We start from the raw sequence: 115,343 nt of genomic DNA on the forward strand, positions 1-115,343 counted from the left end.
TCTCCAGCGCCAATGTATTAGTGGTTGGCTTTTTGCGCTCTTGGGACACGTCCAAAGTCCCGCCTCCGAGAGCCTTCCAAATAGTGAGCTGGCAAGGGACTTCTTTACCGTTCCGATCATCGATTAAGGAAAAGCGGTGTACCAGTTTAAATGGTTTCGGACGGCGTTTACCGCTCAAGCTACTTCTTGTAGCATTCTCCTTTGACCATTTGAACGTAACAGTGATTAACTTCCCTTCGTTTGCAACATCAGATGTAATTTTCCCATCAGCTGTAATTACGTACTGTTCTGCTGTTGGAGTAGACGCAACACGAGTCAGTTCAGTAAGCTCTCCTGTGTCAGTGTCTTTTAAGTAAACACGATCACTCTTAGCAACAAAAGTTCCGTTATACTTCGTGGGTGCTTTTAATTTATAGCCATCAGTAGCATTCAAAAATCCTTGCTCTACTTCATCGAATTGCACCGTGCCTTTTTCTGATTCAGCCCCTTGAGACAATTCAGCCAAAATATCAGAGTAACGAGGAACCTCCATAGAGGCCTTATCCCCTAAATCCTTAGCAGTATAGTGGAATGCATATCCACTATCGCCGCCCATTACTTTGTCCCAATCAAACTGCAATTGCAAAGTTACTTTAGTGATTTTATCATCAAGAAACTTGAGCCTTCCGCCTTCTTCATAAACCTGCGCTGACCCCACGCCATCAAATACTAAAGGTTGCATATAGTTTCATCCTCCTTATGTGTGAACACAAAAAGAACCGATCAGGTTATTTGACCAGTTCCCATAAACGCTTATCAATTTCTGAAATTCGACTGTACTCTTTGGTTAGCTTGTAGCCCTCTTTCGGATTCCAGACACCCATAATACCCAATCCTTTAGCAAGCGTTATTTTTTCAGCAATCAGCGTATCCCACTCGGTAGGTTCTGGTTTAGGAGGATTAGGTTGAGTCCAATTCAATTCGGCTTCATAAGTTGTACCAGCAAGCGTAAGCACATTAAATTTGTACTTCTTGGTTGTGTTTGCTTCGCTAAACCATAGAGTCTCTTGATCATCGGGTTCAATTTTAACTCCATCTTTTTCGATACTGGATATATTGGTTTTAGCCAAAGAGATTCGCTTTTGCGCTGAATCAAGCAACTCATATTCAACGTGGTTAACACCATTGTGATCACCGGATCTCCCCGTTGCTTTCCAAACAGCTGCTTCTGCCATTCTCCTCACCTCAATTCACTCTCAAGTAATCAACATCGAAAATTGCTTTGTACCCCTTAGCCCCTTGGATGCCAGTAGCAAAATCTGAGTCATAGGACAGCACACAAAGATAGGACATAAACCCCTGTGCAAACAACCTTTTTTCGTGCAAGGTTTTGAATGCTCTTTCAAATAGAAGCTTTGCTTCATATGCTGTCTTACCGTAAAAGTCGATACAGAACTTGCCTTCGAACACCAGTGGATTAGTGGCATACCGTCCCGGCATGACATATTGGCAGATATGTGGAACTGTATCCTTAGAAACCGTTATCTCAGGCTCCATGCCTTTCGTAAATCGTTTCACGACCTCAGCAGATGGTGATGAAGGAGTAAGCTTCATCATGTTCATAAGCTCTGTATCTGCCTTCAAAGCACCCTGAACAGCGTCAATTAACTGTAAGCTCACTCCTTTACCTCCTTGAAGTATCTGTGATACGGAAACTCAGTTATTACACGGCTAATGCCATCCAAAATACGTTTCCGGTTAGACTGGATTGCAATACGCAAAAAGTAGGTTGGTGGTGTGGCCCTGAATGAAGGATCGATGTCACCGCGCTCCGCAAGCTCCTCCAAGTCCACCCCAGCATAGCCCCCACCTGATTCCTTCATGGTCCCGTCAATCGCCCGGTACTTTCCACGGGAACGACCTACAATAATACGATCACCTTTGGACCTCAGTCGGTTCCACGCTTCACTGTTCATGTAGGTTATTAAACCGGGATTTTGACTGCTGTCTGCCATCTTGGAGCCTTTACCGAATTGTTCAAGCCACGCCTGCCAGTAATCAGTGGTGATGTCGCCTGAAATCATTTGATTAGCCAAAACAAACATATGCATCTCCAAATGATCCCGTACTGCTGGATAATACCGAATACCGCTTTTAGCTGTCAGCATGACCAGTTTCGTTAGCCCAGTAATTTCAACAGCGAGCTTATTCTCCAGATCCTTCGCCGCTTTTACTGAATCATACCCTGTAATCATCGGCGGTCCTCTGAAAGCTGGACGTGCAGCAGATTAGGATACTTCATCCTATCAACTGCATCTACCTGGTATGTCTTCCCGCCCATAACGATTCGGTCAGGAATAGCAGTAGTTGCCTCCTCTGGCCTCTTTACATCAACAGTCGTTTGCATCTGCAAAACAAATACGGTACTCGATAGTAATCCCGGTTCCTGCTGCCGAAGTTGCGCTGTAACATACTGTGCAAAGCAAACAACATCAGCAGCGACCGATGTAAATTCAGCATCGCCCACCGGATTATCGTTTGCATCATAAGCTTGCTGGTATCTTTGCACCTCTACCACGGCGTTCGTTTTGACCAAAGAGCAGTATTTGTCCTGATCTACCGTTTTCCTTAAGGTTAGAACGAGAAACGTGTCCTCTGCCTGTACCAAGGAACCACGATTAATGAGTGATTCAGGCGAGAATACACCGTTATAGACGTATTCTTTGCCCATTACAGTCGTCGCTTTGGTTTCCCTCGATAGAATCACTACATCTTCGTTTCCGTCCACCACACACGGCGTATGGCGGTGTGAGAACTCATAGAACAACTTTCATCACCTACCTAAATGACCTATGTTCAAACTCAGACAGAAGATCGGCTATTTCAGGCGTAATCATGCTGTTGCCAAAGTATTCAATGCTATAGTCGAAGTCCTTCTTCGATTTGACATTTGTGTTCGGATTCCCAGCCAACTGTCCTATTATCAGGCCACATGCCACCTTGACCTTATCAGGTATCGTCTCCCAACCGCTGGTATACGTCACTTCTAGCTCTGCATACGCTGAACCGAAAGAAGAATAATCACACCAGACGGTACCAATGTCCTTGTCGATATCAATGGTGCTGGTATCAGTAATTGTTTCGAATCCTGGTGGGCCAAAGAAATTGCCCATCAATCCCTGCTTAGGCCTGCCTTTTACCTCTTTCACCTCTATAACTGGATAATAGGACAAATGCCCTCGCTGCTGATCGGTTAGCGGTATGCGTTCCGTGTAGGTTGTAATTCCAATCTCACGCCTGCACCTTCCGTCAATTACAGCCGATGCCCTCAGAATAAGCGGAACAGTTAATTTGATACCAGCCGGAACGAAATCAGAATCCGTTAACTCAAGGTACTGACTCATTCTACATAGCCAGCATCAGAAAGCTCGTCTGCCAGTTCATCCGGTAACTGTGCTTCGCCATCTACGAAGTTAACGACCTCATTTTTAAAATGAATCGTGTGAGGACCCTTGCGCTGGCTTGGTGTACCGCGAAGCGTAACTTTTCGAATTGCCGGAATCCTAGCAGCCAGAAAAGAACTGCGCGCATCATTCAGCACCGTTGTTTGAGCATCGAACTGGCTCGGTTCTGTTCCTTCAGTGCCAACCAATATCTCTGCCGCTGTAACGGCCTCCTTGAATGCATCTGCCGATTGTTGAGGATATTGTCCTCCAATTTCACCAATCTCAGCCTGCGCTAACAATGCTGCGCTTTCAGCAATCGCATCTTTCAACTTGTCCAGATTCGATTTCGCCAACTGAACCATCTCCTCTCAAAATGAAATAGAGACGGTCATGCCAACCGCCTCTTCGACTTTAAAACCTATTATGATACCGCCGTAATAGTTGGGCGTTCAATCGTGCCGTATGCATGTGCGTAACCTGGACCTTTGGCTACTGGAGCGCCATACTTGATGCCAACGTACTGTTCTTGCAGACTTGACGTTGTACCCAACTGGAAGAGGTAGATGCCCTTTTCTCCAACGTAGTGATACTCAATCATCGGCTCTGTCACAATGGCAATTCCGTAGTCAGTGTTTGTTGCCGTTTTTGCATTAACTGCTGAAGGGATAAACGGCTCGGGAATGATCGGCAGCAGACCTGCGGCTGTCATAATAGCTAACACTTCTAAGCCGGCAACCGTTGTTTTCTTGAGGTTGCTGATTTGTGTTTCATTGTTGGCAGCATTGCGTTCTTCTTCTTCGAGGTAATGATGAGCAATTGGATGAATGTAAATAGCTGTTGGCATAAGCTCGTACAATTCACTCGCTACCATAGCAGCTACCTTCGCCCGAATAGCAGACACGATTGATGCAGTTGCCCCAACTGTGAAAGTGTTCGTAATCTGACTTGCAAGTCCTACATATTGTAAAGTTGTCGGTACAGCCAAGCCAGTGTCATTACCTCTCCAAAGTGCTTTTCCATGCGTAAGTCCAATGGCATTCAGCATGTCGTTTAGATCCTTGGCTTTCAATTCAGGAAAGTTGTTTTGTTGCTGGCCCAGCGTTACATCATAATGTCCAAAGTTAACTTGGTTCGTTAGAGCTTTGATCTTCACACCATGTGGCGTACGTTGATTTCCGGTTGCTGTCGCTGAAGGGTTACGAGGGTCAACGAACGTGCCGCCATTCACAGTGTTTTGTTCGTAGTAAGTAGAAATATCGCCTGTAGCTGGTACATAATTCAACCGTCCGTCTAAGATAGATGTACGACGCAATACGTCCGTAATCTCTTTTTGAAAATCGTCAGTAATAATCGCGCCCGGCCCCTGAAATTGAGCCGCCGCTGCAACTGAAACAAATTGTGCTATTCCAACACGGTTATTCATGTATTACACACTCTCCTTTTCGGCAAATTGTGCTTTTGCCTGCATTTTAAGTTTGAAAGACTCGGAAGACGGAAGATCCAAAGCATCGACAGAAGCACAGAAGGTTTTGTAATCATTAACTTCCTCACCTGCTGCAAGATTGGTATTACTGCCATACTTGGACAATAATGCAGACGCGCTGAATGTTTTGCGTTCCGGCTCTGCTGGAGGCGCACCCGCTGCTTTCAACTCTTTCAATTCTTTTTCTAAAGCATCTGCTTTATCCTGAGCAGCCTTCAGATCAGCAGCGGCTTGTTCTTCAGCAGTCTTTTGTTCGGCTTCTTCGCTTGCAGCCTTAATAGTGGTGATATCTGTTTTAATTGCTCCCACCTCTGTGACCACGCTTTGCACACTCGCAGTGATAGCGGTCATACCGTCTTGCAATGCCTTCATGGAGTCTTCCATCGCTTTAATTTGTTCTGGTGTCATATCGACATCCTCCTTGTCCTTTTTCATGTTACGAGCAGCAAAGCTCGTTGTTTTATAGGCAGCGGCATCAGCGAACAGGATGGCTGCGCCCGTACCGCAAAATTCAATTACATCCAATACATTTTCTATATCCGTTGCATCCTGCACAGCAGCTTCCATTTCGAGTGATGCGCCAAATTGATATTCGCTCCAGTTATACTCAGCCGCCAGACCGTTGTAGTAACGAATAGTCGCAACCACATCAGGAAAATCCTTTGCGTAAATGTATCCATCAATCCATGCATAACCATCAAGCGAACGGTAAGCTTTATCAATCACAGCGACTTTAAAGCGCGGATCATGGTCCGCCATACCGTTGGCGTAGTCAATATTCAAGGCCATACCTACGAAAGTTTGAAGATATTGGTCGCAAACAGTCGATGAAATACGAATACGTTTCCCGCCAGCACCATGAGGTGAGCCATCACTTGGTTGGTCAACTGCGAAAAGAGCACATTTGAAAGGAACTTTGTTCGGATGTCCTCCTTCCTCGGATAACTTGAAGTCCTGAACGCGCATCCGCTGGTTGCTCATTTTCAACGTTCTAAGCATTTAGATTCTCACCTCCCTCCGTGATATTTCTGTTGTCTGCGCTCTGCTCGGTTTCTCGGTGTTGGCATTGACCTTGGATATGTCAGTCTGACAACCCTGCAAACAAACCTTGTAAACACGTCCTCACCGCCTCTCAGGGCAAAATAAAAACACCTACTCTTCAGCGGTGTCAGATTCATCCTTTTCTGTTTTGTCTTTATTCTTTGGCGGATCATCTTCAGGAAGATTGCTCAACAGTTTGTCTTTCTCCCCTTGTATTTCTTCCTGAGTTTTATTCAAATCAATAGCTGTGGTATTACCTGGTTGTAATAATAATTCGCCATGTTTATTAGGCAATGCTTTACGCGCCAGACCATCACGTACTTCATCTGGTGTCACAGTTCTTCGGTCAAGGTAAATCGCGTCAATATCAGCCCTAAGTTTTTGATCTTTTAACGAAGTGGCATAATGGAATTTAAACTCAATCATTCCGCCTAGTTTGAAAATACCGTCAATAATGTGATTGTTGATATGCTCCACAATGTTTTCAGCAATAGACTGGATAGATTCATTCGTGTCATCGTCTTCACTGTCAGCGGTGCTTCGGTTCACATCTTTTGTCTGCCCCAGTTTCTTAGGGGATATGTCAAAAGCAATAGCAACAATCTCAATTAAGAACCGTTGCCACTCAAGAAATAACGCCTTATCATCCGTAGCCCCCAAATCCAGTACACTTGGATTCTCTCCTCCTATGATAGGGTTAAGACCACGGCCCAGCACTTCATTTTCCCAATACGCACGGAAAGCAGCTACAGCCTTACTATCAGCATTTCTACCAAGGTTAATCAGCTTCCTAATCACAGTATTCGAAGCTTGCTTCCCAGCTGATCGGTGCGCTGATATAAAGCTTTCAACTGATTCCCAAACCGTTTCTAATGGCGAAAGTCCGAATGGTGTGTTAGTTCTCGGATTCATCCGTATATACATCAGGTCAGAAGACTTTAAATGGACATATTGCCCGTGAACTCGCTGTGCATAGCGATATGAATTCTCTTTCCCATCCCAATCAGGATACAAATCAACAGAGAAAGAATCTACAGGGTACATCCTAAACGGCCTGAGAGGGTCACCAGCTTTCAATACTTCCGATGAACCCGCACTACATACAAGCATATCCTCGACTATTTGCTCAATCCATGAACGGAATGAGTCGCCGGGGTTTGGCTTTAGTAATGATCGTTCAATAACTTTGCATATCTCTCTATATTTTTCTGTATCGTTCTCGTCGATAGCAGCTACGGACCAGTTCAGCTTTGTGATTCCGTTCTTGATAACGTTAATTGCTCTGCGTGGAATCGGGGATTCCGATAACGTTCGTAAGTTGGTCGGCGTTCTCTTCGGCGCTGGCTGGTTACTTCCCTTACTCATCATGATACCAAACGGGAATGGGTAGCTTTCCGTCTGTCGTTCAGGTTCGTTCTTCGGCCTCCCCGCCGCTAGCCAGTTAATTAGCCACTGTCGTACACCCAAGTTCGTACCTCCCTTCTGACGCAACAAAAAAGGAGGTCAGGAAATTTTTCCTGCCTCCAGTATTCGTTCATATTTCTATGTCTAAATAATATCATTGAGTTATTACGGTGTTACTACGGATTTTACTTATTTTTATCAAGATAACATTTCGCCAAAAATAAAATATTACTAGCAGACAAGTGAAGAGCATAAGAAGCATAATGTTCAGGAATTTCCACTGTCTCTTCACCCTGCCCATGCCCACTTGTTTTATTGCGTAACACAGGTACGCCCGACTCCAAAGTAGATCTTAAAGAGTTGAAATGCTGTTGCATATAAAGAGGAATTAATTCTTTTTTCACCAACAAATCAATTAATTTATTAGAAGTATCACTTGGTTTAAACTCCCAATTCATACGTACGCAAATAGTTTTCATCGTACTCTCAAAAGATTTCAGAGCTTCTGCAATAGCTTCTTTATATCTTCCTTCCCTATAATGTTTATGTGCTTTTAGATATTCTTCTTCAGCCCCCTGGAATTTCAGATCATACAGTAAAGATAGAGTTGGTTTTACAACTTCTTCGTGAGTTAACTGCGAATCTATACGAATAAGTTGACTGCCCTCAAATTGATACCCTACTCTATGTTCCCGAAATCTATAATTCAATTCATGAATTGCAGCATCTGGAGGCATTGTCATATTGTTAGCATCTCGAACATAGTACTCAGCTTTTCTTACTACCTTATCAATTAGAAAAAAAGCGTACTCTATTATATCCAAGGCATTTTCTGTATTTGCAGATAATAAGAAATTTGTACATTTTCTGTAGTTATTCTCGAAATTATCAGTTAAGTTAAAAATACCTAATTCCCTAGTCATAGTAGAATGAACATTGTCCCAGAAAGAGATAGAGTACTTTTGAAGGTAGTCTCCCTCTCCTGCCGCATCCCTTAATATATGTACAATTTGTACCCTTAACGGCATTGGGAGTTCATCGTATTGATAAGGGTCAGCAGTTTTTTGCAGCTTATTTTTTTCTCGTTTTGAAAACAATTCGAAAATAGCCATATAGATTACCACCAATCAAGTTTGATAAAACTACCATATAACACGGATTTTATATTTACAATAATAAATAATTTATCCAAAAGAAAAACCGCGTTTTTCCTCTATATTTGCAAATGCAAGAATAAAACCATCTGCCCTATCTGGTGACTGTAGGCCTCGTTTCTTCATATCCTCTTTACGTTCCAAGAATATCTTTCCATTACTACCCATCCGCCATTTTCGGGAAGTGAGCTGCGTTATAAGTTTCTCATCATCTGGCAATTGTAGTTCACCCGGCTTGCCAAGCACATAGTTACTCATATTGGCCTCAAGCATTTCTTTGACATGTCCCCACTGTTCAGCCCCTAGATTCCCATAATGACCGTCTTCCGCTGCTGATCCATTGTTAACTGGAATGATGGTGTAGCCTAGACTTTTCTCCTCATTAATCTCATTCAATCTATCTGTTACAGCTCCACCTATTCCGCTATCATCAATTCTTATTTCTACTTCATCCACTTCTGAATGTTCTGCCTTCACATCATCAACCAGGCGCAATACCCAGCCTGTAGTTGTCATAGTGTCCTGCTTGTGGTGGAAATGAGTCTTGACCACCTTACCGCCAATACGTGCGTACATAGTTGTCTCATCGTCGCCAAAACGTGCAACGTCAACGCCGACAAATAGCTTTGTTCCAGAAGGTTCAATTTTAACTTCATCTTTGGCAAATTCAGCAGCTTCAAGTGCGATAAATGTATCTGATTCTCCCCGCGGAAATTCACCCAACACCCGAACGCGCCAAACATCACTACCCTCACCGTATTTCGCCTTGAGCATTTCGATGTTTTCTTTACTGGTTCTAGGGCTGTCTAAGCATGAAACACGGTGTGTTCTGTATATTTCTCTGTCCCTATTATGAGAATCAAAAAAGAACCCGCTCGTTTTGGTCGGGTTCCCACACATAAAAAGCTTATTGTAATCTCCTGATAGCGTACCAAATATCGCCGCCATGATTCTGTCGTCTACACCGGATGCCTCATCCACAATGAATAACATATAGTCTTCATGAAACCCTTGCATATTCTCGGGTTTGGTGGCTGTACGTGCTGTTGCAAACCAGCGTTCCTCATAATTTTTCATATATATCTTAGTTTTAGTCCACTTGAGGATTCGTTTTAGAATTGGGCTTTGGGACTGCCATTTACTGATTTCCGCCCAAAGTACATCATTGAGCTGTTGTCTCGTTGGAGCTGTACAAACAACACGCGGAAACGGGAAACAGCATAAAAACCATAGTGAGATTGCCGCTTCAAGCGCCGTCTTGCCCACACCCTGACCGGATCTCACGGAAACAAAACGATGCTTTGCAATATCAGCCGATACGCTCTCTTGCCACTTATCAGGGCTGAAGTTCAGAATCTCTTTAAAAAATGTTTTAGGACTCTTTCGATACACCGGCATCCTCTTCTTGAATGCCGCCATCCGTTTCGTCAAGCTCTCCGCTTTCTTCGCCATCATTCATTACCGCCTCTACCCAATTATCTATAAGGTCTTCTTCTGAATCGCCTTTCCCGTTTTTCATTTCCTCAATCTGGAGCTGCGTCTTTTCAACTTGTGCTTGCATTTGGTCAAGTTTCAGACGGCGTTCATCTTCCTCATCCGCAATCGCCAGAAATTGCTTGATAGCACCACGCAATTCAGACATGGCTGTGGATTGAGCTTTCAAGTAGGTAGCGTAACGATCCCAAGAAAATTGAAATTCATATTCTTCCTTGATCGGTACTTGCTCAAGCTTTTTCTTCTTGGCAGTACCTGAATTGTGTACTTCATACTCGACTTTTTTAAGTTCTTTAATCATTTCCTGTTTATTTTCAACAAACATGATCCGCTGCGCCCAAATTATCGCTTGAAATTGAGTGGTAATATTGTACCAGATCATGTCTACTGGGTTCATTTCTTGGACAGCATCCATTATTTCAACGAATTCTGGGTTCTGTGGCATGAACTTACGAAAAAATCCGTGTGTAACAGCTTTGTCGTTTCCGTATGGGCCTCCAGTTCCTCCTTTATTTCCTTTTGCATTCTTATTGCCAGTTTGTCCGCCGCGCTTTCTTTTCTCCGGTATCTCATCCCATTTGTCCAATGCCTTCCATTTGCGAATACTGGAATCGCTGACACCAAGTTTCATCGCAATATCCTTTAATTTCATTTCGCGTCCACTGTCAATCCACATTTTCAGTGCCTTTTCCCTATTCGGGCTTCGTTCTCTACTCACTTCATTTTTCACCACCACCAAAGTATTCGAGTTGGTTTTAACGCGGATGCCTAAAATAAATTTAGCGCTCCACTTGCATTTATTTCTCATGTTGTTCTAACAGTTAGGAATGTAGCACTTATTCAACCAGATACTGTAAAACTAATTCACTATAATATATATTCTCGGTAACTCGTAAAACACTGAGATTGCTTGATGCTATTTGTTTTGTTGTCCTTTCCCCGTTTTGAATTCACGGTTACCCGATTGTAGAGAATTGCTACAACTCAAAATCCTTCAAAACATCGTCTAAAGTGTCCTGAAGGATGCCGACATAGCGTAAAGTCACCTTCTGCTCGGTGTGATTGAATAGATCCATTAGTAACGCTATATCCTTCGTTTCATTGTAAAAATAGTAACCAAAGGTCTTTTTCATGGAGTGGGTTCCAATTTCCTTTAAACCGAATTTTCGGGCAACACCATTTAACATCTTGTAAGCCATGCTGCTACTGATCGGCACGACCTCCGATCTCCTCTTTTTGTTCCTGCTCGGAAATAAATAATCGCTATCCAATTTACCGGATATATATGCATCAAGCTCTTTGCGAAGGTTTTTGCGAATAGGGATGTTCTTTCTTTTCTTCGTTTTCTTTTCTGTAATTACAATATGGCTTCCTTTGACTGAGCTGACTTTCAAGGGCAAAATATCCGATATCCGCAATCCTGTGTTGATTCCAACCAAAAACAAAATGTAGTCCCGTTCATTTTTTTCTTTCAAATATTGCTTAATGGCCTCCAGCTTTTTAGAATCGCGGATCGGCTGAACGTAGTTCACTGCATTTCGCTCCTTTCATGTTTGTTTGAACAGAGGATGGAAACATACATAATTGTTTAGTACCAGTCCAATCGCCCCAAACACATCCATTACATAAAGTGGGTTGACGTGGTGACCTAGCCAGAACAGGCGGGGGTCTCCGTGAAGACTTAATTGGCATATTACTTTCCTCCAATGCAAAAAGGCCGCTTTTCAGCGACCTGTTAATTTACGTTATTTTATGGATACAATATATCATTCTTTTGATCCGTTATTACTGCGGTTTTATCTTTGCTATTGTATGTAAGTTAAGCTAAGGAAAGGTTTCCTGAACAAATAAAAAAGCCACTATTCAGCAGCTTTCTCTTGTTTTTCTTTGTATTCTCTTCGATAGTCCACTCTAATGTTAAAAGATTTTTTATACCAATTTCGTCCAAAGAATTCCCAGTAGCCTTCTTGAATGTGATATTCACTTTTCATTTCTGTCCAATACAAATAATTCATACCAAGGGGGAACCATATAAACCATGTTAAAAATAACGGCACTACTAAATACAACATAAGTCCATACTTTATCTTCTGCTTCACTCAAATTCATCTCCTATATTGTTCCATACGATTGTATCGACATTAAGGATGCAGAATTTTATATAACAATACAGCCTTTCATCCAAAATTAAAAAGAGCAGCGATTTTACGCTGCTCCTATTGTAGTGATCGGTAATTTATAACATGCGGTTACCGCTAATCCGCCATGCCTGGAATAGGCTTTCAATGGACATCCTTCTTGCTCCGGGTTTATATTACACTCTGAGTCCTGTCTCCGATTTAGTTTTGAGTGCGCCCTAACCCTCCGTCATGCGCTTGCCGCTGCCGCTCCCTTATAAATGCGGTATGGTTCCCAACGGGAATTATTTCACAGCGATTACCGTCAATCGCTATAGTCCGTATTACGTGCGGAACAATCTGCCGCCCTTATTGATGGGGTATTATGACCCTCTTTACGGCTGTTCGAATTAGTTGTAGTTAGTTTCGATGTGGGCGAGGCATGTATCACGGCCTTGCGTCTATTCCGCCACCACATTTAAATCTTAACGATTACAGAAGTTGACCAGCTAGTACTTTAAGACCACTTGGTACAGCAATTTGTTTGCCATCATGTTCATTTCCGTTTACATAAGCTGTGTCTTTGTCCACATAGTAAACTACACCTTCACCGCCGATAATCGGGAAGCCGCTTTCGTCGTAATCCAGATTTGTACCCACATACTTGCCATGCTTAGCTGCTTCACCTTCCAATGGATGGAGATGGAGAATTTTTTCCTTGTCCAAGTAAGCGTAACTATGTGCCATGTTTATTGCCTCCTAGAATGATTTAATTTGTTCCTGAATAAAGTGTAAATCCTTTCTACTCCGCACCTACTACGGATTTGTCTTACCCTACATAACAAATAAAGACCGCAAAGGCTTAAGCCCTTACGGTCTAATTTACTTCTGGCATCCTCAGCCCCATTTCACCTTCTTTGTTTCGCCCCCGCCCATAGTCAATAACCACAAAATCCAAAGTCCGATTAATTTTAAGACTGTTTGCTATATTTACAATCGCTCGTCGTCGTTTATCTGCAAATGTCGTAGCTGAGATACCAGGCACATCTTTTCTGTATCCCTTCTCCATATACTGCTGGGCCTTGAGATATTTTTTTCCATCTATGAACAGCAGCTTGGCAGCAAGTCCCTCATGCGGATCTCTCATATTATTTATGGCGAAACGGATATTATTAGTGATGAATTGATAGAATTTATAATTTGTATGCCGTTTGTCCTTTAGTATTACAGCATTGGCTGTTACATCTGCCGTTAACTCCCGCCCTGACTCTCGTTTTGCAATTGCTCCCTCGGCGGAAAGTAACTCATACGCAGACATTCCGTTTTCAATCTGCTGGAGAGCAAACTCATAGTTTTTGATCACGTCGATCATATCAACATACTTACTAAGAAGCCACTTTGTTTTTCGAATATCTTCCTGCTCAATGTCCGAAAAAAAGTTTACTTGGATTATCTTTTGCGTATCAGTAGACTCATCTTCAAGACTATTTACTATACACATTTGATTGTCATTCATCGTTTATCATTCCTTTATATAATGTGATAATTTGGTGAAATCGTTATTTTTGGTAGTTAAATGTAAATAGAAACACTATAATAACCTTACACCATAGTTTGCACACGAAGATAAACAAACTAAGGAGGCTTTACTTTTGAAAAAATCTATTATTGCTTTTGCTGCTGGCGCAGTTCTTCTTGGGGCATTGTCTGTACCGTCTTTAGGTTTTGCAGAGCAAACCAAAACTTCAGCAAACATCTCTTCTCAAACATCAAATGCTCACCTAGAGAACTCAAAACGGGTCACTGGTATCAGAGGTGCGGCGGTCCCAGAGTTATTGAAAGTGTTGGCTCCACTTTCAATATGGTACAGACAAGGAGACTATGAAGGAGAAATTACTAGATATAGTTGGCGCCAAAAAAACAAAAATGAAGTATACCCATTATATCAAGGCTTTATTTATCACAGATAATAAAGTCAACCTTAAAGTAAGCACTTTTCTCATAAGTGCTTACTTTTTTTCATCGTTATTATCTGACTTATTTTATGCTCGCCTCGCTTGGATCTACTCTTTCTATCAACATATACCTATCTACTTGCACTACACCTATAAACAACAGTACAGCAGCTAATATAGTGGTATAAGCGTAAGTCATGGAGTCTCTCCTCCATCTTGTAGGAGAGACTCTTGTCCAGGTTGCACATGCGTTAATTTTCTGAGGTCACGAGCAATTCTCCGTGCCTGTTCTTCACATTCTTCATTCCCGAACATGGTCAAACATCCAATAGCATCAAGCAGCATGCTTTTTAGTTGGGATGTAACTGCATCCTTTTGTTGTATAAGGGATTCAGATTCCTTTTGAGTATCGACGAGTACCTTTATGTTTCTTTTCAATATTTCATTTTCGGTGTTCGAAAAATACAACCGTTTTTCTATATCATCTGCCCGCCTTTTTTCTTTTTCGGCTTCCAGTAACCAGTAATCCATTCGCTTTTCCCAGTCTGGTTTATCTGTCATTGTTGTTCCTCCCCATCCTCATCACCTTCATATTCATCATCCAAAGACTCTACATACTGTGTATGATCATCTTCCGAACCGCCTACATACTCGTCATTAATGTAATAGCTGTACGATGTGTATGGATGGGCTTTGACGCATTCCGTGCAGTATACTTCATCATTAATTTCATAATGTGCCGTTTCTGGCGGCAGGTCTGTTTTGCAGTTGTAGCAAACTCTTGCCTTAACGTTGCTATCGACAATATGGTGGGCCACTATCTGCCCCTGAATTGGTTTAATCATCACAAGTGTCGATTTAAAACTTCGTCTCTCATATTGTCTACAACTTCATTTAACATATTGTTAACCTCTATTAAATCTGATAGAATTAAATTCAAAAAATTAGGAGATAAAAAAATGGATTTGGTATTCGGATTTATTTTTATGGCTCTCGGACTTTATGGTGGATTCAGAGCTTTTGTAATTACTCGTAATCCAGAGGCAAAAAAGAGATATCCAAAAACAACATTAAGGGCTATAACTTTTTTTGCTTACTTTATATTTATCTCTTACGCATTAATTATTATTGTAGAAGGTATACAGTATCTCTCTCAGTTATGATTCATTTGGTAGTTGCAGGTATTCCCCATTTGGGGGTATGGGGGTAAAGAGGCTGCTATGCCTCAACCCTCTTCAAATACTCCGTAGCAAATCCGCCGCTGTGCCCTTCAAGCCGCACAACCTCCGAACCACACAAGTCCCAAGGCTCTGATTCTACTGTCCATACCTTATCCTTGTACTTCTCCTTACGGGCCTCATAGCAACCGTGCATTACAACCTGATCGCTTTTTTGTAGCTTATATGTCCGTTCATTCACCTTTACCGCCTCCTTGGGAAGCAGAACTACTTTGATAGGAATCAGGGATTTCAACCTTTACAGGCGGTCGATCATACACAGCCAGGATTAATCCTTTGCGGAAATATTCCAGATAAAAATGAGTTCGTATTATTTGACCTTCGCGTATAAACTCGAACTCTAAATAATCTCCTTTAATGTCAGTTATTGTCCCGGTTACATCTATTTCATCGCCGCCCTCGTCGTTCCCGGAAATACGTGCCAGCTTCCAACGCAAATTGGGGTTAAACGCCCACGACTGTACTGCTAATTCCATTATCATCGTCTCCTTTAAGGTATATAGGGGTATAGGGTAAGAGGCCAGAAGGCCCCTGTTTATGCGCTCGGTTGATCCAGTGTGTCAATAATTACTTTTGGTCCGTCTAACATCCAGTATTTTGTTGCATGGTCGCTTTTGAATGCTTCGTTAAGCACAGTCTGAATCCGGTCATAATGTTCTTTCTTCAAGCAATCAAACGCCCTGTCATCCCAATCTTCGTACATTTCGTCATACTGTGTTTCGATGTACTGACGGAGCATAGCCTTTGCGTCCGGATGCCAGCGATGTTCCTTAGCGACATACCATGTGTGCAGCAGCAGGTCTCCGTCCTCTTTTGCTTGTTCACGTAGTTGATCGGGCGTAAGTGTGTAGTATGCATCCTCATAGCCCAACATTGTTTCACTTGGCAACTCAGACAATTTCACGTTTTCCATTTCTAAATCGCTCCTTTGATATTTGTATTGGGTAGGGTAAGAGGCTGTTATGCCTCAGCCCTGACTTAGTGGAAATCTACGGCACCTCCATCCGCCGCCAGTTGGAAAGCTTCTTTCCACTCTTGATACTTCTCAATCCACCATTCTCCACGTTCAAAGGTGTCGGCATATTTCCTTGCTCGTTCTTCGTAGTCGGTAAAATCCTTTGCGAGTTTCGCAGAAACAACAGGACCAATAACGCCTTCGCAATCCGAAAATTCAATAAGTTCTTGAAAAGCATTTGCCTCAGCAAAATCAGATAGCATCTTTCTCCACAAGTTATATCCGCTGTAGCTACCAGCGCGGAAACCAAGACTTTCACCGTAGATATAGACGGTACCAAACTCTAATCCTTCCGCGCGACCAGGCCAGTGTCTTTCTGACCATTTCATACTCCCGTCTGTTTGCCATTGATTTTCGTAATCCTCAAGTTCGCCATCCTCATCTAATTTTGGATTTTCTACTTTGACCAATTTTTTGTACGCAGTAATATCCAATCCCATTGTTATCTCTCTCCCTTGATATATAGGTAGTAGGGGGTGTATCCCCCTGGAGGGCTGTTCCCTCCTTCTTATCCCCTGGGCCTGTCCTCTCTGCCCTTGGGGGCGGTTTATTTAATCTTCAAATCGCTCTCCGTAACCATAAGATGGAGCTGGTCTACTGTAGTTGTTCAAGGCATCGGATATCATATTTGTAAAAACAAGCATTTCTTTATCATCCATAGACTCTAGCAAACGCACTTCTTTAGCTTTCAAAGTTCTCCCTGTCGCTGAAGTAATCAGTTCAACGACTGGCTTTATGCTCTCCAAGCGTTCTTTTTTCTCGAATTCCACACGTTGCTGCACCGCCAGTTTACGGTTGTGCTCTTCCCAATCCTGTTCATCGAACCAAAAGTAATCGCCATATTTATCACGGAATGCCGATATCCAAAATTGAAGGAGTTCTTCATTTGTTTGTATCCGATCATGGCAAGGCCAGCAGAGCCGCAGTCCGTTTGTCTTGACTCCTCGCCCTTTTCTCCCACGCGGATAAACGTGATGAGTAGTCGTAGCTTCGGCGGCTTTGCAACATTCACAGATTCCGTTTGAATCAGCAATCAGTTCCGCAATTACATCCTTCGGGAATTCTCCACGCTCCTTGGTATTAGGCCGTGACTGGTGGTGAGAGAGAATATCTTTCTTCCATTCAGGAACAGGTTTTTTATCCTTTTTCCGTTGTCCAAGACTGCTGTAAGCCTTCTTTTGCTTTGGCTTTTTCTCCGGCTTCCAAAATGTTTGATGGGACATTCCCCTCGCCACCTTTCCGACAATTTAAATTCGTTTTTCCTTTGCTTATGCTTATATTTTGAGCCTAAACCACTACAGCTCCACTACGGATTTTAGAGGTTTGAGCAACCCCACTTCCTCTAAAACGGAATAATGTTTATATCTTTCTTACGTTGTTACACGCACTTTATTTATCGTATGTGCTGCGTAGAAGGCTACAGCCCGCTGTACCTCAATAGGCTCATCTTCGAGCTTGTTTAAGTCGAGCTTTTTCACAAGCCCCCCTCCCTTATGCGACGATTATATTTCTCTTGAAAATTATCCTTTATTTTAAGTGGTAAGGTATCAATAGCCTCATTCCATATGTTTAATAACTCACTGTTAAGTGAAGAGAACTTTTGTATATCCACGTAACGTTCCACCAATGCTGTAGTGAACTCATCCATTTCTTGTTCTGTCATACATCATGCCTCCATTACGTTTTTTGGTCCCATACAATGTTGCTCGTTCGGATACAGTGTAGAGCGTAGGAAAAGTTTCCTGAGTTGATCATTCGGCTAGTCTCAACCTCACCTGGAAATTTCCGCCATGCTGTAGATTGAATGTTATATTCCATATCGTATATCGAATTATGTTTCTTGACCTAATAATATACGATATCGAATATAGAGTCAATGCATGTTGCCAATAAATATTCGGTATCGTATAATTCGACTGAGAGGTGAAGCACATTGCTTAAAGTGAAACCCAATTTGACGTCTTTGTTAAAAAAGAAAGGTATCGTTCAAATGGAATTGTCTGAAATGACTGGAATTCCACAAGGTTCAATTAGTAGATTTGATAAAAATAGTCGCCATGAAGCCTGGCATTTATTTGCTATCGCTAAAGCGCTAGATGTTACGATTGAAGATTTGTTTATTGCTGAGGAGCAAGAGGATTAATTAAGAACCCTCTATGCTCCTTGTTTTTCCTAAATCGGATTAAGAAGTATTTCGAGCCGTATAACCTCTTTCTGAAGGTACTGAATTAAATCAGCTGCCTCCTCCAGCGCCATGAGCTTCCAATCATAGGCCATATCTGGTACCTGGTCTATTGTGGTTCCATACTTCTTGAGGCCTTTCTCATTTTGTTTGTCCAGCAATTCTATGATCCGTCGTGTTACTTCTGGACGTTCAATTTCATTTTGGGAGTGTTTCATTTTATCTCCTCCTCCGCTTCCGAAAGAATAAGCGCATTACCCTCAAACTTCATCTCCGCTTGATTTGAGTCACTTATTGGCCCCGAATGGTTATTAGCTTCCATGATGCGCACAATATCAGTGGCATATGGTTCGTCTGTGTTAACTACCAGATAAGTATTAAGTGGAGGCTTTCTGTCAAGAAGCCGCAGTTCCTGAATCTTCCATAGAATACGAGATAGATCACTTTTTTCACGTTCATCAAGGTATTTATTGATATCCTCATTTTTTAACACGGTGAATTTGACTTGCATTCCGGTCAGTTCTGGCATGTTTCATCTTCCCTTCTGCTTGTTTTAAAAGTTTATTGATAGCTCGTTTCCGATCCGCTTTTTCTTTCTTGAACTGCTTGATAGGAATGAATTCTCCTCGTTTTTTAGTGAGTACATCTATGCGTAAAGTCGGATATTTTATTTGGAATAATTTCAGTTTGACACGGAATGTTGATGTCTCTACACCTTTGATATCTATCACTTTCTGAGTATCGTCCAGTTCAGTCACCAGAAAATCAGCAATGTAAGTCACCTTTGGGCTTTCTTGCAAGACGTATTTGGGATGACAAACAAAATCCTTTATTTCCCCCTGCTGCTTCAGCAATAGCAATTCCTGATAGTACTCTCCTTCCATTTTGCTATCGAAGCGAATACCAGTTACATCAAGGTTATATTTCTTTACCAACCATTCTTCGAATAATGTTCCATCGGCTGTAACAATCACTTTTTTGGCATTGTATTTACTCATCTATCCAGCCACCCTATAAGGAAGAACAATGTAGAAACTAGACTCGTCACTCCGAAGAGTGAGAGGCTTAAAGAACCAGTGTACCCGAGTGTAATTACATCGTTTTCTAAGACCTTCAATGCATCCAACACATATTTTGCATTCAACGTCAGGTTGAAATTTTCTCCGTTGAAACTGATTGGTGTTATGCTTTCTGTTGCTTTGCCCGTTTCCTTCCCCTTACCTCGAATGTTAATTTCTCTTTCTGAAACAGAGAATGTGACAGCGTTATTTTTTTCTTCTTTCGCCAAGGTGAAAATAAGCTCCAATGATTCGATCAGTTCTTTCCGGTTCACCGTTATTTCGGTAACTGCTTTAATAGCCATTGCATGAGTTGTATCAGGATAAATCCCTTCCAGAACACGAGAATAAAATATAAACCTTTCTGTTCGTGCGAACGCATATATTACATCTCCGCCAAAAGACTTGGAAAAACCGAATTCTACTTCATCGTTGTCATTAACGATCTTTTGTAATTCAAGTATTCCTCTGGCTTCAATAACGGCCGTGCCGATATTTCCAATATCAAATTCTCTCTCAGCATGGGCCAATCTGTGTCGGTTCGTTGCCACCATTTGAATTTTCCCGGTCTGAAGGATAACATTTACCCCTGTAATGATAGGCAGTGATTTTCCGTCTATATCAGCCGCGAAAACTGTCTTTTTGATCAAATTTTTTAAGTCTTTTCCCTTAATCACAACAAACTCATTTTCATTTATCTCTGGAGGAGCAGGATATTCTTCTGGAGGCATTCCAGTAATCTCAATCTCCTTATTTCGTGACTTTATGGTGACTTGATTCCCATTTTTGACTTGCAGTTCTATTTTCCCATTGATCTTCTGGAGAATATCCAATAGAACTTTGGGCAGCGCCGCGGAACCAGTCTCTTTGATGTCTATGTTTTCTTCGACAAAAGATTGAATTGTTGCTCGGTCATCGGTACCAGTAACCGTAAGCCTGTCCTCCGTTGCTTCGATTAAAAAGCAGCTCAGTATAGGGATTATAACTTTTGTTGAAATTGCCTTGCTGGCATCTTCTAAAGCCTCAGCTAATAGAGAACTGTCCACTACTATATTCATAAGGTTTGATCTCCTTTTTCGCATTAGGATTGCACTCCGGGCAAGGTCCCAGCATTACAATTGAGCCTTTGAACTGATATGCTACCTTACTGCCGCTGCAAGTTCTACACATACCCTTAATCCCTCCGTCTATTTCTACCACCCACCGGCAGTATCTTTACAAATGGTTCTATTCGCTCAAAGATCCGGGCCGCTTTTTTGTCATTCTGTTTCTTTTCGCTCGGCTTGCTGTCTTTCACATTCACCAAATGCTGTTTCAGCTCACTCATGGTTAAATTCGATGTGTAGATCGTCGTTAGGCGTTCCATACGTCGCTGAAGTATCGGTCCCAGGACTTCATCCCTTGTCCAAGTCGTTAATGACTCGGCCCCAATATCATCCAATATTAAGACAGGAACTGTCCTCAAAGCATCAAGCTTACTTTCAACAGTTTCTGTCTTTGAACCAATCGCATCCTTGACCTCCAGTAGGAAATCAGGAACATAGACCATCAGTACGCTTACGTCACGCTTAGCCAACTCTTGGGCAATGGCTCCAACAATCCGACTTTTGCCTACACCCATTTGACCGTAAAAGTACAAACCTTTTGTTGTTTCACCTGGTACAAACTCATCACAGAAGCTTATTGCCGCCGCAATTGCAGATATCCGCTGTTGGTCGGGTTCAATGTCTTCGAAGGTTGCATTCAGGATGTGATCCGGGATGTAATGACTCTTGATCCTTTGACCTATTCCTTGTTCCCTTTCGTGAGCAAGCAGCAATGGACATTTTCGAAGTCGGAATACCAGTTCGTCAGCTTTAGTCGGGTTAGATTCAGCAACGCTCGTATGCCCCTTCTGCTCATTCTGACAAGCTTGTAACCCAGGGCATACGCTGCATTTGTCGCAATATGACAGATGCTGTGACAGGTCTCTATACCGTTTTGGTTCGGTTAGATCCTCGGTTCGATCAGGAAATTCGCTTTTTAATCGCTGAACCTCAGGATGGTTTGCTAGACGTCCCAGCACCGCAGCCTGTCTCTTGGCAAAACCTGCGGGTATTAATGCCTTTAGCTCTTTGCCGAAACTCTCCATACGGCATCAACCTCCCTGTTTAGCCCTTAGTTTTGCAAGCATGCTTTGAATGTCCGACTCGGTGTATTCGCTTGGCGGCACATCTATTTGTGACTCAGGTTTATAAGGCAAAGGACTTTCGGCCCTCTCCCCCTTACCAACATCTTCACGTAAGGCGTGTAAGGAGAAAATAATAGTCGCACAATAACTCAGACTCCGTATCCCATCGCGCTTATGCTTAGGTTTAAATTTGTCAAAGGATTGATCAATTCCGTCCAAAGCGGTTTGAAGCGGTACACCAGCAGTCAGCAATTCATCAATGCTCGTTTCGTCGGCTGCTGTAATGTCTAATCCTTTCCCCCTGCGCTGTAGGTACTTGTTGGCAAGGGTGTTGCGATAATCAATATCCGAAGATGATACTTCATTCTGTCCAGAGTCGGCATCTGTTTCAGGATTGACAGGAACGGCATCCTGTCGGGTGAACGGTATCCCCTCATCTTCGGATTTGATTTCAGTCTCGGGCGTTAAACAACAACTTTCTTTTTCTAGTTCTAAATCTAATTCTTTATCTGTTTCGTTACCGACCGTTACTGTAACGTTACCAGTAACGTTTCCTGTAACATGAGGATCATTTCCACCTGAATCAAGCTGCTTTTGCTTGTTCCGGTAATTTCGAACCCTCTTTTTAGTTTGTTCCCTGACCTTATCCATTCCATCTACATTCTGATGTTTCTCCCAGTTAGGCAGAAAGAAAGCTCCTTGCTCAGAAACTTCCAGCATCCCGAATCTTTCGAAGATGGATAGAGCCATTTTTATAACCGGCAGCGGCCTTTTGATCACTGAAATCAACATGTCCTCTGTATATGGAATAGTTTCGGTCAGCATGATGTAACCGCCCATATTTGATCTTCCTGTCATAGTCATTAGCTTGAGCCATATAACAATGATCGTGTCAGCTTCCGGCATATCTTCGATGATTTTAATTTTTTCGTCGTCAAACATGCCAGTACTGAGCTTGATCCATTTTATTTCTGCCATGTTTCAACCTCTTCTCAGCTTTTGAATCATAAACCTACCTGTTTGCGCTGGAGTTGTTTCCAAACTCCGCCAGTAACACCTTTAGGCTGTATTTTAAAGAGTTTATTACCTGGTCATTACTTTCTACAGCGTTACTCCTGCGAACCTTATCAGCTTCTGCATCCGCTTCTTGGTTGCGAAGTTTGATTACCGCCAACTCCGCTCGCTGCTCCCTAAGATTCTCTGCTGCAATATACGCTTCAGCATAAACACGTTTCCTCTCAGCATATTTCTTCTTATAATCCCTTACGGCCTCAGCTGCCTTGCGCCCCAGGAGAATCTGGACTTCGGTCAGCAATTCAATCTTACGTGCCAGTGTAGCAGGGTAATCATGGCTGCATTGATCCGCAAGACTATAAAGCTCTCCGAGCGTATATTGTTTTTGTAGAGACAATGCAGCCACTCCTTTTTTATACATGCGCTCCTATATGGAGTAATCGTTCTCTAACCTCAGGCCAAAGATATGCTTGTCCACCTTCGCCGTTTCGATCTTTGCAAAACCACCGGGAGACTGTTGGCTTACCATACGTGACATAATCTCGCAAGTTTTCTACCCAACCAGACTCTGTACCAGACATCTGTTGAGGCATAGGATACAAAGGAATAGATTTAGGCGGATCGTATTTCTTCTCTCCCATCCTCATGCCGAGAAAATAAGGATTTCCTTCTGTCTCAACAAGACCGAGCCGCTTCGTTTCCTTGATGAACAATTGGAATTTTCGTGATACCCATCCGATTTCATAGAGGTATCCAAGTATAGCGTTAGCGAATTGGATTCTGCCTTCCCTGCCAGCCTGTTTTGCTTTTCGTTTCCAATCTTTCAATTGTCCTTCTGTAGGAACAGATCTTGATTTAGGGTTGTTATGCCCTGATCTCCGAATCAACTTCTTGATTGCATTTTCAGGAACAGTGTCTAGGTCAAACAGTTCAAAAGCAGCCAAATTGGTGTAATGATCTTTGTTTACAATCACCCACCACATGTTATTAATGTTGTGGTAGACAGTCCCGCGCATCAGCGTTCCTTTTCTATCCCTGAAATACTTCACTTCTCCGTTATTAATCCGTATCCCATCTTTATCAAGAGCGTTGTAATCAGGAAGATTTTCTGAACTCCAGTGTCTGCTTGGCGAATTAAGCTCATGGAATACCTTATCGTATGACGTTTTTAGTACTGGTTCAGAGTCACAAGTAAATCCTTCCTCCAGTAAAAATTGTTCCATATATCTGACTTCAACTAGAAACCGCTTTTGAAGTAGATAAGGCATCTTTTCAAATTTGTTAAAGTCATATCTACCGCCGTTTGGGTTCTCTACATTAATTTCTTGATAGAATTCAAGTTTTGCACCACAATTATATTTTTCACCAACAAACAGAAGTTCTCCCTTGTTGCCAGCAAAACGATCCTTCGAAAGGATTGGATAGTCACGGTCTATTCGTGGATCTGATCCAACGACAAAACCTCTATTTCTCATCATGTCTAACATCCGTAAAAAGGTAGGATGAGATATTTCTTTATCGCCTCTTACAGCTATGCTTGTATTCCAAATGCTAAAATCCTTGTCTCCTCTCACAAGACAGGCCTCCTATTTTCATTTTCAAAATCTTGTGTTATACTTCCGTTGAATTGTTTATTAAATGATCGTGTTGGTAGCACGATCGTTTGTCAGGGCTTCTCTGTCTTTTCTTTTGCGGTATAACTTACGGCAATAGTAATTACAGAAAAGTCCTTCTTCGTTTGGAGCAGGGTGTTTCTGACCATCGAATACCTCTTTCCCACAATGATTGCAGCAGCCTATTCCTTTACCGGATATCTTGTATCCTGACGGCTTAGGAGATTCTAGTCCTTCATATTCTTCGTTTTTAAATTGCTCAAGTTCACTTAATTCGGCAGTAAGCAAGCCTATTTGAGCATGAATTTCGTCAGTCGATAATCCGAATTTGACAGCATCAATACTGTCCTCGTATAGCTCCCTTAATTGTGCTCTAAGCACCCTAGATTGTTTATGCTCGTCCAACTCTCTCAGCTCCATATCTCCGCTTCAAGTTCGGATATTCTAGTTTTTAATCGCCTTTCTTGTTCCTTCAAAGGCTTCATCCTCTGGATACAAACATGATTAGGCCATGGACTATCTGTAATAGCATATTGAGTTTTATAAATGGCCTGAAGCTTTTGTTCAGTAAGTTCTTTTTCCTTTTGAAGAGAGATCTTTTTCTTATCCTGCTCTGTCAGCTCTAGCATCTCAATATCTACTGAATGTTGACAATTTAACCAGCGATACATGAGTAATACTGCGGCTATAAGTGAGTCTGCTGGTTGATCTAATGTAAATTTGAATCCTTCATCATCCACGATTGGAATAGAGTAAATCTTGCTGCTCATTTTGACTTGTCCTTACGCCGGATGTTACGAACGATAATGGCATGCTGTAATTCATTTTCGAACCAGATACGAGCCAATTCCGGTAGAGTCATAATCCTTCACCTCTTAGATATAGTCTTCTGGACGAAACTCTTTAACGAAGTAAATGGAATCATCAAAATCTATGCGCCGGATGTGACTGTACTTTGCAACTGAGAACAAAACTTTCAGCTTACTCCAAATCATGCGGCGATATTTCCCGACCGTTTCGTTAAATTTTCCATCCGTCTCCTTGTAACGATCTTTTGTGAGAGTAATGGACCTGATTCTTACTGCATCCTGTAACTGATAGCATTCAGCATCTGTAAGCGTCACGCTATCCCGAACCTCTTGAACCATCATCTGAACTTCTTCCACTTTTTCAGTAACATCCAAATGCATTTGCTTAATACCGTCCACAAGACCACGAATCGCCATGCCTTGAGCCTCAGTTAGTTGCATTTGCTTTTCAACTACAGACAAGAAATCTGGCTGTTGATTAGGATTAATTAGCGTCATTTTTCTACCACCTTTCTGCTGTTTACAGCTGGACGAATCTGTTCGATAAAGGCTTCCAACATGTCCAAACTTTCAGACAACCGTTTCTTTTCAGAGCTACTTGCACTGCCTATTGCACCCAACATGAATGAAGTAATTCCAACCTTTTGCAGAAACTGTTTCACATGGATACTCACTTGGATCGTATTACTGTCCGCTTCAAAGCGAAGCTTCTTCATTTGAGCAGCAGCCTCCTGTTCGTTGAAGTCGTCTGGCTGCTGGAGTTTGATAGTCTCAAGTTCTTCTTTAGCTCTTTGGTAGCCACTCTTCAATTGTTCAACTTTTAAACGTTCTTTTTCCAAATCGTCATTGAGTTTGTTTTTCCAATATTCATCGCGTTGCTTGAGCTGCGCTTCTGCCTCTTTTTCCTTTTGACGAATGAAAATGCCTGTTTCTTCCTCGTGACGCTCTACAGCCGCAGATACGGCATCCTCAAGTTGATCCGCAGGAATGGCATCTTTGTACTGTCTTTGTAACTCAAGCTTGTCCCGCTCTGCCTGCTCTGCTCTTTCCTCTGCCTCACGCACAGCAGCTTCGAGCCTAGCTTTGGTTTCTACAAATGCCTTGTGAGTGCTAATCAAGCCTTCATCAAGCTGCTGAATGATTTCAGGAGTAGCATTTTCCGCAATAAACTTCGCTTTGTCGTACTGCCTGCCAGAGCCAAAGCCTGCCTGATCCGCTACAATATCCCGAACTTGTCCGGTAGGTTGGTCAGGAAAATTTTCCGTACCTTCAGCCATGCGCTCTTTGGCCTTCAAGCGTTCGACCTCTTCAAGTCGCCGCGCCCATTCTACTCGCTCGGAAAAAGTGAACTCCTTACGATGTTCATTCTCGGAAATCTCAAGCTGAAGTTGATGCTCAAAATCCTTGATTTCTATAACTCTTACCGTCACTTCTGAGCGTCCAAGGAACTGGTGCGCTCTCAACCGCCGCTCTCCAGCAATCAACTGATAATCCGGTGTTACTACAATAGGGTTAATGAGTCCATTCTGTTTAATATCTCGAGCCAGTTCTTCTATCCCGCCAAAATCCTTACGGATTCGATTACTGACTTTGATCATGTTTATATCTATTTGCAAGTTTTTTCTCCTTTCTTTAATGAGTTATCTTTAAGAGTGGAAGAATTATCGTTGATCCAAGTGAAAACATGATCTCTTGGATATCTTGCTCTTATTTGCTTGAACTTCGGAAATGTTGGAATATCTACAATTTTATTCACTGCCGAAAGCTCAACTTGTAGAATTTCTTTAAGGTTATTTTTGGTGAGCAATGTGGGGAAGCTGTATTTTTTTCTTCCTTCTTCCACTCCTAACTCATAAGCCTTCTTAACAAGTTCCTGTACATACTTATCGATCTCAGGAATATGAACATTCATTGTCGTTTCCATTTAATCATTCCTTCTCATTATTGTTTTTCTAAATGTCCAGCTCTTATCATTAAATCTTCATAACTTAAGTCCAAAGCGTATGAAAATTTTTTTATTGTATCTGGTTTAGGCGTTCCTCTCTTTCCAGTTTCAATTCTTGAAATTTGAGCAATACTAATTCCAGATAATTCTGACAACTCAATTAGGTTTAGACCTTTCTTTTTTCTGCGGTTTTTTAAATACACACCTAAAGTATTGGTCATTGAAAAGCCCCTCTCTTTCCCTACAGGCAAATAATACTACTTATTTTCCTTTTGGTAAAATTTATTTATCGCCGTTTTCCAGTATAAAATTAGCTAATACGCTTAATTTCAACTGTTTCCTTAATAATCCTAACTAAATATTTACCTCTAGGTAAAATGATGTTATTATGTTACCAATAAGAAAAAAGGTGGAGTTGTAGTGTCAAACGAACTTGGCATTTGGATTAAGCATGTACGTGATAGCAAGGGGCTAACATTAACGGATGTTTCAAAAATATCGGGGATAAGTATCGCCCAATTGTCAAGAATTGAGACGGGTAAACGAAATGTACCAAAACCTGATACGTTAAAGAAAATTTCTTCAGCTTTAGATATATCCTTTAATGAATTAATGATAATTGCTGGACACATCGACGTGAATGATGATGATGTATTAATCAAGATTGATGATCATGATTCGAATCTTTACCTTGACGAAAAAATTAAACAGGTAGCACGTTTACTTGTAGATGAAAACGGTAATTTTTTATCATTCCTTCATAAAGAATTGTATACAATTTTTAGTTCGATTGAGATTAATGATGAAACTAGCGCTTTTTACGAATTATATAAGAAAGGTTTAGTTGAATATGAAAACGATCCTGACACTCTTATAGAACTCACTCAAGATACTTTTAATTTAGTGTGCAACTTCGCTATTCTGAAAGATGTTATTTTAGAAAAATTAAATTTCGAACAAAAAGAATCGATTTTAAATGAGTTAACAAAGATATCTAAACGACATAATTTATCGAAATCTTCAAACTCAATTGAAGATGCTGCCAAGAAAATTTCATTAAACGATACTAAAGATTTAGAAAAATTCCTTAATCAACCTGAAATAAAGTTTAACGGAAAGTTAATAACAAATGAGTTGAAACAACGAATCTTAGGATATGCTGAAGCATTAATTGACCAAGAGAAAAAAGACCTCAAAAATGATTTCTAACGTTAAACAAAAAATCACTTCTACTTTTTAGGTTTATAGCTGAAAAGCTATTTCCTATACAAATAAAACCGAACATACATTCTAGAAAGGAGGATATATGGTTATTTTCTCAATCTATTAAGAGGAGAGTTTTAGTATGGCATCGTTTAAAAAATACAAAACAAAGACAAAAGGAACACTCTGGATGTTTAAAATTGATACCGGAGTCGATCCCAAAACAGGGAAGAGGACAAATACAACACGAAGAGGATTTGCTTCTAAATCCGAAGCTAAGTTGGCCGCTGATGAATTAGAGGTTCATTTACAAGATGGAACATTGATAAATGAGAGTAAAAACATTTTAATTAGTACATTTCTTGAAGACTGGGTAGAAATATATAAGAGAAAGACTGTAAGAAATAACACTTATAAACAACATAAAAATAATATAAAAAACCATCTAGTTCCAAACTTAGGATTCGAAAAAGTCACTAAATTAACCAATGCTCAATATCAAAATTTCATTAATGAAATGATTTCAAAACGTAGTAAAAGAACTGTTGAGATTATTCATACAACCATGTTGAGTGCTATGTATAAAGCTGTGGAATTAGAAGTAATTAAAAAAAATCCTTGTTCCAAAATTACTATACCTGATCCAAATATCAATAAACTTAAATCACCTGATACTTTGAAATACCTTACGAAAAAAGAAGTGTTTGATTTTTTAAATGCTGCCTTTGTAGACAATTGGAAATACTACATTTTTTTCAAAACTCTGATTGAAACTGGTCTAAGGAAGGGGGAAGCTCTCGCTTTGCAAAGAGATGATGTAAACATTGATGAAAAAAGGATTATAGTAAACAAAACATTAGTATATGATGAAATGAAATATGAAAATATTTTTTCTCCACCAAAAACAAACGCTTCAAACAGAAAAATCCTTATAACGGAAAATTTATCAAGAGAGCTGAAAAGCCACATAGTAAAACAAAAAGAAGACGAATTGCAACTTGATCAAGTAGACAGGAATGATTTTGGATTAGTTTTTAATCGGGGCGACGGACTACCATTTGCGAAATCAACTTTGCAACGGGCTTTTAAAAGGATATGCAAAAACGCAGGCATAGATAAGAGCATCACAATCCATGGACTAAGACATACTCACGCTGTTCTGATGCTGGAATCGGGAGCTAGTATGAAAGAGGTCCAAGAAAGATTAGGTCATGCATCTATAGAAGTCACTGCCGACATTTATGCTCATATTACTGAATTTATTGAGGTACGTAGCATAGATAATTATGCAGCTTATATGAACTATCCCCAAATCAATTAGTCGCGGTCAAAATCGCGGTCAAAGTAGAAAAGCCACTTACCCTTGAACTAAAAAGAAAAACCCTGACATGCTAGAAAAACCAGCACTGCCAAGGCTTTATGTCTTTTAATACAGCGTCAGATATTGATCACGTTCCCACTGATGAACCTGTGTGCGATACATATCCCATTCAATTTCCTTAAGCTCATAGAAGTAGGCCAGAGCATGGTCGCCCAGTGCGTCAGAGATAACTTCGCTCCGAATAAGCTCAGACAAAGCTTCTTTCAAGTCTGCAGGCAGACTTGGAATGCCTTCTTCAATCCGCTCTTCCTCAGACATTACGTAAATGTTACGATCAATAGGAGCTGGCAGAGCCAACTGACGTTTGATACCATCCAAACCAGCTCTCAGCATCACTGCCAAGGCCAAATAAGGATTCGCTGCCGGGTCAGGGTTACGAACTTCGACGCGAGTGCTCAGACCACGAGATGCGGGAATCCGAATCATTGGACTGCGATTGCTTGCAGACCAAGCCACATAACAAGGCGCTTCATAACCTGGTACGAGACGTTTGTAGGAATTTACCGTTGGATTCGTGATCGCTGCCATTGCACGTGCATGTTTAAGAATACCAGCCATATAGTGGCGGGCTGTCTGGCTTAATCCGAGTTCATCCGTTTCATCATAAAATACATTTTCATTATCCTTAAACAAGGATTGATTGCAGTGCATACCGGAGCCATTTACACCAAACAAAGGTTTTGGCATAAAGGTAGCATGCAAACCATGCTGACGAGCAATCGTCTTAACAACGAGCTTGAACGTTTGAATCTGGTCGGCAGCTTTAATTGCATCTGCATATTTAAAGTCAATCTCATGCTGACCAGGTGCAACTTCATGATGAGATGCTTCAATTTCGAAGCCCATCTCTTCAAGCTTAAGTACAATTTCACGACGGCAGTTTTCACCCAGATCCATCGGAGCCAGGTCAAAATACCCGCCTTGGTCATTCAGTTCTGTAGTTGGCTCGCCTTTTTCATCCGTTTTGAACAAGAAGAATTCAGGCTCTGGTCCGACATTCATCGAAGTGTATCCCAACTCTTCTGCTTCCTTAAGTACACGTTTCAAGATACCCCGCGGGTCGCCTGCAAACGGAACTCCGTCCGGCTTATAAATATCGCAGATCAAACGGGCTACACGATCCGAGGTTACCCAAGGGAATACAACCCAAGTGTCCAAATCCGGATATAAATACATATCAGATTCTTCAATACGCACATAACCTTCTATGGAAGATCCGTCAAACATCATTTTATTATCCAATGCTTTTTCCAGTTGACTAACCGGAATTTCAACGTTCTTAATAGTGCCCAGCAAATCTGTAAATTGCAAACGAATAAAACGAACATTTTCTTCTTTCGCAATCCGAAGGATATCTTCTCTGCTATAACTCACTCTAACCTCTCCCTTTCTGTAACGACTATATACGAATCGGCTGTTCTATAAATTACTTAAATGATGAGACCGGGTTTTAAAGTAAAGCGACCTTATACCAGGAGGTAAGTCAAAGCATTATCTCTTATTGAAGAACCGTGATAATTCGCCTTGGATCAGGGATACCTGTCCTGGTCTTTTGCCTGCAACAAGTTGTTGTTTCAGTAAGCGGTGAAGCTGAGTATCGGACATTTCACGGCGTTTGACTTCCGTATCTGCTGTAATAACCGTAGCTTCCTCCGATTCCTTGGTAACCGGATTCATGACTTGTTTAATTCCCGCAATGTTAACACCCTTCTCGATCAACGCCTTAATTTCAAGCAGACGCTCTACGTCATTAAAAGAAAAAAGACGTTGGTTTCCCGATGTACGGGCAGGAACTATCAAGTTATGCTGTTCATAATAACGAATCTGACGTGCTGACAAGTCCGTTAGCTTCATGACAATACCTATTGGAAATAAGGCCATATTTCTGCGAATTTCGTCGCCCATTTGTCATCAACCTTCCAGTGATCTATTATTCACCTTATTGTACATTTAGCTGATGCAAAGTGTCAATGACATGTTAGAAAAACTCACAATAATTTACGTTCTTTCATCGTTTGCAGAGCCATAAGCACTCCAAATTTAACATGAGAGTAGGTTAAGCCCCCTTGCATGTAACCAATATAAGGCTCACGAATCGGAGCATCCGCAGATAGTTCCAAACTTCCCCCTTGTATGAACGTACCTGCAGCCATGATAACTGGATGCTCATAACCCGGCATATCCCACGGCTCCGGCACCACATGGCTATCCACGGCAGCTGCACGCTGAATGCCCTGTACAAAAGCAATTAGATGCTCTGGTCCACTAAAAGAAATAGCCTGAATCAAATCCGTACGCTCTTCATGCCAGGCAGGTTTGGTCTCAAATCCCATCTCCTCAAAGACCGCAGCTGCGAATACGCTCCCTTTAACCGCTTGCCCAACCAGTGTTGGAGCAAGGAATAGTCCCTGAAATATGCCTCGTGTAGTACCTAGCATGGCACCTACTTCTCCACCGATTCCAGGTGCAGTTAATCGGTAGGATGCTAGCTCTACATACTTTTGTTTGCCGCAGATATATCCACCCGTTTCTGCAATGCCACCACCGGGATTTTTAATCAACGAACCTGCCATCAAATCGACACCTACCTGAGTAGGTTCCAGCTTCTCGGTAAATTCACCGTAGCAATTGTCAACAAAGACAATGACGTCAGGTTTTATTTCCTTCACACGTGCTGTCATTTCTTCAATATCTGCTACACTAAACGAAGCTCTCCAATCATAACCGCGTGAACGCTGAATACCGATCACTTTGGTATTGGCATAGATCGCAGCCTCCACCGCTTCCCAGTCCACTTTACCTTCCGCTGTCAGTGCGGTTTCTCCATAAGTAACACCAAAATCCTGCAATGATCCTGTTCCGTCGCCGGGCTTACCAATCACTTTGTGGAGGGTATCATAAGGTCTCCCAGTAATGTACAACAGTTCATCCCCTGGACGCAGCACACCAAATAAAGCAGTGGCAATTGTATGAGTACCCGAGGCAAAATGCGGACGCACCAACGCTGCCTCCGCACCGAACACATCCGCATAGACTTCTTCCAGCACCTCACGTCCCCGATCATTGTAAGCATATCCCGTAGAACCCGCAAAGTGAAAATCGCTCACTTGCTTCCGCTGGAATGCCTGAATTACCTTCCACTGATTTGAATCTACAATATGATCTATGTGCTGTATACGTTCTTGTATTTTATGTTCTGCAGTTTCCTGAATTTTCTGAATTTCTGGACTAAAAACTACCATTTACCTTCTTGACCCTCTCTCTTACGCAGCCTTAAGCTATTCATGTTATATTATTGTTCACTTTGAACGATGAGCATTTTCATTTTATTGACCCAAAAACATCATTAGATGTTAACCTTCTGTGAACTCGCTGAGTGCATGACCGTACTTTTCGTATTCGCCTCTTTGAATTTCAACCTCATAAATGACATCATTGCCATCATACTCTGTCAGCAGTACATCTCCGATTCGATAAAGCACCGAGGTTAAATCCCCACGTTCCGCAGGAATGCGGAATCTCAGCGTATCACCGCTCAGATGCTCTTGAATCAGTTCACGAATGTGCAGCAAATCCCCTTCATCAAAAGCACTAATTTTCAAATAGCCCTCCCCAGAAGGAAGCATTTCCAGTTGCTCAGGGGTACAGGCATCTTTTTTGTTAAATAATACGATCTGAGGCTTGTCCGCAGCCCCTAGCTGCTGCAAGATCGTCTCTACAACTTTCATCTGTTCGTCTCGCATATCCGAGGAAGCGTCCACGACATGCAAAATGAGATGAGCCTCATTCGCCTCCTCCAAAGTAGCCCGGAAGGAAGCAACCAAATCATGAGGAAGATTTTGGATAAAACCGACTGTATCCGTAAGAATAATTTCTTTTCCACTCGGTAGCTCCATTGTTCTGGAGGTAGGATCCAGCGTCGCAAACAGTTGGTTCTCAATATATACATCGGCTGCTGTCAGTTGCTTCAACAGTGTCGATTTGCCCGCATTGGTATAGCCAACAAGTGCAACCTGAACAATACCGCTCTTTTGTCTGCGCTCCCTGTGCAAATACCGGTGACGAGTCACTTCCTCCAGTTGGCGTTTCAGATCACTGATTCGGTCACGAATATGACGACGGTCTGTCTCCAGCTTGCTTTCACCAGGACCACGTGTTCCGATTCCGCCACCGAGACGCGAGAGATTTTTGCCATGTCCAGACAAACGGGGGAGTAAATATGACAACTGCGCCAGTTCAACCTGAATAATACCTTCCCGTGTTTTTGCACGTTGAGCAAAAATGTCCAGAATCAACTGTGTCCGGTCAATAATTTTGAGATCCAGACTTTCTTCCAGATTTCGTACCTGAGCTCCCGAGAGCTCCTGATCAAAAATAGCTGTATTCGCTCCCAATTCTTCAGCAACTGCACGCAATTCCTCTACTTTTCCTTTGCCAATAAACCATTTTGAATCCTTGGCTTCCTTATTCTGTGTCAGGACGCTCAGTACTTCAACTCCCGCTGTCTCAGCCAATTTCACCAGCTCATCCAACGAGTATTCCGTATTGATGCCAGATCGTTTGACTTCATCCGTAATCAGACTGACCAGTACCGCCTTGTCCTGCATTTCAGTTTGTGTATCATGAGTGGAGTTCGCCATATTGTTTGCTCCTTTATTTTCATGTCAACTCTCGAACAGAGACCGACCTGATGTTCAGGCCGGCCCCCGTTCGATGTCATACCATTCGATGTGATTCAGATTCCTATTATCGCCTATCTTTTGTCCATTTTCAAATCCTCTGGACGCAGCGTCATCAATTCCTGCTTGCCGGGTTGCCCGCTCCGGTACTGATTGAGCAACCTGACAGCTTGGTGCCGAATCGCTTTTTCAATCACGTTACGAACATAGCGTGCATTACTAAATGCATGAAGACTGTCATTACGCTCGTTTAGCAAATGCTCCTTCATTTTAATTATGGACTGAGGCATGAGAATATAATCCCGCTCCTTGGCCATCAGCTCGGAAATTTGGATAAGCTGATCTACAGTATAATCAGGAAAATCCAACTGGATTGGAAAGCGAGAAGGAAGACCAGGATTCGTTCGTAAAAAAAAGTCCATTTCCCCCGAGTATCCAGCGAGAATCAAAATAAATTGATTTTTTTGATCTTCCATGGACTTTACCAAGGTATCAATCGCTTCTTTTCCAAAATCCTTTTCCCCTCCGCGTGCCAAACTGTAAGCCTCATCAATGAACAACACGCCGCCAAGAGATTTCTTTACCAGATCTCGCGTTTTCTGTGCAGTGTGCCCAATATACTCACCGACCAGATCAGCCCTCTCCACCTCAATCAGATGACCTTTGCTCAGTACCCCCATTTTTTGCAGCATTTTAGCGATAATGCGGGCTACTGTCGTTTTCCCCGTACCTGGATTTCCTTTGAAAATCATGTGATATACGTGTGCATTGCTCAACAATCCCGCATCCGTGCGCATATGGGCGATTTGCAAAAAGGCATATACCTCAAATACCAGGTCTTTGATGTTATCCAAGCCGACGAGATGATCGAGTTCTTTCTGAATTTCCTGATAAAGACTGAGATACTGCGGTAGAGCCTGTGACTTGGTTGAAGCCACTGCTTCCGTCTCGTCCACAGTCACCGAAGCTATCGGCTCCGGGCTACGCAGCACGACATTAATTTGTCTGGAAGGTCTCTCCTCCGACCGCTTGCCCGCGGCGATTCCCCGTCCGTTCATGCATCCATCACCTCAACATTTCTTCAGGCACAGCTTACCCTATTAATGTATTCGGTCCGGCATGTCCTTATTAGCATAAAAGCAACGGGAACGTGCACAAAGCCTTTTCTTAAATTCAGGCAACCCAAGTTTGAGCGCTGATCCACCATCGTTGCAGCGTCCATTTAGCGTATGCCAATACTTCTCTTGATTGATGAATTGGCATATTCAGCACTTTGGATTCCGTCAGAGCCATCTGAGGATGATCAAAATTCAAGAATTGAGCAATCTCCATCGCCCGAGGGCCATGATAGCTATGTGTAATGATCACGGTGGAGGTCCATCCATATTCCTTCATAATGCGCTGGCTATAGAGCAGATTTTCGTAAGTACTGGTCGCATGGTTTTCCAACACAATATGCTGTACAGGGACCCCTTTATCTACCAAATAGCGTTGCATGCCCTCAGCCTCCGTATACGGAAAATCTGGTTTATCCAGTCCCCCACTTACAATTAGACGCTGTACCGTCCCGTTGCGGTATAAGTGCAGGGCTTCTTCCAGCCTTTCCTTCAATCCAGGGCTGGGCTCAGCTCCCCACATAGAAGCACCTAGTACGATACCAATTTGCACTTGCTGGAGCGGAGTGGTAGAGGCAGCCGTATTCATGTTCCACACTCGGATACCTGCCCATACCAATCCGACCAAAATGAAAATCATCAAACAAAGTACAAGACGCTTGGATACCATAGATATTTTCTTAAGGCGACTCTGCCTGCTTTTCAACTCAGGACGTTTGGGCCCAGTGTCTTTAATCCACTGCAAAACTTTCACCGTTCTCTCTTGAAATCACCGTTGTGAAACCATTCTGCCCGGTGTTTCAGTGACATTTTAAAATAGGGGAACACGTGGGCGTCTATCTGATGTAACACATCAGCCGCTGTATGGTTAGCCAATTCTGCCTCTTGCGTTGAGATATGCCCCCGTTGTAACGCCTCCTCCAATTCATCCTCATCCACTAGAAAGATTTCACCGTTTTTAAGCACCACAACATCCAAATACAAATCGTCAAACCATGGGACTCCTTGATCGGTCACACCCTGATTACGGCAGGTGTCAATGTACCATTCAACGATCTGCTCCCGATTGTCAAACATAGCAGTCACCACATAGTGCTCACCTTTTGGGTAATATTGCAGCCAGGAATATCCTTTATCGGCTATGCAAAACGTATGACCACCGTAACTTTTCCATAACGGCTCCTTGAGACTCAAAATTGTATACAGGGTCACATATCCTGTAAACGCGTCACTTTCTACATACCGGCAAGCAAACTTGCGATTGGTGATTCTGCGCCAGTTGGCCCGGTCTCCGAATTTGCGCTTCATAAATGATGTTCCTCTCCAACATTGGTAAAACCAGCTTACCATATTTAAACTGTACACTCAAAAAGAACCCCTTTAAAACAGCAAAAAAGGTATTCTCAGACCAGTTCACGGACTGAGAATACCTTTGATTTGAAGCATATTCAACTTACTAAAGTAATACTTGCTAATTCCGATTGTGACGTCCACGATTGGAGTTCGAATGACCGTTGGAATTGCCTTCTTGAGTCCCATCCGTTGTGACTTCAGTCGTAGATGCATCCGTGTTTTCTGGATTTACCATAGTATCTTCATCAGAAATACCTGCATCCGGTGTAGTAGTCTGACCATTTCCCTGATTAGTATCGTTTCCATTGCCGGAATTGCCACTATTGTTACCTGTGCCGCCAGCACCATTCCCATTAGTATCCCCAGGAGATGCCGGAACCTGACCTGAGCCATTATTGTTATTGATACCGCCAGGAGTTGTATTTCCCTGATCTGTACCGTTTTGTCCGTCTGTAGCCCCGCCATTATCCGGTAAGGTTCCATTCTCGTTTGGATCAGTCCCTGGCTGTGGATCAACCGGAGTAGTCTCAGCCGGAATTTCCACACGGATCGTATTAGAAGCCTCGGATTCTTTACCATCCGCCCCATAAGCTACTACATAATATTCATACGTGTTTCCAGCTATAGGAGACGTGTCTTCACCACTCGTGCCCTTCATGGCCTCCATGATTGCCGTAAAGCCTGTATCGGAAGTCCCCTTGCGATACACGCGGTATTGTACATTATCCCCCGTAGCCGCAGTCCAGGATAACGATACAATTTGGGTGTCCTGACTATAAGACCCGCTCAGTCCGCTCGGAGCGGTAGCCTGAACCGGCTCTTCTGGCTTCTGCTCAACTGGTGGTTCATATCCCTTCGGCTCGCTGAATTGCGTAACCGGGTGTCCCTTGAGAGCTTCACCCATGACCCTTCCGAAAAAGGCTGCCGACTGCCCACTGTAGTTTCTCAGCATATGCTTGCTGTCCGGCTTGTCATAACCCATCCATACTGCTCCGGTATATTCCGGTGTATAACCGACAAACCAGATGTCCCGGTTACCACTGTTACCGCTAATCCCACTTTGGGTCGTACCCGTTTTACCAGCTACAGGCCAGTCAATACGTGCTTTGCGACCTGTACCGCTATTGACTACATTTTGCATCATTTGTGTCATTTCATAAGCCGTTTTTTCACTCATTACAGATTTAGTTTCCTCTTCATGAGTATAAACAACTTGATCATCACTATTGTTAATTTGCTTAATAGAATAAGCTTTTTGGAATTGTCCTTTATTGGCAAAAGCGCTGTACGCCTGCGCCATTTCAAGGGTATTCGTTCCTTTGCTTAATCCACCCAATGCGATAGCAAGTGAGTGATCATTTTTGTCCATCGGAATGCCTACGCTCTCGGCAAATTGAACCCCTTTTTCCACACCGATTTGGTTCAGCAACCATACAGGCGGAATATTTTCAGACTTCGTAATGGCGTCGAGCATGCTGATGGTCGACGAGTAACCATGCAAGTTTTTCGGACTGTATCCGTTAAAACTCTGGCGTTCGTTACTCAAAGGGGTATCCATCGTAAACTTACCGGATTCAAGAGCTGGCGCATAGGCTACAATCGGCTTAAAGGCCGATCCTGGCTGTCTGCGGCTCTGTGTCGCACGATTGAAGGTTCCCTTTTTGTAATCCCGTCCGGGTGCCATCGCGGCAATTCCACCTGTCTGGTTGTTAATAATGACCATCGAGGCTTGAACAGGCTGATCGTCCGGACTTTTTTCGAACATGTCATCATCTGCCATCGCCTGATCCAGCGCATTTTGAGCCTGGGCATCCATTGTGGTATGAATTTTATAACCACCAATAATCAGATCATTACCGCTAACTCCTGGCAACGCATCCTCTGCCTCATCCATGACGTATTCCATAAAATTTTGATACTTTTGAACTTTTTCCGGCTGTTTGTAATCGTAATTTACAGCCTTGGCCTCTTCCATCTCCTGCTTTCCAATCATTCCCTGCTCAAACATCAGCTGGAGAACCACAGCACGCCGGGCCTTTGAGTTTTCTGGGTTACTAATCGGATTATACTTGGATGGCCCTTTTGGAATAGCTGCCAGTGTAGCGACCTGCCACAATTTTAATTTATTCAAATCCGTTTGCCCAAAATAGCCTTCCGACGCTGCCTTAATTCCAGAATACGAGCGTCCAAACCAAATCCGGTTCAGGTAGAGTGTAATAATTTCATCTTTAGTCAAATTCCGCTCCAGCGCCATTGCGATGGATACCTCTGTCGCTTTACGGAAAAAGGTTTTGTCACGTGTCAAAAACAAGTTTTTGGCCAGCTGCTGAGTCAGCGTACTGCCACCCTCCACTGCCGAACGGGCCACGATATCCTTAACGGCTGCCCGGCCGATAGACCAAATATCAACCCCTTGATGCTCCATAAAACGCTTATCCTCGGTTGCGATAAATGCTTTTTTGAGCAGCGGTGGAATTTCTTCACTTTTGACAGGATCGCTTTTTTGCACAGACAACTCACCCATGAGCACACCGTTGCGGTCATAAACCTTCGATGTCTCGTTCACTGTAATTTTGTCCTTGTTGGCTTTGTAAATTTTTTCGCCATTAACCATGACAAATAAGTATCCACCAAGTGCGCAAAATATGGCTAACGCCGCTGTAATAAATAGCGTCCACCCCACTCGCTTACCTGTTATTTTCTTTTTCTTGCCCTTCGGCTTCTCTTTAGATGTGTTTCTATTGCGATTGCCGGATCTGGACAATGAATCGTTTGGCATTCCCCTGACTCCCTTTCGCGAATAATCATATGATACCTAACATAAGCTTAAAGCTTGCTGTCGGCAGCATGAAAGTAAACGGAATGAAAAGAACAACCCTGATCAGGTTGCTCCCGGTCACATTCCTATACAGTTAGACGAGACGGGCGCCTGAAAAGTTTCATGAACCCGGGCGACCGTCAAGCCGTAATCAGTTATCGCTAGCGTTATCCTGTTGCTGTACAAGCGATACATTGCGTTGCGGTGTAAAGGTGGAGATGGCATGCTTGTAAATCAGCTGTTGCTTTCCATCCGAGTCGATAACAATCGTAAAATTGTCAAATGCTTTAATCGTCCCTCGCACCTGAAATCCATTGATGAGGTATACCGTTACAGGTATAGAATCCTTGCGCAATTGATTCAGAAACGTATCTTGGATATTAATGGACTTGTTCATTTTAGCCGTACCCCCAATAATCATTTGGATTGTTTTGAAGTATATTCAAGGTCTGTCCGGAACTTTCCTGCTATAATTTCGTGTATTCGGGCTGCATGAGCAGAAAAATTTCCGAAATCAGTGACATCTACCCACTGGATATCCTTCATATGGCGAAACCACGAGAGCTGTCGCTTCGCAAAATGACGCGTATCCCGTTTTAGCCAAGTCACCGCCTCTTCCAAAGACACTTCTCCCCGCAGGTAGGAGGATATCTCTTTATAGCCTAGACCTTGCATGGAGATGGCATCGCTTCGCACTCCCCGTTCCATTAAGGAGGTTACCTCAGCAACAAGCCCTTGATCGAGCATCCCGTCAATTCGGTCTTCAATACGTTTATATAGCATTTGCCTATCCATTGTCAAACCTACAATGCAGAGTTGGTAGGGAGATTCCTTTTTTTGACTGGCAAGTTGAGAGCTTAGTGTCGTTCCGCTAACATGGTAAATTTCCAGTGCCCGAACGACACGACGACGATCATTAGGATGCAAACGAAGTGCACTTTCGGGATCAACCGCCTGTAGTCGCGCATGAAGCGCCTCAGCTCCAAACTGTTCGGCATAGTCAAGCTGTTCCTGACGAAAAGCTTCGTCAGCCCCTACCTCGGAAAACTGGTATTCATAGCAGACTGATTCTACATATAAACCTGTTCCGCCTACGATAAACGGTAGCTTTCCTCTAGATTGAATATCAGGTATGAGACGACGACAGTCTTCCTGAAATTGGGCTACTGAATATGGGTATTCTGGCTCATGAATATCAATTAAATGGTGCTTGATTCCTTCCATTTCCTGTTCGGAAATTTTGGCGGTTCCAACGTCCATACGACGGTATACCTGCATGGAATCCCCGGAAATAATTTCTGCGTCAAATTGTCGAGCCATCTCGATGCTTAGTTTCGTCTTGCCAACCGCAGTCGGGCCAACAAGAACAAGTAGTTTAGGCTTAGGTGCCACTGTCAATATCAATCACTCCGTACACTGTTTTCGTTGTGCCCCGCTGCTCCACACGGAAGCCGAGGCGGGCAAATTCCCCGCTACCCCGTTTTTCTTTTAATACAATTGTTTTTCGTGCAATCCGTTTCGCATGAATAATACTTTCCTCACTCAACGCGTCTGGGTTAGCCAACCCTCTCAATGGACCGATTGCGCTGGAATCGAGCAACGGATCACGGAACATGGGGTCAAAATAAATAATATCTATACTGCGATCCGGCAAACTACGCAAATAGTCCAAATGATGACCAAAACGAACGTCAATGTTGGAAAAGGCCTGATCTACTTCAGCGTTGCCGGAACGGTAATGCCTCATTCCATCCTTGATTAAAGCGTAGACGGGAAAAGAACTCTCCACAGCAGTGACTTGTCCAGAGCTTCCCGTTCCAATTGAAAATAGAAGAGAATCCGTACCAAGTCCTGCGGTGCAATCCAGAACAGTATCACCCGGGACGATCCGGGCAGCCGTCAACATCGGGTCAGGTTCACCCTTTAATACCCGTTTGGCGCGAATGAAGCCCATACTCGGGTGAAAAACCATCGGTGATTGTTCTGGACTAATCAGCCTCACTCCGCTCTGCACCAGAACCAACGCTTGGCGGACTCTGTGAGCCGAAATTAGCTTAGCTACCGATATGCCACGACGAGGGGCGTACAGCACCCCTAACTCGGCTGCAAGCAGCTTCGCTCGCTCCATAACCTCAGCCGAAGGGGAATCCCCTGTCGTGACCAGTAATTCGACTTGCTTCTCCCGTAGCCTCGACCGCTCTTCTTCTTCATGGTTTTCCCGATCCTGCAACATATATATACTCCCTTACATTACTCTTTTAAACAGCTTCTCTAAATCATATGTGGAAAAGGAAACCACAATAGGTCGCCCATGAGGGCAAGTATATGGTTGTTTGCATGCTGCCAAACGCTCTAGCAGCACGATAGCCTGTCGGTCAGTCAGCTTCTGGTTTGCTTTAATCGAAGCCCGGCAGGAGCACATGATTGATGCTGCTTCCCGCAGCTTAGCAAGATCAATGGCTCTTTCCTCCAGCACCCATCCGGCCATTTCCTCAATGACATCCGCTTCTTCCCCTTGGGGAAGCCAGTACGGGTAAGAGCTGACACGGAAGGTTTGACCGCCAAAATGCTCCAAATACACCCCCGCCTGTTCAAACCAGTGCAGCCTTGTTTTCAACTTTTCTGTCTCGGAAGGTGTAAAATCCAGTGTAATTGGCAGTAGCAGTTCCTGCGATACTGACGCAGGATTGCCGAATTTTTCATAATAAAATTCATAATTCACCCGTTCATGCGCGGCATGTTGATCAATTAAATACAAGCCCTGGTCGTTCTGCGCAATCAGATATGTCCCATGGTGCTGACCGATTAAATTCAGTTCAGGAAAAGTGGGCAACTCTGGAACTTCTCCCGACACCGCTGCAAATTGCTCGGCATCTAGACGTTGCTGGCGCGGCTTCTGATCTGCGAAATGACGGGAGTCCATAGCGTGTCCCGCAATCGGCGGCATAGAAGATGGGTAAGCAGCAGAAGCAGCCGTTTCCTGTACCCCTCCACTGTATAAGGAAGATGTACCTATTGCGGCATTATCTCCTTCGGACGACTGTACAGTCGCTCCATCAGGGAGCGGCACGTCCCCTCTAACTTCACTCCCGCTGTTTTCTTCTACAAAATCTGCATCCAGTTCATCATCACTAATACTTTTACCTGAAAGGTTGTTTGCCCGTCCAATGACTGAGAGGCTATCCCTGCTCGGACGTTGCTCACGCTCCTGGCTACCTCTGTTATTCTCTTCGTTTCTGTTCAAGTAATTGGATTGGCGCGGTACCTGGCTCTCCGGCGAAGTCACGGAAAGTGGCAGTGCTCCCCCCTGGTCTTTGCCGGAAGGAGCATCCCCTTCCACACTATTTCCCTTCGAGAAGTGAAACTGCTCCTGCACAAACGAGCCACTGTCCTTGCCACCGATCTCGCGCTTGACTGCCTTCGGAATCAGCACTTGCTGCCCTAAAACAGCTTTTACCGAATCTTCAACCAGCTGAAACAGTTCAGCTTCTTTGCTGAACCTTACCTCCAGCTTGGCAGGATGAACGTTAACATCCACCAAAGAAGGATGCATTTCCAGTTGGATCACAGCCAGCGGAAAACGATTGATCGGCAACAAGGTATGATACGCCTTGAGCAACGCCTGATTGAGCCCGTAGCTTCGCACAAAACGTCCATTCACTACCGTCGAGATCGCATTTCGATTTGATCTCGTCCACTCTGGACGGCTGACATAGCCGCTAATTCGATAATCGAGGCTCTCTCCTTCCAGCAGCAGCATGGATTTCGCCGCAGAAGTTCCGTAAATAGCAGCAATCACCTGCAGCAAATCACCATTACCCAGCGTTTGCAGCAATGTATTGCCATTATGCCGCAATGTGAAGGCTACTTCTGGATGCGAAAGCGCCATTCGATACAATACATCCGAAATGTGTCCCAGCTCGGTCTGGATTGTTTTCATATATTTCAGCCGTGCAGGTGTATTATAAAACAGCTCCCGTACGGTAAAATCCGTCCCTTGTCTACTAGCAGCATCCTCGTGAAGCAACAGCTTACCGCCCTCAATCACTAATTTACGGGCACGTCCGTCATCTCCGGCTGCTGTAAGCAACTCTACTTTCGATACAGCCGCAATACTTGGCAACGCCTCTCCTCGGAAGCCGAGACTTGTGATCTGAAACAGTTCGCGACCATGTCCAATTTTGCTTGTCGCGTGCCGATAGAATGCCGTCTCCACATCTTCAGGCTCAATGCCACTTCCATTATCCGTCACCCGGATACTTTGCAGGCCGCCCTCTTCTACCCATACGTCCACCCGCGTACCGCCTGCATCAATCGCATTTTCCACCAGCTCCTTCACGACGGAGGCTGGACGTTCTACGACCTCACCGGCAGCAATCTGGTTCGCAATATGTTCATCCAGTACCCGAATTTTAGACATCCTTTTAACCTCCTCCTGACTTCAAAGTGTGATGAAAAATAAGAATAATGTAACTTATTTTAACTACAGGCCATTGGCCTTGTTTTTAAGATCATTTAATAGCTGCATTGCCTGTAAAGGAGTCATATTCATGACATCAGCATTTTTCACCTTGCGCAAAATTTGGCGCACAATCGGATTAGCCTCTACTGTCTCTGCGTGTGGCTTGGAGGCGGCAAGCTCCTGCTCTCCGAAAATGGACAGCTGTACCACTTCGGTTGCTCCTTGCTCCAACGTGCTGGAAGTTTCCACCGTCTGCAGAGTATCTTCTTTTACCAGGGTGGCCTGCTGTGATAAAGACTGAGCTGATGATGCAGTTTCTCCGCTTTCTCGCAATGTCTGGCCTGAATTATATTTGGTCAAAGAAGAAATATCTTCTGTCCCTGAAACTGTACGAAGATCAGTCCCTTCCTTCCCTCCTACTACTGTCTCGGTACCTGCCGTTACTTGAGCCGCTGCCTGTTCAAAACCATTCAGCAGTCCATTCGCTCGCTCAATAATGTTATTGGGCAAGCCTGCAAGCCGAGCACAATAAATACCATAGCTACTGCTAGCCGCTCCCGGTATGAGTTTGCGCAGGAAATTCACCTTGTCGCCGCTTTCCTGCACGGCCATAGAGTAATTTCGCAGCGAAGACAGGCCTTGCTCCAAATGCGCCAGCTCATGGAAATGCGTGGATACCAGCGCCTTACAGCCGATCGTGTCATGGACAAATTCGATGACTGCCTGTGCAATTGCCATTCCTTCACTGGTGGACGTACCTCGTCCCAGTTCATCAATAATGATCAAGCTTCGCGGAGTTGCCTTGTCCGTCATTACTTGGATATCTGCCATTTCGACCATAAACGTACTCTGCCCGCCGATGAGATCATCCGCCGCGCCGATCCGTGTGAAAATGCGATCCAGCATTGGCACCTTGGCACGTGCAGCAGGGACAAAGCAGCCAATTTGAGCCATAATTGCAATAAGTGCAACCTGACGCATATACGTACTTTTCCCAGCCATGTTCGGCCCAGTGATAAGTAGAATATGCGCATCGGCTTCCTCCAACACCGTGCTGTTTGCGATAAAACCGCCATCTTTCATTACAGCTTCCACCACGGGATGGCGACCCTGCTCCACTACGAAATCATATCCTGTAGTCAGCTCAGGTTTCACGAATCCCCGTTCCGAGCTAACCGAAGCCAGCGACTGATACACGTCAATTTCAGCCACTTGTTCTGCCAGCTTTTGCAAACGTGGAATTTCAGCGTTCAGTTTACTGCGAAGCTCGGAGAAAAGCGTGTACTCCAGATCAACCATTTTATCCTCGGCTTCCAGAATTAGAGATTCCTTTTCCTTCAACTCCGGTGTAATATACCGTTCCGCATTCGCCAACGTCTGTTTGCGTTCATATCGACCTTCTGGTAATGAAGCCAAATTGGATTTGGTCACCTCGATATAATAACCAAATACTTTGTTGTATCCAATCTTAAGTGACCGAATGCCGGTTGCTGCACGTTCCTTGGCCTCTAGCTCAGCGATCCAACGTTTACCGTTCACACTCGCCTCGCGCAGTTCGTCCAGACGCTGATGGTAGCCTTCCTTAATAAGACCTCCATCCCTTACGGAAATCGGCGGTTCATCCGCCACCGCTTCCTCAATCAACGCACACAGGTCTGTACAGCTATCCAGCGTTTGTGCAATTCGTCTCAGCGTCTTCGAAGGAGATTCAGCGCACAATTCGCGTAAAGACGGAATTCGGGCCAGCGACAGCTTGAGAGCGATCAGATCACGTGCATTAGCACTACCAAAGGCGATCCGCCCAACCAGACGCTCCAGATCGTAAATCTCTTTAAGCTGAGCACGTACATCCTCTCGGAAAATAAACTGGTGGTATAGCTTGTCCACCGCCTCCAAGCGCTCCTCAATAAGACTGCTACTCAACAACGGCTTGTCAATCCAACGACGCAACAGACGTGCTCCCATGGATGTCTCTGTGCGATCCAACAGCCACAGCAGCGAGCCTTTCTTGGAGCGTTCACGTACCGTCTCCACCAGTTCCAGATTCCTGCGGGTAAATGGATCCAGAATCATAAAATGGTTTGGCTCATATACCGAGATTTGGGTCAATTGGCCTAACGATCTTTTTTGCGTTTCATTCAAATAGGAAATCAGGCGCGATACGCACCGTCTACGTTCCTCCGTAAGCCTTGCCCACGTGGGTTCCCCAAATTGATCCCGAACCAGATCATCCTTGGATTTGTCCCAAGCCGTATACACAACACGCCGTCCAACGGGGGACATACGGGATGTCACAAAATCGAGCAGATGACCATCCCCCAACATTTCGGAAGGCTCATAAATGTTAATTTCATCTAGTAGCCATTCTTTCGAATCAGGCACAGAGGTCACATACAATTCACCTGTGGACAAGTCGCACGCCGCCAGCGCCAGCATCCCGTCCGTCTCTGTGACACATACCATGTAGTTGTTGGATTTGTCGCCCAGCACCTTTCCTTCCATTACCGTACCCGGGGTCACAACGCGGACAATATCCCGTCGCACCATCCCCTTCGTAGCTGAGGCTTCCTCCATTTGCTCACAGATGGCCACTTTATAACCCTTCTCAATGAGGCGCTGTATGTAATTTTCCGCTGAATGATAAGGCACGCCGCACATCGGAATTTTTTCCGTGGCGCCACCCTCACGACCCGTAAGTGTAATTTCCAGCTCCTTGGATGCAAGAATTGCATCATCGAAAAACATCTCGTAAAAATCTCCCAGGCGGAAAAACAAAAATGCATCTTTGGCCTGCTCTTTTATGGATAAATATTGCTCTATCATCGGTGTATATTTGGACATACCGTTTACTAACCCCCACACTTTGTTCCGTTTAAACTTATAATTATCTCTCATTATATCAAAAATGACAGTCGATAACATGAAACCATTCCTGGTGTCGACACTTGATTTTACGTAAGCTTCCAATACGGGCGCAAATCCCGTGATTCATCCCACTGTTTCCCCTTGCGGAGGCTGTCCAGCAATGGCGCTACATAAGCTTCATATTGCGAGTATATTTCCAGTGAAACCATGTCCAAAATAAGAGGTTCCATATACTCTTTAAGGACAAGTTGATTTCCTTCATAAAAGGCTCTGTGAGCCTCCTCCTCACCCAGCGGCCTACGTTGCAAACGCGGATATTGAGAGGCAATGAGAAACGCCATTCCAATCACACCTTTCGCCAGCTGTGGCGAGATAAGAAAACTGGGCAGTGTACGATATTCAAAGCCTCCATACGACTGACGGCGAAAATCACCTAAATTGCCATAATGCGGTCTGCGCCGAGTCGCACGCTTGTCTTCCAGTAGCGCCAAAGGCAGTGCCAAATAGTTATCTAGTGCCCGAAGCAAGGCACCGTTTAGCGAAACCCCGCTGAAATGCAGATGTCCGCCCAGCGGAAAACCCGGTTGTGGCATCCCCCCTGCCTGCCAGATGAGTGTGTGGTCGGCAATGCGCCGGGCTGCTGTTGCAAAAGCTTGACGCAGGTGCTTCAGCAGATGGGCCGGATCTCCACTCGGCGCAGGGCGAAGCTCAGCGACTGGATACAGTGTTCGTCCTCGACGAGTAACAGCATCGCAGCCGGCTATGCCGAGACGACCCAAATATCTTGAGGCCGGAACGACCCGTCCCTCGGGCATACGAACCAGCACAAATTCAGGGTCCATTCCGATGAGCAGTCGATCTCTTCCTCGTTGCGCTGAAAGATTCTCACTCTCAACATCCCCTTCGCGCGCAGCAATTTCATATAATGTGGCCAAACGTCCATCGTTCAGCCATGGCTGTGCCGAGATTTCGCGCACCTGACAGCTGCGCTCCCCCAGCGGCGTCAGTACCACCTCACCACTGTCCAAACCCAGGGTGTACAACGCTCGTACAGCCAGCCGCTCCATCCGGACATAGAGCGGTGAATGTTGATCCAGTTCAGACAGATCGTATGCGCGGACTTTGGAAGGGCCTTCGATGGCACGTCTACGAATTTCCAACACTCGCAGTAGATGGATTTGCACCGCGTAGCCTATCGCAAAATCTGCTATACTGCTATCCATCCACTGCACCGCTATGCCTGAACGCTCCAGTCTACGCTTTTTTTCATCATTTGGCATCTGTCTGAAGCGTATGAGCGCCTGTCCCGGCTGCTGCATCATATTCCCCCCTACGGACTACGTACGGATTTCAACCCAATTTCAACCCACAATAACAAAAAAGGAGGGCCTTTGCCCCCTGCGCAGAATCAGCCGGCGCAAAGAGTAAAGCGGCCCTCTTTTTGGTTACTTCTGTCAGAGCTCGTCGTCAATGAGGTCGGGGTCGAGCTCCTCATAGTCCCCCTCTTCCGCTCCAAAATCAAAGTCTTTGTCAAAATCATCGCTGCTACCATTCGGGAATACTTCTACAACAATCTTCGTTTCCGCCACCAGCTCCACCGCAAATTCCCGCTCGACCCGGATCATTACGCTGCCACCTCCAGAAGACACACTGGCCTCGACGCAACTCGGCTCCTGTGTAGCTTCGGCGGATACTTCCACTGTAGACGCCCGGTGCTTCGGATCAAGATACGAGAGCGGCACATTTTCCACGTACGACACCGTTTCCTTGGCCACATCGGTCTGCGAGTTTTTATCGTATGAGTACCAAATATTGATATCATACGTCCCGACGACCTCAATGCCGTCCCCCGCCGCCACAGCTTCATACTGGTGGTTAATAATCCATGCCCCTAAAATGCTCGTCGGATTATTCGGCGGAGTTACGGTATGGGTTACGGTAGAGAATCTGCGACCTTTACCACAGATCGCTTTGGTAATAATCTCTCTACGATTTTTATGACTTAATGCCATTCTTGAACCTCCTCCATACAATCAATCATTCCATACATATGTATGCAGGTTGTGGGCGAATGTTGAGTGAATAGGCGAAAAGGAAAAAATATTATTTGTATAAGCATATGCCGCGATGGCTTGAACTCATGCACGCCAATGTGTTACATGCTGCTCAACGATCTGTAAAAATTCACTAAGAGCCGGGGATTTCCACTTTTTCGTGTGATAGGCGACCTGAGTAGCCACCTGCTGTTCACTGTCATCCCAGGCTAAACGCGCCATTTTACCTTCTCGCAGCTCGTTTTGTACCGTTACCAGCGGAAGCAGCGCGATACCCAATCCAGCCATGACACACTGCTTGATGGCTTCAATACTCCAAAATTCCAGGCTAGGGTCTGAAAAAATACCGTGTTTATTCAAATACTGCTCAAAAAGGATACGGTACGTACATCCTGCCTCCGTATGCAAAATGGTTTCGTCCTTCAAGTCAGCAGGCTCTACCCGGGTATAGGTAACCAACGAATGCTTAAGTGGAGCAACCAAGGCCATCGGCTCATGAATAAGCGTGGTGACATTCAGTTCTCTATCCTCCGTCTCAGGCTGAAGCAAAAAAGCCAAATCCAGCTCACCGGAGCGGATCAAATCGCGTAATTCCCAGCATTCGCCGGGTTTAAGGACAATTTTAACCTTCGGATACCGTTCTCTGTACTCACGGATCAGACTCGGTAGACGAAAAGCGGCCAGAGACTCTGGTGCTCCTATTTTCAGCGTGCCTGCCAATTCCGTTTCTGAACGAAGCGCATCCTTGGCCATAGCATGCATCTTGGAAATTTCCTGCGCATAGGGCAGCAGACGTCGTCCGGCATCCGTCAGCATGATTTTCTTGCCAATGCGATCAAAAAGCGGCGTACCCAACTCTGCCTCCAGCGTTTGAATTTGAGCAGTGATACTCGACTGTGCATAATCCAGTATACGCGCTGCTCGCGTAAAACTGCCTGCCTCAACTACATTTAAAAAGGTAAACAAATGCCGCGATTCCATAATCCGCTCCTTCAATCGGTTTTTCCGATGCAAGCAATCGTTATATTCCGTTTTTCCGATAGATTGATTATCTGATAAGCTGGAGAAAATAACAAGAGAAAGAAGGCTTTTCTGCATGACAAATGAAAGTAAACTTCAATCCACCATTGGTCTTCCACAGGCCATTGCACTCTATATCGGAGCTGTACTGGGTTCAGGGATATTGATTGTGCCTGGACTTGCCGCCCAAATGGCGGGACCGGCATCGCTGCTGGCATGGGGCTTTATGACCCTGCTCATCCTGCCAATGGCACTTTCCATGGGTCTTCTATCCGCCAAATTTCCGAATGCGGGAGGGGTATCGCATTTTGTCACGTTGGCCTTTTCGCCACGTGCCGGTGCTTATATCGGGTGGTTTTTTCTCATGTCGGTTCCGATTGGGGCACCTGTTGCCGCACTCACTGGAGCCGGCTATATGACCGCAGCCATGGGCTGGGGAGAGGAAAGCCGCATGATGTTAGCCGCTGCTATGTTGGCGGTGGGCCTGATCATCAATTGGATCGGCATGAAGGTCGCGGGACGTATTCAGATCGCAGTCGTCATAGCTATCGTTGCCGTCCTTATATTCGCTATTGCCGCAGCACTTCCTCAGATGGAAACAGTCCATTTCACCCCGTTTGTTCCACATGGCTGGCTCTCCGTCGGTCAAGCGGCCGCGATTCTGTTTTGGTGTTTTATCGGTTGGGAGGCCGTGTCCCATATGTCAGAGGAATTCACCAATCCCCAGCGGGCGGCCGTTAGAGGTGTGACCATTGCAGCCGTCATTGTTGGTTTGCTTTATTTCTTAACTGCGCTGGCTACTGTGGGCACACAAAGTTACCTTGCAGGGGATTCGGATGCTTCGCTCGTATGGGTGATCAGTCGGGCTATCGGGCCATGGGGCGCAATAATTGCCGGCTTGACGGGTATCTTTATTTGTACCGCTACTATTATTGCTTATGTTGGTGCCGCTTCACGTGTCGCTTATGCTTTATCCCGGCAAGGACAGGCCTTTCGCTGGATGGGCATGTTATCCCAACGATTCCATACCCCTATCGGTGGCATTGCTTTTCTTAGCGTCTGCTTCGTGATCATTATGGTGTTGTACGGTAGTGGTACTGTTTCACTCACTAACCTGATCCAGTTCCCGAACGCCACCTTTATTCTGACCTATCTCGGAGGTTGTGCAGCAGGAATTAAGCTTCTGCGTGGTAGTCGCTGGGGGGTTTCCATTAGTTGGATATCGTTCATCTCTACGGCGATCGTTTTCCCCTTTGTCGGATGGGCTATGCTGTACCCTTGCCTGATCACCGCTGTCTTATGGATCACAGACCGAATTCGGCACAAACGGACTTTCAGTCATCCGGCTTCTACCATCACTGAACAAGAAAAGGCTACTGTCCGTCATGGGTAGTAGCCGCTCAAGGCCTTTACTCTAATTTTTCACTGGAGTAGGGGCCTTGTCCTTTTTCGCAATTTTCAAATACTGATGAAGCTCATGTGTAAGCTGCAATAATGCCGAACGAATCTCAAATTCCTCCCGGGTTGCGGGAAGCTCCATTGCTTTAAATTCTTCACGAACCTGCTCCAGCAGCTTCTCAGTCTGTCCCGTATAATGTCCAGCCAAAACGTCATTGCTAAGCTGGTCGAACAGCTCGGCCAGAAGCTTGGCCTGCGGCATATGCTGATACATTTGTGCGATCAACTGCATCATGTTTTGGATCGAATCCAGCTGCTCTTTTCGCATATAAAAATACACATTCCAACCCTCTTGGGGACGAAGCATCTGATTTTCCAAGGAACGCCCCGCCTCAGTGACCCCTTTGGCTATCACGCTGTTCGCTTCAATAACTTCCTTGCCATCCCATATGTATGCTGGACTACGCAGCGTATTGGCCATATTTCTGAATATAACAGAAAATGTCCGATCCACTTCCTGCCGAATTTGTTGCATTGTATTATCAGAACCCGGCATATAGGCTAAATTGACAATCATCGCGGAACCCAGTCCAATCACTAGCAGAGCTAGCTGGGTCAGCAGTACCTCCATATCAATCACACCGCCGCTGAATACACGAAAAACCACGACCGAGCCGGTGACGATCCCTTCTTTAAAGCCCACCCGTACAATGACTGGAAACGCCGTTAAAATATATAATGCTAGTACCCAATCATGAAATCCGAATACCACAAACAAAACACAAGCAAAAAGAAGCCCCACGACGGATGCAAAAAATCTCGCCGAAATGGTACGGAGACTTCTCTTGCGTGTGACATCCACCCCCAAAATCGCTAAAAGCCCTGCTGAGGTGGCTCCATGAATGCCAAAACCCTCCGCAATAAGTACGGCCATTAATGCGGCAATAGCCGTTTTAATCGTACGAAAGCCCATGAAAAAATTCTGTCCTCTCTAGATGAAATCTGTTTCCACATTTTCATAAATATTAAGTATTTCATTTTCATGGTACTTTATTTTCACGTTTTACACAAATGTTCAGAAATTTTATTATTACCGATGAGGACGACCGGAAAGCAGACGATGCTCCACATACACGACCGCCTGATACATCAGTGTAGCTACGACAGCAATGATCAACAAACTGGACATAACCAGCGTGAAATTGAACACCTGAAAACCATAGATAATCAAATAGCCTAAGCCGTTTTTGGCCACCAGAAATTCACCAACTATCACGCCAACCCATGCCATACCGACATTCACTTTCAGCGTAGAGACGATTGCAGGAAAGGATGCAGGTAAAATCACCTTTTGAAACGTATCCCGGCGTGATCCGCCAAACGTACGAACCACTTTGATCAGATTCGAATCAACTTCCTGAAAGCTGTTGTATACGACTAGTGTCGTAATAATGACCGTAATGGAGAGGGTTGTCATTAGGATAGCAGTAAATCCCGCCCCAAACATGACGATAAAAATTGGACCTAGCGCCACCTTAGGCATACTGTTGAACACGACCATATAGGGATCAAGCACCCTCGACAAAAACGGTGACCACCAAATAAGTACAGCCAGCAACGTACCTAACAGTGTACCGAGTAAAAACCCCGCCATCGTTTCTCCCACGGTGACACCTACATGTCCCCATAATTCACCACTGACCGCATCCTTACCGATCTGGGTGAAAATTTTGCTCGGATAGCTGAACAACAGTACATCAATCCACTTCAAACGGCCTGCAATTTCCCATAGCACAAACAAAAGCAGTAAAATAGCTGTCTGTACACCTGTCACTAACCATCGCTGCGAACGCCTGCTGCGTAAATACGCCTGATGTAGTCCTTGAATCCAACGTTGCTCAAGCTGATCCGCTTCGTCCTTCATACGTTAACTCACTCCTTTGCTCCCGAAGCCTCCAGTTCACCCCATATTTCATGAAAAAGCTCATTAAAACCCGGCTGCTCGCGTGCATAAAAAGGCTGAGCTTTTCGGATGCAATCCGGAATCTCGAAGGTACGTCGGACATGACCAGGATTTCGACCCATCACTATAATCCGGTCACTGACCGCAATGGCCTCGGCCAAATCATGTGTGACTAAAATAGCCGTCTTTCTCCGCTCGCGCAAGGTTTCCGCAATCAGATCTTCCAGCTGTAGCTTGGTTTGATAATCCAGCGCGGAGAAAGGCTCATCCAGCAGCAGCAGCCCCGGATTGGTCGCCAGCGTCCGTACCAGCGCCACGCGCTGACGCATTCCCCCAGACAGCTGGGACGGATGCAGATGCTCCTTCCCTCCTAGACCCATGCCTTCCAGCAACAGCCGTGTCCGCTCACGCGCAGCTTCATCCACTCTATTGCCTAGCTCCAAACCCAACAATGCGTTATCCATTATCGTCCGCCACGGGAACAGATAATCCTGCTGCAGCATGTAACCGACCTCTGGACTCGGACCACTTACCGGCTGACCTTGCAGCATGACTTGGCCTGCCGCTGGACGCAGTAGCCCCGCGATCATGGACAGGATCGTCGTTTTGCCGCAGCCGCTTGGACCAACCAAACTGACAAACTCCCCTGTCTCTACAGAAAAATCAATATTCTCAACCGCCAGCGAAGCTTCACGATCCGTTACATAGACATGCGTCACTTTCTCCATTCTCACCATCGGGATGGTCGCGTCCGAAGTGAGGCCACTCCGTTCCTCCATCATGACGAACCTCCAGCACCGACACCTGCATCCGTAGATTCAGTTGTGCTCTTTTTCACAGGCGGTTCAGTATTCCCGGTAGAGTTTGATGAAATCGCTTGTTGTGCAAAGCTTGGGTTCACTAGCTTATCTAGTACAACCGGACTTTTAAGCTCCCCTGCCGAGGTCATGACATCCTGTAAGTTCTTCCATTCCTTTTCCTCAATCATCGGGTTCAAAGCATAGGTACTCTGTTCCTTATATCGTTTGATACTACTCGTCAAAACAGCTAAATCTGTATCTTTAAAATAGGGCGTGATTGCTTCAGCAATCTGTTCAGGTGAATGCGTATCAATCCACTGTTGTGCCCGATATACAGCATTTGTAAATTTCTGTGCAGCCTCGCTATTTGTGTTCAGGTAGCTTTGCTTAGCCATATATACCGTATACGGCAACTCGCCGCTCTCCACACCGATAGAGGCAACTACCCGTCCACGGCCTTCCTTTTCAAAAATAGATGCCTGTGGCTCAAACAGCTGCACATAATCCCCTGTACCGGAGCCGAAAGCAGAGGCAACATTAGCAAAATCAATATTTTGAATCAGCTTCAGATCCTTATGAGGATCAATGCCGTGTTTGCGAAGCGTAAATTCAAGTGACATTTGCGGCATTCCGCCCTTGCGTTGCCCCAAAAAGTTTTGTCCTTTCAGCTTTTCCCATTCAAAGCTATCCTGCGTTTGACGGGCAAATAAAAAGGTACCATCCTTCTGTGTCAGTTGGGCAAAATTAATGATAGGGTCCTCTGCTCCTTGCTGATACACATAAATAGATGTTTCCGCGCCGATCAGCGCGATATCTGCCTGATTGGACAATAACGCCGTCATCGCCTTGTCACCCCCGGGAATCGTTGCGAGTTGGACATCCAGTCCCTCCTGAGCAAACATCCCCTGGCTCAAGGCTACATACTGCGGCGCATAAAAGACCGTACGGGCTACCTCGCCCAGTCTGATCTCAATCGTCTGCTCCCCTCCTTTAGGGGTGCACCCACTGAGCAACAGTAATCCGAGTAGTGCCGCAGCCACCACAGCTTTGAAACGAGCGCCGTTTTTCATCCTTGTTCCCTCCCCACCTTTTTACATCGGTTGACTTCATATATTGTTATGCGACTGTCGTTATAATGGTTAATCGCACAAAAAAAACCCGCGTTCGCCTAGGAACGCGGGGTAGATGCATATATGATTATTTTATAGTTTCTAAATTACAGCTTGTATATGGAGGTATATTTCTCTTCCAGATAGTCGGCGAGATAATCCGGGTTCAGCTCCTCACCTGTAATGGCTACAATCAACTCGGATGGCGTCCGACTCTTGCCGTAACGGTAAATACGTTCGGTCAGCCATTGCTTGATCGGCTCAAGTTCCCCAGCAGCAATTAATTCATCCAGATTGGGCAACTCTTTGCGTAATGTCGCCAAAATTTGCGCTGCATACATATTGCCAAGCGAGTAGGAAGCAAAATAACCAAAATCACCACCGGACCAGTGAACGTCTTGAAGTACGCCCAGTCCGTCATTCGGTGGTAGAAGCCCCAGGTAGTCCTTATATTTCGCATTCCACACCTCGGGGAGACGCTTCACATCCAGCTTTTCATTAAACAGCATTTTTTCAATTTCATAACGGATAATGATATGTAAATTATATGTTAGCTCATCCGCTTCAATACGAATCAGTGAATTTTCCACACGGTTGACTGCCCGGTAGAATTGCTCTGCCGTAACCTTCGCCAAACGATCAGGAAAATGCTTTTGCAAATCATCGTAATACCGATCCCAAAAAGCACGACTGCGTCCGATTTTATTTTCCCACAAGCGCGACTGGGATTCATGAATCCCCATAGAGGTTCCTCCAGACAGTAGTGATCCTGCCAGCTCTGGAGCAATATTTTGTTCGTACAGTGCATGGCCTCCTTCATGCAACGAACTGAAAATAGCACTGGTTACATCATCTTGCAGATAATGAGTTGTTATACGCACATCACCTGGATTTAATCCTGTTGCGAAAGGATGTACACTCTCATCCAAACGACCTGCGTCAAAGTCATACCCCATCTGTCCTAAAATGAACAGGCTGAACTTCTCCTGCTGCTTCACATCAAACACACCATCTAAAAAGCTCTTATCCGGCTGGTTCGATGAAGCCTGAATTTTAGACAATAGGGGCACAAGGCGCTTTTTGAGACGATCAAACACAGCATCCAACTTTTCAACCGTCATCCCCGGCTCATATTGATCCAAAAGCGTGTCATACTCTGTATCCTTAACACCCCAGTAGCCGATAAACTCACGCTTCATGTCTACGATTTTAGACAAGTACGGTTCAAATCCGGCAAAATCGCTATGTTCCTTTGCGTCCTCCCACTTGCTCTCTGCCTGTGCTGCAAGAATGCTATACTGCCGATATCGGTCTGCCGGAACCGAACGATTCAGTTCATAATTTTTACGGCATTCCTCCACCAATCTGCGATCATTGTCCTCCAGTTGCTTCAGCTTATCTTCTGCGGCAAAAAATTGCAGCAATTGTCCCATTTCATCCGAGATCATCAGCTTGAACATTTCAGTGGACAGCATACCTAACGTCTCCGACCGAATGTCAACGCCCTTGCGCGGAGCACCAGTCCGTAAATCCCAGTGCAGCAGACCTACTGCTTCGCCATAACTACTAATTTTTTGTGCGAGCTCCTTTAAAGCCGTCAATTGATCCAACGTCTGTTGCGCCATATTTGAGGTCACCTCTTTAACTTAAAATGGTTAAAACTTTACAATACCTATACTTGATGATACTTATATTAAAAAGTATAATCAACACACAACATGTACGACCAGCTCCTAAGACCTGAAATAAACGTTGGCTGTACATATCAAACTTTATGAGAATCTGGAGGGAACAATCGTGGATCACATCAAAGAAATTTTAGAGTACAATCGTGTTTTCGTAGAAAACAAAGAATACGAGGCCTATAGAACGGGCAAGTTCCCCAATAAAAAAATGGTCATTATCACCTGTATGGATACACGGCTAACAGAGTTACTCCCTAAAGCCATGAACCTGCGTAATGGTGATGTGAAAATCATCAAAAATGCGGGTGCGATTATTTCACAGCCCTTTGGAAGCGTAATGCGCAGTGTACTAGTCGCCCTGTATGAGCTGGGAGCAGACGAAGTAGTGGTCGTGGGCCATTATGAATGCGGCATGGCTGCATTAAATGCAGACCACATGGTCAATGAAATGCTCGATCGCGGAATTTCTCAGGAAGTGCTGAATACATTAGAAAATTCAGGAATTAAGCTAAATAAATGGTTGAAAGGTTTTGACAACATTGAAGAAGGGGTAAAAACTACCGTGAAGCTTATTAAAAATCACCCGCTTCTCCCCCCTAATGCCCCCGTTCACGGCATGGTTATTCATCCAGATACAGGAGCGTTAACGCTTGTCGTTGACGGGAATGAACAGTAAATAGGATACGCTTCGGCAGAAAGTTACTAGGTAGTTTAAGCTCGTACATACGAGCTTAAACTACCCTTTTTTATGAAAAAAAGCGCATATACGTGGAAAATGACAGGAGCCAATTTGGGCTAACCTGTGAACGACCTGTCTGAAAGTTGTCAAACCATACAGTTTCAGTGTACACTTTTCATGAAGCTGCAGAATACCTGCCGCAGTGCTGTTACAACCGTTACTATGATGGATGAAGGAGATAAGATCTATGAATTTACTATCGTATGGTCTGTTGGGGCTTCTCGCAAGAGAGGAATCCTCCGGCTATGATCTGATGTTGCGTATCCAGCCTTTTTGGCAGGCCAAGCACAGTCAGATCTATCCGCTACTGGCCCGTATGGAGGGCAAGGAACTACTAGCCTCCCGTTGGATTCAGCAGTCCGACAAGCCTGATAAGAAAATGTATACCATTACCGACAAGGGAATCCATATGCTTCAGCAATGGTCCCAGGAAGCGTTAGCTGCTCCGGTTACACGGGATGAATTAAGTCTTCGACTGTTCTGTCTTTGGTTGACAGACAAAAGTAGTGCCAATCGTATGCTGGAGGAACGCAAACGTCATTTTATTCAGAAAATCCAGCATCTAGAGGATATTCTGAACAACATTCCCGCAGAGAATTTACATTTTGGCAGTAAGAGCTTTGGTGACTATATTTTAGTACAAAAAGGGCTTTTGAATGCTAAAGCAGGTCTGGAATGGTGCCAAATGGTTCTGCACATGCTGCTTGCCGGTGATGTCAGTGCGGACACTAATCCGTTTTCACTTAAGCCGCAAAGCTGAATGCTTTTGCTAATCCATGCATAGGATTTAAGGAACGTTATTATTTAATTATTTAATTATTTAATTATTTAATTATTTAATTATTTAATTTTTTAATAATTAAAATTCTTTGAAACCCTTTTCCATGCCATTCGTATTACTAGTAAGCGGTTGTTTGACCTATAAAACAATTTACTAAGGGGGATTATATTTACATGAAAAAAACATTCACTTTGAAAAATATGATGATGCTGATGATGGCTTTTACCCTATTCATTGCTATGATCGCACCATCTACAGCTGATGCAAGGCGAGGCGGCGGGTTTAAATCCGGGCCTAAATCGTACCAATCTACACCAAGCAAGGCGAATGACAGCAATGGCATCAATAAGTCAGATAGCGGAACCAAGTCAGGGGCAACTGCCGGTAATACAAGCAGAACTGGTGGATTCCTTGGCGGTGGCGGCGGATTCCTGAAAGGTATGATGCTGGGCGGTTTGGCAGGTATGCTCTTCGGTGGATTGTTCGGTAACATGGGCGCATTAGGCAGCTTGCTTGGCCTTGCCGTTAACGTTCTCGCCATTTATGTCCTGATCATGGCTGGAGTAGGTATCTACCGTGCTATTAAAAATCGTCGCAGACCAGATGATTCCCGCGGAGGACGTTACTAAGCTATGATTTTGAGTATGGATGAGATTGTCAACGCTATTTGCTTGCATATGGCTGAACGCAAAGGTGTCCAGCCCACTGATGTGACAGTAGAATTAAGCTGGGAAGAGGATACAGGTTATTCAGCAGAAGTCCATGTACAGGGCCGCAGTCAATATCTGGTGGAAGCCAATATGATTGAAGCAATTCTGAGATACCTATATTCCGAATACAATATTCGTGCCTATCGCGAACAAATCAGATTGGATCTGGATGAAGAAATTACTGCTATTGTCCAAACTTGATTATTTCGCATAAGATCGTCACACAAACTTATTATAAAACAGAAGAACCGACCTTTGCTTGAGGGCAAAGGTCGGTTCTTTTTTGTTGCTCGTTTCTCTAATAGATCAAGGTGCTATAGTATTACATATAGACGTGGACGTCCCTTGCTATATGGATTCATTTGCTCTATGAATAGCCTGTCTGCCAAATGATGGAACCGGAGCTACCTGTACCCGCGGCACCCTTTCGAGTAAGCCACTACCGTACATTTCCCGAAACGGCTGCTCTTCCATATGAATATAGCCTATATAGCAGCCGCATTCTTTCATTCGGCACGGACGTTTGCTACTCAGACCCTCAAGACCATCCCTGTATAAGTGTCCAAGCACCCGTCGATCCTGATAGCAGTGTTTTACTCTTCCGTCACCCTGGACATAAAATACATCTTCACCGGCGCGACATCCCCGCCCCTGACTGCTATAATCCTTTAAATTCCATTGAAAATAGGGGTCTATCGCAGTTAATTCAGCAACCTCAGCATCTGTATAATAATGTGGACGATCCTTGTAGGCGTTGATCCACAAATAAACATCCCTTGGAAGTTGCGATCGCAAGGAACGAATAGCCGGAAATGCCTGTCTTAACCCGACGGTACCGACACTATAGGAAATACCAAGTTCATATAGCTTTATAGCCTGCGATATAAAAACTTGCTCTTTCGTCTCTCCAGGGTGATATGTAGCCCACAGCGCAGCAGTCTCCGGGTTCAGTTCTTGCGTCCAATCCAGCTTAGTCGATAGATTCGTCTGTACCGCCACTTTTTCCACATGCGCCATGTGGGAAAACTCAATCATGGTCTTGCGATACCAGGAATGAATTAAGGCTTCTCCATACGGATTAAAAAAAATAGAGAGACGATGCCCCAAAGCGCCCTGTTCCCGTACCCAATCAGCAAAACGTTCCAACTGGGCCCGATCCTTGTTCAACGTTTCCCGACTATCAACGTTTTTACTGAACGGGCAGTAAGGACAAGCATAGTTGCAAGAGGTCAACGAACCACGATAATATAAGGTCGCTCTCATGCGCCTACATATCCTTCCATGCGCTCACGCACTGACGTGGAGATCATCCAGTCCCCAATCGCATCGGAATAGGCCATTCCTTCTTCTGTAAGTCGCAGCGTACCCTCCTCGACGACAGCCATACCAGATTCCAGCAGCAACGACATTCCTGTAAAATCGTCCGACAGGGATACACCGAAGCGCTCTGCATAGGCCGATAGCTCCAAACCTTCCCGATGAAGAAGCGCCTTTAAGATAAAGCGTCGTTTACTCTCATCCACATTTAAAATAAAGCCGTAGTCAGCCAGATCATGACGTTCCGCAGCAACATAATCTGCGATAATACTACGCGTAGCTGCTGCACTAACACCATAACGGCTAGCATAGTGGACATTGCGTGTATAGGAGCGTGCACCACACCCCAGACCGGCCATACCTTCCTCCTGACAACTGTAGGGCAAAAGCTCTTTGCTGGATATACCATCATTTTTAGCAAAACGGCGCATGGAATATTGTACATATCCTGCCTGTTTGAGCCGTTCACGCGCCACTTCATACAAAGTAAGGCGAATATCATGATCCAGCCCGGTGTAGCCTGGCTTTAAAATCGTATTTTCTCGAATATATAACGGGTAAAGAAAAATCTCTCCTGGCGAGTAAGACAGTGCTTCCTCTAAAGAATACAGCCAGGTTCCCACCGTTTGACCAGGCAGGCCATAGATCAGATCCACGTTCAGCAAAGGAAAGTTGTATTCCACCAGCCGCTCAAGTGCTTCTCTAACAAGTTTTGGCTTCTGAGGTCGGTATATGGCGGCACTTTCTGATTCCACAAAGCTCTGAATTCCCATGCTGACACGATCTGTCCCGCGGCGCTTGAGCACCTCCAACCTATCCTCAGTCACAGTATCAGGAGAGGTTTCCACCGAAATAGAAGCTCGTTTAGGGTCCAGTCCCATTATATTTTCCGCAATGTCAAACAAACGCTCCACCAAAGGAGCCTCCAGTAAGGTCGGTGTACCGCCGCCGATCGCAAAACGCGAAAAAGGCCGACGGCCCATAATTGGTGCCCATTGCTTGGCTTGTCTTTCTAGCGCATCCACATACTCCTTATGTACATCCAGACGCTTGTCCGGCAAAGTGAAGAGATTACAAAATCCACAGCGAGCCGCGCAAAATGGAATATGCATATACAAAAAATAGCTTTCTAACTCCTCCTTCTCCCACAACTCCTGCAATGAGGGCGGTGTATCAAACGGACGATAGGCCGTTTTATGTGGGTAAGAGTACAGATAGGAGCGATAGGGAGCTTCACGGATCGTGCGTGCCCATTCAACAGGAGTTTCAGGCCACTGAAACCTAGACGGTGTTAAGTTTGTATCTATCTCCGAGGCTGCCGCACCCGTTGGATGCGAGTGATTCAGATTCATGGCTTTCATTTCTGCTCCTCCCTCGCGCTGGATTGATTTCTTGATATTTTACCAGTGCAATCTATATTTCTATTTGCTCTATAATATAAATTCGCGGTAAGGCACATTCCAGACTACCTCATGCGCCAGACGATGTCCTTCATAGCCGTCTTCCCCATAAGCTGTACCATGATCGGAAAAAGCCATACAAAACGTTTTGCCCCGATTTCGTAAGGCATCAAACAAACGTCCAAGTTCACCATCCACATACCGCAAGGCAGCCCGTTGAGACTCCACTGAATCTTTAGCAGAGCCCTTCACAAAATAATGATTAGGCCCATGAATCGCTGATACATTCAGAAACAAAAACAAGCGCTGCGACGGGTCTGTATTCCCCAACAGTTTCAGAGCATGATTCACCTGATTCTCCGTCGAACGGGGGTTGGTAACGCCAAAGTTCATACGCCAGTAGCTTTCTTGAAAATATCCAGGCAGCACCTTGGCAAGCTTATTTTTCTTCGTGAAAAAAATAACGCCGCCGATACAGATGGTCCGATAACCTTCACCCTCTAGCCCGGACACAATATCCGGGGCATCGAACAGCCAGGTATGTGGATGCGTACGCAGTCCCGTATCCTTTGTGTGAAACAGTCGGATATGTGAAGTCTTATCCGTATTCGCCGGAGTCGGCAAAAATCCGCCAAAAAAAGCATGATGTGCAGCATAGGTAAAGCTACCCGGTGTATGGCGTTTTTCCCACGAGCCGGAGCCGCACAAATTCGGACAATTCTCTTCCTCCAGCTTTGCTACATCATAACGCAGGGTATCCAGCGTAATCATGACAATATCATGAGAGCCGACAATTTGGTTCATATCAGTCATATCTGTCTTTCCTTTCCCTAACCACGCTCCTATTAGCGAGGTGCTGCATTTCCCATTCATACGGATTCCAACCCTGATGTTCAACCCGGTACAGCAAATCACCGAACGGATTAACATCCAACACATAGGGACGACCCCCATGAGCCGGAACCAGCACATCCAGCCCAGCGACCATGGACGCCGGAAAAACACTCATAGCAGCTTTCGCAGTAAGCTGGACCGATTCCACCGTACTCTGTGGTAATCCGGCTTCCTTCAGCGAGAGCCGCTCATTACGCAAATGCAAATTGGTAATGGGGCTGTGGCTCAAACGCAAAACCGCATGGCAAGCTTCTGATCCGCACACGAGTTGACGCACATCATAAACACGCCCGTTCAGGGTCGCTTTGGGAATCCAGCGCTCCACATGTACCCCTTCCAGGCATAGCCAGTTAAGGATAGCATGAATGTCCTGCTTATTCGTATAACGACGTAATCGTCCGGCATTATAATACACGCGCTGTCCGTGTATGATTTCCGTTCCAATCGTGGTCACCGCCAGTTCCGCGTGTGTATGGGGATGTACCTGATAGGCCATGACACCAGAAGCACCGGACCCACAAAATATTTTCACAAATACGCGGTGAAACCCGCTCTCCTTCATTGCCGTGTGCAGATCATCAACATCACGAAATGCACCACCTGAAGATGCAAGTACTGGCGGGACCCTTATGTCTACCTTGCCTAAATCGGTGCTACAACGCCGTTTGTCGAACATTACGGCCACTTCCGCCGGATCATTCATCCAGTGTGACGAGGGCCAGAGCAGAGGCACTTCATCCCGCAGCCAGGCCAGCAGACGGCAATAGCCCCGGAACCATTGTGCCGGGTGCCAAATACGACCGTGCTGCTCCTGCAGACGTCGCGCTTCTGCCGCCGCTATACCTGTGCCTTGTGTCCATTCGGGCCATGGCAACAGAGAATCGTCTCCCTCAACATCCGAGGCGCCCAGAGCAATCAACTCACGCTCTACCTCAAAGTTTTCGCCCGGTGCATCCAGACGAAGCAGCGGACCACTGTCCATCTGCCCCGCCAGTAACTGATCAATGCTCTCTTGCACAAAAGAACTGCCATTCACGCTATCCTGCGTAGCTCGTGCAGCTATTCGCAACATCAGCTCGCTCAGACCTTGTTTCTGCCGAATAGCTTCCAGCACATTCTTATAGGAAACCTCCAGAGCGGGCGGAAGCTTTAATCTGCTTCGCGCCTCCTGCAGCCCGGTAGTTCGACGATTCCCCGGATTACCGAACAAGATAAACGGCTCGCTGACATTACAGTCTGACATCCTAACCATAGAGCCGCCTCACTTTAGATCATTTTAATTTTGAAAACAGTCCGTTTTAGAAATCCATTTAACAAATTACTCAGTCAGTGATGGATAGCGCCAATCATCTTCCTCATCCGCTTCTTGTTGATCTTCCACGTTCACAGATAGACCCGAGCTTTTCCAACGTTGCATCATTTCACTAGACATATAATGATAGCTCAAATCCAGATGCTTCAGCCCTTTTATACTTTCACTAGCCAGCAGCGCTTCTGCACCTTTATCAGACAACGTACCTTGTGAGAGATCCAGCACTTCCAGCTGTCCAATCACAGGGGCATTAGCTGCTGCAATTGCAATTTCATCCTGTATTTCACTATCTTTGAGTCCCAAGTATGTAAGTTTGGGAAAAGGATTGCTGTCCAAGAACGGCAAAATATCATTGAGGTTACTGTCAAAACCATAGTCCTCGACACCCAAATACAGTTCCAGCTTGCGCAGTTCAGGCAGTTCGGCATTACGTATTTGCTGAAGAACCCTCGCAGGCAGGCCACCACAGATAATAACCAATTCCTGAAGATGGCTATGACGAAGCGGCTCCAAGCTCAGGTCCTGGCTTCCTTTGATATGAAAGGACTCCAATGCTGGAAACGCTTCTAACAACGGGGACAGATTCGTCTGGTTAATCCATGAAACCTCACACTCATCATATTCCATATCACCAATAAACAGTTTGCGTATCTTAGGGAATTGATCTTTGAGCTTCACTAACACTGGGATAAAATCCTCTGGTGAACTTTCATAGGCGCCGCCCCAATCTCCAATGATGAGATCAGTAATTTGCGCGCTCTCCGGCTTGGCTGCCAGTTCCTCAATAGATTTAGCCATCGTTTGGCCATTCTCATAAGCTTCATAATCCACTACCAATTTCACTTCCATCTTACAATTCCTCCGATCGCTTGTCTGAGATCTCGTAAACTATCTATTTCCAATTTAGTCTATCCTATTCTACCAATGTTCGTCAAAAATAGTCCCGCTTCGACATCAATCCTATGTAAAATGTGCTCAATGAAATAAAAACAAGACAGCCCGCTAAGCAGGCTGTCTTGCATATTCACAATAAACTTCTACTATTATATAGTACGTGAGTTTAGAGCCAAATTATTGGCTAATTGTAATCGGTGAGTTATCGGACAGCAATGCCAGATTATTCACGATCACATTCTCCTCATTGCTCAAACCACTGGTAACGAGTGTTTGGGAACCTGCCGTCTGAACAGTCTTCACTTCCTTACGTTTCGCATGGTCTCCGTTTACAACATATACATATTCTTTACCTTGATCCTTTTGAACTGCCGCAGTAGGAACCACAATGCCTTCTTGTGCATTGGCAGCGACAAAGCTGATATCAGCCAACATACCGGATTTCAGTTTCGTGTCTGGATTCGCTACTGAGATTTTTACAGGATAGCCTTTTCCACTTGCATCCAACGGGCTTACATTTTTAACTGTACCTGTTGTTACAATGTTGGAAGCTGCAACACGAACCTGTACCTTGTCACCTGCTTTTACATTGTTGATCTGTTCCGCTGGAACATAGATCAAAGTATTGACTGTACTCAGATTAGCGATGACCAGTGCAGGAGACTGAGCGGATACCATTTCGCCCACTTCTGCATTTTTCGTACCCACAATACCATTGATCGGTGATGTAACAACGGTGTCATCCAATGCATCCTGAGCAATGTTCACATTCAGCTGAGCCTGCTTAAAAGATTGTTGGCTGGACTCGATAACCGCAGTATTTTGAGATACTTTGAGCTGATTTTGCGCATTACTGTAACCGCTATTGGCATTACTATAGCTATTTTTTGCTGAATCATAGCTGTTGCGAGCTGTAGTTAGGGCCTTCTGCGCAGCTACCAACTGATCTTGCGCATTAGCCTGAGCATTTTGTGCATTATTGTAAGCCGCTTCCGCATTCACAACTGCTGTTTTGGCTTGTTCTAATTGTGCTTGGGTACTCGCACCTGCATCAAATAGACTTTGTGTGCGTGTTACATTTTTCTGTGCATCTGCCAAAGCTTGCTGCGTTTGTTTCACCGTATTAGCTGCCGAGGAGACACCATGTGTTGCTTGTTCTACGGCTGTAGTGGCTTGATTAATAGCCCCCTGTGCCTGATTGATTGCGCTTTGGGATTGAATCACGCCGCTCTTGGACTGCACTAAGCCCGAGTTTGCTTGAACCATCGTAGATTCGTGGGATGCTTGAGCGGTGCTTACTCCGGCTGCTGCCGCAGCTGCTGCGGCGCGGGCTTTCGCAACATTATTCCGCATGTCCTTATCATCAAGCTTGAACAGTACTTGACCCTTTTTAACCTCGGTGCCAATATCCACAGGCAGTTCAACCACTTTGCCGCCCACTTTAGGCACGATGTTCACCGTCTCCGAAGGTGTTACGGTTCCTGTATAAATATTTCCCTGTCCGATAATTCCCTGCTGTGCTTGGCTGATTTTAACCGGAACGACCATATCCTGAGCCGCCCCGCTATTACTGGAGCAGCCTGCCAGCACTGCGCCGCCGAGCACTAAAGCCGCTAATGTACTTTCTACTCTCAATATTTTCATGATAATTCCCTTTCTTTCTGTCCGTGGAAATAATGTAAGCCATCCAGTCGTATTTTATAGTTCTTTGGTTATGCTTCCGGCTGTGTCTTTGCTTTCTTCCTCTGAATAAACAAAAAGATTAGTGGAATCGTGCAAAACAGCGGTATGGATGAAATGAGGAACGTATCCCCAATTCCTCTTGATGTAGCATCCAGTGTGATTAAACTACTTATGGATGACATCCATGAGCTGCCCAATGTCGCTTGTAGCGTATGAGCCGAGTCTGGTGTAATGGACTCCGAAATTTGCTGGGCATGAGCAGCCGAACGGCTTTGCATAATGGCGGTTAGCACCGCAATCGCCATAGATGCAGCCACAGTACGTACCAGATTGGACGCTGTAGACGCATTGGCTACCTTGCTAGGATGAACGGCATTCATGCCGACCGTGGACAATGGCATCATGCAAATACCAATTCCCAGACCCCGTAATGCCATTACGGTTTCCAACCAGGCATGCGAAGTATCTGGCGTAAGCTGGTGAAGATGATAGGTCATAAAGCTGGTTAGCGTCAGGCCCACAAGTCCCAAAGGCACAATGCCGAACTTATCGAACAGCTTCCCGGCAATAGGCATCATAGCCGCCATGGCAATGGCCTGTGGAATGAGGATAATACCGGTATCAATCGGTGACACACGCTGGATATTTTGCAAAAACAACGGTGTTAGGAACGTTCCTCCGTACATCCCCATCATGACCAGACTGGAAGCAATGACACTAATCGTATATTTTGAATTCTTGAATAATGAGATTTCAATTACCGCATTATCCTTGCCGCTTTCTACATAGATCAGAAAAACAAGTGCCCAGAAAGCAACAAACAGCAAGGATACAATTCCAAAAGAAGTCCAGCCATCACGCTGTCCGTTTGTCAGTGCGTACAAAAGTGTTCCGGCACAAGTTGCGGCCAGCAAAAAGCCCGGTAGATCAAACGGCTTCGGCTCTACTTTAGGCGGTTCTTTGATTAGAAGAATAACCATTAAAATTGCAAATAAAGCAACTGGCACACTGACAATAAACAAGAACCGCCAGTTAAACCACTCAATTAAATATCCGCTGAGCGTAGGCCCTACAGCCGGCGCTGCCATTGCGGCGATCCCCCATATACCAAGGGACATACCGATTTGTTCACGCGGCATAATTTTGTAAATAATCGTCATACTCAGCGGCATAATAACACCACCGCCCAGACCAGCCAGCACCCGTGCTGCGATCAGGGAAGAATCACTCCATGCAAAAATACATATTCCCGTTCCCAGCGAAAACACGCTGAGCGCAAGAATCAAAAACTTTTTGTATCCGAGGCGCTGCTCCATATATCCGGTAATCGGTACAATTACACCAGATGCAAGCGTGTAACCTGTAATAACCCACTGAATACGTGTCGTCGTAGATCCTAAATCCGTCGTCAATCTAGGAATGGCGACATTGATCAGACTGTTGTTCAGAATGGCGACAAAGGCGCCTAAAACGATAGCGAAAAAGGCAAGCCAGCGTTCTTTGGAAGAATCTGTCGAAGGAGCAGCAGCAATATCATTGGCAGCCACATGGACCCCTCCTTTTTAAGGTGTATGAATTTTTACTTCCACGTTCGTTCCAGGGATAAGCTTCATATCCTTCGGCTTGTTCACAGCAATCTCTACAGGCACACGCTGAGTCACCTTGTTAAAGTTACCACTTGTGTTCACTGCAGGAACGAGTGAGAACACGGCGTTGGAGGCTTCGCCCACTTTACGAACTTTACCCTGAATCACCTGGTCACCTGCTGCATCAAGCGTAATATCAACAAGCTGTCCTGGTTTAATACGGTTAATATCGGTTTCTTCAATGTTCGTGGATACGTACAAGCTGTTCATATCCACCATAGTTGCAACAGCACTACCCGGCGATCCGATTTCATGCTCTTTCGAATAAATCTTAATAACGGTTCCGTTGATCGGCGCGCGCAGTACGGACTTGCTGATCATACTCGCATCCAGCCCCGATACATCCTGCTCGGCAATCGGTTCGTTACGCTGAACAACATCTCCTTCTTCCACATCAATGTGGCTAATTTCTCCGGAGATTTGCGGCATTACCTTATATTGATCGGCTTGAATGCGCGCATCGTCACTTTTAACAAAGTGTGTTGCCTGATACCAATAATAGTAGCCAATAGCTCCACCGCTCAGAATGAGCAGTACAATGAGGATTGGCAATACAGTTTTCTTACTCACTTCTTCCACCCCTGTTGTCCAAAAAATTTTATTATTCAACGCTAATATTTTAAAATTGAAATATTAGGCCATTAAACCAAATAGAGAACGTAAATAAACACATGGCAACATTCCATGCAAAAGACAGGACTAACTTTATGTACATAGGACAATCTGATCCATGATCCACAAACCGTCTTTTTATATTTAAATATTTTCATATAACTATTGTACATTGAAATATTATAGATATATTTATCTATTCAGGCAACATAAATTTTCAGTTTTTTCATAATTTTTTTTCATAAAAAAGAGCCTTGTTTCCAAGGCTCTTTCACGAAAAGGGATAGTTTACAATTAAAGGGTTACACAGTAACGTTATGAGAAAGGCGTAGGTACAGCTGACCGTTGTTTGCAGTTTTTCGCCCCCTGCCCTTCCTTCGTGTTCCTATTCATTCTATTCCCTTGAGAAGCTTGCTTTTCCATGCAACCCCCGCAACGGCAGCGTTCTGTTGTCCCATGTACATCCTCTTTGGAATCCCGTAATAGCAGCACGTAATCCAGAGATTGCTGTAAAGAAGAAGGTCCCGGAATGAAACGGACCTTCTTGCCTTCTAGCAGACAATATACCTCAATAAGCTGAGGAAGAGCTCCAAATGCATAATAACAAAATACATTTGTCATATGTTGGAACGTACTAATAACGTTAGGGTTATAGTCAACGATGTACTTTTGAATGAGCAGGGAATCTGCTTCTGCTGATAGTTGCCAAGCAGCCTGAACAATAAGCGAAATATTGACCTCTAACTCAGGCACAGACGTACAAAATTGTTCATACAGCATTACAGGTACCAGCAAGTCATTATTTAAGCCACAAATTTTTGACAACTCACCTGACACTTTATTTTTGACATCCCAATAATGGAACAAAGATTCAAAGCTGTCTGACTGCTTGGGCCACCATTTCTCCAGCACATACTGGACAGGGACTTCCCGCCGCACCTCTACTTCCATTCCAAAGTATTCGTTCAGCGCATGCCCTATTGCATATTGAACCCGTTGCCGCCAATTCCAACCCTCACGCCCTCTTTTCCTCTGTGATTGACGAATTGGCTGTGGAGTTCTCCACATCTCCTCAAGCTGATAGTCGTGCAGAAGAGGAAAGGCGCTTAAGCCATCGCTATTGCGCATACCTATCCCTCACTCTCTTCTCAGGACACCCCAATACCCGCCTGTGCAAATTGTCTTCCGTAAGCTCGGCAATTCTCCTTATCATCATCCAATGGATTAAATTCAATCTTCAGACTCTCCTGAATGACCGATGCGCCGCGTTCTTTGACTTTTTCCTCTACCAAGTCCACTGCGCCACAGAATTGCGTATAAGATGTATCTCCACTGCCAAATACTGCGGTCTTTTTACCAGACAAATCAAGCTCGTCTAGTTCCTCGTAAAAATCCAAAAATTCATCAGGAAGCTCACCATCTCCCCATGTATATACACCCAGTAGGAACCCGTCATATGCGAGCAGTTCTTGCGCGCTGCAATCATACGAAGCCTTCAACTCCGCCTCGTGCCCTGCCTGACGGACGCCCTCGGCGATCAATTCCGCGATTTCCTCTGTATTACCTGTCAAACTGGCATAAGCAATCATGATTTTACCCAAGTTCATCCCTCACCTTTATTTGAAATATGGGATGCTTTCACTCCCTGTTACTCAAATAATATTTGATAATGATTCTCATTGTCAAATGTTAATTTCAAAAACTAGGTTTAATCTTATGGAAATATACGCAAAACAGCCGCATTACATGCGGCTGTTGGCAGATAAACTCTATGGATAAACAAATTATTAGTTACAACATAGGTCATTACCTTATAATGCGCTCCGCCAACATGAATCCACGCTTCGGCAGAAGCTTCGAACGAAGGCTTCGTCTACCACAAAACGCTGGCTACAGGCAGTTTAGGCAGTTTGTGTTTAATTAAGTGGAACTTCAGCTGTGTTGATAAAAAATATTATGTACGTACAATCCATTCCGTCTTTCATTATTATGATAAAAAACGGATGGTTGTACGTACAAGTGGGATTGATTTCATTTTAATATGGAAGCGCTATAATTACAAGTGCATCCTAGAAAAAATATTTTGGACCATTTGACTACTTACTTATTTATGTAATCATTCGATTGTTGCTGAGGTTTGTTGTACAATAGACTCCATATGGGGATTTCTGTGCAGCTTGCTGCCTGAATCCTGAATTGACTGCTGAAGGATGGATTGTACATGTATGTAGCACAAGAATGGAAAGACTATGAAGTAATGGATACAGGCGGTGGTGAAAAACTGGAACGTTGGGGTGATATTGTCCTGCGTCGTCCCGATCCGCAAATCATATGGCCTTTGGCCCAGGAAACAGCCGAATGGCGTAATGTTCATGGACATTACCACCGTAGTTCCTCCGGTGGTGGCAACTGGGATATGAAAAAACCTATCCCCGAGCGCTGGACAATTAGCTATGGACCGCTTAAATTCCACATTAAACCGACCAGCTTCAAGCATACCGGTCTTTTTCCAGAGCAAGCAGCGAACTGGAGCTGGATGATGGATAAAATCAAAGGCGCAGGCAGACCAATTTCCGTACTGAACCTGTTTGCATACACGGGAGGAGCCACGACTGCTGCTGCGTATGCTGGAGCTAGTGTAGTTCACGTGGATGCCGCCAAAGGCATGGTGCAGTGGGCAAAGGAAAACGTTCAATTGTCCGGTCTGGCTGACCGTCCGGTACGCTTCATTACGGACGACGTATTCAAGTTCGTGCAACGAGAACAACGTCGGGGCAACCGTTATGATGCCATTATTATGGACCCTCCTTCTTACGGACGCGGACCAAACGGAGAAACTTGGAAGCTTGAAGAAAGCTTATACCCGTTTCTCGAATCCTGCATGAGCATTATTTCAGATCAACCGCTGTTCATGCTGATTAACTCTTATACTACAGGTATTTCGCCTACTGTATTGCGCAACATGCTGAGCATGACCATGCAACAAAAGTACGGCGGCCAAATTAGCGCTGGTGAAATTGGATTGCCGATCACACGCTCGGGATTGAATTTGCCTTGTGGTATTCTCGGACGCTGGGAGGCTTAAATTCCTCTTATGACTCAAAATGAACTTACCCGGCATGAGCATGCACAGCCGAATATTCCTGTCCTCTATGAGGACAATCATGTTTTGGCGGTTGTAAAGCCTGTCAATGTTCCAACGCAAGAGGATGCCAGTGGTGATCCTGATCTGTTGTCTTTACTCAAGGAAGATCTAAAAATTAGACACAATAAGCCTGGTAACGTTTTTTTGGGTTTAATTCACAGACTGGATCGGCCTGTAGGTGGAGCCATGATTTTTGCTAAGACGTCCAAAGCTGCTTCTCGCCTGTCTGAGTCGGTTCGAAGTCGTCATTTTCACAAACTGTATACAGCAGTTCTGAATGGCGTTCCTACGGCCCCACAGGGCCGTCTAACCCATTATCTGCTAAAGGATAGCCGTACCAACACGGTTCAAGCGGTTCGGCCTGGCACGGCTGGTGCGAAGGAAGCCATTTTGGAGTACCGCATGATCGGACAAGCAGATGGACTCAGTCTCGTGCAGATTAAGTTGCACACCGGACGCTCACACCAAATTCGTGTGCAAATGCAGGCGATCGGCTGTCCCCTCTACGGTGACCAAAAATATGGCGGTAATCTGAGCCGGCCCGGTCAACAGCTCGCGCTCTGGTCCTTACTCGCTGGAGCACCGCATCCGGTTAGCAAGGACGATATGAGATTTCACTCGTTACCTCCAGTCCAATTTCCATGGAATGAATGGCCCCGGTCGCTTTATGAGAACATGATTACGTCTGAAATTTGAACCGGAAAGCCCTGCCCTATCTGGATATCAACATCTTCAACCCCATTTGCACAAAGAACCTGCAACGCATGTAAACAAACATGCATTGCAGGTTCTTTTTTTGCAGAAAATTAAATTAATGCGTCATCTCATCCTTTTATGACGAGGAAGCCACGGACTGTCCCTTCTTGCTGTTTACCAGCTGTTGACGGGGATGGGCGTTTTGTGCATTCGTATTTTTGATGAAAAACGCTAAAATCAGAGCGGCCACACTCAACACTGTTGCAATGATAAAAGCCGAGTTAATCCCATAAATTGTAGCTTGGTTGCCTGCAGCCAGCATCCCCGCTTTATCCGTCACGGTCAGTCCCTCAGATGTAACAATCGATGTCAAACGGTTGCTGCTCTGTGTTGACATCACTGTCACCAGAATTGCCGTCCCAATCGAGCCAGAAATCATACGCAGCGTGTTACTCATCGCCGTACCATGTGCATTCAATCGTTGCGGAAGCTGATTCAACCCGGCTGTTTGGATCGGCATCATCAGCAACGACATCCCGAACATCCGCACCGTATAATTGATTAACAGTGTCATATAGGTGGTTGTTTCGGTCAACCGTGTAAATTCCCAAGTCGTTATAGCCATGATCAGCAAGCCAATTACAGACAACCAGCGTGCTCCGATTCGGTCAAAAATAGCCCCCGTTACAGGAGACATGAGCCCCATCAGAATCGCTCCCGGTAACATTAGCATACCGGACTGGAGCGGTGTAAAACCCCGAATATTTTGCAAATAAATCGGAAGCAATATCATACCGGCGTACAAAGCCATCGTCACAATCACGTTAATGATTGTCGTCAAGCTGTACACATCGTATTTAAAGATACGGAACTCCAGCATAGGCTCATCTGCCTTCAGTTGGCGAACAATAAACAAAATAAGCGCAATAGTCCCAACGATAAGCGTAGACAGGACCGGAATACTTCCCCAACCCGATGTTCCTGCATCACTAAAGCCGTATAATATTCCACCGAAACCGAGCGTAGACAAAATGATGCCGGGAATGTCCAGCTTTGGCTTGGACTGCTCCGTTACATTTTTCAGAAAAATAAATCCGATCACAATCGAAATCACTGAAATCGGCAGGATGATCCAGAACAAAACCCGCCAGTCATAATGCTGTACTATATAACCGGATAAGGTTGGCCCAATGGCTGGAGCAAAACCCATCGCAATCCCCAAGGTTCCCATCGCCCGGCCACGACGCTCTATTGGGTAGATGTTCAAGATAACCACCATCATTAAGGGCATCATGATACCTGCTCCCGCGGCCTGAATAAGCCGACCGATCAGCAATATGCTGAAGCTTGGAGCTACAGCACATAACAGCGTGCCTATTGAAAAAATAGTCATCGCGCTAATAAACAATTTACGAGTGGAGAAACGGGCAATCAAGAACGCGGTCACCGGGATCAATACCCCATTCACGAGCATAAAGCCCGTACTAAGCCACTGAGCTATATTGGCATCTATATTCAAATCACTCATCATTTTCGGTAAAGCCACACTGATCAACGTCTGATTTAATATCGCTACAATCGCGCCAATCAACAGAGCGGCCACAATGGGTGCTCTGCGTACATTACCTCGTAGTGTCATTTGAGGACTGCTCAAGTTGATTCATTCCCTTCGGTGTTAATTTCATGATCATTTGTTTATGGATATCCAGAACCATCTCTAGCTGCTCCTTCGGGATGTCCAGAATGGGCAAGACGCGCTCCATCCACATGGCGTCTACTTTTTGCATGATATCTTTTCCTTCCGGCGTAAGCGTCAGCACTAAGGATCTACGGTCATGCTCATGCCGTCCGCGAGCAATATATCCCGCCTTGGTCAAGCGGTCAACTACCCCACTCATAGAGCTGCTTCCCACATGCGCTATGTCTGCCAGCTCGGATAATCCGATGTTGGGGCGTTTATTCAGAATTGCCAAAGCCATATGCTGAATGGCCGTCAGATCCAAATGCTGCTCCTCATTCCAGAAGGAATAAAATATCGTTTTGTTAACCTCCCTTACCGATTGAATAATCCGGTACACCTCAAGTCTGTCTTCCTCTCTATCACTCACTGGAACCATCCTTCTTTCTAATATCCAATTGACAATCCATATACATATACATATACTAGAAACTATTTGCATACGAAATGTTATTTATTCATAACTATTATTTTATCATCTCTTATGTAAATGTCAACATTCACCCAAATATCACCTATACTTCAACACAAAAAAGCGCGGTATGAATACCACGATAGGTATTTACATCCGCGCACTCCTACTTACCTTAAAATGATAATCTGCTGCGTACAGCTACTTTTCATGTAGCCGCCATTCTAGTTATTCTGCTCGCTCTATTGGTTCCTTTACTCCCTCAGCCTCACTTGTCATTACTGAAGTTTTCGCCTTCGTTGTAATTTTCCCCAACAAATAAACCAGCAAATTTTGATTGTGCTGAGAAATTCGGTTTAGTGCAGAACCCAGAAAATCATCCCGGATTCGCAATCCACGCTCTACTTCTTCTCTCCCTTGATCCGAAATGACAATCCATACAATTCTACGGTCCTTTACGTCTCTGAAACGGGTGACCAGTCGATTCCGCTCCATCCGATCCAGCAGCATCGTAACCGCGGCTGGTGTGGTGGCGAGATATGGGATTAGTTGAGACGGTTTCATACGGCCGTATTCGTTCAAAACCTCCAGCACCGTAAGTTGAGCTTCCGTTAGTGATGGAGCCAGCTGCTGCTCCATATGAACCTTATAATCCTTAGCCATTCTGGACCAGATTTTCGCAAATTCGGTCGTTTGCATTTTGCCTCACTCCTTTAAATAACAGGGTCAGTAAAAGCATCAAAGTTACCGTATGGGCCACCGTCCGGATTGTATTTCATCACATTAAATTTTCGCCATTCAGCCCCGGTTTCCTGCCGTTTTTGGAGCACGAAATGAAAAGGGGAAGGAAGTCTCACCTCGGTTTTGAAGGCTGGTCAGGGTTCGACAGCATGACGGCAAAAAGGTCCTCATTCGTGCCGGAATGGCACGAGAGGACCTCTCTTTTTCGAGCTAAAAAGCGCTTGACTTTCCTATTATTCTATGGACTGAGAAGCTTGCGGCTCACTACGCAGCAGCACATTCACAATTTCGTCCTTCTTCTCCACTGGAGCTAGCAGCTTGCCTGTATCCTTTCGGTCGGTCAAAGGAGCCTTTTCCGAAAGGAAGGACATCGTTTGTCCTTCTGCTGTGATTGCAAATAATTGAACAGCTTCACGGCAATAGAAGGCAGCCACGATTCGAGTTCCATTCGAACGTACTCGTTTGCCTTCCTTGAACTCAAAGGTGGTGATACCTTTGCCGCCTCTTCCCTGTGTAGGATAATCCAGCAGAAGCGTACGCTTACCATAACCGGACTCGGTCAGCACCAACACTTCTCCTTCATCCTCTTCTACCCACAACGCCGCGATAATTTCATCGCCTTCGGCTAGCTGTATACCTTTGACACCAGCCGAGACGCGCCCCATCGCATTAACCTCTTGCTCCTTGAAGCGTATACTCATACCCGCGCGGGTAATCAGCATAATATCCCGGGTACCCTCGCTTAACGTTACCGATAACACCTCATCGTCCCCTGCTACTTTGCAGGCGGCTACGGCACTGGAACGTTTTGTAGCATATTCTTTTAATTCTGTACGCTTTACTTGGCCCTTCTTTGTTACAAATACCAGGCTTTTTCCTATTTCCTCGATGTTTTTGAGCGGAATAACACTTACGATACGATCTTCCTTCGATAACGGAATAACGTTGACAATTGGTGTGCCCGGCTCTTTCCACTTATACTCTGGCACCTGATGTACAGGCAATAAAAAGTATTGTCCACGCTGGGTGAAGACGAGCAATATGTCCAGCGTATTCACATCAAGCAATTGGGTAACGTAATCCCCTTCTTTAACACCAGAACTTGAACGTTCCCCGCCTGAACGAGTGAATGACAACATACTTGTGCGTTTCACATAGCCATCTTTCGAGAGTGTCAGCAGCACATCCTCTGCTCCCACCATGACTTCCAGGTTCACCTTAATCTCTTCTACCTCGCCCTGGATATCTGAACGACGGTCAATGCCGTACTTTTCGCGAATTTCCAACAGTTCCTTGCGAATCAGGCTGATCAGCTTGCGATCACTTTCCAGAATAGAACGATATTGCGCGATTTTTTTCTGGATGTCACCCAGTTCTTTTTCAAGCGTGGTGATTTCCAGATTGGTGAGACGGTACAACTGCAAAGTCAAAATAGAATCTGCCTGACGTTCGCTAAAACCAAACATCCATTGCAAATTATTTTGCGCGTCCTGGCGATTTTTGGAAGCTTTAATGGCTGCGATGACCTCATCCAGAATGTTCAGCGCCTTGACCAAACCTTCCAGCACATGGGCACGATCCTCTGCCTTTTCCAGTTCATACTGGATACGGTGAGTGACAACTTCGCGTTGATGGGCGATATACGCTTCCAAAATGGACTTTAGCCCAAGCTGATGTGGCGCTTTGTTCACAATAGCTACCATGTTGAAGTTATATGCCACCTGTAGGTCGGTTTTTTTCAGCAAATAAGCTAAAATCCCTTCCGCATCGGCTTCCTTCTTCAGCTCCACAACAATGCGCAAACCATTTCGTCCGCTTTCGTCACGAACCTCGGCAATCCCTTCCACCTTTTTCTCCAGACGGATATTCTCCATGGCGGTTACGAGCCTTGATTTGACGATCTGGTATGGGATTTCGGTAATGACTAGCTGCTGCTTACCTCCGCGCAAGGACTGAATTTCCGTTTTGGAACGAATATAAATACGTCCTTTTCCCGTACGGTAAGCGTCCTTGATGCCTTCGCCACCCATAATGAGTCCGCCAGTCGGGAAATCAGGACCTTTGATAAAGGTCATAATCTCTTCCAGCTCAATCTCTGGCTTTTCCATCACCGCAATGCTGGCATCAATAACTTCGCGTAAACTATGTGTAGGGATCTCTGTCGCAAATCCCGCCGAGATCCCACTGGAACCGTTCACCAACAAATTTGGATAACGAGACGGCAACACAACGGGCTCTTTGGCCGAGTTATCAAAATTGTCCTTGAACAAAACCGTACGCTTTTCAATATCGCGCAGCATTTCCATTGCGATCGGAGACAAGCGAGCCTCCGTATAACGCATAGCTGCCGCCGGATCATCATCCTGGGAGCCCCAGTTACCGTGACCGTCCACCAGCACGTGACTCATTTTCCAAGGCTGCGCCATCCGTACCATGCCGTCGTATATCGACGAGTCACCGTGGGGGTGGTAATTACCCATAACGTCCCCAACGGTTTTGGCCGATTTACGATATGCTTTATCCGGCGTATTGCCCGAATCGTACATTGCATAAAGAATACGACGTTGTACGGGTTTTAATCCGTCCCGTACGTCGGGTATCGCCCGATCCTGAATAATATATTTGGAATATCGGCCAAAGCGGTCACCGACCACTTCCTCCAGAAAAGCTGGCAAAAACTGCTCCGATAAGCTCATGTATACACCTCTTTTGATAGCACTACTCTACGTATTCCGTAAAATCTACGTTTTCCACGATCCAGCGCTTGCGCGGATCCACCTTATCACCCATCAAAGTGGACACCCTGCGTTCAGCCTTGGCTGCATCCTCTATCTGAACGCGTAGCAAGGTGCGTGAATCGGGATTCATCGTTGTTTCCCATAACTGATCAGGGTTCATTTCCCCAAGTCCTTTATAGCGCTGAAGCTCAAAATTTCGTCCAAATTCTTTTAAATAATTATCAAGCTGCTCGTCAGTCCAAGCATAACGCACCGTTTCGAGCTTACCCGACTTTCGAGTTATTTTATACAATGGCGGTTGAGCAATAAATATGCGTCCTGCATCAATAAGCTCTTTCATGTACCGATAAAAGAACGTCAACAACAGCACTTGAATGTGCGCACCATCTGTATCTGCATCGGTCATAATGATGATTTTGGAATAATTGCTGTCTTCCAGCGAAAACTCTGTTCCTACTCCCGCACCAATAGCTGCTGTAATAGCACGGTACTCATCATTCTTCATAATATCCGCCAGTTTGGATTTTTCCGGATTCATCGGCTTGCCCTTTAGCGGCAATATGGCCTGAATTTTGGAATCCCGTCCCTGCTTGGCTGATCCTCCAGCCGAATCGCCTTCCACAATAAACAACTCATTACGTGTAAAATCCTTGGACTGCGCAGGCGACAATTTACCATTCAAATTGGAACTTTCACTGCGTTTTTTGCCGGAACGCATTTCATCCCGAGCTTTACGTGCAGCTTCACGCGCTCTGGATGCTTGAACTGCCTTCTTGATCAAAGTTTGTGCTATCTGCGGATTTTCTTCCAAAAAACGCTGCATCTGCTCAGATACGATGGCATCCACTGTACTCCGTGCCGAAGCGCTTCCCAGCTGATCCTTTGTCTGGCCGACAAATTCAACCTCAGCCATCTTGACACTGATTACAGCCATCATGCCCTCACGTAGATCGTTGCCCTCCAAGTTTTTATCCTTTTCTTTCAACATCACCGTTTTCCGGGCATAGTCGTTCATGACACGAGTGTAAGCGGTTTTGAATCCCGTTTCATGCGTACCTCCGCCACGTGTCGGAATGGAGTTAACGAACGAAGCGATCGTCTCTGTATAACCCGCATTGTACTGGATGGCAATCTCTACTTCAATGTCTTCTTTCTCGGCATTAAAGTGAATAACGTCATGCAGCACATCCTTGCCCTCATTCAGAAAAGCAACAAACTGACTTGCGCCACCCTCATAAAAATACTCATCTGACTTTCCGCTGCGTTCGTCTTTAAGTTGAATACGAAGGCCCGAATTTAGAAAAGCAATTTCCTGAAGGCGCTCAGCCAACGTATCGTAGTTAAAATGAATGCCTGCCTGAAAAACACGAATATCCGGTTTAAATGTAATTTTCGAGCCCGTCTTGTTAGTATTGCCCAGCACTTCAAGGCCTGTGGTCGGTTCCCCGACATGCTCCACGCCCTTCTTGTCCTGCCAATATTCAAACCGCTGACGGTGAATCTTGCCGTCCCGGTAAATTTCTACTTCAAGCCATTCCGAAAGAGCGTTCGTTACAGACGCACCTACACCGTGCAGACCCCCGGATTTTTTATATCCCGAACCGCCAAACTTACCTCCGGCGTGCAAAATGGTGAATACAACCTGAGGCGTAGGAATTCCCGTTTTGTGCATTCCCGTAGGAATACCGCGCCCGTTGTCTGATACTGTAACGGAACCGTCCTTATGCATTGTAATATCAATGCGAGAGCAAAACTTGGCGAGATGTTCATCCACCGCGTTGTCTACAATTTCCCATACCAAATGATGCAGCCCCGAAGAACTGGTGCTCCCGATGTACATGCCCGGCCGTTTGCGAACTGCCACAAGCCCTTCGAGCACTTGAATGTCGTCCGCGCCATATTCCGAAGCTCCGCTTTGTGTGCCGGACACTCCCGCAGACAAGTCGATTTTGTCGACCATTCATGCTCCCCCTTTGTCTAATCGTAACCGTGTTTTGCCTTATTCTTGATGATTTTCACCAAAAATGCAAACAGATGTTTTCTTTTACCTTGTCCATTTTAATTCAATATATCCCGTTTCGTAAAGACGGCGAATGAAACAATCAATGCCGCAGCCCCCCAAATGCCCAGTACAGCTAAAGAAAAGGGTAAGGTCATTCCCTCAATGGGGGCGGGGCTTCCAGATAAATAATCGGTTAATTCGAGGTTAACCATAAATAAATATTTAGCACTCTGCCAAGATGAAGCCATGTTTGTCAAAATAGTGCCCGAAATAAGTGCAGCCATCATGACCACGATACTTGCCGCCGTACTTCGTACCAGGACAGATACCATGAAGGCTAACGAAGCTACCACAAGACTGACGAACCAGATCAATCCGGCTTGCAGCATCAGATAATGCCATTGTGGAATCGCGTGTACAGCAGACAAATCCACCGTCGATCCAACAATTTGAAATCCGGTAAATACCGGAACATTAAAACCGCGAAAACCAAAAAACAAGCCTGATATCAGATAGCTAATTACAAATACAGCTAAAATGATGAGCGAGACGAACATATACAATGTCAGCAGCTTGCTCAGCAGTATTTTCCACCGCCTGACTGGGCGAGTCAGCAACATTTTTATCGTGCCTGTCGTCCGTTCTCCAGAAACCAAGTCGGAGGCAATGGCCATAATCAACAGCGGAACGAACAGATTAATGGAATTATCCATAAACTCTCTGGTAAAGGTGACACCACTCGGCTCATTAGGATTCACATCATTTTCCAAATAATATTGCATCTGCTGCACAAAGACCCGACGGTAGGTCTTCCATTCCTCGGGAACCCGGTCACTTCCCAGCGAGTTTTGATTATCGGTAATCGCCTGACGCAGTTCGAGCCGCCAATCATTGCCGAATTTTTCGCGATTGTTTTCTGCCACTTTCATCTGAGCGTACGTAAAAATCGGCACAAGCACAAGTAAAACAAGCAAAATGACATAAAATCGTTTCTTCTTGATAATTTTGAGTGTTTCATTTTGTACGAGCGGTAAAATGTTATTCAAGTATCTCACCTTCCGTCATTTTCAGGAATAGCTGCTCCAGTGTAGGGTTGATTTTGGTTACACCTTTAACGGAAATACCGGAAGCCGTCATTTGTGTCACCAGCTCCGCAATATGCTCTTCATCCATTTCTGTAAAAATTGCATCGGCTCCGCTGCCTGCCACAATGCTGTCATCAATTAATTCATCGGCGTTCGTAATTATTTGCACATGCGGAGAATTTTGCAATATGGCAAGACCCTGATCACGAGGCTCCAGTTGCCATACTGCCATGTGCGAGTGCGTATCAACCAATTCCCGCACACCACCTACAGCTAGCACCTTTCCCCGACTTATAATTGCCACCCGATCACATAGCAGCTGGATTTCGCTGAGCAAATGGCTGGAAACAAATACAGCCATGCCTTCTGCCGCTAGCAAACGGATAAAAGCTCTCATTTCCTTGATCCCCTTGGGGTCTAACCCGTTCGTCGGTTCATCCAAAATGAGCAATTTCGGTCTACCAAGCAAGGCTTGGGCTATACCAAGACGCTGGCGCATTCCGAGAGAATACGTACTTACTTTATCATGGATACGGCGATCGAGCCGAACCAGCTCAACGACTTCGCGGATACGCGGCTCGTCTACACCAGGCTGCATACGGGCAAAATGCTCTAAATTCTCCCACCCTGTCAGGTAGCTGTACACCTCTGGATTTTCCACAATAGAACCAATATGCCGCAAAGCCTGCTCAGGGTCACGATTTACATTATGTCCACAGACAGTAATCGTCCCTTCCGTAGGCTTAATTAAATCGACCAGCATACGAATAGTCGTCGTTTTTCCAGCCCCATTAGGACCGAGAAATCCGAAAATTTCACCCGCACGAACGTCGAATGTTACATCATGAATGATCATTTTGCGTTTGATACGTTTCTTAACGTGCTGAACAGAGAGAACTGTTTCGTTATTGCTTCTGTCTCTGCCTGCGCTGCCAACCTGATTGGCGGAATGGAAACTGGACACTGCATCCCTTGATGTCGGATTTTGGGTTATTCCAGCCCCGGTCTTGTCAGCAGATTGGATGCTCATTACTTGTTCCCTCCCTTTTTCACTTCAGCGGGTTGGCTACTTGTAGACTGTTGTTCATTATCTACTTTATCGGCATCCTTCGTGGTTGCAACTGCAAACCCTTGCGCGATACGTTCAGCGATTGCCTGATAGCCCTGTCCGTTTGGATGAAAATGATCGGAAGATAAATAGACGGGCAAATTTTGCTGGAACAAATCGAAAGTTGGAACCAGCGTCATATTGCTGTTTTGGTTGGTAATTGCCATGGCAGCCAGATTCCATTCTGTGACCACAAGATTACCGGGAATTTTCATTTCCTGCAGATCACTGAATGGATTATATAATCCGACATAGATAATTTTAGCATTCGGATTGATTTTCCCTACCTTTGTCAGCACTTTTTGCAGACGTTTGGCGGCATCAGGCACAGCTTTACGCAAACCACTGAGTGTAGGTGGCTCTTTGCCAGTTTGGGCAGCCTGAGCCCCCTGAAATAAATCATTTCCGCCAATCGAGACAATAATGACGTTAGCCTTTTTCAACACATAAGAAACACCAGGCTCATCCAGCTTGGTCAATAGTCCTTGAGTCGTCAGTCCATTAATCCCCAGATTATTTATGAGCTGAGCCTTATGGCCTTCCTGATTATTTAACAAGCTCACCGACCGACGCACAAAACCACTTCCGGAGTCATCCCCTGTGCCTTTGGCTAGCGAATCTCCAATGGCAGCTACCCGAAACTCTCCCGTCTGATTTGTAGCGGATGGCGCAGTTTGTGTCTGCGATGAACCGGAATGCACAGGTTGAGTGCTAACCATTGGCTCTGGAGCCGTGATACTTTGTACTGCTGTAATAAATCCGTACAATAATAGCAATGTGGCGGCAATGGAAACGGAACCGACAGACCGCCAAATCCATTTTGATGAATTCACTCGTGTTCCCTCCTGATAGCTTAGTGAAATAAACATAAGGCTTCTCATATCATTTTGCAAATAAACCGTTCGGAATAAAAGCGCAATAAATGCTTAGAGTCACACATAATTTCCCATGAACATGCAAAAAAAGGATGGCAAATGGCCACCCTTATATTATACTTTCTTGTGCGAATAGTTTATCCTCTCAACTCTAATCAGACGAACCAAACTATTTACTATCAGGGATGAAACTTTTGATCCATTGTCCAAAACTGCCTGGATTTCGACTTTGAATCAGTACCGTCCCTTCACCGCGAAAGCGGCATACAAGCGCTTCTCCACTCGTTACGCTGGACAACCAGCCTTTAGATGCCTTTTCAATTTTATAATCCATATAATCCGGCCATGCCACCAGATGAGCATTATCAATAATACGCTCCTCTCCTGGCGCGATGTAAATGGGATGAATGGCTCCATAAGAGGACAGGAATACCGTACCTCGACCACTGATTTCTACGATAAAAAAACCTTCACCGGAGAATAAACCTTTCATCAGGTTTTGCATTTTGGTGCTTACCTCAATACCTTCCGTGCAAGCCAGAAAACCGTCCTTTTGGACCAACAGTCTATACGTGCCATCCAGTTCCACCGCTTGTACATCACCTATACTGGCAGGGGCTAATAACACCTCAGCCGATCCCCGGGCTGCCCTCAGTTCTTGAAAAAAGAATTTTTCTCCGCTCAGCATTCTGCCTAAACCACGTAACAGTCCACCGTCTACCGTCCCCTTTATATCTACACTGGAAGACATGGAAACCATCGCTCCCATTTCCGCTTTAATCATTTCTCCGGGGTTCAACTGCACCTTGAGCATAGCAAAGGCACCTTCATGCACGATTTCGTAGCTCATTTGTTCACCTGGCTTTCCATAAGTAGTCTGCAATCCATTCAACTTGCTGATATCATACTATAAATACGTCCCTTATGTCTTTTCTGGTATAAAGCAATGGTTATGCCACTGGAGGAATAAGAGACACCAAAAGACCCGCTGAACGTGTCAGCGGGTCTCCAGATTAACGTCACGTCACTATCTTTTCGTAGCAGCGACATGACGTTATGAACGTATTTACGATCATCTTAGTTACGTGTGAACTCTTGTACCCAATATCCATTGTAGTAAGCCACACCAATTTGTGTATATTCTGCCTTCAAAATATTCTCACGGTGTCCCTGGCTGTTCATCCAGGCTTTCATCACTTCTTGTGGTGTTTGTTGTCCCATGGCAATATTCTCACCCGCATACGTATAAGTTACACCGAATTTTTTCATCATATCAAATGGTGAACCATAGGTCGGAGATGTATGGGAAAAGTAATTGTTCGTACTCATATCCTTCGCCTTGACTAAGGCTACTTCTGTAAGCTTCGCATTCGATGCGAGGGGCTTCAGACCTTTTTGGCTGCGCTCGTTATTTACAAGCTTTACAACCTCAGCTGCAAATTGGGACTTGCTCAGTTGTGCATCCGATCCTGCTGACTGGCCCGCGCCTGAGTTTGTGCTTTGTTTTTGGGTCTGTTGCTTGTTACTAGACTGCGAAGCCTTTTGGCTACCCTGTTTGGTTGTTGCTTGTTTACCGGATGAAGGATTTGCTGTTTTGTTTTTAGCCTTGTCCTTTTCAGAACCATCCTTAATTACGGTCTTTGTTATTGTAGTCGTCCCGTTGGACATATTGACGGTATATCCGTTATTTTGAAACCATTGTTGCAGTTGGGCAGTCAAATCGTCAGCTGGTGAAGCTGATGCCGGAACGATGAATCCTGCGGATAAAATGGCGCTTAGACTTCCCATCACCAGTGTTTTTTTCAACATATTCTTCATTTCGTCATCTCCTTGTTGTATAAATGCCTTGGTGTGAACGCGTCTGGTTACAACTTTGTAATCTTTACTCTAGCAGTATATCATGTTTTATAGAAGGATCAATGGTATAAAAGTTGGAAAAAAAATAGCCCCGCTCGGAATTGACCCATGCGGAACTAAGTTAAAAGTAGTGAGGCTTTAAGTATTAGATTGTCTTGTTATAGGCTGATTATCTAAGCTTTTTGCTGAAACGGTAGCCTTGCTTTTCAAAGCCGATTCGATTGTAGAATGCTCGGGCCTCTACTTGTTTGATGCGGTTATTCGCTCCGGTAATGAATAAATGATAGCATCCTTGCGCACGTCCCCACTCCTCACCACAAGCCACCAGGCGCTTGCCAATGCCCTCGCCGCGATACTCCCCGCTCACGACCAGCATGGTGATTTGTACGGCAGGATCAGGATAAGCCAAGCTTTGAGCCGTATGCATGCCGATTACTCCGACAACACGACCATCCATTTCTGCAACCATCATATTCGCTTGACTGTCCTCCCGCGTTGTTCCCATAACTTCTTTCATTACACCACAAGTCATCGGGTACCCGACTTCTCTTAGTAGTCCAGTTACGGCTTCGCAATCGCCAAGCTCTACGGAACGAATTGTCAGTACTGGAATCATCACATTGTTAGACATGATTTACCTCCACTTTCAGCATATTAGCAGCTTCTTTGGCCGTCTTCCGTGCTGTTTCCACATCTTCTGCAGCGCTAAGCGCTACAGCCATCCGGCGTCCCGGCTTGGTTTCAGGCTTCCCGAACACTCGCACCTGTGTCCGGGGTAGCAATAATGCATCATGCAGACCGCTTATTACAAAATCCCGCGTAGCCACTTCTGCCTTCAAAGTAGCTGAAGCTCCTGGTGTAAGCAGCGTGACGGATGGCACCGGGAATCCGAGAATGGCCCGCACATGAAGCGCAAATTCCGACAAATCCTGCGTGATCATGGTCACCATTCCTGTATCATGCGGACGAGGGGATACTTCACTGAATATGACGCCATCAGCTGTTAAAAACAGCTCTACGCCAAACAATCCGTAACCACCCAGTTCATCCGTAATCGTACGGGCAATGTTCTCCGCCTCCGAAAGCTGCTTGTCCGTCATGCCATGAGGCTGCCAGGATTCGACATAATCCCCATCTTTCTGAATGTGGCCAATCGGTGGGCAAAAAGTCGTACCCGAAACCGATCTGACGGTCAATAAGGTAATTTCGCTCTCAAACGGGACAAAAGCTTCAACAATGACACGTGTTGTTTTGGCACGCGCGCCTTCCAGCGCCGTATTCCAGCAGGATTCTGCATCTTCGAGTGCCCGGCATACAGACTGCCCTTTACCCGACGAACTCATCAAAGGCTTGACCACACATGGCGTGCCCAGCTCATGAACCGCCGACCGCAACTGGTCAAAATTATCTGCAAAACGATAGGCAGCAGTCGGAAGCTGTAATTTCTCGGCAGCCAGCCTGCGGATACCTTCCCGGTCCATCGTAAGACGGGCGGCACGGGCCGTTGGTACTACGTAAAATCCTTCTTGCTCTAATTCTTCCAAAGCACCCGTAGCAATAGCTTCGATTTCAGGTACAATTATGTCGGGCTTTTCCTCACGAATTAGTGCCTTCAACGCCTCAGCATCCTGCATATCCAGACAGTGAGAGCGATGGGCCACCTGCATTGCTGGAGCCAGTTCATAGCGATCAACAGCAATACATTCCACGCCAAGCCGCTGAGCTTCAATAATGACTTCTTTTCCCAATTCGCCGCTACCCAGCAGCAGCATCTTCTTAGCTTTGGCAGAAAAAGGAGCACCCCACATCTTGAACTCTTCCCCCTCTGACGAAATTGCTCTGATCTCTTTTCATCTTTATTTTCAGGGTTTAGCTCCAAGAATGCAATAGTGCTCGGCATTTAAATTTACAAAAAACGCGATTTTTTGATCTTTTTTTTACAAAAATCTGAACTGTGCTTCCACCAGCCCCCGATATATTCCATGTTTTTTCATCAATTGTTCATGATTACCACTTTCTTGGATTTCCCCATGATCCAGTACAACGATATGATCAGCATTCCGGATGGTGGACAAACGGTGAGCGACCATAAACGAAGTTCTGCCTTCCAGTAAAACCTGAAGAGCCTCCTGAATTTTCAACTCCGTTTCCGTATCAATACTGGCTGTTGCTTCATCCAGGATAAGAATTCTCGGATTTGCCAGCAAGGCACGAGCAAAGGATAAGAGCTGTCGCTGGCCCATGGACAACATCCCCCCCCGCTCCTCTACCTCTGTTTCATAACCAGCTGGCAAGTGAACAATGAATTCATGAGCATTGACCGCCTTCGCAGCCGCTTCAATTTCCTCATCCGTTGCATCCAATCGGCCAAATCGGATATTATCGCGTATCGTCCCCGAAAAAATAAATGTATCCTGAAGCACGATGCTTATCTGGCTTCGCAAGCTCTCCACCGTGACATCGCGCACATCATGGCCATCAATCGTAAGCCGCCCTGACGTAATGTCATAAAAACGGCTGAGCAGATTAATAATTGTACTTTTACCTGATCCGGTATGACCCACAAGCGCTATAGATTGGCCCGCCTCGACAGAAAGATTAATACCTTTAAGCGCCTGACGTCCCTTTTCATATTCAAAAATGACCTTTTCAAATTGGATATCGCCCCGAATGGACGGCAAGGCTTTTGCTCCCGGTTTGTTTGCAATATTCGGCTGTTCATCCATAAACTCAAAAATTCGTTCTGACGAAGCCATCGCAACCAGTAACTGATTATACATTTGCCCCAGTCGATTAATCGGTTCCCAAAAGTTCCCAACATAGTTAGCAAACGCAACCAGTAATCCCACCGTAAGCTGATCTGTCTGAATTAAATGCGCTCCAAACCAGAACAGCACAAGCGTACCAAATCCTCCGGTAATATCAATAAGTGGGCCAAAGACCTGATTCATGGCAGAAGCCTTATCCCACGATTTTTTGCTAGAGCTGTTCATATCGTCGAAATAAGCCATGTTTTCCTGCTCCTGCGTATACGCTTGTGTCACACGAATCCCCTGAATGGACTCATTCAAATGAGAGTTGATACGTGAGTTCTTCATACGCACTTCTTGCCAAGCACGGCGGATGCGTACGCGCAGCTTGGTCGAGATCAAAAACATGATCGGAACGGTCACAATTACCGCCAAACCGAGCTTCCAATTAATAAGCAGCAAAATGACAATAATTCCGATAAGCTGTACGCAGTCAATCAGGACATTCACTGCACCGTTCGTAAAAAGATCCTGTAGCGAGTTAATGTCATTTGTCACGCGCACTAATACAGAACCTGCTGGTCTCTTATCAAAAAAGTTAAAGGATAGCTTTTGAATATGCTTGAATAAATCTTCACGCAAATCGTAAATAACCCGTTGACCGATAATATTGGTGAATTTAATGCGGTACGTGCTGGCTGCCCATTGAATTAAATATAACAAGAGCACGGCACCCGTGATGAGCAGCAGTAACTTTACGCTGGGCAGTGCAGGCCATGCGGGAGCAATTGCCTTATCAATGGCCAGACTGATCAAATAAGGAACGGTCAGCTTGGTAATGGTGCCGAGAATCATCATGACCAGAAGGATCGGCAGAATCTGACGGGCATAAGGCTTCATGTATGCCAGCAAACGTTTGAATTCTGACCAGTTAAACGGTTTGTCAATGACATCATCATCTTGATAGACAAAGCGTTCATTCGTTGGCTTTTTTAACGGTTTGACTTTTTCTGCGGGTATATTCATGGTCTCACCTGCCCTTCGGATACACCGTCTGGAGCCTGAGCTATGTAATCGGCGTATTGAATATGATACACATCCTGATATGGACCTGGAGTAGCAATGAGCTGTTCATGTGTTCCACGCTGGACGATTCGTCCTTCCTCAAGCACCACAATCTCATTGGCATGACGAAGTGAAGAGATTCGATGAGCAATTATAAATGTTGTTCGACCACGCATAACCTCTTGAAAACCGGTCTGTATTTCATGCTCTGTCTCCATATCAACCGCACTGGTAGCATCATCCAGTACCAGAATTTTCGGATTTTTGAGTAGTGCGCGCGCGATGGCGATCCGTTGTTTCTGCCCTCCGGACAGTCCCAATCCACGTTCTCCGACGACAGTGTCATATCCCAGCGGTAGTTCAGTTATGAATTCATGTGCCTGAGCCAGTTTGGAAACGCGTATGATGTCATCCATACTGACATGACTTAATCCATATGAAATATTGTTGCGTATAGAGGACGAAAACAAAAACGTCTCCTGAAACACGGAAGAAATTTGAGCACGTAAATCGCGAATCTTCAAGTGACGTATATCCTTGCCATCCAACTTGATACTTCCTGCATTCACATTATAAGCGCGCATGAGTAATTGAATAATGGTAGACTTCCCTGACCCCGTTCCGCCTAAAATTCCAATGACTGATCCCGGAGGTGCGTCTAAATTGATGTCAACAACAGCAGGGAGCTTATTTCCGTAAGCAAAGGTAACATGTTCAAACGTAACATGTCCTTCCACCTGATCGGCATCGAGTTTAAGTGCTCCGGCTTCATCGGTTACATCTATGGACTGATTTAGCAGTTCCAAGACCCTTTCACCAGAAGCTTTGGACTGCGTATAGTTATTGATATGAAAGCCAATGCTCCAGATGGGGCCGATAATATACCAAATTAAGCTAAAGAAAGCGACGAGCTGCCCCAAGGTCATTGACTTCTGAATGACCAGATACCCCCCCATGCCCAACAGCAGGACCACACTGACAGAAGCTATCAGTTCCATTGCGGGGAAAAACCGACTCCATAAGGAAGCAGCCTGAATTTGATTACTTTTGTATTGCTCATTACGTACTGAAAATTTCTCAACTTCATATGATTCGCGGGCAAAAGATTTGACGGTTCGCACACCTGTTATATTTTCTTGGACCGCTGTCGTCAAGGCGCTAAGGGCAATCCGCATTTCCTGAAAGGTGGGATGAATCCGGGATTCAAACTTGAATGTGACGAAGAGTAGCAATGGCATGCTGATCATCGTAATGAGGGTGAGCTGCCAGTTAATATACAGCATCATCATAGAGCCGAATACGACCATCAGTAGCACATTGAGGAGTTGGGCAAAACCAAACCCGATAAAGTTACGAATTGCCTCCAAATCACCAGTCAGTCGGGACATGAGATCCCCCGTTTTGGCAGTGTCATAATATCTGAAGGACAGAAATTGCAGCTTTTCGTAACAAGCATTGCGGAGTCGGTACGCCAAGTAGTTACCTAGCCGTCCACCAAAAAAACCATGTAAAAATTGCATGAACCCTTTGATGATGACTACTCCCAGCACAGTCAGAGCCAGCGCCGGGACTTTCCCGAAGTCACCGGGGATGATAGCGTTATCAATTAGCCTTTGGAGCAGGTTCGGATACACCAGTCCCAGGGCCGTCGCTATCGCAAGGCATAAAATAGAAAGAAACAGATAGTGTCTCCTCTCGCGAAAAAAAACTTGCAGTTGCCTGAGCACTTCCATGTCAATGTCCCTCCATTAGTTGCACGACGTTGTTATATGGCTTAGTGAAGTTTACCATTCGCTTTCCAAGGGGGCAAAGAGGATAACAAGCCGTATTCAGGCAGGTTATCAATTGGTGGGTGATTAGACAAATTAAATCGCTTTCTTATTATTGAATATGGCTATTTACTCAGTATTGCTTTCTTTTTGGAGCATGCATAAAACACCGGGTTGTCCCACAACCCGGTGTCCTGAACTTAAATAAATGGTGTACTTATTTATCTTTACTCCAAAGCCGCAATCTTGCCAGCAAGCTCTTCCCAAACCTGTGGCTGCTCACCGCCCATAAGGGCATGCTCCATGCCACGAGTCGTCTCCAGCATTTGCTCTCGAAGCTGAGCTTTCTGCCACATTTGTTCCTCCTGCATCAGCGTAACGTAAAAAGAAGACATTCGTTCTCGTTGCTGATCCACAGCTTCCCCGATTCGCTGGCGTAATATCGGCTCCAGTTTGGTTTGTAGATTCGCTCGCCCAGTTCCTTCAAAAAATAGCTTTGGATTTTTAAAGCTATTCCAATAGTCCTTCCAATGAATAGACTCCTGCAGGGAAATTTCATTCAGCTCGGGAACAGCCCAGTTTCTGGATTCAGGAATCGTACAATCTAGTCCTTGCAACTGGTGGTTCATGTGTTCTACGCACTGTTGTATAGTCTTGTGTACCAAAATTTGGCCCGTTTTTTCCAGCCGGAGTGTGGTTGCCAGCAATTCCTGAGACAGCTCCAGTTCGATTAAACGCATCAGCTCACGACCACAAGATGCAAAAGCCGAACGAAGATCACCTACTCCTTCACGCAGAACAGATGGATGAAAAGCCTCTGCCATAAATTCTCCAGTCCGATAGGACAGCCTTTGACGTACATGATACAGCAATTCATCGGTTTCACCCGATAACACAGATGCACCGTTGCTGTCAGTCAGGCCTAGGAGCGTATGCTCCAATTCTCCACGGATGCGAGTTAATCGCTCTAATCGAATCTCACGTTCTTCCTCGCTATACCGGGCATCGGTTGCATGTTGCTCTATGCGGTTCCGCAGCCGACCCAGTTCCTGCATAGCAGAAGCAATGGACAAACCTGCCAGCTCTTCGGCTGCAAATGCTGAAAAATCATCTTCAAATGCATCAAAACGTGAAGCTGAACGCAGCGAAGCCTCTCCCTGTTCGGCAGCTTCCAACGCCAGCATACTGGAAAGCGGATAAATACGTGGTTTTCGGATTCCATTCGCCTGTAGTTGTTCCTGTACATGCCGGGTAACAGAATGCAGTTCTTCTTCAGAAGAAGCCAGATCTGATGCATTAACTATAAAAAACGTCTGATCCAGCGCCAAGGTCTCTTTAACTCGACCTAGTTGGTTCAGGAACTGGCGATCACCTTGCGTAAACGCATGGTTATAATAGGTGACAAATACAAGAGCGTCCGCATGCTTCATATAGTTGAAAGTCACGCCTGTGTGTCGTGCATTCACAGAATCCGCTCCTGGCGTATCCACTAGCACGATGCCCTGACGGGTCAGAGCGCAATCATAATAAAGGTCGATATGCTCCACAAAGCATGATTTGTGCTCAGACGCAACAAAATCCCGATACTGCTCTAAATCCACCTGAAGCTGTTGTCCCAGCAAGCTTTCAGCTTCTTCCCATCCGGCTGCGGCAGCCTTCAAAAAACTATAATGAGGCCTACCCGCAGGATGGATGCCTTCCGGAGATAAAGCATGAACGGCTTCTTGCCAGCCCGCTGCCGCGGGTTCCCCCAATCCTAATAACCGAAATGAGTATTTAAGATCTTCCCGCAACGCGTCCACTGGTTTCATATGGACGTCAGCCGTGGCATGGCGCTCAGCACTTGCAGGCGCCATTATGCGGTTAATCGCCGCTGTCGTCGGATGCGGCGATACGGGCAACACAGCTTCACCCAGCAAAGCGTTGGCGAAGCTGGATTTCCCAGCGCTGAACGCTCCGAACAGCGCCAACGTAAACTGCCCGCCCTCCAGCGCAGCGGCGCGGGCATGTAAATCCCGTACCGCCGCTTGTATGGCAGGGTACGGGCTTACCAGGGCAGCGGCAGCCTTCAATCGGGCCGCTGCTGCATCCAGCCGCGTGCGGCGGCCTCCGGCGGCAGGCTGTGCTGACGCCGTTCCTGCTAGCGGCTGCGCCGATGCGTTGCGCGGGCCAGCGATGTCAGAACGCGCAACGCCCGTTGGTGCCGCAGCTGGCGGGGCAGCAGCGGCGGTATCGGACGCCGGTGCAGGCGCGTCCGCACGGGGCAAGCCGCCTGGCGCGGACGCCTGCGGCAGCAAGCTGCGCAGCAGGCTGGCGTGCGAAGCCGAGGCCTGCACGCGGGTGCTGTAGCGGCTCGCCGCGTCCGTCTGCGCCAGCAGCGCAGTGCGTGCATCCGCGAGAGCCGCGCGGCGGGCTTCGGCTCGCACTGCAAGCTGGGCCAGCAGCTGGTCTACCAGCGTTAGCGCCTTACGGCGACAATCAGCGGTCACAGCAGCGCGTAGATCCTTGCAATAGTTCAACGTATACTCCGGCGACAACGCATTTTCCTTCACCGTCTGCTCTACCAGTTGCCGGTCCGTCACAGGGCGGATGTCATCCAGCTCCTGCTCCATCGCAGCGGACCACAAACCCTGACTGTCACCCCAAGACCTCAGTAGCTCCCGTACATGGGGAAGCAATTGTCCCTCCACCTGATCAGTCAGCATTCCTGTCAGCCGTTCCAAACGGCTTTCCTTTTCTCGCTCAGTCTTTCCTCCTGCAAACCATATTCCTGTTTTGAAGCCCGGCTTGCGGCTCTCTAAGTATTCGCCTGCGGCTTCACGTAGCTCCGCTGGCGTCAAATGTGCGTGTTCCAGTAAATGATCCAGCTCTTGACGCAGTCGTTTACGCTCCTGCTTCGGAAGCACCTTCCAGTGTTCATCTTCTTGCTGCAAGGTTTTCTGCTCTATATCCAGGCGCAAAATGGCTTCTTCTCCACCTGCTTCTTTTAACAGTGTGTTCAGTTCCTCTTCTTCAGCTGCCTGCACAGTCTCCACATGTTGCTCTACCAAATGATGCATAGAGGACACTAAACTGTATGCCAAAAGCTCTGTTTTTCGCTCCAGCAAATTCGGAATCAGGTACGTCAACTGTTTCCACTGGTTCCATGGATGATTCTGCTCCTTCAAGGAAGTAAAAAGGATATCCGTATAATGAACCTGCCAGGCATGAAAGCTGGTCTCCACCTCATTACGATAACGTGTAAATGAAAGCTCTCGCTCCCGGTGTTTATCGATTTGATTGATGATCAAATATAATGGCTTGCCCCAATCCGACAAACTTTTGGCAAAGGACAAATTATTTTCAGATTGGACATGGTTGTAATCCATCACATAAAAAACAATATCTGCCCAATGTAAAGCAAAATGTGTCGCCAGCGCATGTCCGTGGTCTGTGGAATCTACGCCTGGTGTATCCAGCAGCACTCCTCCGCTAGATAATATCGGAACATCCTCCCACACTTGAACCGATTCATAGGCTCCACCATTTTTACAATACTCAGCAAGCTCGGACAGGGACGCTTCCATGCTTTCCGGCTCTGGGTTTTCCGCTGATTTGGCTGGATGAATGAGCGCTCTCGGACGTCCATAACGGATGGACACTACATTAGCGCTCGTAGGCACCGGTCCAGACGGCAGTACAGTTTTACCACACAGGCTGTTAATCAAGCTCGATTTACCCGCTGAAAAATGTCCACAAAAGGCAATGGTCAGCTCCTGCGCATATGCTTTTTCCAGCAGATCACCTATCGCCTTCGCTCCCGCTTCATCCCCGGCTTTACGCAATGTACTCTGTATCTGTTCTATCGTATCCAACCACTTTCCCGCATCTCCTGTAATCGTTTGCATCATAAGCTACGGTTCCACTCCTTATCACTTGTCTGCACCAAATAGCTATATTGTAGCATTCCTAAGCCGTTGTGAGAATCATCACATCAAAAAAACTAAACAGCGCTCCCCGCCAGTACCTGGCTTTAGGGAACGCTGTTTTCGTACATGATAATAATAAGTTCATTTTATACTGTCCAAACGGATCATTAAAAATAAGTATTTAGGCAACCGAATGCAATTCATCAAAGCCCTCAAAGAGCACCGACGAAGCAAGATATGTATACAACGGGTGAGCCTGCTCATCACGTACATTCACCTTTTAGAACATGGGGAACGCGACACCATAATTCAGGGTCAAAATGTATGCACACTTCATTGGAACGAGGCTCTATCCATATCAGGATGGTCTGCAAGGTTCATATATGCGCCTTCGGGCTGGTTAAACCAGCCGAGCCGCCTACACCGGAGCATGCAACGCATGTCGTCCGCGAATTGAACTTAATTGGCTGCAGTCTCAAGCACTGGCAGCAAAATTTCAAATACTTGACCATGCTGTAAAATCGTAATCCCACGGGATTTGTCCTTCATTACGACCACTTCTGGCTTTTGTGACATACGCTCCAGATAATGTTCAGGTACATCACCGGAATGACTAACCGTGATTCCCTCAAGCTCGCGCTCTTCGTTTTCAGCAAATTCAGTTGTTACAATTTGCTCAAAAATATCAGAGAACGCTTCAAAATTGTCTGTATATACCGAAATGCACTTCATACTCTTCATCCTTTTCTACACATAAATGGTTAAACCCTCTGTTACTCTGTGGGTCTTTAAGCTCTACGTTCCTTATCTTTTCTGATAAGAGACGTTTTCATACGTTTCTTGCCTTCCCTGCACACATCAAGTAACGGACATACCTGACATTGAGGATTTTGAGCTTTACAATGGTAGCGTCCGAAAAAAATAAGCCTGTGGTGGGTCAAAGACCATTCATCCCTAGGTACCCTCTTCATCAGCTTTTTTTCCACCTCAAGCACTGAATCATCCCACCCTGCAAAACCGAGCCGTTTGGAAATACGCTCTACATGCGTATCTACCGCAATAGCTGGTACATTAAAAGCAGTAGATACTACGACGTTAGCCGTCTTACGGCCAACACCCGGTAGCTTAACCAGTTGATCGTGCTCCGAAGGTATCTCTCCCCCGTACTGGTCTATTAAAATACGACAGAGGTTATGAATATGCTTGGCCTTGTTTCGGTACAAGCCGATTCTGCGAATATCCTGCTCCAGTTCCTCAAGAGGAACAGCCAAATAATCCTCAGGTGACTTGTATTTTTGAAACAGGTCTGCCGTTACTTTATTGACCATCTGATCGGAGCATTGAGCAGACAATAACACGGCGATCGTTAATTCAAAAGCATTGTCATGGTTCAACTCACAATGGGCATCCGGAAACATCGTACCGATGGTGTCCAATATATGACGTGCGGTTGCTGCATTCACGGAAATCCTACCTCCTACCAAAAAAAACGTCTTGATACGGGATAGCCCGCATCAAGACGGTCACTCTAAATAATCATCCGGAAAGAAACGAATACTATTTGTGCATGACTGCCTGCATAGGCGAGAAATACACTCCTATATTATCATTATCTGTCACAGATTGCACGTGAAAAGTGTGTAAATCTCCAAGAAATTTTCATACTGTCTGATCGGTTAGCGGCTCATGGGATGATCCAAATCTACATGTCCCATTAAGGACTCTAAAGATTGACCATCTACGAGCAAATCCAACGTTTTGACTTCCTTGAATTGGAACATCGTTTTCTTCAAGGCATCGATAGCCAATTCCTCGCCGCCAGCTCCCAATCGAGCCTCGTCCGGCAGGGAAATATCAAAAGTCAATGCACCGTTATCTAATTTGATCTTATGCACGGAAATTTTCTCGGACCACAACGGGATAAGAGCAGAATCCCCACTCTTTTGCAGAGCTTCAAACGCTTTTTGCAATTTTTCCAGCTCGCTTGGATAGGTAATTTCCTTTTTCTGTTCTTTCAAGCCGTTCTCTTGTGTATCCGTATAGTACACCGTAATCTGCTGTGTTTGTCGATCTCCTGAATTTTCCGTGTCCGTCTTGGTCTTTGTAGGCTCTGTTGACGGAGATGCAGGTGTTTGACTCGCCCCATTATTTTCAGCAGATTGAGCCGAAGGTTCAGGGGTCGTCTGTTCAGGTGTACTATTTTGTGCATTCGAAGTTTGTGTTTCCTGAGATGGAGTCGCAGGAGCCGTTGTTTGCTTAGAGGCACACCCTGCACCTGCAATGGCAAACAGTGCCAGCAGACCTGCAATTACGATTTTCTTGTTCATATGTCCCCCTCCTTGCTTGACGTTGACAAGCGATTTGTTGAAGATCTATTTTACGTCGAGATACTCTGTGATTCCATCTGCAATCCCTTGAGCTACCCGGTTTTGAAAATCTTCATCAAACAGTGTGGCTTCCTCTTTTGCATTACTCAGATATCCTACTTCAAGCAATACGGCTGGCATAGTCGTTTCCCGAATTACATGGAAATTGCCATAACGAATGCCTCGGTCTGTCAGCCCCGTCGCAGGAGCAAAGTACTTATGCATAACGTTAGCGAACGCTTTGCTTGCACTACGCTGGTAATACGTCTCTGTACCGTTGGAAGCTGAGCTACCGCTGCTGTTAGCATGAATGGACACGAACACGTTAGCATTAAGGTTTTCAGCTACTTTTACGCGCTGTTTAAGCTCCAAGAATGTATCATCACTGCGTGTCAGCACAACCTCAAGCTTGGGGTTCTGCTTTAATATGCTTTCTACTTTCAGAGCCATAGCTAAGTTGAAGGTCTTTTCATAATTTTTTCTTGAAACACCAACTGCTCCAGAATCTTTTGCTCCATGGCCAGCATCAATAACAACGACCTTTTTACCATTGCTGTTAGTTGGTGATGTCTGCGTGTCATCCGGCTGTGAGCCATCTGGTAACGTTGCGTCTGGCGTGGTATTCACAGAATCTTTGGAAGCCAGATCGACGATAACACGATTCGAACCATCATTATATGCGGTATAATTCATGGCATGTTTTAAATCAATAACAACGCGCACCGTTGAAGGTTCCTTTTGGAATAAAGCATAACGGATACCGGACACATCCGCTTCATTCTCAATGTCCAGCGAACCATTTAAGTTGCTATCCAGCTTTTGCTGCTCTCCGAAATTGTCAGCAAACGCAGTCGCTGGCAAATCCACCACTACCCGATCAGGGCCTGCCATCGTAAACGCTTTCGGCTTGACGGCACTGGCTGTTGTGATGGTTAAACGGTTTTGGCTGAAACTAACTCCCTGCACCTGTGTAACACCTGAGTTCGCATTATTCGTTGGTGCAGTAACACTACCAGTACCTGTACTGTTATTTCCGGACTTGGGAGGTGTGAATTCCCCGTTTCCAGACCCGCTACTGCGGGTATATAATTTTACGGACTTGGAGCTGCTGTCCCATTTTACGTCCAGTCCCATTTGCTCGCCGATAAAACGAAGCGGTACAAGGGCATAATTGGAACGCAGCAGAGGCGAAGCATCCAGACTAATGTCGCTTCCATTGACAGTCGCCGTCTTACTTCCGATTATCATTCGGATCGAGGTACTGTCTTTCTCAATCGTTATGGTTCGCGCCTGCTGCTTCCATGTCACGTCATATCCCAAATTTTCAGAAATTACGCGTAGCGGGACCATTGTACTTCCGCCAATTACTTGTGCCTTAGCACCACTAGGGACACTTAACTGTTGATCGTCGAGATAGATTTGTGTTCCACTCGAAGCCGCATGTCCATAACCCGGAACCGCCCACATGAAGACAAATAATAACAACAAAAAACCAAATTTCTTCATTCGTCACCCTTCCATTCATAATTTTTTTGCCACATGCTCCGGTGCGGCGACCTGATATACGCGCTTATGTAATATCAGACAACCTTATAGACGTTATCTCACACCAAAAGTTGCGAATATATTCCATCATAACAGAAATATACGTGCCAAAGAACTATTTTTGTCGAATTTTGACTAAAAATATAGATCATTCGCTTTCCGTCAAAAGTCACAGCCAAAAAAACTAAAAAAGCTACTTTCACACCCATGAATTTTCATTAAAAGGTGGAAAGTAGCTTTTATTGTAAACATCCTTAGTTAAGTGATTCAGTTGCTCCTATGCCTGTTCCAAGATACTCCTTCAACCCATCGACAATACCTTCGGCGATCTTCTCCTGTGTTTCTTCTGTGAACATGGCTGCTTCATTTGATAAATTACTAAGGTAGCCACATTCCAGCAATACAGCGGGCATTTGTGATTTTCTCGTCACCACATGGTTTGCCACCCTGATGCCATTATCCTTAAATCCGGTAGCCGCTACAAGATATTTATGCATCGCCTTTGCCAGTGCCAAACTGTCCTGGCGTGCATAATAGGTTTCAGAGCCATTGGTTTTTCCTTTATCTGAAGCTAGCATACTATTACCATGAATGGATACAAACACGCTTGCCTGTTGACTATTAGCCAGTTGTGGTCGTTCATCCAGCGTGGGATACGTATCTCCATTGCGAGTCAATACGATTTGAATGTCAGGATCATTTTGTAGAAGCTGCTCGACCTTTAACGCTACCGCCAATGTAAATTCCTTCTCATGTCGCCCAGTCACACTACCTGCCCCAGGGTCCTTGCCACCATGTCCGGGATCAATGACAACGATTCGCCGTCCTTCGACATTCGTTGGTGTTACCACTATCGGATTCACACTACGCTCACGCAATTGAAGGGTGATATCGCCTAGGCCATTGGTTGAAAGATCATAATCACGTGCTTGATTTAAAGCAATGACAATGCGTACGCCCCCATTTTGTCCATCTGTGGGAGCAAATCTAATTTCCTGCACATCCTCACTGTCACTATTCGTCAACGCCCGCGTGCCATCGGTGCGAATCGGGAACGGCTGAAGAAAATCAGTCGCCAGTGAAGCCCCGGGTAAATCTACAACAATACGATCATTCCCCGTCATTTTGGATACTTTAGGGGTAACATCTTTGTTCAGAGAAATCTTTAACGTTTCACCCTCAAAAGTAATATTTTGTACAAGCAACGCATTTGCTGTGGTCTGTTCTGTATTTTGCTGCTTGGCTGGTGAAGATGCGGCTTCAGTATGCTTGTCTGCTTCAACTGGATTTATTGTCGTCGCTGTTGCTGAAGACGTTTTATTGGTGCTTGTTGTACTCTGTGTTGACGTTTGCGACGATGGTTGGGATTGAGACTGTTTACTCACTTGTTGAGTTACAGCCTTTTGACTGAGATTAACGGATTTACTTTTATTATTCCAATCTACTTTTAGCCCCATTTGCTCCCCAACAAAACGCAATGGGACCATGGTCGAGCTTCCCCGAAGCACAGGAGGTGCATCCAGACTAACTGTTTTTCCATTCACATCAGCCGATGTACGGCCTACATACATGGACATATCGGTACTATTTTTTTGAATTGAGATTTTATAGGATTGTGGTTCCCACTTGAATTGATATCCAAGCTGCTCCCCAACCACCCTTAGCGGTACCATGATTTTTCCATTGACCATTTCAGGCTTGGCATCTGCAGGCGCTTCCACCCTTTTGCCATCTAAAAACAAATCTGCTCCAGCCGCATTCGCATGAGGGGAGGACGGCCACAACCAAATCAGGATAGCCGCTAGTATCACCCAACCATATTTCTTCATTCTCATTCCCCTAACTTATATATGTATTTTTTGGTATTTCTCACAGACACAGTCCTTCAATCATTTTACATTTACAATACCATGCTGAGTCGAACCGTCAACCCCTTATTTTCCAATTTATTTTTTGAGCATGATAAAAGCCCGCAGGCAAAAGTAATGCCAGTACGGGCTTTCTGTCTAACAAATGAGCTAGCTATATGACTACGTATTGAAACTGAACTGGGAATTAACCCTATGCGCCTTGTTTCGCAGCACGTTTTTGTTCATAAGCCAGAATTTCAGATTCATGCTGGAGTGTCAGGCCAATATCGTCCAAGCCTTGCAGCAGGAACTGGCGGCGATGTTCATCCAAATCGAATTCAATTTTCAGACCATAATCGTCAGTGATCGTTTTATCATTCAGGTCGATGTTTAATTGGTAGTTATCATGCTGCGCCGTGCGCTGAAACAATTCCTCTACTTGCTCTTCAGACAGCTTGATCGGCAATATACCGTTTTTAAAACAGTTATTATAGAAGATATCCGCATAAGACGGAGCAATTACGCAACGAAACCCATAGTCCATAATCGCCCACGGCGCATGCTCACGTGAGGAGCCACAGCCAAAGTTAGCGCGAGAGATCAGCACAGACGCCCCTGCATAACGAGGCTTGTTCGGTTCAAATTCAGGATTGATATTGCCCGCTTCATCAAACCGCCACTCGTAGAACAGAAACTGTCCAAAGCCCGTACGTTCAATTCGTTTCAAAAACTGCTTAGGAATAATAGCATCTGTATCCACATTCACCCGATCCACAGGTGCTACAATTCCTTTTAATGTTGTGAAAGCTTCCATCGTAATTCCTCCTCTGTATCCTAGCGGACTACTTCTTCCTGCTTGAATTTCCAATCCCGTACATCAACAAAATGTCCATGAATCGCCGCAGCGGCTGCCATTGCTGGAGATACCAGATGAGTCCGTCCTCCGCGTCCCTGACGACCTTCAAAGTTACGATTAGAAGTCGATGCACAACGCTGTCCCGGTTGCAGTACGTCTGGATTCATCGCAAGACACATACTGCATCCCGCTTCACGCCACTCAAATCCTGCTTCTGTAAAAATGACGTCCAGCCCTTCTTCTTCAGCCTGAATTTTCACACGCCCCGAACCTGGTACGACGATGGCCGTTACTTTGTCAGAAACCTTGTAACCTTTGGCAACCTCAGCGGCTGCACGCAAATCTTCAATCCGCCCATTGGTGCAGGAGCCGATAAACACATAATCAATCGCAATATCCGTGATCGGAGTACCTGGCTTCAAATCCATATATTCAAGCGCTTTTTCAGCTGCTTTACGTTCGTTTTCGGTTGGCAGTTCTGCCGGAATCGGTACGGTTGAGGAAATATCTGTACCCATCCCCGGGCTGGTGCCCCAGGTTACTTGCGGAATCAAAGCATCTACGTCAAACTCCAGCACGACATCAAACTCAGCGCCTTCATCTGTGACAAGCTCTTTCCACTCAGCAACCGCTTGCTCGAAAGCAGCTCCTTGTGCTACATGTTGACGTCCACGCAAGTAATTGAAGGTGGTTTCGTCCGGTGCAATCATTCCTGCTCTGGCTCCGCCTTCAATGGACATGTTACACACAGTCATGCGCTCTTCCATGCTCAATTCGCGGATAGATTCACCTGTGTACTCAATAACATAACCTGTGGCGAAATCTGTACCGTATTTGGCAATGACACCCAAAATCATGTCCTTTGCTGTCACACCAGGTTTGCGGCGGCCTACAAAGCGAACTTCCATCGTTTTGGCTTTAGCTTGCTGGAGACATTGTGTTGCCATTACGTGCTCTACCTCACTGGTTCCGATACCAAAAGCGAGTGCTCCGAACGCCCCGTGTGTGGAGGTATGGCTATCACCACAAACAATCGTTTTGCCCGGATGAGTCAGACCAAGTTCAGGCCCCATAACGTGAACGACACCTTGATCCACCGTATCCAGATCATACAGTGTAACACCGAAATCACGGCAATTTTGAGTTAATGTATCAATCTGCTGCTTGGAAATCGGGTCCGTAATATTGTAACGGTCCTTAGTCGGCACGTTATGATCCATCGTTGCAAACGTAAGCTCTGGACGACGTACCTGACGTCCGCTAAGACGTAATCCCTCAAACGCCTGCGGCGATGTTACCTCATGTACGAGGTGAAGATCAATGTACAAAATACTCGGCTTTCCCGCTTCCTGATAGATGACATGGTTATCCCAAATTTTCTCGAACATGGTCTTTTTACTCATCATTATTCACCCCTGTGTTTTTCGAACCTAGTGGAGAGAAGCTAACGGCTCTCTCTTGAATGTCAACAATATACCACGGGATGTTTGATTGGTCTAAGATATGATATCTATAGAAGTGATAGGTTAAGGCTATAAGGATGGATACTATGAACTCTGTCGCCTTTTCTAAGGTACTGCCAGTTATTACATTAAGGATTTGTTTGAATATTCATACTGCGAAAGCTGAGTCAATTATATATTCTCAGATAATGTTGACAATATAAGGAATAAACTTGTACAATTAGGAAAATATTTTTTTGGATTCCATTCTTCGTTGGTAACAAGGATATTGGAAATCGTAATAAGAATCATCTTAGCGATTGCTATAATGGTTCTTTTTTTCCTCTACTTTTGCAAAACTGTTCGTATTTGATTTTGTTAGCTCTTAATAACTATATAAAGTATAAAACGAAATATAGTTATATAATTTGATATAAATTACAGGCAATTAACAACGGAGCAAGAATTTTATGAATATCATCATGATGCGTTTTGTTGCAACAAATAGAAAACTGACTACGAGATTCAGCCGAAGATAACATTCACATCCTAAAAGGGAGTTGGAATGATGAAACAAAATGGAATATCCGTTGAAAACTACACTCCAATTTTGATTGTCGGTACGGGGATCTCAGGGCTTACTGCTGCTTATTATTTGTCGAAAAATAATATTAAGTACACGATTGTAACAAAAAAGAATGCACCCAAACAAAGCAACTCCTTTCTTTCAGCCGCAAATACTCGGGTTCCATCAGAGAATGAAGTTAACAATATTATTAATCTTACTATTGATAAATGTGGAGCAGATCGATCAGTAATTGAAGCGCTATATAGGAATTCCAACATAATTATAAATTTCTTCAAAGAATTAGGAATTCCTTATGAGAAAACATCCTTTGGTATCATGCCTGAATGTTTGATTAAATCACATGGGGGAAAGAAATTAATCAATTGTTTGTTACAACATATTGAACAACCGATGTGTAATAAAATTTTGATTCATTTGGAAAAGTACGATCAAGGAATTATCGCAATATTTTATGACACACAATCAGATCAATTTATCAGAATATTTACAAATTATTTGGTATTAGCTACGGGAGGATATGCAGGACAATTCTGTTTCAATGATAATTCGCCGGGTTCAACTGGTGAAACGCTTATCTTAGCTAAAAAAATAGGTGCAAGATTAAAGGGAATGTCTACAGTAATGTGTCATCCTTGGTCTATATATAACGGAAGGCAAATTTTATTGGGCGGGGTTGTATCTTTGAGTCAAGGGAAAATAATAGATGAGGATGGAGTTCAATTATTAAAAGATAAGTATATTTGTGATGCAATTGCTCGAGATGATTACCACGAAATGATTGATGAGATTTTAAAATTCCAACTTGAATGTATCAAACAAAAAAAAGACATGTACTTGGATATGAGCCATGCTGATGAAAATGTTTTAAATGAAAAATTCAAAAAATATGGATTTAGTCCTAAGGTAGTTAAAAATAAAAGAATTAAAATTACACCAACGATGCACTATTCTTCAGGAGGAATCGAAATCAACGCTAATGCTGAGGCTATAAACTTGAATCGTGTTTTTGCTACTGGAGAAGCTCAATTTAATGGTGATCTTGGTATAGGAAGAATCCCTGGGCAAGCATTCGCATCGGGGATCGTTTTTGGTAAATTAATTGCGGACAAAATAGCTAATGAAGGTGTTTTCAATACTCAATATCAAACTTCATTTAAAGATCCACCTGAAACGATGCATCTGTATTCAAAAGAAAATAATGACTTTCCGATTGAAGAGTTTCAGAAAAAGTTGTCAACTCTAATGATGGATTTGATCGCTTCCAATCCACCTGTGGTTTCTCTATCATTCCTTAGAAAAAAAATACAAGAAAGTCAAAACATCATATTAAGTAGAGCAAGAGGATCAGGAAAACGATACGAGGATATTTTAACATTGTCTTTTGGATATTTTGTTGCAATGGAAATTATAGAAGATCTTGAAGCAAAGTCAGGCTTGTTGAGTATCCAAAAATAGGATAAAAAGAGTCGCCTTTTTGGCTAATGGAAAGCACCACGCAACCATTCCAAAAAGAGGCGACCCTCATGGATTAGCCTAGGGCCGAACGGCGAACCTTATAGATTCCTTAGGAACTGATGTGGCTATGCTTAAGAAATTAAATTCAGCACGCTTTAGTCATTATGACCAAAAGGATAAAAAGCACAGGGCTAAGCAGCAATTCGAAAAAATGCCGGTGGAGCTTAAGAATCTTTATAAATGAATTAATTTCAAGATGATTACCAGCAAAATGAACAATGCCAATACAGCAGCTATCGATGTCCAAACTCTTCCGGTGATTCCCTCGTAGTCTCTTTTCATTTCCCCCACACGTAACGCCTCCTTTACTTTAGGGTACTATACTCCATAGGCTATGCGAGGTCTTGGTTAAAGGAAGGGCTTCTTAACAAAAAAAAGCTCCGCCGACCATTTAAGGTCAGCTGAGCTTTTTGATTTATTTAGAGTATTCACTTACATCGAACGTAAGGATACGATCAAACAGCATGTAGTCCTTGCGGCTGCTGAATGGGCCTTTATTGTTATCGTGCTTATTGATTGCGTATGAAGCTGATCCAGAACCAGCCTGTTTGTTTTCGTACCACGAGATAAAGTCATTAACCTCTTTCATGCTTAGGTCAAACTCTTTTTCCAAGCCTGTTGTCATAGTGACCACCAATATTGCACGATCTCCAGTAGTTGGCTCTGGATCAGGTTGACTGCCTCCTCCTCCTAGTGGAGTTGCTGAAGCTTCATTGGAGTATTCTGAATCCACACCATTTACTTTAGCACTCACAACAAAGTAGTATTTCGTTCCATTGGTCAGACTTGGAATGATGAAGTTTCCATAGGCATCTTTTGTTGCTGTAGCAGTTTCAGTGTATTTACCTGACTCCGTTCCGTATTTAACTGTATAGCTTTCTGCATTCTCTATTTGATCCCATTTTAAAGTAACCTTGCCGTCTCCAGCTTTTGCTGTAAGATTAGCGGCAGTATTAACATCTACTAATTTACCATTTTTATCAATATCAATTGCATCCAAATCATAGTGACCCCCGGTAAGCTGTGGTACAGTAATTGTTACATTATGTCTTCCTTCTGGTAGTCCTGTTTTTTCATATGATAGATTTTGTCTTAAAAGCGTTCCATTTTGAGAAAATACTTCATCAATATTATCTATTGTAATTTGCACATTAGTTGGTCTATCTAGGTATCTTGTACCAATCAGTCTCAGTTTTGTTCCATAGAATGAGAACTTAATCTGCGCTCCCGATTGGGTCGTATATTTTGAAGTGCTGTATAACAGATACTACGGTAATACATTCTTTAGAATGTGTCTAAACATAAACTTGCTAATCTATAAATATAATCAATATATTTGCATATTTATTTTTTATTGGGTATTAAAAAGGACTCATGCCAGCTTCTATACTGGTTGAGTCCTTGTTTTTTTTACAATAAACCTCACTTTAGTCCCGATCTTCATACTCATCTAACTGATGACTTACCCATGATCCTGCTCCCCGGTTATCACTAGGCTTTATGTATCTGATATCAGCACCTGCGCCACCTTCTGCACACATTGCCATTGGCGATTCATCGCGATCATATCCCTTTTTCGTCGGATAGCCCTTGAGCGATTCCTTCCTGTTTTCTTCGGCTCCATCCCGATCAATTGTACACACCGCAGAATGTCCGGCTGCTATTGCATCCCCTGTTTCTGGATAACGTGAGCTTGGGAACTCCAGCGTATACCCAACTGCTGCTTGTTGGTTGATTGCTGCCGGTTCAGCATAAACACCCTGTACGGAAAAGATAGCTGCCAGTAACAATACGATTAATCCTTTTGCGATTCCTTTTATCATACGACCCTCCATAGTATTTAATCTTCTCAATACTATATTGGGAGACATGTCGAAGTATCGCGTATATTGTCACATAATAAAAAGGACTCATACCAGTTTTCGGGCAGAGCTCATTACTCCAGAAATTAAAAACCACATTTAAACTTATTTTTGAATATATAGACATTAATGTTTAGACTCCCTTTTTCAATTTTGTATGATTACTGAGCAAATAAACAAAAAGGGGATTTATACATGAAAAGAAAGCTCAATTTAATTTTATGCTTCACTTTACTTATTACTATTTTCCTCCCATTGTCATCAGTGAGTGCCTATACGGGAGGTTATGCCAACGGAAAAAGTGTTGATGCAATGATACCTGACATATATTTTATAGGAAGACCCCATGCAAGCAAAGCAAGTACAACACTTATAACAGATAACAATGAAGAAACAAACTATTTACTTCCTAAAGATAAGATGGTTATGATTGATTTAGGTACAGATAGAACTATTGATTCTTACAAGCTTAAAAGTGATTCTAAAAATTTAAGAAATAGTTTCTACGACCGAGACACAGGTTATATAGGCATATTTGAAACCAACGTAGGAAATGGAGAACTGAAGAAGCTTCCAAATGAAAAAAAAGTAGAACGCGTTAGATTCGTCACTCTTTATTCACTTAGTGGTGAAGACATAAATATAAGCGAACTTGACTTTTTCAACAGTAAAGATACAGTACCAGCACCGGAACCTTCTCCAACACCAGATCCTAAACCGACACCTGAACCAACACCGACGCCAAATCCAACACCAAGTCCTGAGCCTAATCCGTCTGAACCTACTGAGCCGACCGAACCAGCACAACCAACTGGCGACCGAGCTATTCTGACTGTAACAATGGACAATGGATTTGATAAGGAATTCGATCTAAGTAAAAAAGAACTCAGTGCATTCATTGCTTGGTATGACGCTAAAGATGCTGGTAGAGGCCCTTCATTCTTTGCTATCGATAAACACAATAACAACAAAGGTCCATTCAGCAACCGTAAGGACTATGTAATATTCAATAAAATACTCACATTTGAAGTAAGCGAGTATTCAACAAAATAATAAACAACAAAGGACTTCATACTGGTTACATACCAGCGGAGTCCTTTTTCACATCTACTCTAAATTCAAATTGATTCGGAAGAAATAAGATTCGTTAATCGGAATCGATTCAGGTAAAAACTTCTCTACGGGGCCTCTATATAATCTAAAGTGTCATTTATGTTCTTCATTCGGTTGTTTTAGAACAAGTAAGAGTTTTTTAATCTCAATCAGTTCGCCTTCGATCCGATGAAGGTGGCTCTGCATATCGTCAATCTCTTGTTCGGCTTTGTAGTTGATCGCGAAGTCAATGATCGATTCATGCTTATCCCTTGCAGCTTGGCGGTTCTGACTCATCATAATGACCGGAGCCTGAAATGCTGCAATAAAGGACAAACACAAGTTCAACAAGATAAATGGAGGTTCATCGAAATGAAAGCGAGTAAACGGCAAGCTGTTCAAGAGTATCCAGAGGGTCAGAAAGATAGCGAAATAAGTAATAAATCTCCAGCTACCGCCGAATGATGCAATCCGATCTGCAAGACGATCTTGCCAGCTTGTCGTTCTTTGGTACGCTTCATCTAAATGAGAAAGAATGCTATTCTCGTAACTATCGACTAGCCGATCAATACGACGGGTATTTTCCTGATTCAATTCAATATCAAAGCCTTGAATATGAGCAGCACTTTTATTTTGCTGTTTTTTTTGAAAAAAATTCATTTTTGACATGTCAACTGCCTCCTTGTTTTAAGGCAGTCGGGCCCAATACTAACCCGTAGGGGAGGAATAGCAACCATACTCAATTATGGTATCTAGTTTTAACCCGACTGCCAATAGACTCCCTGGTTCTGGATCCGGTTCAGACGAACTTCGACTACTCATTGAATGGTTCAACCCCTCTCCCCTTAACATGTTGTGGGCTCCATATTTTACTGATCACACTGGAACCAAATCATTGCCAATACTACAACATTGAAATAAAAACGCCCCTCAGCTAACTGAAGGGCGTCGTTCTGCATGCAGGATAAAGCATACAAATATCCGATTCCCCCAAGTCGAGCTTTAGCACTATACGACGTAAAAGAACCAAAGTTCTTTAGCCACATTAAGAAGAGCCTTAATCCGGCAATTCCTGTTATACCCATTGGCATCTTTCGATGTTTCCGGGCAGTGGCTTATGTTCATATAGGAGCCTCACCTAACGAGGACATCAATATTTCCTTAGCAAGCATACTGCTGTCTAAATGTGCTGTCAAACCCAAATATATTTGCTATATTCCACATGTGTTTGTGCCTGGTGACAGCGACGCTGGCACTCCCCCTTATAACGCAAAAATAATAAGTCGTGGGGCCGCAGTTGCGGCAAACAGATGGTCTAAAACTTACATCATATCATCACCCAACGGTTTTACTACATATACTCTTACCTGGCTTAATGCAGCAGCAAATAGTTCTATATCCGACTTTAACACTTTATATGTATGGTTCAAGCTGATCACCTCAGATAGTTATTCTGCCGTGTGTGGTAATTCCTGCACTAAAGAAAGCTCTGCCGACCATCAGGTTAGCAGAGCTTTTTCTTTAAAATCCTCCAATGGTAACGTTAGGCTGAATACTATGGTGGTGGTTAAAGGCTTGGTCCGGCATAGTAACAATAAACAAAAAGCTAGCCGCGATGACTAAAAATACCATTTTTTTGAACATTGTTTTCCCACACCCTTTCAATAAAATTGAAATACTCAGCTTTAGTTTCAGGAACTGCATGGGCTTGAAAACGAACAAACAACCCCATACAGTTTATAAAGTAAGTTTCATTATTTATTATATGTGACTTTACCATTGCATTCATCAAATATTTAAAGCCATCAATGTACTTCCCTCGGTATAAATAATAAAAACCTAATTCGTAACCAAACCACGCGATATAATCCGGTATCACTTGTCGGGTATACATATCATCTGATGATGGTTGCTGTGAAAAAGTCGCAATTAGCGTTTCAAATCGTTTGAGTATATTGTCTACATCTATGCTAAACTGGTTTGCTGCGATTATAACATTCAGCAGTTTTGAAAGCTTTTCATTCTCGTTAGCGGCTGATGTTGTAGCAATATATTCAACATAATCGTTCAGCAGGCTTATTTCTCCTGACAACAGCTTATATACGTAAGTATTTCCTACCGCCCACTGACTGAACAGGTTTACCCAGTGTTTTGTATCCTCGTCATCCTCTTTAACCCAGTCTAAATCCGCATAGGCGTATGTATATTGTAGAGCTTGTTGATAATCGCCTTGGGCTTCACAAACACTAGCACACAACAAATCGGCGTAAGCAATGTATCCAAATAACGGATTTCTGGTTTCCTTTTCATGCTCCCTGTTCTTTCGATTCTTCTGCTGATGCTTTATGGAATATTGTACTTCAGCTTTCCCTCTCATTTGCCTTGCCATTTCCTCAACCTTGTCCCACTTACGCAAAGACCTGTACACATTAGCCAAATCCTTTAACGCATCAAGTTGTTCTAAATCATCTAGGCGCTCGACATAAGGCTCAAATAGTATAGCTGCCTTGTGGTTGCGGCTTTGGTCGTCACCAATCTGAATCGTGAATATACGATATTGACAGACTGCCAATCGTTCTGAATGTTGATATTTCTCCGCTTCAGCTACCCCCTCATAGAGCAGCAATGCAGCCGCATGTCTTCCCTGCGCCAACAATTCTTCTGCAATTTCAAATAGCTTGGGTGAATACAGTAGATTGTCCATGATGGCTCCCACCACTCGACGGATTGCATCCAACTTGTCCAACTCCGCACAGCGAAACAAAAATGGCTCGATTCGTCTCATATTCGGAGGATGGTCGATGATGTAGTTTTCTATGAACAAGACATAAAAGTGACCTTCCGGTAACCCCATAGCCTCGGTAATGCGATCTATCTGGTTAACAGACATAGATTTATTGCCTGACACTATGCTACTTACTATCCCCCTATTCATGCCCGCTATATGCCCAAACTCCATCATGCTCAAACCTTCTTGTTTTAGATATTGTTCCAATTCTGCTCTAATCGTGGGTGTAACTTTCATAGATAAACCACCCTCCATACAGAAGTACCAATATTTATATATTATTGCATTCTATTGTTGTCCATAATTTAACAGTTGTCAATAATTTTTATTTATTTGCATCGAATGTCGAAGTATATAAAATAAGCAGTTCCAAAGAGTCACTCTGCATTGAAGTCAAATAACCCTGCCACTGTTACCGGTGAGACTTATGTTAATGGAAATATAATCCTTCAAAAAGCAGACACTTACATTGATCTGACTGTACAAAAGTACGGAGGGTTACTTGCTGAGTGGGACTACAAATGATTGGTGATATTATGCTACTCTATAAATAAGCAAATAATTTAATCAAGAGGTGTAATAATGCGGTTTCATGAATTTTATATCGGACAAGTATTTAAAACCAAGTCTTTAAAATTAACTAAAGAGGATATTACCAGATTTGCAAGGGAGTTTGACCCGCAATATATGCATTTAGATGAAGAGAAAGCATTACAAGGTAGATTTAATGGAATTATCGCTTCAGGAATTCAAACATTAGCTGTTTCTTTTAAGCTTTGGGTTGAAACAGGCAGTTACGGTGATGAGGTTATTGCTGGAACTGCTATGAATAATATTAAATTTATTAAACCAGTATATCCAGGCGACGAATTGTACACCATTGTTGAAGTGATTGGAGTAAAAGAGATGAGGAATGGAACAGGACTCGTTACTGTATTGCTGTCGACTTTCAACAACAAAGAGGAGCAAGTTTTTGAAGGCGATTTATCCGTTCTGGTTAAACAGTAAAGTTTCATAAAAAATCAATTATTACAAGTTTGAAGAGGTCCATGCATTTTAGCACGAACCTCTTCTCTTTATTCTAACGTGGCTTGACTTGCGGCTTCATGTTCAGCCACACGTTGCAGTAATTCCTACTAAGTCTTCATTTGACGACCTTGACGTGCCCTTCTACAAACTGAATATCGCATAGATTCTACATCTTGAACCCGTACTTTTCCACCATTTTGGATAACATATCTATGCCTTCTGGAGTTCGACTAGCATTTCCGTCCAATGTAATAATAATAAATTGATATTGCAAATCATATAAATGAATAATTTACTATAAATCTCTGAGATTCGCACTGTGCTATTTTAGTATAGAGGGCTTTGAGAATGACATTTACTAATCTCAGCCCATAGTTTGTCATTCAACTGCTTTTGTATTGGATCTGGACAAACAACGCGATGGAACGAGAAGCATCATACAAACCATAGAGGTATAGTTGCTTCAAGAGCGGTCTAATCTATGTAAAATTTTGGTTCAGTGTAATGAATTTCACATCTTTCCGGGTCAACCTGTTCTACCATAGAAGGGTGATACGCCGTGCTGGGCAGACCACTTTGGTCGGGACGGTTACGTCTTGTTCTAAACCAGCTACACAGGCTGTCTGGCATGCGCGGCAAGTACGCCTTTATTTTGATTCGAAGCGGAGTGTCCAGATGTTGAATACCGAATTGGAATACCGTGAGCGCATCAGGAAGTTGGCCGTGTGTATTGTCAAGCACTACCGGGGAAAAGGACCGGACAACGTCAAGGTTTCACTGGATTCGCCGCTCCGGATTACGGTAGAAATTCGAGGTACATTGTCTAATTTGTCCGAAATTCTCGTTCATGAAGGGGCTGAGGACAAGGTCAGGGAATATTGGGACGTCCTTCGTCCCTATCTAGAAAAGGAGTTTATGAACGAAGCCGAAAAAACACTCGGCAGTCCCTTCACTTATACTTGGGAGGTCTGCCCCTCCGTCCATGGAGACGGACACATTATCATTACTCTAGAACTACAACACATACACCGGTTGGATTAGCGGGAAGGAGCTTGTCTCCTCGCTCGCGGATAAGCCAGTACAGGATGCAGCGTAAAGCGGCATTTTTGTATTGGCTTTTTTTATGTTACGAGTTTCATCTATTTCATATAAAAGAGGTGCTGCACTTATGGCAGACAAGGTATTGACCGTATGTCCCTACTGCGGGAGCGGTTGTCAGCTTCATTTGCTGGTGGAAAAAGGACAGGTAATTGGCGCAGAGCCGGCTGGTGGTCGTACGAATGAAGGAACACTGTGTCTGAAAGGACACTATGGATGGGATTTTTTGAATGACCCGCAAATTCTGACTGCACGCTTGCGCAAGCCCATGATTCGCAAAAATGGAGTTATGGAGGAAGTCGAGTGGAAGGAAGCCATTCAATATACTGCCGAACGGCTGTCAGCAATTAAGGAAAAATACGGACCCGACTCCATTATGGGAACGGGCTCCGCACGCGGTCCGGGTAATGAAGCCAATTATGTCATGCAAAAGTTCATGCGAGCGGTCATTGGCACGAACAATATTGACCATTGCGCTCGTGTATGCCACGGCCCTTCTGTAGCAGGTTTGACTTACTCGCTCGGAGATGGAGCTATGTCCAACTCTATTCCTGAAATTGAACACTCTGATCTCATTTTCGTGTTTGGATATAATGCACCCGAAACACATCCGATCGTCGCAAGACGCATTGTAGCTGCCAAGCAAAGAGGCGCCAAAATTATTGTATGCGATCCGCGCATGACCGAAACAGCTCGTATTTCGAATATGTGGCTACCCTTAAAGGGCGGTTCGAACATGGCTTTGGTGAACGCTTTTGGTCATGTACTTGTGCATGAAGGACTGTACGACAAACGATATGTTGAAGCAAACACAGAAGGCTTTGCCGAATACGTAGACAGCATTAAAAAATATACTCCCGAATATGCGGAAGGCATTACGGGGGTCAAGGCAGCCGATATCCGGGCGGCTATGAGGGAATATGCAAAGGCCCCTACCGCTACAATTTTGTACGGAATGGGCGTATGTCAATTTTCACAGGCCGTTGATGTGGTAAAGGGGCTTGCTTCCCTTGCACTGTTGACTGGAAATCTGGGCAAGCCGAATGTGGGAATCGGACCTGTACGGGGACAAAACAATGTACAGGGTTCCTGCGACATGGGTGCTTTGCCGAATGTGTATCCTGGCTATCAGGATGTAACAGATAACACAGCTCGCAAAAAGTTTGAAAAAGCATGGGGTGTTGAGCTGCCACGTAAAAAAGGCTATCCACTTACGGAGGTACCACACCTCATTCTGAAGGAGAACAAGCTGAAAGCTTATTACATTTTTGGCGAGGACCCTGTACAAAGTGATCCGAACGCCGCCGAGTTGCGTGAAGCCCTAGACCAATTGGAATTTGTCGTGGTTCAGGATATTTTCATGAACAAAACAGCGCTGCACGCCGATGTCATCCTCCCTTCTACTGCCTGGGGTGAGCATGACGGCGTATATTCTTCGGCAGATCGGGGCTTTCAGCGCATCCGTAAGGCCGTTGAGCCACAGGGTGATGTAAAGCCAGACTGGGCTATTATTAGCGAGGTTGCTACCGCCATGGGCTATCCTATGTCCTATGCAAACACAGAAGAAATTTGGGATGAAATGCGCAGTCTCAGCCCATTATTCTCCGGTGCCAGCTACCAAAAAATGGAGCAGCAAGGCGGCGTGCAATGGCCCTGCCCTACTGAGGATCATCCAGGTACACCGTATTTATATAAAGGAAATCAATTTTCGACACCTAGTGGCAAAGGCAGATTATTCGCCTGCGAATGGCGTCCACCACAAGAACAACCGGATGCAAAATACCCGCTTGTCTTGTCCACAGTCCGTGAGGTAGGTCACTATTCCGTTCGTACCATGACTGGCAATTGCCGCGCGCTGCGCCAGTTGTCTGATGAGCCTGGCTTTATTCAGATTAGCCCAGAAGACGGAGCAGATCTGAATATTCTGGATGGCGAAATTGTTGCTATATCCTCTCGCCGGGGACGCATCATGGCACGGGCACAAATCAGTGACCGTGTGCAACAAGGTGCGACCTACATGACCTATCACTGGTGGGTTGGAGCATGCAACGAGCTGACCGCTGATTTTCTCGATCCGGTATCCAAAACCCCGGAATTAAAATACTGTGCCATCCGTCTGGAACGGATCGCCGACCAAGCGCAGGCCGAACGTGATGTACATGAATCGTACCAACGGATTCGCAGACAGATGAACGTCCAGGAAGCTGTTTTGGCTGATAAGGTGACGAGATGAGCGGCACAGGGAATATGATACACCGTCTGACAGATAACCGGTCAGCTTCGACGAGTAGAATGGGAGCAGCCAGTAGAACAAGCGCTGTTGCTTCTTCTTTTGTAGTCGCAGACGCCGGACAGTGCATCGGTTGCAAAGCCTGTGAACTGGCGTGCTTCGCCGTTCACAGTCAGGCTAAC

114 protein-coding genes, 2 pseudogenes and 1 riboswitch (2 of these 117 cut by a window edge) are annotated in these 115,343 nt (G+C 44.8%); of the genes and pseudogenes, 18 read left to right on the forward strand and 98 right to left on the reverse strand.

Annotated features, from left to right (window positions below; genetic code table 11):
- The 17 genes from ACUUJN_RS14905 to ACUUJN_RS14985 form a co-directional block, all read right to left on the reverse strand.
- Nucleotides 1-721, reverse strand: partial view of a hypothetical protein gene (locus ACUUJN_RS14905; RefSeq protein WP_484668647.1) — the 5' portion only. Its footprint begins 68 nt before the window's first position; only the first 721 of its 789 coding nucleotides appear in the window; its start codon is at nucleotides 719-721; the stop codon falls past the left edge of the window.
- Between the two features lie 46 nt (nucleotides 722-767).
- The gene (locus ACUUJN_RS14910; protein WP_484668648.1) at nucleotides 768-1,214 is read right to left on the reverse strand and encodes a hypothetical protein; all 447 of its coding nucleotides are present in this window, start codon (nucleotides 1,212-1,214) and stop codon (nucleotides 768-770) included.
- A gap of 10 nt (nucleotides 1,215-1,224) precedes the next feature.
- Nucleotides 1,225-1,659, reverse strand: coding sequence for a hypothetical protein (locus ACUUJN_RS14915; protein WP_484668649.1), 435 nt, complete (start codon nucleotides 1,657-1,659; stop codon nucleotides 1,225-1,227).
- Nucleotides 1,656-2,234, reverse strand: coding sequence for a hypothetical protein (locus ACUUJN_RS14920; protein ID WP_484668650.1), 579 nt, complete (start codon nucleotides 2,232-2,234; stop codon nucleotides 1,656-1,658). The genes ACUUJN_RS14915 and ACUUJN_RS14920 overlap by 4 nt, the downstream gene beginning before the upstream one ends.
- Complete coding sequence (locus ACUUJN_RS14925; RefSeq protein WP_484668651.1) at nucleotides 2,231-2,806, reverse strand: hypothetical protein; 576 nt, start codon at nucleotides 2,804-2,806, stop codon at nucleotides 2,231-2,233. Before ACUUJN_RS14925 ends, ACUUJN_RS14920 begins: the two co-directional genes overlap by 4 nt.
- Nucleotides 2,807-2,816: 10 nt before the next feature.
- Entirely contained in the window at nucleotides 2,817-3,383 is a 567-nt protein-coding gene (locus ACUUJN_RS14930) for a hypothetical protein (RefSeq protein ID WP_484668652.1), read from the reverse strand.
- Nucleotides 3,380-3,778, reverse strand: coding sequence for a hypothetical protein (locus ACUUJN_RS14935; RefSeq protein ID WP_484668653.1), 399 nt, complete (start codon nucleotides 3,776-3,778; stop codon nucleotides 3,380-3,382). The genes ACUUJN_RS14930 and ACUUJN_RS14935 overlap by 4 nt, the downstream gene beginning before the upstream one ends.
- 68 nt (nucleotides 3,779-3,846) lie before the next feature.
- Complete coding sequence (locus ACUUJN_RS14940; protein WP_484668654.1) at nucleotides 3,847-4,848, reverse strand: hypothetical protein; 1,002 nt, start codon at nucleotides 4,846-4,848, stop codon at nucleotides 3,847-3,849.
- 3 nt (nucleotides 4,849-4,851) lie between these two features.
- Entirely contained in the window at nucleotides 4,852-5,907 is a 1,056-nt protein-coding gene (locus ACUUJN_RS14945; protein ID WP_484668655.1) for a 3-oxoacyl-ACP reductase, read from the reverse strand.
- A gap of 153 nt (nucleotides 5,908-6,060) precedes the next feature.
- Nucleotides 6,061-7,416, reverse strand: coding sequence for a phage portal protein (locus tag ACUUJN_RS14950; protein ID WP_484668656.1), 1,356 nt, complete (start codon nucleotides 7,414-7,416; stop codon nucleotides 6,061-6,063).
- A gap of 122 nt (nucleotides 7,417-7,538) precedes the next feature.
- Nucleotides 7,539-8,465, reverse strand: a complete 927-nt coding sequence (locus ACUUJN_RS14955) for an STM4504/CBY_0614 family protein (RefSeq protein WP_484668657.1) — start codon at nucleotides 8,463-8,465, stop codon at nucleotides 7,539-7,541.
- A gap of 72 nt (nucleotides 8,466-8,537) precedes the next feature.
- Nucleotides 8,538-9,959 carry a DEAD/DEAH box helicase family protein gene (locus ACUUJN_RS14960; RefSeq protein ID WP_484669760.1) on the reverse strand — a complete coding sequence of 474 codons (1,422 nt, stop codon included), beginning with the start codon at nucleotides 9,957-9,959 and terminating at the stop codon, nucleotides 8,538-8,540.
- Nucleotides 9,880-10,719: a phage terminase small subunit gene (terS, locus tag ACUUJN_RS14965; RefSeq protein WP_484668658.1), complete on the reverse strand. Its 840-nt coding sequence runs from the start codon at nucleotides 10,717-10,719 to the stop codon at nucleotides 9,880-9,882. The genes ACUUJN_RS14960 and terS overlap by 80 nt, the downstream gene beginning before the upstream one ends.
- A gap of 259 nt (nucleotides 10,720-10,978) precedes the next feature.
- On the reverse strand, nucleotides 10,979-11,533 hold the full coding sequence (locus ACUUJN_RS14970) for a site-specific integrase (protein ID WP_484668659.1): 555 nt from the start codon (nucleotides 11,531-11,533) through the stop codon (nucleotides 10,979-10,981).
- 327 nt (nucleotides 11,534-11,860) lie between these two features.
- Nucleotides 11,861-12,100 (reverse strand): hypothetical protein, encoded by a 240-nt coding sequence (locus ACUUJN_RS14975; protein WP_484668660.1) that lies wholly within the window; start codon nucleotides 12,098-12,100, stop codon nucleotides 11,861-11,863.
- Nucleotides 12,101-12,610: 510 nt separating this feature from the next.
- Nucleotides 12,611-12,865 (reverse strand): hypothetical protein, encoded by a 255-nt coding sequence (locus tag ACUUJN_RS14980; protein ID WP_484668661.1) that lies wholly within the window; start codon nucleotides 12,863-12,865, stop codon nucleotides 12,611-12,613.
- Between the two features lie 130 nt (nucleotides 12,866-12,995).
- Nucleotides 12,996-13,634 (reverse strand): hypothetical protein, encoded by a 639-nt coding sequence (locus ACUUJN_RS14985; RefSeq protein ID WP_484668662.1) that lies wholly within the window; start codon nucleotides 13,632-13,634, stop codon nucleotides 12,996-12,998.
- A gap of 136 nt (nucleotides 13,635-13,770) precedes the next feature.
- On the opposite strand from ACUUJN_RS14985, the gene ACUUJN_RS14990 reads away from it, so the two are divergent.
- Entirely contained in the window at nucleotides 13,771-14,088 is a 318-nt protein-coding gene (locus tag ACUUJN_RS14990; RefSeq protein ID WP_484668663.1) for a hypothetical protein, read from the forward strand.
- Nucleotides 14,089-14,268: 180 nt separating this feature from the next.
- On the opposite strand, the gene ACUUJN_RS14995 is transcribed toward ACUUJN_RS14990, so the two are convergent.
- Nucleotides 14,269-14,634, reverse strand: coding sequence for a hypothetical protein (locus ACUUJN_RS14995; RefSeq protein WP_484668664.1), 366 nt, complete (start codon nucleotides 14,632-14,634; stop codon nucleotides 14,269-14,271).
- On the reverse strand, nucleotides 14,631-14,891 hold the full coding sequence (locus ACUUJN_RS15000; protein ID WP_484668665.1) for a hypothetical protein: 261 nt from the start codon (nucleotides 14,889-14,891) through the stop codon (nucleotides 14,631-14,633). The genes ACUUJN_RS14995 and ACUUJN_RS15000 overlap by 4 nt, the downstream gene beginning before the upstream one ends.
- Before the next feature lie 141 nt (nucleotides 14,892-15,032).
- Here ACUUJN_RS15000 and ACUUJN_RS15005 point away from each other — a divergent pair, with 141 nt between their 5' ends.
- Nucleotides 15,033-15,236 carry a hypothetical protein gene (locus ACUUJN_RS15005; protein WP_484668666.1) on the forward strand — a complete coding sequence of 68 codons (204 nt, stop codon included), beginning with the start codon at nucleotides 15,033-15,035 and terminating at the stop codon, nucleotides 15,234-15,236.
- A gap of 55 nt (nucleotides 15,237-15,291) precedes the next feature.
- On the opposite strand, the gene ACUUJN_RS15010 is transcribed toward ACUUJN_RS15005, so the two are convergent.
- The 6 genes from ACUUJN_RS15010 to ACUUJN_RS15035 all read right to left on the reverse strand — a co-directional run bounded on the left by ACUUJN_RS15010 (nucleotide 15,292) and on the right by ACUUJN_RS15035 (nucleotide 17,989).
- Nucleotides 15,292-15,492 carry a hypothetical protein gene (locus ACUUJN_RS15010; protein WP_484668667.1) on the reverse strand — a complete coding sequence of 67 codons (201 nt, stop codon included), beginning with the start codon at nucleotides 15,490-15,492 and terminating at the stop codon, nucleotides 15,292-15,294.
- Complete coding sequence (locus ACUUJN_RS15015) at nucleotides 15,485-15,787, reverse strand: hypothetical protein (RefSeq protein WP_484668668.1); 303 nt, start codon at nucleotides 15,785-15,787, stop codon at nucleotides 15,485-15,487. Before ACUUJN_RS15015 ends, ACUUJN_RS15010 begins: the two co-directional genes overlap by 8 nt.
- A 59-nt stretch (nucleotides 15,788-15,846) precedes the next feature.
- Nucleotides 15,847-16,224, reverse strand: a complete 378-nt coding sequence (locus ACUUJN_RS15020; RefSeq protein WP_484668669.1) for a hypothetical protein — start codon at nucleotides 16,222-16,224, stop codon at nucleotides 15,847-15,849.
- 65 nt (nucleotides 16,225-16,289) lie between these two features.
- Nucleotides 16,290-16,766 carry a hypothetical protein gene (locus ACUUJN_RS15025; RefSeq protein WP_484668670.1) on the reverse strand — a complete coding sequence of 159 codons (477 nt, stop codon included), beginning with the start codon at nucleotides 16,764-16,766 and terminating at the stop codon, nucleotides 16,290-16,292.
- 111 nt (nucleotides 16,767-16,877) lie between these two features.
- Nucleotides 16,878-17,549, reverse strand: coding sequence for an HNH endonuclease (locus ACUUJN_RS15030; RefSeq protein ID WP_484668671.1), 672 nt, complete (start codon nucleotides 17,547-17,549; stop codon nucleotides 16,878-16,880).
- 251 nt (nucleotides 17,550-17,800) lie between these two features.
- Nucleotides 17,801-17,989, reverse strand: coding sequence for a hypothetical protein (locus tag ACUUJN_RS15035; protein WP_484668672.1), 189 nt, complete (start codon nucleotides 17,987-17,989; stop codon nucleotides 17,801-17,803).
- A 270-nt stretch (nucleotides 17,990-18,259) separates the two neighbouring features.
- On the opposite strand from ACUUJN_RS15035, the gene ACUUJN_RS15040 reads away from it, so the two are divergent.
- Entirely contained in the window at nucleotides 18,260-18,469 is a 210-nt protein-coding gene (locus tag ACUUJN_RS15040; RefSeq protein WP_484668673.1) for a helix-turn-helix domain-containing protein, read from the forward strand.
- Nucleotides 18,470-18,498: 29 nt separating this feature from the next.
- Here the strand turns inward: ACUUJN_RS15040 and ACUUJN_RS15045 are convergent, their stop codons facing one another.
- The 14 genes from ACUUJN_RS15045 to ACUUJN_RS15110 form a co-directional block, all read right to left on the reverse strand.
- The gene (locus ACUUJN_RS15045; RefSeq protein ID WP_484668674.1) at nucleotides 18,499-18,726 is read right to left on the reverse strand and encodes a hypothetical protein; all 228 of its coding nucleotides are present in this window, start codon (nucleotides 18,724-18,726) and stop codon (nucleotides 18,499-18,501) included.
- Nucleotides 18,723-19,037, reverse strand: a complete 315-nt coding sequence (locus ACUUJN_RS15050) for a hypothetical protein (RefSeq protein ID WP_484668675.1) — start codon at nucleotides 19,035-19,037, stop codon at nucleotides 18,723-18,725. The genes ACUUJN_RS15045 and ACUUJN_RS15050 overlap by 4 nt, the downstream gene beginning before the upstream one ends.
- Nucleotides 18,988-19,506, reverse strand: coding sequence for a DUF1064 domain-containing protein (locus ACUUJN_RS15055; RefSeq protein ID WP_484668676.1), 519 nt, complete (start codon nucleotides 19,504-19,506; stop codon nucleotides 18,988-18,990). The genes ACUUJN_RS15050 and ACUUJN_RS15055 overlap by 50 nt, the downstream gene beginning before the upstream one ends.
- Nucleotides 19,503-20,624 carry a DNA polymerase III subunit beta gene (gene dnaN, locus ACUUJN_RS15060; protein ID WP_484668677.1) on the reverse strand — a complete coding sequence of 374 codons (1,122 nt, stop codon included), beginning with the start codon at nucleotides 20,622-20,624 and terminating at the stop codon, nucleotides 19,503-19,505. Before dnaN ends, ACUUJN_RS15055 begins: the two co-directional genes overlap by 4 nt.
- A gap of 116 nt (nucleotides 20,625-20,740) precedes the next feature.
- Nucleotides 20,741-21,697 carry a primosomal protein DnaI gene (dnaI, locus tag ACUUJN_RS15065; RefSeq protein WP_484668678.1) on the reverse strand — a complete coding sequence of 319 codons (957 nt, stop codon included), beginning with the start codon at nucleotides 21,695-21,697 and terminating at the stop codon, nucleotides 20,741-20,743.
- Between the two features lie 6 nt (nucleotides 21,698-21,703).
- Nucleotides 21,704-22,714: a phage replisome organizer N-terminal domain-containing protein gene (locus tag ACUUJN_RS15070; protein ID WP_341062546.1), complete on the reverse strand. Its 1,011-nt coding sequence runs from the start codon at nucleotides 22,712-22,714 to the stop codon at nucleotides 21,704-21,706.
- A 34-nt stretch (nucleotides 22,715-22,748) separates the two neighbouring features.
- On the reverse strand, nucleotides 22,749-23,156 hold the full coding sequence (locus tag ACUUJN_RS15075; RefSeq protein WP_484669761.1) for a hypothetical protein: 408 nt from the start codon (nucleotides 23,154-23,156) through the stop codon (nucleotides 22,749-22,751).
- Between the two features lie 7 nt (nucleotides 23,157-23,163).
- A complete protein-coding gene (locus ACUUJN_RS15080; RefSeq protein ID WP_484668679.1) occupies nucleotides 23,164-24,324 on the reverse strand; it encodes a hypothetical protein in 1,161 nt (386 codons plus the stop codon).
- A gap of 60 nt (nucleotides 24,325-24,384) precedes the next feature.
- Nucleotides 24,385-24,768: a hypothetical protein gene (locus ACUUJN_RS15085; protein ID WP_340958714.1), complete on the reverse strand. Its 384-nt coding sequence runs from the start codon at nucleotides 24,766-24,768 to the stop codon at nucleotides 24,385-24,387.
- 5 nt (nucleotides 24,769-24,773) lie between these two features.
- Nucleotides 24,774-25,133 carry a hypothetical protein gene (locus ACUUJN_RS15090; RefSeq protein WP_340958716.1) on the reverse strand — a complete coding sequence of 120 codons (360 nt, stop codon included), beginning with the start codon at nucleotides 25,131-25,133 and terminating at the stop codon, nucleotides 24,774-24,776.
- Nucleotides 25,134-25,238: 105 nt separating this feature from the next.
- Nucleotides 25,239-25,670 (reverse strand): ORF6C domain-containing protein, encoded by a 432-nt coding sequence (locus tag ACUUJN_RS15095; protein ID WP_076264689.1) that lies wholly within the window; start codon nucleotides 25,668-25,670, stop codon nucleotides 25,239-25,241.
- Nucleotides 25,667-26,788 (reverse strand): ParB N-terminal domain-containing protein, encoded by a 1,122-nt coding sequence (locus tag ACUUJN_RS15100; RefSeq protein WP_484668680.1) that lies wholly within the window; start codon nucleotides 26,786-26,788, stop codon nucleotides 25,667-25,669. The genes ACUUJN_RS15095 and ACUUJN_RS15100 overlap by 4 nt, the downstream gene beginning before the upstream one ends.
- Nucleotides 26,779-27,096: a hypothetical protein gene (locus ACUUJN_RS15105; protein WP_103048824.1), complete on the reverse strand. Its 318-nt coding sequence runs from the start codon at nucleotides 27,094-27,096 to the stop codon at nucleotides 26,779-26,781. The genes ACUUJN_RS15100 and ACUUJN_RS15105 overlap by 10 nt, the downstream gene beginning before the upstream one ends.
- A gap of 17 nt (nucleotides 27,097-27,113) precedes the next feature.
- Nucleotides 27,114-27,338, reverse strand: coding sequence for a helix-turn-helix domain-containing protein (locus ACUUJN_RS15110; protein WP_103048823.1), 225 nt, complete (start codon nucleotides 27,336-27,338; stop codon nucleotides 27,114-27,116).
- 199 nt (nucleotides 27,339-27,537) lie between these two features.
- Between ACUUJN_RS15110 and ACUUJN_RS15115 the strand changes: the two genes are divergently transcribed.
- Together ACUUJN_RS15115 and ACUUJN_RS15120 are read left to right on the forward strand one after the other, a co-directional pair.
- Nucleotides 27,538-28,326: a helix-turn-helix domain-containing protein gene (locus ACUUJN_RS15115; RefSeq protein WP_103048822.1), complete on the forward strand. Its 789-nt coding sequence runs from the start codon at nucleotides 27,538-27,540 to the stop codon at nucleotides 28,324-28,326.
- Nucleotides 28,327-28,462: 136 nt separating this feature from the next.
- Nucleotides 28,463-29,641: a site-specific integrase gene (locus ACUUJN_RS15120; RefSeq protein WP_340958721.1), complete on the forward strand. Its 1,179-nt coding sequence runs from the start codon at nucleotides 28,463-28,465 to the stop codon at nucleotides 29,639-29,641.
- A gap of 105 nt (nucleotides 29,642-29,746) precedes the next feature.
- On the opposite strand, the gene glnA is transcribed toward ACUUJN_RS15120, so the two are convergent.
- From glnA to ACUUJN_RS15200, 16 genes are all read right to left on the reverse strand, one after another.
- On the reverse strand, nucleotides 29,747-31,075 hold the full coding sequence (gene glnA / locus ACUUJN_RS15125) for a type I glutamate--ammonia ligase (protein ID WP_013310575.1): 1,329 nt from the start codon (nucleotides 31,073-31,075) through the stop codon (nucleotides 29,747-29,749).
- A 117-nt stretch (nucleotides 31,076-31,192) separates the two neighbouring features.
- The gene (locus ACUUJN_RS15130) at nucleotides 31,193-31,606 is read right to left on the reverse strand and encodes a MerR family transcriptional regulator (RefSeq protein ID WP_007430683.1); all 414 of its coding nucleotides are present in this window, start codon (nucleotides 31,604-31,606) and stop codon (nucleotides 31,193-31,195) included.
- Nucleotides 31,607-31,689: 83 nt separating this feature from the next.
- Nucleotides 31,690-32,943, reverse strand: coding sequence for a methionine gamma-lyase family protein (locus tag ACUUJN_RS15135; RefSeq protein ID WP_069080292.1), 1,254 nt, complete (start codon nucleotides 32,941-32,943; stop codon nucleotides 31,690-31,692).
- A gap of 111 nt (nucleotides 32,944-33,054) precedes the next feature.
- Complete coding sequence (hflX, locus tag ACUUJN_RS15140) at nucleotides 33,055-34,341, reverse strand: GTPase HflX (protein WP_023989039.1); 1,287 nt, start codon at nucleotides 34,339-34,341, stop codon at nucleotides 33,055-33,057.
- 113 nt (nucleotides 34,342-34,454) lie between these two features.
- Nucleotides 34,455-35,438 carry an AAA family ATPase gene (locus ACUUJN_RS15145; protein WP_071558585.1) on the reverse strand — a complete coding sequence of 328 codons (984 nt, stop codon included), beginning with the start codon at nucleotides 35,436-35,438 and terminating at the stop codon, nucleotides 34,455-34,457.
- Nucleotides 35,439-35,553: 115 nt separating this feature from the next.
- On the reverse strand, nucleotides 35,554-36,249 hold the full coding sequence (locus tag ACUUJN_RS15150) for a YdcF family protein (RefSeq protein WP_023989041.1): 696 nt from the start codon (nucleotides 36,247-36,249) through the stop codon (nucleotides 35,554-35,556).
- Nucleotides 36,246-36,803, reverse strand: a complete 558-nt coding sequence (locus tag ACUUJN_RS15155) for a ribonuclease FAU-1 family protein (RefSeq protein WP_484668681.1) — start codon at nucleotides 36,801-36,803, stop codon at nucleotides 36,246-36,248. Before ACUUJN_RS15155 ends, ACUUJN_RS15150 begins: the two co-directional genes overlap by 4 nt.
- A gap of 163 nt (nucleotides 36,804-36,966) precedes the next feature.
- A complete protein-coding gene (locus ACUUJN_RS15160) occupies nucleotides 36,967-39,627 on the reverse strand; it encodes a PBP1A family penicillin-binding protein (RefSeq protein ID WP_028540710.1) in 2,661 nt (886 codons plus the stop codon).
- A gap of 190 nt (nucleotides 39,628-39,817) precedes the next feature.
- Nucleotides 39,818-40,063 (reverse strand): RNA chaperone Hfq, encoded by a 246-nt coding sequence (gene hfq, locus ACUUJN_RS15165; protein ID WP_023989043.1) that lies wholly within the window; start codon nucleotides 40,061-40,063, stop codon nucleotides 39,818-39,820.
- A gap of 20 nt (nucleotides 40,064-40,083) precedes the next feature.
- Entirely contained in the window at nucleotides 40,084-41,064 is a 981-nt protein-coding gene (gene miaA, locus ACUUJN_RS15170; RefSeq protein ID WP_023989044.1) for a tRNA (adenosine(37)-N6)-dimethylallyltransferase MiaA, read from the reverse strand.
- On the reverse strand, nucleotides 41,048-41,899 hold the full coding sequence (locus ACUUJN_RS15175; protein WP_053325619.1) for a class I SAM-dependent methyltransferase: 852 nt from the start codon (nucleotides 41,897-41,899) through the stop codon (nucleotides 41,048-41,050). Before ACUUJN_RS15175 ends, miaA begins: the two co-directional genes overlap by 17 nt.
- Before the next feature lie 12 nt (nucleotides 41,900-41,911).
- A complete protein-coding gene (gene mutL, locus ACUUJN_RS15180) occupies nucleotides 41,912-44,086 on the reverse strand; it encodes a DNA mismatch repair endonuclease MutL (protein ID WP_069080290.1) in 2,175 nt (724 codons plus the stop codon).
- Nucleotides 44,087-44,149: 63 nt separating this feature from the next.
- Entirely contained in the window at nucleotides 44,150-46,969 is a 2,820-nt protein-coding gene (mutS, locus tag ACUUJN_RS15185; RefSeq protein ID WP_069080289.1) for a DNA mismatch repair protein MutS, read from the reverse strand.
- A gap of 110 nt (nucleotides 46,970-47,079) precedes the next feature.
- Nucleotides 47,080-48,315, reverse strand: coding sequence for a putative amidoligase domain-containing protein (locus ACUUJN_RS15190; RefSeq protein ID WP_075154364.1), 1,236 nt, complete (start codon nucleotides 48,313-48,315; stop codon nucleotides 47,080-47,082).
- 132 nt (nucleotides 48,316-48,447) lie between these two features.
- Nucleotides 48,448-49,005, reverse strand: a complete 558-nt coding sequence (locus tag ACUUJN_RS15195; protein WP_013310588.1) for an outer spore coat protein CotE — start codon at nucleotides 49,003-49,005, stop codon at nucleotides 48,448-48,450.
- A 126-nt stretch (nucleotides 49,006-49,131) separates the two neighbouring features.
- Nucleotides 49,132-50,028, reverse strand: a complete 897-nt coding sequence (locus ACUUJN_RS15200) for a LysR family transcriptional regulator (protein ID WP_069080296.1) — start codon at nucleotides 50,026-50,028, stop codon at nucleotides 49,132-49,134.
- A 115-nt stretch (nucleotides 50,029-50,143) separates the two neighbouring features.
- Between ACUUJN_RS15200 and ACUUJN_RS15205 the strand changes: the two genes are divergently transcribed.
- Nucleotides 50,144-51,460, forward strand: a complete 1,317-nt coding sequence (locus ACUUJN_RS15205) for an amino acid permease (protein ID WP_484668682.1) — start codon at nucleotides 50,144-50,146, stop codon at nucleotides 51,458-51,460.
- A gap of 21 nt (nucleotides 51,461-51,481) precedes the next feature.
- On the opposite strand, the gene ACUUJN_RS15210 is transcribed toward ACUUJN_RS15205, so the two are convergent.
- The 5 genes from ACUUJN_RS15210 to ACUUJN_RS15230 form a co-directional block, all read right to left on the reverse strand.
- A complete protein-coding gene (locus tag ACUUJN_RS15210; protein WP_023989050.1) occupies nucleotides 51,482-52,438 on the reverse strand; it encodes an aromatic acid exporter family protein in 957 nt (318 codons plus the stop codon).
- 117 nt (nucleotides 52,439-52,555) lie between these two features.
- Nucleotides 52,556-53,389, reverse strand: coding sequence for an ABC transporter permease (locus tag ACUUJN_RS15215; RefSeq protein WP_013310592.1), 834 nt, complete (start codon nucleotides 53,387-53,389; stop codon nucleotides 52,556-52,558).
- 8 nt (nucleotides 53,390-53,397) lie between these two features.
- Nucleotides 53,398-54,210: an ABC transporter ATP-binding protein gene (locus ACUUJN_RS15220; RefSeq protein ID WP_023989052.1), complete on the reverse strand. Its 813-nt coding sequence runs from the start codon at nucleotides 54,208-54,210 to the stop codon at nucleotides 53,398-53,400.
- Complete coding sequence (locus ACUUJN_RS15225) at nucleotides 54,207-55,298, reverse strand: ABC transporter substrate-binding protein (protein WP_075154365.1); 1,092 nt, start codon at nucleotides 55,296-55,298, stop codon at nucleotides 54,207-54,209. Before ACUUJN_RS15225 ends, ACUUJN_RS15220 begins: the two co-directional genes overlap by 4 nt.
- 146 nt (nucleotides 55,299-55,444) lie before the next feature.
- Nucleotides 55,445-56,962, reverse strand: coding sequence for a carboxypeptidase M32 (locus tag ACUUJN_RS15230; protein WP_484668683.1), 1,518 nt, complete (start codon nucleotides 56,960-56,962; stop codon nucleotides 55,445-55,447).
- 172 nt (nucleotides 56,963-57,134) lie between these two features.
- Here ACUUJN_RS15230 and ACUUJN_RS15235 point away from each other — a divergent pair, with 172 nt between their 5' ends.
- The 4 genes from ACUUJN_RS15235 to ACUUJN_RS15250 all read left to right on the forward strand — a co-directional run bounded on the left by ACUUJN_RS15235 (nucleotide 57,135) and on the right by ACUUJN_RS15250 (nucleotide 59,453).
- Entirely contained in the window at nucleotides 57,135-57,698 is a 564-nt protein-coding gene (locus ACUUJN_RS15235; RefSeq protein WP_013310596.1) for a beta-class carbonic anhydrase, read from the forward strand.
- A gap of 250 nt (nucleotides 57,699-57,948) precedes the next feature.
- Entirely contained in the window at nucleotides 57,949-58,521 is a 573-nt protein-coding gene (locus tag ACUUJN_RS15240) for a PadR family transcriptional regulator (protein ID WP_209942616.1), read from the forward strand.
- A 194-nt stretch (nucleotides 58,522-58,715) separates the two neighbouring features.
- Nucleotides 58,716-59,171, forward strand: a complete 456-nt coding sequence (locus tag ACUUJN_RS15245; RefSeq protein WP_023989057.1) for a hypothetical protein — start codon at nucleotides 58,716-58,718, stop codon at nucleotides 59,169-59,171.
- A gap of 3 nt (nucleotides 59,172-59,174) precedes the next feature.
- Nucleotides 59,175-59,453 (forward strand): YxcD family protein, encoded by a 279-nt coding sequence (locus ACUUJN_RS15250; protein ID WP_013310599.1) that lies wholly within the window; start codon nucleotides 59,175-59,177, stop codon nucleotides 59,451-59,453.
- A gap of 147 nt (nucleotides 59,454-59,600) precedes the next feature.
- On the opposite strand, the gene ACUUJN_RS15255 is transcribed toward ACUUJN_RS15250, so the two are convergent.
- The 11 genes and pseudogenes from ACUUJN_RS15255 to ACUUJN_RS15305 all read right to left on the reverse strand — a co-directional run.
- Nucleotides 59,601-60,515 carry an STM4011 family radical SAM protein gene (locus tag ACUUJN_RS15255; protein ID WP_484668684.1) on the reverse strand — a complete coding sequence of 305 codons (915 nt, stop codon included), beginning with the start codon at nucleotides 60,513-60,515 and terminating at the stop codon, nucleotides 59,601-59,603.
- Nucleotides 60,512-61,930, reverse strand: a complete 1,419-nt coding sequence (locus ACUUJN_RS15260) for an STM4012 family radical SAM protein (protein ID WP_484668685.1) — start codon at nucleotides 61,928-61,930, stop codon at nucleotides 60,512-60,514. Before ACUUJN_RS15260 ends, ACUUJN_RS15255 begins: the two co-directional genes overlap by 4 nt.
- Before the next feature lie 69 nt (nucleotides 61,931-61,999).
- Nucleotides 62,000-62,782, reverse strand: coding sequence for an STM4013/SEN3800 family hydrolase (locus tag ACUUJN_RS15265; RefSeq protein WP_069079737.1), 783 nt, complete (start codon nucleotides 62,780-62,782; stop codon nucleotides 62,000-62,002).
- The gene (locus tag ACUUJN_RS15270) at nucleotides 62,775-64,115 is read right to left on the reverse strand and encodes an STM4014 family protein (RefSeq protein WP_484668686.1); all 1,341 of its coding nucleotides are present in this window, start codon (nucleotides 64,113-64,115) and stop codon (nucleotides 62,775-62,777) included. Before ACUUJN_RS15270 ends, ACUUJN_RS15265 begins: the two co-directional genes overlap by 8 nt.
- Before the next feature lie 66 nt (nucleotides 64,116-64,181).
- Complete coding sequence (locus ACUUJN_RS15275) at nucleotides 64,182-65,024, reverse strand: STM4015 family protein (protein ID WP_338532493.1); 843 nt, start codon at nucleotides 65,022-65,024, stop codon at nucleotides 64,182-64,184.
- Between the two features lie 222 nt (nucleotides 65,025-65,246).
- Nucleotides 65,247-66,713 (reverse strand): efflux RND transporter periplasmic adaptor subunit, encoded by a 1,467-nt coding sequence (locus ACUUJN_RS15280; RefSeq protein WP_023989063.1) that lies wholly within the window; start codon nucleotides 66,711-66,713, stop codon nucleotides 65,247-65,249.
- A 68-nt stretch (nucleotides 66,714-66,781) separates the two neighbouring features.
- Nucleotides 66,782-68,299, reverse strand: coding sequence for a DHA2 family efflux MFS transporter permease subunit (locus ACUUJN_RS15285; protein ID WP_023989064.1), 1,518 nt, complete (start codon nucleotides 68,297-68,299; stop codon nucleotides 66,782-66,784).
- Nucleotides 68,300-68,314: 15 nt separating this feature from the next.
- Nucleotides 68,315-68,968, reverse strand: coding sequence for an HlyD family secretion protein (locus tag ACUUJN_RS15290; protein ID WP_023989065.1), 654 nt, complete (start codon nucleotides 68,966-68,968; stop codon nucleotides 68,315-68,317).
- A 357-nt stretch (nucleotides 68,969-69,325) separates the two neighbouring features.
- Nucleotides 69,326-70,138 (reverse strand): hypothetical protein, encoded by an 813-nt coding sequence (locus tag ACUUJN_RS15295; protein ID WP_028540695.1) that lies wholly within the window; start codon nucleotides 70,136-70,138, stop codon nucleotides 69,326-69,328.
- A gap of 20 nt (nucleotides 70,139-70,158) precedes the next feature.
- Nucleotides 70,159-70,617, reverse strand: a complete 459-nt coding sequence (locus tag ACUUJN_RS15300; RefSeq protein WP_034095047.1) for a flavodoxin — start codon at nucleotides 70,615-70,617, stop codon at nucleotides 70,159-70,161.
- Nucleotides 70,618-70,724: 107 nt separating this feature from the next.
- Nucleotides 70,725-70,868: pseudogene (locus ACUUJN_RS15305) on the reverse strand (hypothetical protein); the annotation flags it as partial.
- 363 nt (nucleotides 70,869-71,231) lie between these two features.
- Here ACUUJN_RS15305 and ACUUJN_RS15310 point away from each other — a divergent pair.
- Both ACUUJN_RS15310 and ACUUJN_RS15315 read left to right on the forward strand, forming a co-directional pair.
- Entirely contained in the window at nucleotides 71,232-72,095 is an 864-nt protein-coding gene (locus tag ACUUJN_RS15310) for a class I SAM-dependent methyltransferase (RefSeq protein ID WP_028540694.1), read from the forward strand.
- A 9-nt stretch (nucleotides 72,096-72,104) separates the two neighbouring features.
- Entirely contained in the window at nucleotides 72,105-72,851 is a 747-nt protein-coding gene (locus tag ACUUJN_RS15315; RefSeq protein ID WP_484668687.1) for an RluA family pseudouridine synthase, read from the forward strand.
- Nucleotides 72,852-72,987: 136 nt separating this feature from the next.
- On the opposite strand, the gene ACUUJN_RS15320 is transcribed toward ACUUJN_RS15315, so the two are convergent.
- The 22 genes from ACUUJN_RS15320 to leuC all read right to left on the reverse strand — a co-directional run bounded on the left by ACUUJN_RS15320 (nucleotide 72,988) and on the right by leuC (nucleotide 102,919).
- On the reverse strand, nucleotides 72,988-74,490 hold the full coding sequence (locus ACUUJN_RS15320) for a DHA2 family efflux MFS transporter permease subunit (RefSeq protein WP_069079739.1): 1,503 nt from the start codon (nucleotides 74,488-74,490) through the stop codon (nucleotides 72,988-72,990).
- Entirely contained in the window at nucleotides 74,474-74,959 is a 486-nt protein-coding gene (locus tag ACUUJN_RS15325) for a MarR family winged helix-turn-helix transcriptional regulator (protein ID WP_023989070.1), read from the reverse strand. The genes ACUUJN_RS15320 and ACUUJN_RS15325 overlap by 17 nt, the downstream gene beginning before the upstream one ends.
- Before the next feature lie 270 nt (nucleotides 74,960-75,229).
- Nucleotides 75,230-75,700, reverse strand: a complete 471-nt coding sequence (locus ACUUJN_RS15330) for a MarR family winged helix-turn-helix transcriptional regulator (protein ID WP_013310615.1) — start codon at nucleotides 75,698-75,700, stop codon at nucleotides 75,230-75,232.
- Between the two features lie 275 nt (nucleotides 75,701-75,975).
- Entirely contained in the window at nucleotides 75,976-78,438 is a 2,463-nt protein-coding gene (gyrA, locus tag ACUUJN_RS15335) for a DNA gyrase subunit A (RefSeq protein ID WP_013310616.1), read from the reverse strand.
- A 22-nt stretch (nucleotides 78,439-78,460) separates the two neighbouring features.
- The gene (parE, locus tag ACUUJN_RS15340) at nucleotides 78,461-80,440 is read right to left on the reverse strand and encodes a DNA topoisomerase IV subunit B (protein ID WP_028540692.1); all 1,980 of its coding nucleotides are present in this window, start codon (nucleotides 80,438-80,440) and stop codon (nucleotides 78,461-78,463) included.
- Between the two features lie 98 nt (nucleotides 80,441-80,538).
- Nucleotides 80,539-81,528 carry an ABC transporter permease gene (locus tag ACUUJN_RS15345; RefSeq protein WP_023989072.1) on the reverse strand — a complete coding sequence of 330 codons (990 nt, stop codon included), beginning with the start codon at nucleotides 81,526-81,528 and terminating at the stop codon, nucleotides 80,539-80,541.
- Nucleotides 81,521-82,597, reverse strand: a complete 1,077-nt coding sequence (locus ACUUJN_RS15350) for an ABC transporter ATP-binding protein (RefSeq protein ID WP_053325634.1) — start codon at nucleotides 82,595-82,597, stop codon at nucleotides 81,521-81,523. Before ACUUJN_RS15350 ends, ACUUJN_RS15345 begins: the two co-directional genes overlap by 8 nt.
- Nucleotides 82,597-83,544 (reverse strand): GDSL-type esterase/lipase family protein, encoded by a 948-nt coding sequence (locus tag ACUUJN_RS15355; protein ID WP_053325635.1) that lies wholly within the window; start codon nucleotides 83,542-83,544, stop codon nucleotides 82,597-82,599. The genes ACUUJN_RS15350 and ACUUJN_RS15355 overlap by 1 nt, the downstream gene beginning before the upstream one ends.
- Before the next feature lie 175 nt (nucleotides 83,545-83,719).
- Entirely contained in the window at nucleotides 83,720-84,400 is a 681-nt protein-coding gene (locus tag ACUUJN_RS15360; RefSeq protein ID WP_023989075.1) for a TIGR00266 family protein, read from the reverse strand.
- A 227-nt stretch (nucleotides 84,401-84,627) separates the two neighbouring features.
- On the reverse strand, nucleotides 84,628-85,368 hold the full coding sequence (locus ACUUJN_RS15365) for a CAP domain-containing protein (protein ID WP_028540689.1): 741 nt from the start codon (nucleotides 85,366-85,368) through the stop codon (nucleotides 84,628-84,630).
- A gap of 208 nt (nucleotides 85,369-85,576) precedes the next feature.
- Nucleotides 85,577-86,038 (reverse strand): GNAT family N-acetyltransferase, encoded by a 462-nt coding sequence (locus tag ACUUJN_RS15370; protein ID WP_013310623.1) that lies wholly within the window; start codon nucleotides 86,036-86,038, stop codon nucleotides 85,577-85,579.
- Nucleotides 86,031-87,215, reverse strand: a complete 1,185-nt coding sequence (gene purT / locus ACUUJN_RS15375; RefSeq protein WP_071558575.1) for a formate-dependent phosphoribosylglycinamide formyltransferase — start codon at nucleotides 87,213-87,215, stop codon at nucleotides 86,031-86,033. Before purT ends, ACUUJN_RS15370 begins: the two co-directional genes overlap by 8 nt.
- A 129-nt stretch (nucleotides 87,216-87,344) precedes the next feature.
- Nucleotides 87,345-89,183: an ABC transporter ATP-binding protein gene (locus ACUUJN_RS15380; protein WP_068942685.1), complete on the reverse strand. Its 1,839-nt coding sequence runs from the start codon at nucleotides 89,181-89,183 to the stop codon at nucleotides 87,345-87,347.
- On the reverse strand, nucleotides 89,180-90,955 hold the full coding sequence (locus ACUUJN_RS15385) for an ABC transporter ATP-binding protein (protein WP_023989079.1): 1,776 nt from the start codon (nucleotides 90,953-90,955) through the stop codon (nucleotides 89,180-89,182). Before ACUUJN_RS15385 ends, ACUUJN_RS15380 begins: the two co-directional genes overlap by 4 nt.
- A gap of 263 nt (nucleotides 90,956-91,218) precedes the next feature.
- Nucleotides 91,219-94,881 (reverse strand): dynamin family protein, encoded by a 3,663-nt coding sequence (locus ACUUJN_RS15390; RefSeq protein WP_484668688.1) that lies wholly within the window; start codon nucleotides 94,879-94,881, stop codon nucleotides 91,219-91,221.
- 477 nt (nucleotides 94,882-95,358) lie between these two features.
- Nucleotides 95,359-95,631: a hypothetical protein gene (locus ACUUJN_RS15395; RefSeq protein ID WP_013310628.1), complete on the reverse strand. Its 273-nt coding sequence runs from the start codon at nucleotides 95,629-95,631 to the stop codon at nucleotides 95,359-95,361.
- Nucleotides 95,632-95,687: 56 nt separating this feature from the next.
- Nucleotides 95,688-96,362 (reverse strand): endonuclease III, encoded by a 675-nt coding sequence (nth, locus tag ACUUJN_RS15400; RefSeq protein WP_023989081.1) that lies wholly within the window; start codon nucleotides 96,360-96,362, stop codon nucleotides 95,688-95,690.
- A gap of 213 nt (nucleotides 96,363-96,575) precedes the next feature.
- Entirely contained in the window at nucleotides 96,576-97,226 is a 651-nt protein-coding gene (locus ACUUJN_RS15405; protein WP_023989082.1) for a GerMN domain-containing protein, read from the reverse strand.
- Between the two features lie 45 nt (nucleotides 97,227-97,271).
- Nucleotides 97,272-98,771, reverse strand: coding sequence for an N-acetylmuramoyl-L-alanine amidase family protein (locus tag ACUUJN_RS15410; RefSeq protein WP_023989083.1), 1,500 nt, complete (start codon nucleotides 98,769-98,771; stop codon nucleotides 97,272-97,274).
- Between the two features lie 293 nt (nucleotides 98,772-99,064).
- The gene (locus tag ACUUJN_RS15415) at nucleotides 99,065-100,639 is read right to left on the reverse strand and encodes an N-acetylmuramoyl-L-alanine amidase family protein (RefSeq protein WP_484668689.1); all 1,575 of its coding nucleotides are present in this window, start codon (nucleotides 100,637-100,639) and stop codon (nucleotides 99,065-99,067) included.
- A 232-nt stretch (nucleotides 100,640-100,871) separates the two neighbouring features.
- Nucleotides 100,872-101,474, reverse strand: a complete 603-nt coding sequence (gene leuD, locus ACUUJN_RS15420) for a 3-isopropylmalate dehydratase small subunit (protein ID WP_013310633.1) — start codon at nucleotides 101,472-101,474, stop codon at nucleotides 100,872-100,874.
- 20 nt (nucleotides 101,475-101,494) lie between these two features.
- The gene (gene leuC, locus ACUUJN_RS15425) at nucleotides 101,495-102,919 is read right to left on the reverse strand and encodes a 3-isopropylmalate dehydratase large subunit (protein WP_013310634.1); all 1,425 of its coding nucleotides are present in this window, start codon (nucleotides 102,917-102,919) and stop codon (nucleotides 101,495-101,497) included.
- A gap of 607 nt (nucleotides 102,920-103,526) precedes the next feature.
- On the opposite strand from leuC, the gene ACUUJN_RS15430 reads away from it, so the two are divergent.
- Nucleotides 103,527-105,002 carry an FAD-binding protein gene (locus tag ACUUJN_RS15430; RefSeq protein ID WP_028540685.1) on the forward strand — a complete coding sequence of 492 codons (1,476 nt, stop codon included), beginning with the start codon at nucleotides 103,527-103,529 and terminating at the stop codon, nucleotides 105,000-105,002.
- A 234-nt stretch (nucleotides 105,003-105,236) separates the two neighbouring features.
- Here the strand turns inward: ACUUJN_RS15430 and ACUUJN_RS15435 are convergent, their stop codons facing one another.
- From ACUUJN_RS15435 to ACUUJN_RS15445, 3 genes and pseudogenes are all read right to left on the reverse strand, one after another.
- Nucleotides 105,237-105,344, reverse strand: a complete 108-nt coding sequence (locus ACUUJN_RS15435; protein ID WP_196233322.1) for a sporulation protein YjcZ — start codon at nucleotides 105,342-105,344, stop codon at nucleotides 105,237-105,239.
- A 133-nt stretch (nucleotides 105,345-105,477) separates the two neighbouring features.
- Nucleotides 105,478-106,212 carry a fibronectin type III domain-containing protein gene (locus ACUUJN_RS15440; protein ID WP_226887760.1) on the reverse strand — a complete coding sequence of 245 codons (735 nt, stop codon included), beginning with the start codon at nucleotides 106,210-106,212 and terminating at the stop codon, nucleotides 105,478-105,480.
- A gap of 234 nt (nucleotides 106,213-106,446) precedes the next feature.
- Nucleotides 106,447-106,885 (reverse strand): annotated as a pseudogene (locus ACUUJN_RS15445) (NucA/NucB deoxyribonuclease domain-containing protein).
- A gap of 234 nt (nucleotides 106,886-107,119) precedes the next feature.
- Here ACUUJN_RS15445 and ACUUJN_RS15450 point away from each other — a divergent pair.
- Entirely contained in the window at nucleotides 107,120-107,977 is an 858-nt protein-coding gene (locus ACUUJN_RS15450; protein WP_254347433.1) for a hypothetical protein, read from the forward strand.
- Nucleotides 107,978-108,130: 153 nt separating this feature from the next.
- On the opposite strand, the gene ACUUJN_RS15455 is transcribed toward ACUUJN_RS15450, so the two are convergent.
- A complete protein-coding gene (locus tag ACUUJN_RS15455) occupies nucleotides 108,131-108,685 on the reverse strand; it encodes a DUF1003 domain-containing protein (RefSeq protein ID WP_049828342.1) in 555 nt (184 codons plus the stop codon).
- Nucleotides 108,686-108,996: 311 nt separating this feature from the next.
- A riboswitch (M-box (ykoK) riboswitch) is annotated at nucleotides 108,997-109,169 on the reverse strand.
- A gap of 453 nt (nucleotides 109,170-109,622) precedes the next feature.
- Nucleotides 109,623-111,041 carry a helix-turn-helix domain-containing protein gene (locus ACUUJN_RS15460; RefSeq protein WP_068941642.1) on the reverse strand — a complete coding sequence of 473 codons (1,419 nt, stop codon included), beginning with the start codon at nucleotides 111,039-111,041 and terminating at the stop codon, nucleotides 109,623-109,625.
- A 345-nt stretch (nucleotides 111,042-111,386) separates the two neighbouring features.
- On the opposite strand from ACUUJN_RS15460, the gene ACUUJN_RS15465 reads away from it, so the two are divergent.
- The 4 genes from ACUUJN_RS15465 to ACUUJN_RS15480 form a co-directional block, all read left to right on the forward strand.
- On the forward strand, nucleotides 111,387-111,812 hold the full coding sequence (locus ACUUJN_RS15465; RefSeq protein WP_028540679.1) for a MaoC family dehydratase: 426 nt from the start codon (nucleotides 111,387-111,389) through the stop codon (nucleotides 111,810-111,812).
- A 696-nt stretch (nucleotides 111,813-112,508) separates the two neighbouring features.
- On the forward strand, nucleotides 112,509-112,874 hold the full coding sequence (locus tag ACUUJN_RS15470) for a hypothetical protein (protein WP_013310644.1): 366 nt from the start codon (nucleotides 112,509-112,511) through the stop codon (nucleotides 112,872-112,874).
- A 127-nt stretch (nucleotides 112,875-113,001) separates the two neighbouring features.
- Complete coding sequence (fdhF, locus tag ACUUJN_RS15475; protein ID WP_028540678.1) at nucleotides 113,002-115,164, forward strand: formate dehydrogenase subunit alpha; 2,163 nt, start codon at nucleotides 113,002-113,004, stop codon at nucleotides 115,162-115,164.
- On the forward strand, nucleotides 115,161-115,343 hold the beginning of the coding sequence (locus ACUUJN_RS15480; protein ID WP_053325642.1) for a 4Fe-4S dicluster domain-containing protein. Its footprint extends 468 nt past the window's final position; only the first 183 of its 651 coding nucleotides appear in the window; its start codon is at nucleotides 115,161-115,163; its stop codon lies beyond the right edge, outside the window. The genes fdhF and ACUUJN_RS15480 overlap by 4 nt, the downstream gene beginning before the upstream one ends.

The organism is Paenibacillus sp. LRG-1, assembly GCF_057220305.1.

Bases quoted from the DNA above. Each gene is read 5' to 3' on its own strand.
- hfq (WP_023989043.1), bottom strand. From the start codon at position 40,063: ATGAACAAGTCCATTAATATCCAAGATACGTTTCTGAATCAATTGCGC.
- ACUUJN_RS15450 (WP_254347433.1), top strand. From the start codon at position 107,120: ATGAAAAGAAAGCTCAATTTAATTTTATGCTTCACTTTACTTATTACT.
- ACUUJN_RS14985 (WP_484668662.1), bottom strand. From the start codon at position 13,634: ATGAATGACAATCAAATGTGTATAGTAAATAGTCTTGAAGATGAGTCT.
- ACUUJN_RS15460 (WP_068941642.1), bottom strand. From the start codon at position 111,041: ATGAAAGTTACACCCACGATTAGAGCAGAATTGGAACAATATCTAAAA.
- parE (WP_028540692.1), bottom strand. From the start codon at position 80,440: ATGGTCGACAAAATCGACTTGTCTGCGGGAGTGTCCGGCACACAAAGC.
- ACUUJN_RS15385 (WP_023989079.1), bottom strand. From the start codon at position 90,955: ATGGAAGTGCTCAGGCAACTGCAAGTTTTTTTTCGCGAGAGGAGACAC.
- gyrA (WP_013310616.1), bottom strand. From the start codon at position 78,438: ATGAGCTTATCGGAGCAGTTTTTGCCAGCTTTTCTGGAGGAAGTGGTC.
- ACUUJN_RS14940 (WP_484668654.1), bottom strand. From the start codon at position 4,848: ATGAATAACCGTGTTGGAATAGCACAATTTGTTTCAGTTGCAGCGGCG.
- ACUUJN_RS15250 (WP_013310599.1), top strand. From the start codon at position 59,175: ATGATTTTGAGTATGGATGAGATTGTCAACGCTATTTGCTTGCATATG.
- ACUUJN_RS15220 (WP_023989052.1), bottom strand. From the start codon at position 54,210: ATGATGGAGGAACGGAGTGGCCTCACTTCGGACGCGACCATCCCGATG.
- mutS (WP_069080289.1), bottom strand. From the start codon at position 46,969: ATGTCCAAATATACACCGATGATAGAGCAATATTTATCCATAAAAGAG.
- ACUUJN_RS15135 (WP_069080292.1), bottom strand. From the start codon at position 32,943: ATGGTAGTTTTTAGTCCAGAAATTCAGAAAATTCAGGAAACTGCAGAA.
- ACUUJN_RS15190 (WP_075154364.1), bottom strand. From the start codon at position 48,315: ATGATGCAGCAGCCGGGACAGGCGCTCATACGCTTCAGACAGATGCCA.
- ACUUJN_RS15070 (WP_341062546.1), bottom strand. From the start codon at position 22,714: ATGGCAGAAATAAAATGGATCAAGCTCAGTACTGGCATGTTTGACGAC.
- ACUUJN_RS15355 (WP_053325635.1), bottom strand. From the start codon at position 83,544: ATGTTTATTTCACTAAGCTATCAGGAGGGAACACGAGTGAATTCATCA.
- mutL (WP_069080290.1), bottom strand. From the start codon at position 44,086: ATGTCTAAAATTCGGGTACTGGATGAACATATTGCGAACCAGATTGCT.
- ACUUJN_RS15055 (WP_484668676.1), bottom strand. From the start codon at position 19,506: ATGAGTAAATACAATGCCAAAAAAGTGATTGTTACAGCCGATGGAACA.
- ACUUJN_RS14980 (WP_484668661.1), bottom strand. From the start codon at position 12,865: ATGGCACATAGTTACGCTTACTTGGACAAGGAAAAAATTCTCCATCTC.
- ACUUJN_RS15315 (WP_484668687.1), top strand. From the start codon at position 72,105: ATGACTCAAAATGAACTTACCCGGCATGAGCATGCACAGCCGAATATT.
- ACUUJN_RS15430 (WP_028540685.1), top strand. From the start codon at position 103,527: ATGAAACAAAATGGAATATCCGTTGAAAACTACACTCCAATTTTGATT.
- ACUUJN_RS15370 (WP_013310623.1), bottom strand. From the start codon at position 86,038: ATGTCTAACAATGTGATGATTCCAGTACTGACAATTCGTTCCGTAGAG.
- ACUUJN_RS15225 (WP_075154365.1), bottom strand. From the start codon at position 55,298: ATGAAAAACGGCGCTCGTTTCAAAGCTGTGGTGGCTGCGGCACTACTC.
- ACUUJN_RS15110 (WP_103048823.1), bottom strand. From the start codon at position 27,338: ATGACCAATACTTTAGGTGTGTATTTAAAAAACCGCAGAAAAAAGAAA.
- ACUUJN_RS15120 (WP_340958721.1), top strand. From the start codon at position 28,463: ATGGCATCGTTTAAAAAATACAAAACAAAGACAAAAGGAACACTCTGG.
- ACUUJN_RS15145 (WP_071558585.1), bottom strand. From the start codon at position 35,438: ATGAACGGACGGGGAATCGCCGCGGGCAAGCGGTCGGAGGAGAGACCT.
- ACUUJN_RS14995 (WP_484668664.1), bottom strand. From the start codon at position 14,634: ATGACAGATAAACCAGACTGGGAAAAGCGAATGGATTACTGGTTACTG.
- ACUUJN_RS15465 (WP_028540679.1), top strand. From the start codon at position 111,387: ATGCGGTTTCATGAATTTTATATCGGACAAGTATTTAAAACCAAGTCT.
- ACUUJN_RS15410 (WP_023989083.1), bottom strand. From the start codon at position 98,771: ATGAAGAAATTTGGTTTTTTGTTGTTATTATTTGTCTTCATGTGGGCG.
- ACUUJN_RS15455 (WP_049828342.1), bottom strand. From the start codon at position 108,685: ATGTCAAAAATGAATTTTTTTCAAAAAAAACAGCAAAATAAAAGTGCT.
- ACUUJN_RS15230 (WP_484668683.1), bottom strand. From the start codon at position 56,962: ATGGCGCAACAGACGTTGGATCAATTGACGGCTTTAAAGGAGCTCGCA.
- ACUUJN_RS15405 (WP_023989082.1), bottom strand. From the start codon at position 97,226: ATGAACAAGAAAATCGTAATTGCAGGTCTGCTGGCACTGTTTGCCATT.
- ACUUJN_RS15350 (WP_053325634.1), bottom strand. From the start codon at position 82,597: ATGAGCATCCAATCTGCTGACAAGACCGGGGCTGGAATAACCCAAAAT.
- ACUUJN_RS15310 (WP_028540694.1), top strand. From the start codon at position 71,232: ATGTATGTAGCACAAGAATGGAAAGACTATGAAGTAATGGATACAGGC.
- ACUUJN_RS15130 (WP_007430683.1), bottom strand. From the start codon at position 31,606: ATGGGCGACGAAATTCGCAGAAATATGGCCTTATTTCCAATAGGTATT.
- ACUUJN_RS14945 (WP_484668655.1), bottom strand. From the start codon at position 5,907: ATGCTTAGAACGTTGAAAATGAGCAACCAGCGGATGCGCGTTCAGGAC.
- ACUUJN_RS15015 (WP_484668668.1), bottom strand. From the start codon at position 15,787: ATGGAATTAGCAGTACAGTCGTGGGCGTTTAACCCCAATTTGCGTTGG.
- leuC (WP_013310634.1), bottom strand. From the start codon at position 102,919: ATGAGTAAAAAGACCATGTTCGAGAAAATTTGGGATAACCATGTCATC.
- ACUUJN_RS15205 (WP_484668682.1), top strand. From the start codon at position 50,144: ATGACAAATGAAAGTAAACTTCAATCCACCATTGGTCTTCCACAGGCC.
- ACUUJN_RS15265 (WP_069079737.1), bottom strand. From the start codon at position 62,782: ATGACTGATATGAACCAAATTGTCGGCTCTCATGATATTGTCATGATT.
- ACUUJN_RS14955 (WP_484668657.1), bottom strand. From the start codon at position 8,465: ATGGCTATTTTCGAATTGTTTTCAAAACGAGAAAAAAATAAGCTGCAA.
- ACUUJN_RS15330 (WP_013310615.1), bottom strand. From the start codon at position 75,700: ATGCAAACGACCGAATTTGCGAAAATCTGGTCCAGAATGGCTAAGGAT.
- ACUUJN_RS15045 (WP_484668674.1), bottom strand. From the start codon at position 18,726: ATGAAACACTCCCAAAATGAAATTGAACGTCCAGAAGTAACACGACGG.
- ACUUJN_RS15105 (WP_103048824.1), bottom strand. From the start codon at position 27,096: ATGGAAACGACAATGAATGTTCATATTCCTGAGATCGATAAGTATGTA.
- ACUUJN_RS15035 (WP_484668672.1), bottom strand. From the start codon at position 17,989: ATGACAGAACAAGAAATGGATGAGTTCACTACAGCATTGGTGGAACGT.
- ACUUJN_RS15160 (WP_028540710.1), bottom strand. From the start codon at position 39,627: ATGCCAAACGATTCATTGTCCAGATCCGGCAATCGCAATAGAAACACA.
- ACUUJN_RS15245 (WP_023989057.1), top strand. From the start codon at position 58,716: ATGAAAAAAACATTCACTTTGAAAAATATGATGATGCTGATGATGGCT.
- ACUUJN_RS15390 (WP_484668688.1), bottom strand. From the start codon at position 94,881: ATGATGCAAACGATTACAGGAGATGCGGGAAAGTGGTTGGATACGATA.
- ACUUJN_RS15240 (WP_209942616.1), top strand. From the start codon at position 57,949: ATGAATTTACTATCGTATGGTCTGTTGGGGCTTCTCGCAAGAGAGGAA.
- ACUUJN_RS15175 (WP_053325619.1), bottom strand. From the start codon at position 41,899: ATGTTGCAGGATCGGGAAAACCATGAAGAAGAAGAGCGGTCGAGGCTA.
- ACUUJN_RS15360 (WP_023989075.1), bottom strand. From the start codon at position 84,400: ATGAGCTACGAAATCGTGCATGAAGGTGCCTTTGCTATGCTCAAGGTG.
- dnaI (WP_484668678.1), bottom strand. From the start codon at position 21,697: ATGGAGAGTTTCGGCAAAGAGCTAAAGGCATTAATACCCGCAGGTTTT.
- ACUUJN_RS15280 (WP_023989063.1), bottom strand. From the start codon at position 66,713: ATGAAAATATTGAGAGTAGAAAGTACATTAGCGGCTTTAGTGCTCGGC.
- ACUUJN_RS15090 (WP_340958716.1), bottom strand. From the start codon at position 25,133: ATGAGCAGCAAGATTTACTCTATTCCAATCGTGGATGATGAAGGATTC.
- ACUUJN_RS15260 (WP_484668685.1), bottom strand. From the start codon at position 61,930: ATGAAAGCCATGAATCTGAATCACTCGCATCCAACGGGTGCGGCAGCC.
- ACUUJN_RS15380 (WP_068942685.1), bottom strand. From the start codon at position 89,183: ATGAATATACCCGCAGAAAAAGTCAAACCGTTAAAAAAGCCAACGAAT.
- ACUUJN_RS15200 (WP_069080296.1), bottom strand. From the start codon at position 50,028: ATGGAATCGCGGCATTTGTTTACCTTTTTAAATGTAGTTGAGGCAGGC.
- ACUUJN_RS15155 (WP_484668681.1), bottom strand. From the start codon at position 36,803: ATGAAGCGCAAATTCGGAGACCGGGCCAACTGGCGCAGAATCACCAAT.
- ACUUJN_RS14910 (WP_484668648.1), bottom strand. From the start codon at position 1,214: ATGGCAGAAGCAGCTGTTTGGAAAGCAACGGGGAGATCCGGTGATCAC.
- ACUUJN_RS14930 (WP_484668652.1), bottom strand. From the start codon at position 3,383: ATGAGTCAGTACCTTGAGTTAACGGATTCTGATTTCGTTCCGGCTGGT.
- ACUUJN_RS15030 (WP_484668671.1), bottom strand. From the start codon at position 17,549: ATGTCCCATCAAACATTTTGGAAGCCGGAGAAAAAGCCAAAGCAAAAG.
- ACUUJN_RS15320 (WP_069079739.1), bottom strand. From the start codon at position 74,490: ATGACACTACGAGGTAATGTACGCAGAGCACCCATTGTGGCCGCTCTG.
- ACUUJN_RS15025 (WP_484668670.1), bottom strand. From the start codon at position 16,766: ATGGGATTGGATATTACTGCGTACAAAAAATTGGTCAAAGTAGAAAAT.
- ACUUJN_RS15300 (WP_034095047.1), bottom strand. From the start codon at position 70,617: ATGAACTTGGGTAAAATCATGATTGCTTATGCCAGTTTGACAGGTAAT.
- ACUUJN_RS15195 (WP_013310588.1), bottom strand. From the start codon at position 49,005: ATGGCATTAAGTCATAAAAATCGTAGAGAGATTATTACCAAAGCGATC.
- ACUUJN_RS15270 (WP_484668686.1), bottom strand. From the start codon at position 64,115: ATGGTTAGGATGTCAGACTGTAATGTCAGCGAGCCGTTTATCTTGTTC.
- ACUUJN_RS15095 (WP_076264689.1), bottom strand. From the start codon at position 25,670: ATGACGCTAATTAATCCTAATCAACAGCCAGATTTCTTGTCTGTAGTT.
- ACUUJN_RS15020 (WP_484668669.1), bottom strand. From the start codon at position 16,224: ATGGAAAACGTGAAATTGTCTGAGTTGCCAAGTGAAACAATGTTGGGC.
- ACUUJN_RS15365 (WP_028540689.1), bottom strand. From the start codon at position 85,368: ATGAAGAATATGTTGAAAAAAACACTGGTGATGGGAAGTCTAAGCGCC.
- hflX (WP_023989039.1), bottom strand. From the start codon at position 34,341: ATGGCGAACTCCACTCATGATACACAAACTGAAATGCAGGACAAGGCG.
- dnaN (WP_484668677.1), bottom strand. From the start codon at position 20,624: ATGAATATAGTAGTGGACAGTTCTCTATTAGCTGAGGCTTTAGAAGAT.
- fdhF (WP_028540678.1), top strand. From the start codon at position 113,002: ATGGCAGACAAGGTATTGACCGTATGTCCCTACTGCGGGAGCGGTTGT.
- leuD (WP_013310633.1), bottom strand. From the start codon at position 101,474: ATGGAAGCTTTCACAACATTAAAAGGAATTGTAGCACCTGTGGATCGG.
- ACUUJN_RS15210 (WP_023989050.1), bottom strand. From the start codon at position 52,438: ATGGGCTTTCGTACGATTAAAACGGCTATTGCCGCATTAATGGCCGTA.
- ACUUJN_RS15435 (WP_196233322.1), bottom strand. From the start codon at position 105,344: ATGAAAAGAGACTACGAGGGAATCACCGGAAGAGTTTGGACATCGATA.
- ACUUJN_RS15470 (WP_013310644.1), top strand. From the start codon at position 112,509: ATGTTGAATACCGAATTGGAATACCGTGAGCGCATCAGGAAGTTGGCC.
- ACUUJN_RS14960 (WP_484669760.1), bottom strand. From the start codon at position 9,959: ATGGCGAAGAAAGCGGAGAGCTTGACGAAACGGATGGCGGCATTCAAG.
- ACUUJN_RS15415 (WP_484668689.1), bottom strand. From the start codon at position 100,639: ATGAAGAAATATGGTTGGGTGATACTAGCGGCTATCCTGATTTGGTTG.
- ACUUJN_RS15395 (WP_013310628.1), bottom strand. From the start codon at position 95,631: ATGAAGTGCATTTCGGTATATACAGACAATTTTGAAGCGTTCTCTGAT.
- ACUUJN_RS15275 (WP_338532493.1), bottom strand. From the start codon at position 65,024: ATGGAAGTGAAATTGGTAGTGGATTATGAAGCTTATGAGAATGGCCAA.
- ACUUJN_RS15215 (WP_013310592.1), bottom strand. From the start codon at position 53,389: ATGAAGGACGAAGCGGATCAGCTTGAGCAACGTTGGATTCAAGGACTA.
- ACUUJN_RS15255 (WP_484668684.1), bottom strand. From the start codon at position 60,515: ATGAGAGCGACCTTATATTATCGTGGTTCGTTGACCTCTTGCAACTAT.
- ACUUJN_RS15295 (WP_028540695.1), bottom strand. From the start codon at position 70,138: ATGCGCAATAGCGATGGCTTAAGCGCCTTTCCTCTTCTGCACGACTAT.
- ACUUJN_RS15050 (WP_484668675.1), bottom strand. From the start codon at position 19,037: ATGCCAGAACTGACCGGAATGCAAGTCAAATTCACCGTGTTAAAAAAT.
- ACUUJN_RS14920 (WP_484668650.1), bottom strand. From the start codon at position 2,234: ATGATTACAGGGTATGATTCAGTAAAAGCGGCGAAGGATCTGGAGAAT.
- purT (WP_071558575.1), bottom strand. From the start codon at position 87,215: ATGTGGGGTGCTCCTTTTTCTGCCAAAGCTAAGAAGATGCTGCTGCTG.
- ACUUJN_RS15005 (WP_484668666.1), top strand. From the start codon at position 15,033: ATGGATTTGGTATTCGGATTTATTTTTATGGCTCTCGGACTTTATGGT.